The organism is Aliiglaciecola lipolytica (genome assembly GCF_018860635.1).
Lineage (GTDB): Bacteria > Pseudomonadota > Gammaproteobacteria > Enterobacterales > Alteromonadaceae > Aliiglaciecola > Aliiglaciecola lipolytica_A.
Genome location: NZ_JAHKPT010000021.1, coordinates 152,345 through 267,687 on the forward strand (window position 1 = coordinate 152,345; position 115,343 = coordinate 267,687).

General features: G+C 40.9%; 94 protein-coding genes (2 of these 94 running past the window's edge). 66 read left to right on the forward strand and 28 right to left on the reverse strand.

Annotated elements, in window-relative coordinates:
• Positions 1-1,102, reverse strand: the 5' portion of a protein-coding gene (locus KO530_RS09165) for a DegT/DnrJ/EryC1/StrS family aminotransferase (RefSeq protein ID WP_216048120.1). Its footprint begins 44 nt before the window's first position; 1,102 of the gene's 1,146 nt are visible here — the first part of the coding sequence; its start codon is at positions 1,100-1,102; its stop codon lies beyond the left edge, outside the window.
• 239 nt (positions 1,103-1,341) lie between these two features.
• Between KO530_RS09165 and KO530_RS09170 the strand changes: the two genes are divergently transcribed.
• The 3 genes from KO530_RS09170 (at position 1,342) to KO530_RS09180 (ending at position 5,192) form a co-directional block, all read left to right on the forward strand.
• Positions 1,342-2,133, forward strand: coding sequence for a hypothetical protein (locus KO530_RS09170; RefSeq protein WP_216048121.1), 792 nt, complete (start codon positions 1,342-1,344; stop codon positions 2,131-2,133).
• Positions 2,130-2,981 carry a hydrolase 1, exosortase A system-associated gene (locus tag KO530_RS09175; protein ID WP_252729068.1) on the forward strand — a complete coding sequence of 284 codons (852 nt, stop codon included), beginning with the start codon at positions 2,130-2,132 and terminating at the stop codon, positions 2,979-2,981. Before KO530_RS09170 ends, KO530_RS09175 begins: the two co-directional genes overlap by 4 nt.
• Before the next feature lie 93 nt (positions 2,982-3,074).
• A complete protein-coding gene (locus tag KO530_RS09180) occupies positions 3,075-5,192 on the forward strand; it encodes a PQQ-dependent sugar dehydrogenase (protein WP_216048122.1) in 2,118 nt (705 codons plus the stop codon).
• Positions 5,193-5,305: 113 nt separating this feature from the next.
• On the opposite strand, the gene fghA is transcribed toward KO530_RS09180, so the two are convergent.
• Genes fghA through KO530_RS09195 form a run of 3 tightly spaced genes read right to left on the reverse strand, consistent with a single transcriptional unit; the run spans position 5,306 to position 7,725 of the window.
• Entirely contained in the window at positions 5,306-6,160 is an 855-nt protein-coding gene (fghA, locus tag KO530_RS09185; RefSeq protein WP_216048123.1) for an S-formylglutathione hydrolase, read from the reverse strand.
• Positions 6,160-7,278 (reverse strand): S-(hydroxymethyl)glutathione dehydrogenase/class III alcohol dehydrogenase, encoded by a 1,119-nt coding sequence (locus KO530_RS09190; RefSeq protein WP_252729070.1) that lies wholly within the window; start codon positions 7,276-7,278, stop codon positions 6,160-6,162. The genes fghA and KO530_RS09190 overlap by 1 nt, the downstream gene beginning before the upstream one ends.
• Positions 7,279-7,317: 39 nt before the next feature.
• Positions 7,318-7,725 (reverse strand): hypothetical protein, encoded by a 408-nt coding sequence (locus KO530_RS09195; RefSeq protein ID WP_216048124.1) that lies wholly within the window; start codon positions 7,723-7,725, stop codon positions 7,318-7,320.
• A 373-nt stretch (positions 7,726-8,098) separates the two neighbouring features.
• On the opposite strand from KO530_RS09195, the gene KO530_RS09200 reads away from it, so the two are divergent.
• Positions 8,099-8,716 (forward strand): translocation/assembly module TamB, encoded by a 618-nt coding sequence (locus KO530_RS09200; protein WP_216048125.1) that lies wholly within the window; start codon positions 8,099-8,101, stop codon positions 8,714-8,716.
• A 75-nt stretch (positions 8,717-8,791) separates the two neighbouring features.
• A complete protein-coding gene (locus tag KO530_RS09205) occupies positions 8,792-9,049 on the forward strand; it encodes a DUF3081 domain-containing protein (RefSeq protein WP_216048126.1) in 258 nt (85 codons plus the stop codon).
• 34 nt (positions 9,050-9,083) lie between these two features.
• On the opposite strand, the gene KO530_RS09210 is transcribed toward KO530_RS09205, so the two are convergent.
• Positions 9,084-9,659, reverse strand: coding sequence for a GspH/FimT family pseudopilin (locus KO530_RS09210; RefSeq protein WP_252729072.1), 576 nt, complete (start codon positions 9,657-9,659; stop codon positions 9,084-9,086).
• 234 nt (positions 9,660-9,893) lie between these two features.
• Here KO530_RS09210 and nadE point away from each other — a divergent pair, with 234 nt between their 5' ends.
• Positions 9,894-10,724: an ammonia-dependent NAD(+) synthetase gene (gene nadE, locus KO530_RS09215; protein ID WP_216048127.1), complete on the forward strand. Its 831-nt coding sequence runs from the start codon at positions 9,894-9,896 to the stop codon at positions 10,722-10,724.
• A 204-nt stretch (positions 10,725-10,928) separates the two neighbouring features.
• Positions 10,929-11,267, forward strand: a complete 339-nt coding sequence (locus tag KO530_RS09220) for a P-II family nitrogen regulator (protein ID WP_216048128.1) — start codon at positions 10,929-10,931, stop codon at positions 11,265-11,267.
• Positions 11,268-11,332: 65 nt separating this feature from the next.
• On the opposite strand, the gene KO530_RS09225 is transcribed toward KO530_RS09220, so the two are convergent.
• Positions 11,333-11,818 carry an FKBP-type peptidyl-prolyl cis-trans isomerase gene (locus KO530_RS09225; protein WP_216048129.1) on the reverse strand — a complete coding sequence of 162 codons (486 nt, stop codon included), beginning with the start codon at positions 11,816-11,818 and terminating at the stop codon, positions 11,333-11,335.
• 44 nt (positions 11,819-11,862) lie between these two features.
• Positions 11,863-12,810, reverse strand: coding sequence for a tRNA-modifying protein YgfZ (gene ygfZ, locus KO530_RS09230; protein ID WP_216048130.1), 948 nt, complete (start codon positions 12,808-12,810; stop codon positions 11,863-11,865).
• Positions 12,811-13,004: 194 nt separating this feature from the next.
• Here ygfZ and KO530_RS09235 point away from each other — a divergent pair, with 194 nt between their 5' ends.
• From KO530_RS09235 to KO530_RS09245, 3 genes are read left to right on the forward strand one after another with little or no spacing between them, the layout of a single operon-like run.
• Complete coding sequence (locus KO530_RS09235) at positions 13,005-13,256, forward strand: succinate dehydrogenase assembly factor 2 (RefSeq protein WP_216048131.1); 252 nt, start codon at positions 13,005-13,007, stop codon at positions 13,254-13,256.
• Between the two features lie 25 nt (positions 13,257-13,281).
• Entirely contained in the window at positions 13,282-13,689 is a 408-nt protein-coding gene (locus KO530_RS09240; RefSeq protein ID WP_216048132.1) for a protein YgfX, read from the forward strand.
• Between the two features lie 26 nt (positions 13,690-13,715).
• On the forward strand, positions 13,716-14,555 hold the full coding sequence (locus tag KO530_RS09245; RefSeq protein WP_216048133.1) for a MaoC/PaaZ C-terminal domain-containing protein: 840 nt from the start codon (positions 13,716-13,718) through the stop codon (positions 14,553-14,555).
• A 65-nt stretch (positions 14,556-14,620) separates the two neighbouring features.
• On the opposite strand, the gene nadB is transcribed toward KO530_RS09245, so the two are convergent.
• Complete coding sequence (nadB, locus tag KO530_RS09250) at positions 14,621-16,243, reverse strand: L-aspartate oxidase (protein ID WP_216048134.1); 1,623 nt, start codon at positions 16,241-16,243, stop codon at positions 14,621-14,623.
• Positions 16,244-16,426: 183 nt separating this feature from the next.
• Between nadB and rpoE the strand changes: the two genes are divergently transcribed.
• From rpoE to KO530_RS09300, 10 genes are all read left to right on the forward strand, one after another.
• Positions 16,427-17,005 carry an RNA polymerase sigma factor RpoE gene (rpoE, locus tag KO530_RS09255; RefSeq protein ID WP_216048135.1) on the forward strand — a complete coding sequence of 193 codons (579 nt, stop codon included), beginning with the start codon at positions 16,427-16,429 and terminating at the stop codon, positions 17,003-17,005.
• Positions 17,006-17,062: 57 nt separating this feature from the next.
• Positions 17,063-17,686 (forward strand): sigma-E factor negative regulatory protein, encoded by a 624-nt coding sequence (locus KO530_RS09260; RefSeq protein WP_216048136.1) that lies wholly within the window; start codon positions 17,063-17,065, stop codon positions 17,684-17,686.
• A 103-nt stretch (positions 17,687-17,789) separates the two neighbouring features.
• Entirely contained in the window at positions 17,790-18,665 is an 876-nt protein-coding gene (locus KO530_RS09265; protein ID WP_216048567.1) for a MucB/RseB C-terminal domain-containing protein, read from the forward strand.
• Between the two features lies 1 nt (position 18,666).
• Positions 18,667-19,143, forward strand: coding sequence for a SoxR reducing system RseC family protein (locus KO530_RS09270; RefSeq protein ID WP_216048137.1), 477 nt, complete (start codon positions 18,667-18,669; stop codon positions 19,141-19,143).
• Between the two features lie 259 nt (positions 19,144-19,402).
• Positions 19,403-21,199: a translation elongation factor 4 gene (lepA, locus tag KO530_RS09275; protein WP_216048138.1), complete on the forward strand. Its 1,797-nt coding sequence runs from the start codon at positions 19,403-19,405 to the stop codon at positions 21,197-21,199.
• On the forward strand, positions 21,200-22,096 hold the full coding sequence (lepB, locus tag KO530_RS09280) for a signal peptidase I (RefSeq protein WP_216048139.1): 897 nt from the start codon (positions 21,200-21,202) through the stop codon (positions 22,094-22,096).
• Positions 22,097-22,774 carry a ribonuclease III gene (gene rnc / locus KO530_RS09285; protein WP_216048140.1) on the forward strand — a complete coding sequence of 226 codons (678 nt, stop codon included), beginning with the start codon at positions 22,097-22,099 and terminating at the stop codon, positions 22,772-22,774.
• Positions 22,775-22,797: 23 nt separating this feature from the next.
• Positions 22,798-23,679, forward strand: coding sequence for a GTPase Era (gene era / locus KO530_RS09290; RefSeq protein ID WP_216048568.1), 882 nt, complete (start codon positions 22,798-22,800; stop codon positions 23,677-23,679).
• Positions 23,680-23,726: 47 nt separating this feature from the next.
• Positions 23,727-24,392, forward strand: coding sequence for a pyridoxamine 5'-phosphate oxidase (pdxH, locus tag KO530_RS09295; protein WP_216048141.1), 666 nt, complete (start codon positions 23,727-23,729; stop codon positions 24,390-24,392).
• A 16-nt stretch (positions 24,393-24,408) separates the two neighbouring features.
• Entirely contained in the window at positions 24,409-25,188 is a 780-nt protein-coding gene (locus tag KO530_RS09300) for a TatD family hydrolase (protein ID WP_216048142.1), read from the forward strand.
• A gap of 29 nt (positions 25,189-25,217) precedes the next feature.
• On the opposite strand, the gene KO530_RS09305 is transcribed toward KO530_RS09300, so the two are convergent.
• Positions 25,218-25,838, reverse strand: coding sequence for an AhpA/YtjB family protein (locus KO530_RS09305; RefSeq protein ID WP_216048143.1), 621 nt, complete (start codon positions 25,836-25,838; stop codon positions 25,218-25,220).
• A gap of 167 nt (positions 25,839-26,005) precedes the next feature.
• On the opposite strand from KO530_RS09305, the gene serB reads away from it, so the two are divergent.
• The 11 genes from serB (at position 26,006) to KO530_RS09360 (ending at position 35,448) form a co-directional block, all read left to right on the forward strand.
• Entirely contained in the window at positions 26,006-27,010 is a 1,005-nt protein-coding gene (gene serB, locus KO530_RS09310) for a phosphoserine phosphatase SerB (RefSeq protein ID WP_216048144.1), read from the forward strand.
• Between the two features lie 117 nt (positions 27,011-27,127).
• The gene (gene trmJ / locus KO530_RS09315) at positions 27,128-27,892 is read left to right on the forward strand and encodes a tRNA (cytosine(32)/uridine(32)-2'-O)-methyltransferase TrmJ (protein WP_252729075.1); all 765 of its coding nucleotides are present in this window, start codon (positions 27,128-27,130) and stop codon (positions 27,890-27,892) included.
• Between the two features lie 19 nt (positions 27,893-27,911).
• Positions 27,912-28,721 (forward strand): serine O-acetyltransferase, encoded by an 810-nt coding sequence (gene cysE, locus KO530_RS09320; RefSeq protein WP_216048145.1) that lies wholly within the window; start codon positions 27,912-27,914, stop codon positions 28,719-28,721.
• A gap of 106 nt (positions 28,722-28,827) precedes the next feature.
• The gene (gene iscR, locus KO530_RS09325; protein WP_216048146.1) at positions 28,828-29,316 is read left to right on the forward strand and encodes a Fe-S cluster assembly transcriptional regulator IscR; all 489 of its coding nucleotides are present in this window, start codon (positions 28,828-28,830) and stop codon (positions 29,314-29,316) included.
• A gap of 12 nt (positions 29,317-29,328) precedes the next feature.
• Positions 29,329-30,552 (forward strand): IscS subfamily cysteine desulfurase, encoded by a 1,224-nt coding sequence (locus tag KO530_RS09330; protein WP_252729077.1) that lies wholly within the window; start codon positions 29,329-29,331, stop codon positions 30,550-30,552.
• 59 nt (positions 30,553-30,611) lie between these two features.
• Entirely contained in the window at positions 30,612-30,998 is a 387-nt protein-coding gene (iscU, locus tag KO530_RS09335; protein WP_216048147.1) for a Fe-S cluster assembly scaffold IscU, read from the forward strand.
• Positions 30,999-31,022: 24 nt separating this feature from the next.
• Positions 31,023-31,346: an iron-sulfur cluster assembly protein IscA gene (gene iscA, locus KO530_RS09340; protein WP_216048148.1), complete on the forward strand. Its 324-nt coding sequence runs from the start codon at positions 31,023-31,025 to the stop codon at positions 31,344-31,346.
• 54 nt (positions 31,347-31,400) lie between these two features.
• On the forward strand, positions 31,401-31,928 hold the full coding sequence (gene hscB, locus KO530_RS09345; RefSeq protein WP_216048149.1) for a co-chaperone HscB: 528 nt from the start codon (positions 31,401-31,403) through the stop codon (positions 31,926-31,928).
• Between the two features lie 45 nt (positions 31,929-31,973).
• On the forward strand, positions 31,974-33,839 hold the full coding sequence (hscA, locus tag KO530_RS09350; protein ID WP_216048150.1) for a Fe-S protein assembly chaperone HscA: 1,866 nt from the start codon (positions 31,974-31,976) through the stop codon (positions 33,837-33,839).
• An 18-nt stretch (positions 33,840-33,857) separates the two neighbouring features.
• A complete protein-coding gene (gene fdx, locus KO530_RS09355) occupies positions 33,858-34,196 on the forward strand; it encodes an ISC system 2Fe-2S type ferredoxin (protein ID WP_216048151.1) in 339 nt (112 codons plus the stop codon).
• 436 nt (positions 34,197-34,632) lie between these two features.
• Positions 34,633-35,448, forward strand: coding sequence for a PEP-CTERM sorting domain-containing protein (locus tag KO530_RS09360; RefSeq protein WP_252729078.1), 816 nt, complete (start codon positions 34,633-34,635; stop codon positions 35,446-35,448).
• Positions 35,449-35,629: 181 nt separating this feature from the next.
• Here KO530_RS09360 and KO530_RS09365 read toward each other — a convergent pair whose 3' ends face one another.
• Entirely contained in the window at positions 35,630-37,519 is a 1,890-nt protein-coding gene (locus tag KO530_RS09365; protein WP_216048152.1) for a choice-of-anchor I family protein, read from the reverse strand.
• A 294-nt stretch (positions 37,520-37,813) separates the two neighbouring features.
• Between KO530_RS09365 and ndk the strand changes: the two genes are divergently transcribed.
• From ndk to der, 9 genes are all read left to right on the forward strand, one after another.
• On the forward strand, positions 37,814-38,245 hold the full coding sequence (gene ndk, locus KO530_RS09370; protein WP_216048153.1) for a nucleoside-diphosphate kinase: 432 nt from the start codon (positions 37,814-37,816) through the stop codon (positions 38,243-38,245).
• Between the two features lie 105 nt (positions 38,246-38,350).
• Entirely contained in the window at positions 38,351-39,487 is a 1,137-nt protein-coding gene (locus KO530_RS09375; RefSeq protein WP_216048154.1) for a bifunctional tRNA (adenosine(37)-C2)-methyltransferase TrmG/ribosomal RNA large subunit methyltransferase RlmN, read from the forward strand.
• 67 nt (positions 39,488-39,554) lie between these two features.
• A complete protein-coding gene (gene pilW / locus KO530_RS09380; protein ID WP_216048155.1) occupies positions 39,555-40,844 on the forward strand; it encodes a type IV pilus biogenesis/stability protein PilW in 1,290 nt (429 codons plus the stop codon).
• Positions 40,841-41,776, forward strand: a complete 936-nt coding sequence (locus KO530_RS09385) for a RodZ domain-containing protein (protein WP_216048156.1) — start codon at positions 40,841-40,843, stop codon at positions 41,774-41,776. Before pilW ends, KO530_RS09385 begins: the two co-directional genes overlap by 4 nt.
• 14 nt (positions 41,777-41,790) lie before the next feature.
• Positions 41,791-42,909: a flavodoxin-dependent (E)-4-hydroxy-3-methylbut-2-enyl-diphosphate synthase gene (gene ispG, locus KO530_RS09390; protein ID WP_216048157.1), complete on the forward strand. Its 1,119-nt coding sequence runs from the start codon at positions 41,791-41,793 to the stop codon at positions 42,907-42,909.
• Between the two features lie 114 nt (positions 42,910-43,023).
• Entirely contained in the window at positions 43,024-44,304 is a 1,281-nt protein-coding gene (hisS, locus tag KO530_RS09395; RefSeq protein WP_216048158.1) for a histidine--tRNA ligase, read from the forward strand.
• 44 nt (positions 44,305-44,348) lie between these two features.
• Complete coding sequence (locus tag KO530_RS09400) at positions 44,349-44,963, forward strand: YfgM family protein (protein ID WP_216048159.1); 615 nt, start codon at positions 44,349-44,351, stop codon at positions 44,961-44,963.
• Positions 44,956-46,209, forward strand: coding sequence for an outer membrane protein assembly factor BamB (gene bamB, locus KO530_RS09405; RefSeq protein WP_436792297.1), 1,254 nt, complete (start codon positions 44,956-44,958; stop codon positions 46,207-46,209). The genes KO530_RS09400 and bamB overlap by 8 nt, the downstream gene beginning before the upstream one ends.
• A 169-nt stretch (positions 46,210-46,378) precedes the next feature.
• Entirely contained in the window at positions 46,379-47,824 is a 1,446-nt protein-coding gene (der, locus tag KO530_RS09410; RefSeq protein ID WP_216048160.1) for a ribosome biogenesis GTPase Der, read from the forward strand.
• A gap of 55 nt (positions 47,825-47,879) precedes the next feature.
• Here the strand turns inward: der and xseA are convergent, their stop codons facing one another.
• On the reverse strand, positions 47,880-49,220 hold the full coding sequence (gene xseA / locus KO530_RS09415) for an exodeoxyribonuclease VII large subunit (RefSeq protein ID WP_216048161.1): 1,341 nt from the start codon (positions 49,218-49,220) through the stop codon (positions 47,880-47,882).
• Between the two features lie 235 nt (positions 49,221-49,455).
• Between xseA and guaB the strand changes: the two genes are divergently transcribed.
• Together guaB and guaA are read left to right on the forward strand one after the other, a co-directional pair.
• Positions 49,456-50,925 carry an IMP dehydrogenase gene (gene guaB, locus KO530_RS09420; RefSeq protein ID WP_216048162.1) on the forward strand — a complete coding sequence of 490 codons (1,470 nt, stop codon included), beginning with the start codon at positions 49,456-49,458 and terminating at the stop codon, positions 50,923-50,925.
• A 76-nt stretch (positions 50,926-51,001) separates the two neighbouring features.
• Positions 51,002-52,579: a glutamine-hydrolyzing GMP synthase gene (gene guaA, locus KO530_RS09425; protein ID WP_216048163.1), complete on the forward strand. Its 1,578-nt coding sequence runs from the start codon at positions 51,002-51,004 to the stop codon at positions 52,577-52,579.
• Positions 52,580-52,793: 214 nt separating this feature from the next.
• Here the strand turns inward: guaA and KO530_RS09430 are convergent, their stop codons facing one another.
• From KO530_RS09430 to KO530_RS09445, 4 genes are all read right to left on the reverse strand, one after another.
• Positions 52,794-53,969, reverse strand: a complete 1,176-nt coding sequence (locus KO530_RS09430; protein WP_216048164.1) for an MFS transporter — start codon at positions 53,967-53,969, stop codon at positions 52,794-52,796.
• 84 nt (positions 53,970-54,053) lie between these two features.
• The gene (locus tag KO530_RS09435; protein WP_216048165.1) at positions 54,054-55,316 is read right to left on the reverse strand and encodes an NAD(P)-binding domain-containing protein; all 1,263 of its coding nucleotides are present in this window, start codon (positions 55,314-55,316) and stop codon (positions 54,054-54,056) included.
• Between the two features lie 54 nt (positions 55,317-55,370).
• Complete coding sequence (locus KO530_RS09440; protein WP_216048166.1) at positions 55,371-55,817, reverse strand: MarR family winged helix-turn-helix transcriptional regulator; 447 nt, start codon at positions 55,815-55,817, stop codon at positions 55,371-55,373.
• 457 nt (positions 55,818-56,274) lie between these two features.
• A complete protein-coding gene (locus tag KO530_RS09445; RefSeq protein WP_216048167.1) occupies positions 56,275-56,511 on the reverse strand; it encodes a hypothetical protein in 237 nt (78 codons plus the stop codon).
• A gap of 201 nt (positions 56,512-56,712) precedes the next feature.
• Between KO530_RS09445 and tadA the strand changes: the two genes are divergently transcribed.
• Positions 56,713-57,243 carry a tRNA adenosine(34) deaminase TadA gene (gene tadA, locus KO530_RS09450; RefSeq protein WP_216048168.1) on the forward strand — a complete coding sequence of 177 codons (531 nt, stop codon included), beginning with the start codon at positions 56,713-56,715 and terminating at the stop codon, positions 57,241-57,243.
• A 181-nt stretch (positions 57,244-57,424) separates the two neighbouring features.
• Here the strand turns inward: tadA and KO530_RS09455 are convergent, their stop codons facing one another.
• Both KO530_RS09455 and mltF read right to left on the reverse strand, forming a co-directional pair.
• Positions 57,425-57,577: a hypothetical protein gene (locus KO530_RS09455; protein WP_216048169.1), complete on the reverse strand. Its 153-nt coding sequence runs from the start codon at positions 57,575-57,577 to the stop codon at positions 57,425-57,427.
• A gap of 191 nt (positions 57,578-57,768) precedes the next feature.
• Positions 57,769-59,166, reverse strand: coding sequence for a membrane-bound lytic murein transglycosylase MltF (gene mltF, locus KO530_RS09460; RefSeq protein ID WP_342804756.1), 1,398 nt, complete (start codon positions 59,164-59,166; stop codon positions 57,769-57,771).
• 218 nt (positions 59,167-59,384) lie between these two features.
• Here mltF and purL point away from each other — a divergent pair, with 218 nt between their 5' ends.
• Positions 59,385-63,290: a phosphoribosylformylglycinamidine synthase gene (gene purL / locus KO530_RS09465; RefSeq protein WP_216048171.1), complete on the forward strand. Its 3,906-nt coding sequence runs from the start codon at positions 59,385-59,387 to the stop codon at positions 63,288-63,290.
• 258 nt (positions 63,291-63,548) lie between these two features.
• Entirely contained in the window at positions 63,549-63,683 is a 135-nt protein-coding gene (locus KO530_RS22100) for a hypothetical protein (RefSeq protein WP_289847881.1), read from the forward strand.
• A 446-nt stretch (positions 63,684-64,129) separates the two neighbouring features.
• Here KO530_RS22100 and KO530_RS09470 read toward each other — a convergent pair whose 3' ends face one another.
• From KO530_RS09470 to KO530_RS09495, 6 genes are read right to left on the reverse strand one after another with little or no spacing between them, the layout of a single operon-like run.
• A complete protein-coding gene (locus KO530_RS09470; RefSeq protein WP_216048172.1) occupies positions 64,130-64,981 on the reverse strand; it encodes a fumarylacetoacetate hydrolase family protein in 852 nt (283 codons plus the stop codon).
• Between the two features lie 56 nt (positions 64,982-65,037).
• Complete coding sequence (locus KO530_RS09475; RefSeq protein ID WP_216048173.1) at positions 65,038-65,814, reverse strand: SDR family NAD(P)-dependent oxidoreductase; 777 nt, start codon at positions 65,812-65,814, stop codon at positions 65,038-65,040.
• Between the two features lie 38 nt (positions 65,815-65,852).
• Entirely contained in the window at positions 65,853-66,689 is an 837-nt protein-coding gene (locus tag KO530_RS09480; protein WP_216048174.1) for an amidohydrolase family protein, read from the reverse strand.
• Positions 66,679-67,749, reverse strand: a complete 1,071-nt coding sequence (locus KO530_RS09485) for an aldo/keto reductase (RefSeq protein WP_252729080.1) — start codon at positions 67,747-67,749, stop codon at positions 66,679-66,681. Before KO530_RS09485 ends, KO530_RS09480 begins: the two co-directional genes overlap by 11 nt.
• Before the next feature lie 4 nt (positions 67,750-67,753).
• Complete coding sequence (locus tag KO530_RS09490) at positions 67,754-68,905, reverse strand: alpha-hydroxy acid oxidase (RefSeq protein ID WP_216048175.1); 1,152 nt, start codon at positions 68,903-68,905, stop codon at positions 67,754-67,756.
• The gene (locus tag KO530_RS09495; RefSeq protein ID WP_216048176.1) at positions 68,905-70,251 is read right to left on the reverse strand and encodes an L-fuconate dehydratase; all 1,347 of its coding nucleotides are present in this window, start codon (positions 70,249-70,251) and stop codon (positions 68,905-68,907) included. The genes KO530_RS09490 and KO530_RS09495 overlap by 1 nt, the downstream gene beginning before the upstream one ends.
• A 423-nt stretch (positions 70,252-70,674) precedes the next feature.
• On the opposite strand from KO530_RS09495, the gene KO530_RS09500 reads away from it, so the two are divergent.
• The 4 genes from KO530_RS09500 (at position 70,675) to KO530_RS09515 (ending at position 77,040) form a co-directional block, all read left to right on the forward strand.
• Positions 70,675-73,440, forward strand: coding sequence for a TonB-dependent receptor (locus KO530_RS09500; protein WP_216048177.1), 2,766 nt, complete (start codon positions 70,675-70,677; stop codon positions 73,438-73,440).
• A 61-nt stretch (positions 73,441-73,501) separates the two neighbouring features.
• A complete protein-coding gene (locus tag KO530_RS09505; RefSeq protein ID WP_216048178.1) occupies positions 73,502-75,400 on the forward strand; it encodes an arylsulfatase in 1,899 nt (632 codons plus the stop codon).
• Positions 75,401-75,498: 98 nt separating this feature from the next.
• A complete protein-coding gene (locus KO530_RS09510) occupies positions 75,499-75,921 on the forward strand; it encodes a hypothetical protein (protein WP_216048179.1) in 423 nt (140 codons plus the stop codon).
• Positions 75,922-75,939: 18 nt separating this feature from the next.
• A complete protein-coding gene (locus KO530_RS09515) occupies positions 75,940-77,040 on the forward strand; it encodes a sialate O-acetylesterase (protein ID WP_216048180.1) in 1,101 nt (366 codons plus the stop codon).
• Positions 77,041-77,108: 68 nt separating this feature from the next.
• On the opposite strand, the gene KO530_RS09520 is transcribed toward KO530_RS09515, so the two are convergent.
• Entirely contained in the window at positions 77,109-78,647 is a 1,539-nt protein-coding gene (locus KO530_RS09520; RefSeq protein ID WP_216048181.1) for a sulfatase family protein, read from the reverse strand.
• 533 nt (positions 78,648-79,180) lie between these two features.
• Between KO530_RS09520 and KO530_RS09525 the strand changes: the two genes are divergently transcribed.
• The 5 genes from KO530_RS09525 (at position 79,181) to KO530_RS09545 (ending at position 85,464) form a co-directional block, all read left to right on the forward strand.
• Complete coding sequence (locus KO530_RS09525) at positions 79,181-79,450, forward strand: EF-hand domain-containing protein (protein WP_216048574.1); 270 nt, start codon at positions 79,181-79,183, stop codon at positions 79,448-79,450.
• A 94-nt stretch (positions 79,451-79,544) separates the two neighbouring features.
• Entirely contained in the window at positions 79,545-80,948 is a 1,404-nt protein-coding gene (locus KO530_RS09530) for a sulfatase-like hydrolase/transferase (RefSeq protein ID WP_216048182.1), read from the forward strand.
• 131 nt (positions 80,949-81,079) lie between these two features.
• Positions 81,080-82,981 (forward strand): alpha-L-fucosidase, encoded by a 1,902-nt coding sequence (locus tag KO530_RS09535; protein WP_216048183.1) that lies wholly within the window; start codon positions 81,080-81,082, stop codon positions 82,979-82,981.
• A 9-nt stretch (positions 82,982-82,990) separates the two neighbouring features.
• Positions 82,991-84,874: a sulfatase gene (locus KO530_RS09540; protein WP_216048184.1), complete on the forward strand. Its 1,884-nt coding sequence runs from the start codon at positions 82,991-82,993 to the stop codon at positions 84,872-84,874.
• A 404-nt stretch (positions 84,875-85,278) separates the two neighbouring features.
• Positions 85,279-85,464, forward strand: coding sequence for a hypothetical protein (locus tag KO530_RS09545; protein ID WP_216048185.1), 186 nt, complete (start codon positions 85,279-85,281; stop codon positions 85,462-85,464).
• A 262-nt stretch (positions 85,465-85,726) separates the two neighbouring features.
• On the opposite strand, the gene KO530_RS09550 is transcribed toward KO530_RS09545, so the two are convergent.
• Together KO530_RS09550 and KO530_RS09555 are read right to left on the reverse strand one after the other, a co-directional pair.
• Entirely contained in the window at positions 85,727-87,349 is a 1,623-nt protein-coding gene (locus tag KO530_RS09550) for a sulfatase family protein (protein WP_216048186.1), read from the reverse strand.
• Positions 87,350-87,477: 128 nt separating this feature from the next.
• Positions 87,478-88,977, reverse strand: a complete 1,500-nt coding sequence (locus KO530_RS09555) for a sulfatase-like hydrolase/transferase (RefSeq protein ID WP_216048187.1) — start codon at positions 88,975-88,977, stop codon at positions 87,478-87,480.
• A 166-nt stretch (positions 88,978-89,143) separates the two neighbouring features.
• Between KO530_RS09555 and KO530_RS09560 the strand changes: the two genes are divergently transcribed.
• The 6 genes from KO530_RS09560 (at position 89,144) to KO530_RS09585 (ending at position 100,320) form a co-directional block, all read left to right on the forward strand.
• Entirely contained in the window at positions 89,144-90,523 is a 1,380-nt protein-coding gene (locus tag KO530_RS09560) for a sulfatase family protein (RefSeq protein WP_216048188.1), read from the forward strand.
• Positions 90,524-91,361: 838 nt separating this feature from the next.
• Positions 91,362-93,224 carry a sulfatase gene (locus KO530_RS09565; RefSeq protein ID WP_216048189.1) on the forward strand — a complete coding sequence of 621 codons (1,863 nt, stop codon included), beginning with the start codon at positions 91,362-91,364 and terminating at the stop codon, positions 93,222-93,224.
• A gap of 88 nt (positions 93,225-93,312) precedes the next feature.
• The gene (locus tag KO530_RS09570; protein ID WP_216048190.1) at positions 93,313-95,154 is read left to right on the forward strand and encodes a sulfatase; all 1,842 of its coding nucleotides are present in this window, start codon (positions 93,313-93,315) and stop codon (positions 95,152-95,154) included.
• Between the two features lie 137 nt (positions 95,155-95,291).
• Positions 95,292-96,941, forward strand: a complete 1,650-nt coding sequence (locus KO530_RS09575) for a sulfatase-like hydrolase/transferase (RefSeq protein ID WP_216048191.1) — start codon at positions 95,292-95,294, stop codon at positions 96,939-96,941.
• A gap of 333 nt (positions 96,942-97,274) precedes the next feature.
• A complete protein-coding gene (locus tag KO530_RS09580; protein WP_216048192.1) occupies positions 97,275-98,759 on the forward strand; it encodes an arylsulfatase in 1,485 nt (494 codons plus the stop codon).
• Positions 98,749-100,320, forward strand: coding sequence for an alpha-L-fucosidase (locus tag KO530_RS09585; RefSeq protein ID WP_216048193.1), 1,572 nt, complete (start codon positions 98,749-98,751; stop codon positions 100,318-100,320). Before KO530_RS09580 ends, KO530_RS09585 begins: the two co-directional genes overlap by 11 nt.
• A 72-nt stretch (positions 100,321-100,392) precedes the next feature.
• Here KO530_RS09585 and KO530_RS09590 read toward each other — a convergent pair whose 3' ends face one another.
• A complete protein-coding gene (locus KO530_RS09590) occupies positions 100,393-101,175 on the reverse strand; it encodes an IclR family transcriptional regulator (protein ID WP_216048194.1) in 783 nt (260 codons plus the stop codon).
• 362 nt (positions 101,176-101,537) lie between these two features.
• Here KO530_RS09590 and KO530_RS09595 point away from each other — a divergent pair, with 362 nt between their 5' ends.
• The 4 genes from KO530_RS09595 (at position 101,538) to KO530_RS09610 (ending at position 109,456) form a co-directional block, all read left to right on the forward strand.
• Complete coding sequence (locus KO530_RS09595; RefSeq protein ID WP_216048195.1) at positions 101,538-104,276, forward strand: TonB-dependent receptor; 2,739 nt, start codon at positions 101,538-101,540, stop codon at positions 104,274-104,276.
• 67 nt (positions 104,277-104,343) lie between these two features.
• The gene (locus tag KO530_RS09600) at positions 104,344-106,053 is read left to right on the forward strand and encodes a VCBS domain-containing protein (protein ID WP_216048196.1); all 1,710 of its coding nucleotides are present in this window, start codon (positions 104,344-104,346) and stop codon (positions 106,051-106,053) included.
• A gap of 333 nt (positions 106,054-106,386) precedes the next feature.
• A complete protein-coding gene (locus tag KO530_RS09605; protein WP_216048197.1) occupies positions 106,387-108,279 on the forward strand; it encodes a sulfatase in 1,893 nt (630 codons plus the stop codon).
• A 565-nt stretch (positions 108,280-108,844) separates the two neighbouring features.
• On the forward strand, positions 108,845-109,456 hold the full coding sequence (locus KO530_RS09610) for a hypothetical protein (protein ID WP_216048198.1): 612 nt from the start codon (positions 108,845-108,847) through the stop codon (positions 109,454-109,456).
• Positions 109,457-109,528: 72 nt separating this feature from the next.
• On the opposite strand, the gene KO530_RS09615 is transcribed toward KO530_RS09610, so the two are convergent.
• A complete protein-coding gene (locus tag KO530_RS09615; protein ID WP_216048199.1) occupies positions 109,529-111,973 on the reverse strand; it encodes a LamG domain-containing protein in 2,445 nt (814 codons plus the stop codon).
• 498 nt (positions 111,974-112,471) lie between these two features.
• On the opposite strand from KO530_RS09615, the gene KO530_RS09620 reads away from it, so the two are divergent.
• Together KO530_RS09620 and KO530_RS09625 are read left to right on the forward strand one after the other, a co-directional pair.
• On the forward strand, positions 112,472-113,959 hold the full coding sequence (locus tag KO530_RS09620) for a sulfatase-like hydrolase/transferase (protein WP_216048200.1): 1,488 nt from the start codon (positions 112,472-112,474) through the stop codon (positions 113,957-113,959).
• 2 nt (positions 113,960-113,961) lie between these two features.
• Positions 113,962-115,343, forward strand: the 5' portion of a protein-coding gene (locus KO530_RS09625) for a sulfatase family protein (RefSeq protein WP_216048201.1). 88 nt of this gene lie beyond the right edge of the window; the window shows 1,382 of its 1,470 coding nt (coding positions 1-1,382); it begins with the start codon at positions 113,962-113,964; its stop codon lies off the right edge, out of view.

Genomic DNA, 115,343 nt, shown 5'->3' on the forward strand with positions numbered 1-115,343 from the left:
GTCGGTTGGAAAGTTGCTGATGACATGGCACTTGTATAAGTCTCGAGCGGTAATCTTGACTTATTTTACAATCACTAATCGCAACTTCTTCCCACCTAAGTATTTGTATGCCTTTTTTACGTAAATCAAAAAAGTACTTTTCATCTTGCAGCAAAAAAGGAATAACGTAAGGAATATCTTCATCATTCAATTGCTTGAATAACGCATTGCCTACCTCGGGATTATCAATGTTTTTTACAATGAATTCGAAATTTTCACGTCTTTGCTTGCGTATATGCTTTAAATTACTGTGACAGAATATGGTTTTAGTGTGACGGTAACTCGCAGATGCTAAGTCAATTGGTTGAAAATAACGTAAGTGAGCATCCTCTTCGGCTGGATCCGAGATTTGAGGGACTTGTTCTGGTTTAGATTGGTTAACTAGGCTTTTTACTTTGGCAAGCATTTGCGGGATCCCGACAATGAATGCGCAAGCTTTAGCTTCTTCTGACCAGCCGACATGAGTTAATTTTGCTTCATATTTATCTTTTAGATATAAAGCTCCACCATCTATTGTGGGCAATATTTTGTTGATGCTGCAGATACTAGCGCTAACATCCGGCACTCGTTTACCTGAATCTGCGAAATGGTCGACAAATCTAAATAAGGAATGGGCACAATCTTCTATTATTTCTACCGACTGAGTATGTAAAAATTGAATTACTTCATCGTTATTCTGACCAAATCCAAAATATCTCACTACCACACAGTGGGTAATATCTCCTTTTGCCATTGCTTGCTCTAAAACGGCGATATCGACAGATAAATCAGCCTGTACTGGATAAAATCGGATTTCGTAGCCTAACCAGATGAAAGGTTCAACTAACGCAGGGCAGTGATAAGCAGGAATGAGAATGACATTATTTACATTTTCCTTTCTTAACGCAGTTCCTGCTATACCTATTGCGCCGCGGCCATTTCGGGTAAATGTGGTTTCCCTTACATCCCCTTGAGTGTGTTGCGCCAAATCTAAATCGCTCAATCTAAATTTAGGAGTGGCTGTAACGCTGGGGGCCGGAAATTGACTTGCATCGGCAAGGGGTTTTAAAAATTTTACTGCCATGTGATTCCGCTAAACTGTGCCTGATATAGTTTTTCTTCATGAAAAACTGAGAATTCCTAGGCTTATGCTAAGGTATGTTTGGCTAAATTGCTATATTGTTGCTTCAGTTAACTAAAAAGTGATAATAAAGTAGAATTATCAGAGCGATGCTAATACTGTTTTAGCATCGCCGATGTCTTTTCAAATCTAATGAGATATTATTATCTTCCTTAAAAAACATGTACCTATAGGAAGCAAATGTGATTAAAGGTTATTTCCTACCTAGTGCCGAAGGTAACTTGTTTGTCAGCCAATATGGGCAAACAAATCCGCAAAAGACAATTTTACTGCTTCCATCTATTTTCGAAGAGCTAAATCTAAGTAGAGCAATAGTTGCAAAGCAAGCTTTGTTTTTAGCCAAACAAGGCTACAGCGTCTTTGCGCTGGACTACCTTGGAACGGGTGACAGTGAAAAAGAAATCGAGCAAGTCAATGCTGCTATTTGGCGAGAAAATATCATTTGTGTCGCGCAGTGGCTGAAATCCTTAGGTATCGAAAATATTACTCTTTGGGGGCTACGTTTCGGTGGATTGTTGGCATTAAGAGAGCTACAGACCATTAACCAAATTTTGCCAGTGAAAGATGTCCTATTGTGGAAACCTGTTACTAAAGGTAAGCAGTTTATGACGCAATTCTTACGTTTAAAACAAGCAAACTCAATGATGCAGGGAGAGCAAAAAGTCAATTGGCGTGAGCGCATAATGTCGGGTGTTAATGTTGAGGTGGCAGGTTATGAAATTAGCTCAGACCTACTTGCTTCTATCGACAACCTTGAAGTATCTAAATCGTTAAATTTACCCTGCCCAGTCACATGGTTTGAGTTGGCAAGTGCCTCAATTACCCCTGCAGTTAATATTCAGACTAAAGAGTGGGATCAACAATTTCTTAAAATTGTTTGTTTTGAAGGCTCAGCTTTTTGGCAAATTCCAGAAATATTCGAGCAGAGTCAATTGCATCAACCCACACTAAATGCGTTACAGGGAGAATTATGATGACGCCTGATAGTATTGAGTCAGCTGTGGTTTTTAATAGTGGTGAAGCTCAATTAATGGGGATTTTGCATAAGCCTTCTACCCCTTTGAAAACCGCAGTACTTATAGTCGTCGGAGGCCCTCAGTATCGTGTTGGCAGCCATCGACAATTTGTGCAACTTTCCCGGGCGTTAGCCAAAGCAAACATTGCTTCGTTGAGATTTGACTACACTGGAATGGGCGACAGCGAAGGTGATAAAAAGTCTTTTGATGAGATTAACGAAGATATTAAAGCTGCATGTGATCATATGTGTGCTCAGCTTGGTATAGAATCTATTGTGATTTGGGGACTTTGTGATGCAGCATCGGCTGCTATGATTTATGCGCCACAAGACAGCCGTATTAAAGGCTTGTTTTTGCTAAACCCATGGTTAAGAAGTGACGCTGCAATGGGCAAAACAATGTTGAAATATTATTATGTACAAAGGTTACTTTCAAAAGAGTTTTGGTTGAAACTGATTCGTGGAAAAGTGAATGTGGCTAGCAGTCTTGGAGATGCAAAAGGTTTTGTTAGCGACAGTGTTTCGAGTCAAGATAATCAACAACAAAGTTATCAAGCTCAAATGCAAAAGGGCCTACAAACATTTACAGGTAAAGTTTGTTTAGTATTGAGTGGAGTTGATTTGACAGCAAAAGAGTTTGAACAACAGACGCTTAATAATAAGGCATGGAAAAAATTAAACAGCAGTGATACCACTGTTCATCGTATCTCAAAAGCCGATCATACTTTTTCAAGTAAAGAGTTTAAACAACAAGTCGAAAATTACACCGTTGAATTTGTTGAAAAAAACGAATTTTCTTGTGTTTAGTCGAAGGGCGCTTTTAATATAGTTAAATTAAAGGCGCGCAGTTAGAACCTACTTCTAAAAACTGTTAGGTTTATAAATTTTATAGGATTGAATGTGTCAAACACTAGTCGTCAATATTTTATTTTAAGCACACTTATACAGCTTATTTTAATTGCTCTCACAGTATCTCTAAGTTTTAGCTTTACCAAAACTTTTGAGATTATTCCAGATAGCATATTACATCTCCCCGATGTATACGTGAGTCACGCTGATATGCTGCAAATTGTAAAGATTTTTGTGATTACCTATGCAATCCAAATTGGTCTAGCATTTTGGCGTAATGGTAGTAGTGCTTTTTCAAGCGCTAAACGTTTCGCAAATGAGTACATCTGGTTTTTATATGCTTACACAACAGCGTCGCTGTATTTGTTCCTCGCGACAACAATCAATTATGATCCGCAGTTAATCGCAGCTATTGGCTTGTTCGCAACGCTGTTTTATCTACTGGCATTCGTAGTGATGCAGAGCTTGTTGTTTAGTGGTTCAATTTTAGGCAGCTTAGGAAGTGGTATTGCGGCCACATTTAGGCGTGTTTTTAGCGTAACTGGTATATTGGCATTGATTTACTTCCTCGTTCCACTGGGAATGGGCAAAGCGTTTACATCCGATCGCGATATTGCAAATGCTATTACTCAAGTCCGTATTTGGTTTAACCCAGTGGAGACATCTGATTGGGGATTCAAAAATTACTTACCTAAGCTCAAATTTGCACAACCTGTGTTGGTACGTGAAGGTCCGGAAAATGACGGTACTGTTTACGTGTTAGAAAGAGGCGGAAAAATCAAAAAAATAGCCAATGCCGATGGAGATGACGCGCAGATAGTTGTTGATGTTTCAGAATTCATGGGTGAAGTAGAAATGGAAAATGGTGCGATTGGCTTTGATTTTCACCCAAAATTTGCCGATTCAACTGCGCCTAAACCATTCATTTATCTTTATTACACCGACACTCGGGAAGATAATATACAACATAATCGTATTTCTCGTTTCGAAATCACGTCGCAAGATGCCGTGGTGAATACTGCTTCGGAAACTATTTTATTCGATTTGATTCGCAACGATTCAGGCTTCCACAATGGTGGCTCTATGGAATTTGGCGCAGATGGATTTCTGTATATTGGTTTAGGTGAAGGTGTACATCCGCCCGAAGCGACCACATCCTCTGAAGTGCTGCGCTCTGGTATTTTACGTATTGATGTTGACATGGATCCTGAAAAGAGCAATCCAATTGATGCACCTATGCAATATGGGACAGTTCAGAATTACTATATTCCTAAAGATAATCCGTTTTGGGATAATGACAACATACGTAACGAATATTATGCGTTAGGCCTACGTAATCCGTTTCGGTTCAAGTTCGACCCGCTGACAAATGACCTTTGGCTAGGTGATGTAGGTTCAACTATTTGGGAAGAAGTAAACAAAATTGAAGCCGGTAAACATTATCAATTCCCGGTAATTGAAGGGCGCAGTGAAAGTGGTGTTAAAGCTTGGGAAACCCTCGATATCCCACAACAAGGCCCAGTTTATACATACGAGCACAATGCTTATGACAGAGCCGTTATTGGCGGAATTGTAAATCGTTCTGATATGTACCCAAAATTGAAAGACAAATATGTTTTTGCGGATAATTATTCGGCGAAAGTATTTGTGATGGATTCAGATAAACCGCAAGTAGAAAGTGTTGAATTGATTGCTAGGGCAAATCAATATGCGCAACGCGGAATAAGCTCGGTGGTGCAGCTAAGTGGCGGAGAAATTTTAGTTACAACATTAGGAGCCGCATCCGAGCCAAGTGGTGAAGTATTGCAACTGGTTCACGCAGATCAAGCCAACGTTTTTAGAGAAGAAGTTGATAATACGCCAGAAGGATATGATCAAAATGCGACCGCCGGATTGTTTGCGGTTAACTGTGCTCGCTGTCACGGTGTCAAAGGCGATGGTAAAGGGCCTGATGCAGCCTTGTTAGGTGTTCCAATGCCCGATTTTACTTCGCCTTTATATCACCACAATACGGATACTACAGCTATAAAATCGATAATTGTGGAAGGCGGCGCTGCGGTAGGAAAAAGTCCATTAATGCCACCTTGGGGCGGATTTTTGAAGCCTAAAGAAATCGATCATTTGGTGACCTACTTAGAGTCTTTACCTGATCAGCACCATCAACATTAAGTGCCATTGACCCGTCATAGTATGGGCATAAGTGAGAATAAAAAGCCCCTGTTAAACAGGGGCTTTTTGATTTATTAAGTGCGTGTGTAGATGTTCAACATAATTCGTTTTCGCTACTCTACTGCGGTCAAAAATTTGTGATGGAAACGCAGATGATCTTCAATAAAACTAGCGATGAAAAAGTAGCTGTGGTCATAACCTGGATGGTAATTGACCGTGGCTGGGTAGTGCATTTTTTTAGCTAGTTCGTCAAACGGCTTGGTTAATTTCTGACTCTCATAAAAGTTATCATCTAAACCCTGATCAATTAATATTGGCAGCTGCAAAAATTGACCTTGTTGCTGCAGCAATGTACACGCGTCGTACTGTTCCCATGCACTAATATCATCCCCTAAATAAGCGCGGAACGCTTTTTCACCCCAAGGGCAATTCAATGGATTTACAATTGGCGCAAATGCAGAAATAGAGGTGTATTTTTGCATGTTAGATAGACCCAAAGTGAGCGCACCGTGGCCACCCATAGAGTGTCCTGCTAATGCTACTTTTGGCATGCAATTAAAGGTTTGATTAATTAATTTGGGCAACTCATCCACAATGTAATCATACATATGATAATGAGCATTCCACGGTGCCTGGGTAGCGTTTAAATAAAAACCAGCCCCTTTACCTAAATCATAGCCTTCATCATCGGCAACCTCATCGCCTCTAGGGCTAGTATCGGGAGATACAATAATCAACCCCAGTTCAGCCGCTACTCGCGCCGCACCAGCTTTAGTTACGAAGTTCTCGTCGGTACAGGTAAGACCACTTAACCAATAAATTACCGGTAAGGGCTTGTTTTGTTCAGCTTGTGGGGGCACATAAACACTCAAGTTCATTTCGCAATCCAGCACGCTCGATTGATGCTTAAAACGCTGCTGTTGACCACCGAATGATTTAATTGAAGAGGTTAGTTCCAAAACTGACATTAGAAATGTACCACCGATCTAATAGACTTACCTTCGTGCATTAAGTCGAAGGCTTTATTAATGTCTTCCAAACCCATTGTATGGGTGATGAAAGTATCGAGTTCGAATTCACCATCCATATACCGTTGCACATAATCGGGTAATTGGCTGCGACCTTTCACACCGCCAAAGGCCGTTCCACGCCAAACTCGGCCAGTCACAAGTTGGAAAGGGCGGGTGGAAATTTCTTGGCCAGCACCAGCGACACCAATAATCACTGACTCTCCCCAACCTTTATGGCAGCATTCCAGTGCGGAGCGCATAACCTTCACATTACCAATACATTCAAATGAATAGTCAACACCACCTTCAGTCATATCCACAATCACTTCTTGAATCGGCTTGTCGTAATCTTTTGGGTTAATGACATCGGTCGCGCCCAGTTGTTTAGCGATTTCAAATTTGTCTTCATTAATATCAATGGCGATAATGCGACCTGCTTTGGCCATTCTGGCACCTATTAGCACTGACAAGCCAATTCCGCCTAAGCCAAATACTGCAACAGTGTCGCCTTCTTGGACTTTGGCTGCATTGCTAACTGCGCCCATTCCTGTGGTGACCCCGCATCCCAACAAACACACTTTTTCCAAAGGAGCTTCCTTGGGAATTTTCGCAAGGGCTATTTCTGGTACAACAGTATGTTCGGCAAAAGTGGATGTGCCCATATAGTGGTAAATAGGCTTTCCATTTTTAGAAAAACGGGTGCTGCCATCAGGCATTAAACCTTGGCCTTGAGTGGCTCGAATAGCCTGGCATAAGTTGGTTTTACCCGATAAACAATATTTGCATTTTCCACACTCCGCCGTATACAAAGGAATCACGTGGTCACCCACTTCGACTAAAGTCACACCTTCACCTACAGCTTCAACAATTCCTGCCCCTTCGTGGCCTAAAATCGCTGGGAAAAGCCCTTCAGGGTCATCTCCAGATAGCGTATACGCATCGGTATGACAAACGCCCGTTGCCACTATCTTGACTAACACTTCACCTTTTTGAGGCGGCATTAGATCGACTTCTTCGATACTAAGTGGTTTTCCAGCTTCCCAAGCTACGGCAGCGCGTGTCTTAATGGTTTCCATATTTGTTTCCTCTGTAACAGCTATTGATTTGATATTGAGTTATTGGCACTTACCAATAAACCCAATAGAGCGTTCGAGCCATTTAATTTGGTCAATTTTATATCCATGTGGGCACATTCGATTAGATTCAAGTTCGTTTTCCAATCGCTGGATTGCAATGTCTTCTAATCTTAGTCGCGTTTCGTTATCTAGGGAAAGTCGCGGTACTTGTGAATTCCGCGATCGCAAACCCATATTCGCAAACACGCTATTTTGTTGGCTGCCAAAAAGCTCCGCTGGCGGCAAGAACCAAGTCATAACAAATTCGAATCCTGCACTCGAAGGGGTTATTTGTTTGTCAAATACATGTCGAATGTGCAACTGAGAATCTTTATTTGAAGCACAGCCCGATAAATAAATACAAACAATAATAACCAAGCCTTTTATTGGATTTATGTGTATTTTCAATAGAATGGACCAGTCAATTAACATCCAATTAAACTATGCTTGCGGTGTAAGCGCAAATGCGCTGTTAATTTACCAATCAAGATTTAGTTTAATTACTTGAGTGAAATTACAAATGATGGTTTAGTTTCACTTAATATTTGCAGCAGTTAAACATCTGCCGAATAAGAATATACAGTAAGTAAATACCAATTTTACTTTATTTATTTGTCGCTTTAAAACTCTGATTGATTTTAATTTTGCTTGAGAAAAAAAAGCACATCCTCGAAAAATTGGGTTAATATGAGGTTTAAAATTAGTTTAGATTTTTTCCCACTCCAGCTAAATATAGACATACAACATTGCTGTGTTTTTAGCTCAATTTGAAGGATTATGTGTGAAACACTCTCGTTGTCTTTTTATTGCCACTTCATTAATTATGAGCGGTCATGCTGTTGCTACAGACAATATGTATGGTGTAACGACTCTGGGCTACGCCAAAGCCAACTTAGCATCAACTAGCGCTAACACTACTAGTTATAAATTAGCGGTGGGCTACCAATTCGCTGAAAAATGGTATGCAGAATTTGGCTATCATCAGCTTTCCAAACAATCAATGATTGAACAATTACCCACGACAGTTGAAGGCGTAAATGCAGCTGACTTTGGGCTTAACGCTGATGCTTTAGGGATTTCAGTTTTAGGAAAAGCCAGTAGCAATTATGGTGAACTGTTTTATCGGTTAGGAATATTGAACGTTGATATTGAAGGCCAAACCCTTACCGAAGGGGAGGGTTGTGAATTTGGTACGGCAACCCCATTTACTATTGGTACAGGCGAAAGTTACAACTTATGTGAATTTGATGAGGGCGTAGCGGCCGGACAGATTGGAATTGGCTTCGATTTCTATCTCGGGGTTAATCTGTTACTTCGTACCGAAGTTGAACATATCCGTGGAGAACAAGGTTTTGAACAAAACGGGGCTTACATCGGCTTACGTTACAATTTCAGATAACCTTAACTCAATTTAACATAGTGTTGTTGCGACTTAACGCTGATTTACTCGTGCTAGCAGATTGTGGAGGCTTATGTGAAAAATGAATTAGACAGCCGTTTTATTTTAAATGTGTTCGAAAAAATTCGTGACAAAGGCGAAGCTGTAAAAGATGGCTACCTTTTTCAAGGGGTCAAAGCCTACACTGACCATGATGGTTACACGGTTTATCTGGAGGACGCATTGGTCAGTTTGCGTTTCGGTTTTCATAACCAATATCACTTTGATTATGAGAAAGCCGAACATTTAGAGCAATTTGAAAATAAACTGAAAGCCATCAGCAAAATCGAATAGTGAGTTGAGTTTTAATTATGTTGGCTAACTATCATTAGCTACAACTTAATGCTCCGCCGCTAATGCTTTCATGCACGCCATTTTTATCTGCATCTTGACTCATTTTCACTCTGCCTTGAGGAGTAACTGTAAGCTGTCTGGCATAGGTAGCCTCCTTACTATTGTGACAAATAAGAATAGTTGCTAAGGCGTTCGCGGATCCATTAGGATTGAATAGAATCGCTTGAGCAGGGCCGGTTACATAATTGTTGTTTGATATCAGCGAAGTCGCCACCAAGATATCTTCGTCATCACCTCTTGAGCCATTGCCATCTTCATCACCAAACACCATTTTTACCTGATTCCAATTATTTGAACAGGTTGAAAAGTCAGAGGTGGGGCATATAATAGTGGCAAGCTGTTCATCCACAGCGTTAGCTCGCGCAAATTGAATAACACCGCTGATTTCATTGACTTCTGATACTATACGGCTTTTGATAATGATGCCTTGGGCGGCAGGAACGGCAATAGTTAAAACAATGGCAACGATGGCCAAACCTATCATTAATTCGACAAGCGTGACGCCTTTTTGTAAAGTATTGGACATCAACGAGATGTTTGCGCTTTTCAAAGATACTCCAAATGTTATTTGCTTATTTACTGAATTAAAAAATTTAGTTATTGGAGAATACAATAACTTATTTAAACTTATTTTAGGTATACAATTACACATCAAAGTATCTGAGAAAATTAATTTGTAAAAAGGCATTAAAAATTAGATTCAAAATCTATAGCCTCATTATGTTTAAGCGTTCGCTAATTGAACGTCATATCCAGCCTAATAACCTTAAAAACGAGAACTGAGATGCACAAAAAAGCCATTTTAGAAGAAATGCATGTACTTCCTGAAATAGATCCTCAAAAAGAAATTGAGAAGCGAGTCGCATTTATTCAGAACCAACTCACGCTTTCTGGAATGAAAACGTTAGTGTTGGGGATTAGTGGAGGGATTGATTCTTGTACGTTAGGGCGTTTAGCTCAATTAGCTGTTGATGGATTGAATAAACAATCTAATGGTGGATATCAGTTTGTCGCAGTGCGCCTCCCATACAGTGTTCAAGCCGACGAAGAAGATGCGCAAATTAGTATTGATTTTATTCAGCCAAGCCATGCTGTCAGTGTGAATATTCAACCTGGTGCAGATGCGCTTCACGAACAAACCTGTGGTTCGTTAGCCAAAGCTGGGCTGCTTCCTGATAATCCTCATAAACAAGATTTTGTAAAAGGAAATGTTAAAGCGCGTTCACGCATGATCGTGCAGTATGAGATAGCTGGGATGATGGATGGTCTAGTGCTTGGCACTGATCATTCTGCAGAAAACATTACTGGTTTTTACACCAAGTATGGTGATGGAGCCTGTGATTTAGTTCCTCTATTTGGTTTAAACAAACGCCAAGTTAGACAAATCGCTGCGTTTCTAGGCGCACCCGATAAGATTGTACATAAGGCACCCACTGCAGATCTTGAAACCTTAGCACCGCAAAAAGCAGATGAGCAGGCTTTAGGCATGACTTACGATCAAATTGACGACTTCTTAGAAGGCAAAGAGGTTTCAGAAGATGTGGAGCTAAAACTAATAGAAATATTTACTAAGACCCAGCATAAAAGGGTACCTATTCCCACTATTTATGATTAATCACCAGATGTTAGTTTCCTCGGTGTAGCTTTAACCGCACTGGTTTTTCAAAAACGGTAGTGTTTTATTTCGACCTGCATAAATGCCGTTAGCATATTTTATTAACCTGATGTAAATTAAATGTAAATTTAGGTGTGTTGGCAATCTTGTCAATACACCTGCCTTCAAGCATGTTTGCTTATTGCAGAATCCTAAGGACATTTGATGAAAAAAATCGAAGCAATTATTAAACCTTTTAAAATGGAAGACGTGCGAGAGGCACTTTCTGGAATTGGGATTTCAGGTATGACAGTGACCGAAGTTAAAGGGTTTGGTAGGCAAAAAGGGCATTCTGAACTGTATCGAGGGGCTGAATATCACATTGGTTTTTTGCCCAAGCATAAAATAGAAATGATAGTACCTGATGAATTGGTTGAACGCGCCATAGAAGTCATCATGGACAAGGCTCGAACGGGAAAAATTGGAGATGGTAAAATTTTTGTGTCTAGCATCGAACGAGCGATTCGCATCCGCACCGGCGAAGAAAATGAAGAGGCGGTTTAAATAAGATGATAAGGAAAACCAACCACTAAGTTGATTTTCACTTAATTTAACTTCGCAGAAAATGACTAGTGGTGATGTCCACAGCCACCTTCGGTATGCGGATGTCCATGGGCAATTTCGTCATCTGTTGCTTCTCTTACTTCTAAAATTTCCACATCGAAATTGAGGGAAACGCCAGCAAGAGGGTGATTACCATCAATAACAACTTCGTCATCGGTCTCATCAATCACCATCACAGACTGTTCTCCATCGTCAGTCGTTGCCCTAAAGGTCATACCCACTTCTACTTCCATGCCGTCAAACATGGTTTTAGGTACTAATTGTACTAGCTCGTCATGACGCTCGCCATATGCTAGCTCTGGGGCAACATCTAGAGCAAATTTATCGCCTGGTTGACGGCCTTCTAACGCGTCTTCTAACCCTTTGATAAGATATTGGCTACCTTGCATATAAACCATTGGTTCTCCGTCTCGCGATGAATCAATTTGGGTACCATCTTGGGTTTTTACGGTAAAGTGCATTGTAACAATGGCGTTTTCTGAAATTAGCATATAACGTTATTCTCTATATTGTTAGATCGGTAAAACCCGATAATTTAATCAAGATTGTAGGGCAAAGGCTGTAATGTAAATAATTGCTCAGGGGTGTCTTTAGCCCTGAATATTTGCTCTGCAGTTGTATCATTTGGCAAAATAGCTAAGACACAAGTTCCATGTTCTAATGAAGCACTGCGTAATACTGTACCACTTCGTCGCCAGTTATCACCCATTTTAGCCTCTAAAATGTCGCCTGCAAGTACTGAAGTGGTATTCTCGGACTTCAGGATAAAAGCTGCTCGTTTGTTTTTTCCCAAATACTTTGTTCGCGCAACGACTTCTTGGCCCATGTAACAGCCTTTGTCAAAACTAATTGCCTGGAGAGCTTGCAAATTCATCATTTGAGGTACGAATTGTTCAGATGTGGCAGCCTGAATATTTGCTAAACCACTGAGTATATCTGCCGCTTCCCAATACTTTTCTGCCATTTCTGACGTGGTCAGTTCTTTCGTCAATTGTTGCGCGAGTTTATCGTGCGCTAGAACCAAATATCTAGTGTGTGGCGTATCAAATCGAATCACTTTGCCTTGTTGTGTGGACACAACTTGCAAATGTTTGTCAGGGATCACCCCAAAGTGGGCTTCGATTGCCTGTTCTGACTGGGCACCTGATAAACCGAAATAATGCCATTGGTTCGATGAGTCGCTAAACTCTACCTTTGAAAATACGCCGTATTTTTTGAGTTCTGCCAAGGACGCTGGGATACTTTCGCGGTGACACAGTAAATCGACTCCATTAGTCGTTTTTAGGGCATGAAAAATATTCCACGTTTTACCTTTGAAATCACAGTGACAACCAAGTTGGCTCTGATCTTCAGTTAACGATTCCATGTCGTTAGTGACTTTTCCTTGCAGATAACTCACTGCCTCTTCACCTTCAACGGAAATTATTCCCAAGTTACTTAGTTCACCACAAAAACTATCAGGTGTTGAAAAACTAGACTGCATATTTGCTAATACCTTGTTAATCTATCTATCTTGTCCACTATAATGGGGTTTTGCGACTCAGATGCAAGTCTATCGTTAATTTGTCTGAGATTTTTTACGATAATCAGAATACAATTGCCGTAAGCTAATTATGCAAGACTCAGTTGAGTAAAATAGCTATCCCATTTTGTTTAATGTTATTACCTGGAGCCAGGATGTTTGATAAAAAAAGAGTGTCTAGATTGAAGTGGGCATGTCGACGAGGCATGCTTGAACTTGACGTCCTTTTTATGCCGTTTGTTGAGGAAGCCTTTGACGATTTAGATGAATCTCAACAATTGGTGTTTGAACGTTTATTGACCAGTGATGATCCTGATTTATTTGCATGGTTCATGGGGCATCAAGAGTGCGAAGATCCCGAACTTGCGCAAATGGTTGAACATATCTTGAGTCGTGTCAAAGTATAGAATTAGCATTGCAAAGAGCCGTCTAATGATTTGCCTGCAAATCAGTTGGATAAGCTTTTTGATGTTAACCTTTTGGTTCTGGAAAGCCTCGGTGATTCCTGCGCAAATCATGCTACAAACTATCGCAACGCTTGTTACATTGTTATTCGGCATTCGCTGGATATTCAAAACCCAAGGCGAAGCTTCGATAAGCGTCATGAGTCTGAGTTCTGTTGGCGAAGTGAATTGGTTGCAAGGCGCTTCCTCAGGATGCTATCGAATCAGCCAAAAAAGTAAAATTTGCGGTGCTTTTATCTGCTTGCACTTTCAAAAAAGTATACTTAATAAACCGCCAATGTTTATGTGGTTAGCCAAAGACCAAGTTTCTGAGCATGATTTCAGACGACTATGTCGCATTGTTCTGCGCTGCCAGCAACAATCATTGGACAGTTAATGTGTTTGAAGAGTGATTAATTAAATATGTTGGATTTCCTAAAAGCGGGGCTAAAAAGAAGCCAACCCTTGGTGTTCGATTCTGCACTTTTACCGAATGTAGAACTGGGCGTTCGTCAGAAGCTCGGTAGGGTAGATGAATCGAAAATACAGGCTTACCACAAAGTCGTGCAGTGGCAAGAGACGCAATCAACCCCATTACATCCTTGCTTTTTACATTTGTATGCCTTCAAACAACATATGCAGTTAATGCTTGATGACCGATTTCCTTTTGCGCTTTTGGGCATTGTCCACTTAAGCAATAAGATCGACGTTCTTACTGCGCTAGATCTTTCAATGGATGTGGAACTTGAAAGTAACATAGTTAGCTTTGAACGACATATAAAAGGCATTAGCTTCAAAATAGAATCTAAATTTTATCAGCAACAGCAACTAATATGGCACTCAGAGAGTGAGCTATTAGCGGTTGATAAAAAATCCTTCAGTGGAAAATCCCATTCTCGACCTTACCAGCTACAAAGCGGCTCATTACTTGTTAATCAATGGCATTGTGATTCTGCTGTTGGCCGCAAGTATGGTAAAGTTTCTGGCGATTTTAATCCAATACACTTGAGTCAAACCAGCGCCAAATTATTTGGTTTTAAGTCGGCCATTGCTCACGGAATGTGGAGCAAGGCGAGGAGTATTTCAGAGTTTCAAGAACATATTGGCGATGAGTTCAGCGTTGCAGTTAACTTTATAAAGCCATTGTTTTTGCCATCTGATGTATCTTTGTGGAAATCAGACGACGACACTGCTGTTACTCAATTCTCGCTGACCAGTGATGACGCTAAGGTGTGTTATTTGCAAGGACAAATGACGTTTTAGCGAAAATGCAGAGAGATTAATAATAGGCCGGTAACCTTCCTATTATTAATCAATAGTACGACCGGTTAAGAGTCCAGTCGTCGAGATGGTGTGCTGCTTCGGCCTGCAAGAACGGTTACTTCGGCCTTTTCCAACGTATCTGGGTAATCAAGGTTATAATGCAGTCCGCGACTTTCTTTGCGACTCATGGCACAGCGAACGATGAGTTCTGCCACTGTGACTAGGTTTCGCAACTCCAGTAAATTATTGCTCACTCGGAAGTTAGCATAATAATCATGAATTTCTTGTTGCAACAATTCTATTCTACGAAGCGCTCGTTCTAATCGTTTATTGGTGCGCACTATACCAACGTAATCCCACATAAATAGACGCAGCTCATGCCAGTTATGTTGAATCACTACTTCCTCATCTGAGTTGCCCACTTGACTTTCATCCCAAGCTGGAATCGATTGTTCGAAAACCGGCATATCTGCTTTGGATAAAATATCATTGGCGGCGGCATGCGCAAAGACAACGCATTCCAGTAGCGAATTACTGGCCATGCGGTTCGCACCATGCAAACCCGTGTAGGCGACTTCACCTATGGCATATAAGTTATCTAAATCTGTCTTTGCATTAAAATCGGTTTTTACACCACCACAACTATAATGGGCTGCTGGTACGACAGGAATAGGGTGGCGCGTAATGTCTATACCTAAAGAACGACACTTTCGATAAATATTGGGAAAATGTTTCACAATGAAATCTGCGGATTTATGACTGATGTCTAAATACATGCAGTCCTTTCCTAGGCGTTTCATTTCGAAATCTATCGCCCGTGCGACAATATCTCGAGGTGCTAAATCGCCTCTGGGATCAAATTTATGCATAAATTTGCTGCCATCTGCATGACATAAAAATGCACCTTCTCCTCTTAGCGCTTCGGTAATGAGGAAGTTTTTGGCTTCAGGGTGGAACAAACAGGTTGGATGAAATTGATTGAATTCCATATTTGCCACAGAACAACCTGCACGCCAAGCCATTGCGATACCGTCACCGCTGGAAACATCAGGATTCGATGTATATTGGTAGACCTTACTGGCACCGCCTGTTGCTAGCGCCGTAAAACGACTGCGGATAAATTCAACATGTTCTTTTTTACGGTTCCATACATATGCGCCCAAACATTGATTGGGAGCGCCTTCATGACGGACTAAATCGATAGCATTGTAACGTTCAAACAGATGAATGTTGGGATGCTGCATAACGGCTTCTTGCAATGAAGTTTGCACTGCGAAGCCTGTTGCATCGGCTGCATGTAAAATTCGACGGTGGCTATGTCCGCCTTCTCTGGTTAAATGATAACGGGCGTTTCCTTGTTCATCTTTTTCCTGATCGAAGGGAACACCGTAATTAATTAACCACTGCATACACTGTTTAGCTTGCTTAGCGGTAAAACGAACAGCGTCCTCTTCACACAGCCCAGCCCCCGCTTCAAGGGTATCTTTTACATGGGATTCGATAGAGTCTTGTTCATCAAATACAGCGGCTATACCGCCTTGTGCATACCGAGTAGAACCCTCTGATAATGTACTTTTACTTAGTACTATTACATTATATTTGTCAGCTAACTTTAATGCTAAAGAAAGGCCTGCCGCGCCACTTCCAATAATCAAAACGTCACAACGATGTTCAACAGTAGAGCTCATATAGTACAATAGCCAATTGGAATTAATTTGCAGACCCTATCAGAATTGACAGCTTGTGAAAATAAGCCTTTGAATAGAAAGTTTGTAATAATTTAATTTAAATCGAACTTTTCGCAAAACGCACAGTCTATATTTGTGCTTGCAGGAGCCGTGGTAGTATTTGTATAAGGAGTGATGGCTCGAATGAGCGAGCAGATAACGGATCAACAGATTGTTGAAAAAGTGCAGCGCGGAGATAAAAATGCGTTTGGTTTGTTGGTCACTAAGTACCAACACAAAGTCGCGCATTTGGTTTCACGTTATGTCAAAAATTCAGGTGATGTAGCTGATGTGACCCAAGAAGCGTTTATTAAAGCTTATAGAGCTTTACCTAACTTTCGGGGCGAAAGTGCATTTTACACTTGGCTTTACAGAATTGCGGTTAACAGTGCAAAGAATTATTTAGTTTCGCAGGGAAGAAAACCCCCTGCCAGTGATGTGGATGCAGAAGAAGCAGATTATTACGACGGAAGTGATGCGTTAAAGGAACAAAACTCCCCTGAACGCAGTCTGATGTCAGAAGAACTTGAAAAAGTGTTATTTGATACACTGGATAAATTGCCCGAAGATTTACGCATGGCTATAACATTACGTGAGTTGGAAGGGTTGAGCTATGAAGACATAGCCAATGTGATGGACTGCCCAGTTGGAACAGTTCGATCAAGAATTTTTAGAGCGCGAGAGGCGATAGATAAAGTCTTAAACCCGCTCTTAGAAAGATAAATAAATGACATTTGTAAAAAAATGTTGAAGAATGAAGCGTTAATTCAGGAACCTTTTATGACGCATAAGCATGAAAATTTGTCGGCATTTATTGACGGTGAGAGTCAAGATGATAACTTTGTCTCGAATATCCTCAATGATGATGAAATGGGTGCCAAATGGCAGCGTTATCACATTATTCGTCAATCTATGCGTAAAGAAATGCCAATAAGCGCGGATTTTGACATAAGCGCATCTATTGCCGCTGCGTTGGAGTCTGAACCTGCTATTTTAGCGCCTAAACGTACTTGGCGTGATTTACCGGTTATCAGCAATGTGGTCCCACTAGTTCGTTCCGGCGGGCAATTAGCAATAGCAGCTTCTGTTGCCGTTGCAGTGGTTGTCGGTGTGCAGCAGCTTAATCAAGAAGATCAACAGATTTTTAATCCTGCACCAGCGTCATACCCTGGCATACAAGGGGGATTATCTCCGGTAAGCTTGGAACAAACGCAGGTTACACCAGCGGTAAGTGTTCGTGACCACCAACGTCGTATTAACGCGTTTATCAACGACCACATGGAGCAAGTCTTGCTCAAAGATAGCCAACGTTATCTGCAAGACGAAAGTGCTTTGGTAGATGAAGTTAAAACTGAAGCTAATCAACCAGAAGTAAACCAAGAACGTGAGAAACTTCCTGAATAAATACTTTCTGCAGCCCAACTATCTTTGGGCTGCTTTTCTATTTTTTAGTTGTGTCAAACTGGCTAGTGCACAAGTTGGATTAATTCAAGATCCAAACGTTTTAATGTGGCTAGATAAAATGGCAGATGCTAAAGCAAATCTTAATTACACTGCTTCTTATGTTTTGTCTAAACCTGGTGCGGATCCGCAACCTTATCTGTGGCGTCATGGTGTTAACCAAGATGGCATTGAGATGGAGCAGTTAGATCAGTTGAATGGGCCGGGCCGCGAAGTTGTTCGGGTTGGTGAAAAGGTCAGTTATTTCGAGTCTCACCGCACACCTTATAGCTTAGCTTCAGGGTATATCATTGGACCTATGCCGAATGTGCTGTTAACAGATCCGAAATCTTTATTAAGTTCTTATGACTTTGTGATCATCGGAAAAAGTCGAATTTCCGGTAAAGCAGCGCAACAAATTCGTATGATAAGCAAAGATAAAAGCCGTTTTGGCTATAATCTGTGGTTAGATCAACAAACGGGTTTACCGTTAAAAATCAACGTGGTTGATTTGAATGGTCAAAAAGTTGAACAAATTCAAGTTACAGCGTTAAGCGTTACTGAACAACCAGATCCTTATTTCGCCAAATTAGAAACAGCAACTATGCCTGCTGTAATCGAGCTGGCGCCAGTCGAAGCTACAGAGCAACATTGGCAAGTTGAGTTTATTCCCGTTGGTATGCAACAAATAAAACATACTGTTCGTCAGCTTCCTGATAATTCAGGTTTGCTAGAATATTTAATGTTAAGTGATGGCTTAGTTGATATTTCAGTTTATATGCAACAAGCAACGGCTTCTTCAGCGGAAAGTGATATCGTTGCACGCTTTGGTTCAGATATTTATTATTCAAGAAAACAGGGAGCTGTTTTGGTTACGGTGATTGGCAAAATTCCAGCCAGTACAGCTAATTCTATTGCTACTTCGGTAACACAGGTGCAATAAAGTGATTGAAGAAATTGGCGTTATTACTGCAGTAGATAAAGATCATATTTGGGTTGAAACTGAAGTAAAGTCAACATGTGGCGGTTGTCAGGCTCAAGATAACTGCGGTACTGGTGTTGTTGCCAAAGTTTTTACACCGAAGAAAGAACAACTCATCCTCAGGTGCCATCAAGCGGCGAAGGTAGGGCAAAGAGTAAAACTTGGGGTGGCGGAAAATCAACTTTTGACCGCTTCTGCATTAATTTATTTATTGCCTCTAGTGGTGATGATTGCTACCGCAATTGGCGCTCAATATTTGTTGCCATTAATTGACTTAAAGCATGAGCTTTGGGTTGTAGGAGCTGCTTTTATTACCACATTTATCACTTTTAAATATCTTAAACAATATGCAAATCAGCCAAATACGAATAGGTTCCAACCTAAATTATTGGCTATTTTACCGGCTCAAGACACCCCAACAATCACTAACCCAAAGTGATCCAATGGGTTAAAAAAGAGCGGCTTAATTAAACCGATGTGCAGTGCAAAAGATGTTAGCGTCGAATCATTCTTGACCTATATACTTTACTAAAAATCCCTTTATCGCTATGCATTAAAATCAATTGTTCGGGTATTCGTCAGAACATTATCGCAATGTGCACCAGAACACTGTAAAATCCCCGCCAAATATTTTTTTACTAGTTCCTACTCATTTACTAAGAGGTAGGAACGCTAGCTGTAGGTAACAGTCTTAAACTATGCAACATAAGCACATTCGTAACTTTTCCATAATAGCCCATATTGACCATGGTAAATCGACCCTTTCGGATCGACTTATTCAGCATTGTGGCGGTTTGACCCAACGTGAGATGTCTGAGCAAGTCTTGGATTCTATGGACATTGAGCGGGAACGGGGTATTACGATAAAAGCCCAAAGTGTGACCTTAAATTACACTGCTAAAGATGGTGAAACTTACCAGTTAAATTTCATCGATACGCCAGGACATGTTGATTTTACCTATGAAGTATCTCGTTCATTAGCAGCATGTGAAGGCGCGCTATTAGTTGTAGATGCGGGGCAAGGTGTTGAAGCGCAGACATTAGCAAACTGTTATACCGCCATCGATTTAGATATGGAAGTGGTTCCTATTCTAAATAAAATTGATCTTCCTCAAGCTGAGCCTGATCGCGTTGCCGAAGAAATAGAAGATATCGTAGGAATTGATGCTATCGATGCAGTGCGCTGCTCTGCCAAAACTGGGGTTGGGATTGAAGATGTTCTGGAGGTGATTGTTCGTCAAGTTCCTCCTCCTGAAGGTGACCCTGACGCACCACTAAAAGCGCTTATTGTCGATTCTTGGTTCGATAACTATCAAGGTGTTGTGTCTTTAGTGCGGGTAATGGAAGGCAAGCTAACCGCTAAAGACAAAATACAAATCATGTCAAATGGTGCGGTACATCAAGTTGACAATGTGGGTATATTCACCCCTAAACAAACCAAGACAGGCGAGCTTAAAACCGGTGAAGTGGGTTACATCATTGCGGGTATTAAAGATATTCAAGGTGCACCTGTTGGCGATACAATTACCTTAGCTAAAAATCCTGCTGAGAAGGCACTACCTGGTTTCCAAAAAATTAAACCACAAGTATATGCTGGTTTGTTCCCAGTTAGCTCAGATGAATACGAAGATTTTCGCGATGCTTTGGCGAAACTGACCTTAAATGATGCGTCATTGTTTTATGAACCTGAAAGTTCATCTGCACTGGGCTTTGGATTCCGTATTGGATTCTTGGGTATGCTGCACATGGAGATCATTCAAGAACGTTTAGAAAGAGAATACGATCTAGACTTGATTACCACAGCGCCAACGGTGGTGTATGAAGTTGAAACCACCAAAGGCGAGTTACTCAAGGTAGATAATCCTTCTAAATTGCCACCTCTTAACGACATTGCACAAATTCGCGAACCGATTGTTGAAGCGCATATTTTGGTGCCGCAAGATTATTTGGGCAACGTTATTACCCTATGTATCGAAAAGCGTGGCGTGCAAACCAATATGACGTACCACGGCAAACAGGTTGCGGTTATTTACGAATTGCCCATGGCCGAAGTCGTTATGGACTTCTTCGACCGTTTGAAATCAACCAGCCGTGGATTTGCATCGCTAGATTATAACTTTGTTAAGTTTAGCGCTGCCGATATGGTACGTTTAGATATTTTAATTAATGGTGAGCGAGTTGACGCTTTAGCGGTCATTACCCATAAAGATAATGCTCAAGGTCGAGGTCGTGATTTAGTTGAAAAATTACAAGAGCTGATCCCCAGACAAATGTTTGATATCGCGATTCAAGCGGCCATAGGTAATCACGTGATTGCCCGCAGCACAATAAAACAACTTCGTAAAAACGTTATAGCCAAGTGTTACGGTGGTGATGTGAGTCGTAAGAAAAAGCTTTTACAGAAGCAAAAAGAAGGTAAAAAACGTATGAAGCAAGTGGGTAATGTAGAGTTACCGCAGGATGCATTTTTAGCCGTACTCAAGGTAGGAAAATAAATGGCAAATTACTTTTCACTCTTTCTAGTTTTTTTAACAGTTGCATCAGGCTTAATTTGGTTGATAGATGCAAAGGTGTTTGCACCAAAACGTCGGCAAAAAGTGGTTGCAGCGAATGACGGTAATCCATTGCCTGAAGGCGCTGAGCTACCGATTCCTTATATCGTAGATACCGCTCAGCAAATTTTTCCGGTAATTGCCTTCGTACTCATTTTACGCTCATTCTTGTATGAACCTTTCCAGATCCCTTCTGGTTCAATGATGCCAACATTATTAGTCGGGGATTTCATTTTAGTGGAAAAGTTTTCCTACGGATTGAAAGACCCTGTTACACGTACTAAATTTATTGAAACTGGGGAACCTGAACGCGGTGATGTGGTTGTTTTCAAATATCCAGAAAACCCTAAATTGGATTACATTAAGCGAGTAGTGGGATTACCTGGTGATACCATCAGTTATTCCTCAAAAGATCTTTATATCAAACCTGCATGTCCTACAGGTGAAAATTGTTTGCCTGAGTACAAAGTGGAAAGAGACTTTTTAGGGCAGTACAACTATCAAGGTTATCAGATTAATAAGCTAAGTGAGCAACTAGGTGATGTTAATCATGAGATCTTAATCTTTCCGAGAAGGCTTGATGATATCAGTCGATATTATGAGCAACGTGGCACCAAAATAGGTGAGTGGGTTGTCCCTGAAGGAAATTATTTTGTTATGGGTGATAACCGCGACAACAGCGAAGATGGCCGCTTTTGGGGATTCGTTTCAGATGACCATTTAGTTGGTAAAGCGGTCGCCATTTGGATTAGTTTTGAATTTGAACGTGCCCCAGAGGACTTTTTACCAACATGGATTCCTACCGGTGTGCGTTTTGAGCGTGTGGGTGGCATTGAATAAATGTCGCTAAACCCTTCATATCAAAAACTCTATGATCGTATCGGCTACCAATTTTTAGATGCTGATAACCTAACCTTGGCGTTAACTCATCGTAGTTACAAGAATGTCCACAACGAACGTTTGGAATACCTAGGTGATGCCGTATTAGGTCTAGTCGTGGCCGAAGAACTATTCAAACGTTTCCCTCTTCAACCGGAGGGCAAACTCACCAGAATGAGAGCGACCTTAGTGAAAGGTGAAACTTTAGCTGAAGTGGGTAGAGAGTTTGAGCTAGGAGATATTTTGCTGCTTGGTTCTGGAGAGCTAAAAAGTGGTGGTTATCGCCGCAGTTCAATACTAGCCGATGCAGTCGAAGCAATCATTGGTGCAATTTATTTGGAGTCAGGATTAGATTGCTGCAAACGATTAATTTTGAATTGGTTCAGCTCTCGTTTTAATGATTTAGATCCAAGTGCTCATCCCAAAGACAATAAAACACAGCTTCAGGAGTTTCTCCAAGGCCGGAAGTTGCCCTTGCCGGAATACGAAGTAACCGAAGTACTAGGTAAAGATCATGACCAAATTTTTGTGGTTAGCTGTACGGTAGAAGGTCTATCTGAAAAGGTATCCGGTCGTGGCAGTTCTCGTAGGAAAGCGGAACAACAGGCAGCTAAACAGGTTTTGGAGAAATTAAAGTGATACAAGCAAAAACATATTGTGGCATGGTTGCCATTGTTGGCCGTCCCAATGTGGGTAAGTCTACGCTGCTGAATAAGCTGTTAGGACAAAAAGTCAGTATTACTTCTCGTAAGCCGCAAACAACACGCCACCGCATTATGGGAATAGATACTGAAGCTCAGCATCAAGCTATTTTTGTTGATACTCCAGGCTTGCATGTCGAAGAAAAACGCGCAATAAACAGGTTGATGAACCGTGCAGCATCAAGTTCATTGGCTGAAGTTGGTCTAGTTTTGTTTTTAGTCGAAGGTACGAAGTGGACTGAAGATGACCAAATGGTATTGAGTAAGGTCAAACAGTCAGGATTACCTTGTTGGTTGTTAATAAATAAAAGTGACAACGTAAAAGATAAAACCCAATTGATGACACATATGCAATGGCTTCAGGAACAACATAACTTTGAAAAAATTATGCCAGTTTCAGCTAAGCTAGGACGCAATGTAGAAGAGCTTCGAGAAATGGTTCATGAAACCTTACCAGAAAGCGAATTTTATTTTCCTGAGGATTACATTACCGACCGGTCGAGTCGATTTATGGCCGCAGAAATCGTTCGTGAAAAATTAATGCGCTTTACTGGTGACGAATTACCTTATTCTGTGACCGTAGAAATAGAGCAGTTTTTGCTGGCCGATAATGGTGTTTATCGTATTAATGGATTGATTCTAGTCGAACGTGAAACCCAAAAGCGTATGGTGATAGGTAAGGGCGGACAACGCCTGAAAACCATTGGAGCTGAAGCGCGAAAAGATATGGAAAACCTATTCGATAACAAAGTATTTTTAGAGCTTTGGGTCAAAGTTAAGTCTGGCTGGGCGGATGACGAGCGAGCGCTCAGAAGTCTAGGTTACGGGGATAATAATTACTAAAGACTGCGGTCTTTTGATTCGTAAACTAATTTGAAAAGGTGAATGAGATGGCGGATATTCATGGTCTCAGAAGAGATTATAATCTTGGTGAGTTACGTCAAGAAGATCTCGATTCAAACCCTATAACTCAGTTTAACCATTGGCTCAAGCTGGTAATTGATTCCGGCACTCCGGATCCAACGGCAATGACAGTTGCAACGGTTTCCGCAGATGGTCAGCCATCGCAACGTATTGTGTTGCTAAAAGATGTGGATGACAGAGGTTTTGTTTTTTATACCAACCTGGGGAGTCGAAAAGCAACTGAATTGGCCAACAATTCAAAAATATCGCTGCATTTCCCTTGGTATTTTATGGAACGACAAGTCAAAATTTGCGGCGTTGCACAACCTCTTTCCACTGCTGAGGTGGCAAAGTACTTTTTCTCTAGACCAAAAGAAAGTCAACTTGCAGCCTGGGCATCAAAACAAAGCCAACCTATCTCTACTCGTCAAATGCTAATGAGTAAATTTGATGAAGTGAAAAAGAAATTTTCGGCTGGAGAAATTCCAGTACCTAAATTTTGGGGCGGTTATCGAGTTGTTCCTCATGAAATCGAATTCTGGCAGGGCGGAGAACACCGTTTACATAATCGGTTTGTTTATACCTTAGACAACTCTAATAGTACTTCAGAGACTGATAGTCGAGATTGGCAGATCCAACGTTTAATGCCTTAAAGGAGCTTTGGCGGTAATGATTGATAGCCACTGCCATTTAGACTTTGAAGCCTTTGATGTCGACAGAATGGCGGTTCTGAACCGTTGTTTACAAGTTGGTGTAAATAAAATCCTTATCCCAGGTACGCTTGCGACTCGTTGGCAGTCACTTATTGAATTATGCAACAACACATCAATGCTAGAGTATGCGTTGGGTGTACATCCTTATTTTATTGAGCAAAGCGCCCAAGCCGATATCGATTCTCTTAACCTTTTCATCGAACAGCATCCAGAAGTGCGCGCCGTCGGGGAAATTGGTCTTGATTTTCATGACTCTGACCAACAAAATCAAACAAAACAACAAAGCTTCTTCACTGAACAACTCAATATCGCCAATCACTTTAAGCTACCGGCTATTATCCATCACCGCCGTTCTCATAATGCGATCATCCGCACTTTAAAACAGCAAAAATTCCAACAAGGTGGTGCAATACATGCGTTTTCTGGCAGTTATCAGGAAGCTCAAAGCTACTTGGACTTGGGATTCAAATTGGGATTTGGCGGCGTCATAACCTATCCTCGGGCGAGTAAGACTAGAGAGGTACTGAAAAAAATTCCGCTAAGCGCTGTTTTGTTGGAAACTGATGCCCCTGATATGCCCATTTGCGGCCGGCAGGGGAAACGCAATAGTCCTGAGTATTTGCCTGAAATAGCCCAGCACATTGCCACTATCAAAGGAGTAGGGGTAGAGCAGGTCATCAAACAAACATCGCTTAACAGCTGCGAACTTTTTGCGTTCAATGACGAAAAGAATTAGAGCTTTGGGTTTGCTGTTACAGCATTTTGTTATTTTCGGTTAGATTTCTCTACTTTCTCATAATGGCGAAAGCGTAATTTGTAGTAGGCCCTAGTAATCAGCAGCCCAACTAGACCAGCAAGCAACATCAAAACTAAAAGCTGTTTATAAATTTGGTTTTGATATTCTCGGTGAAATAGCATCACTTGCTGTTTATCGAGTAATAAACGCACGTAACCCAGCACGTTGTCATCTAAAACAACTTCTTCGACAAATACCAGAGGAAACTCATCTTCGAGTAAAAAGCTCGCCAATACGGATGCATTTTGCTCGTTGCTTTCAACTACCTCACCATTGCGGTTATAAACTGAAACACCGGCGACATGTTTGTCTTTGGATAGCAGGTTTATGTAACTTAGAATTTGTTCATTTTGCTTTTGTTGCAAATGAGGCGCAATTAAATCCGCTGTGAACTTGGCTAAACTGCGACCTAACTGGGTAGATTGATTGTTGTGCCAATTTTGTGATTGATCAGTATTTAATAACCAAATATTCACGCAAATAGCAGCGGCCACCACCAGTAAGGTGAGATTTGCCACTCGCTTAAAAATTGAGTAATTACTGGGGACTTTTTGGGCTGATTCAGCCAATCCGAATTTTGTTATATCCATGCCCAAGACAATAAGACAATTTGTCACGTTTGCCAATATGAGTTGTTGTTTTATTTACGAATTTAAGTGCACCTTGTTAATTGTTCTATGTCATAGGGATATCTTATTGCGTCACTTATTGATTTCGGTAGAATCCCTGTCCTAAATAATATTCCGGTGGGTTAATTGTGCTATCGACCAAATTATCAAAAGAAGAATGGCTATCTGCCAAGTATCTGACCAATCTTCATCATAAAAATGTGAATTTCACATTACCATGTGAGCTTCAATTTGAATTGGCTGAAACCAGTGAAGCAAGTTCTCAGCAATTGGTGCTATTTTCAGAAAGCTTGAATTTAGAAAAATTGTTTCAGGTTCAAACGGCATTGGCAGATGTGCTGAGTATTCAGGTATTTCAGCCTGGTTATGAAGGAAGCAATGGTTGCGCGTTTGAAGCAGAAGTTGAAATTAAACCTTCACCAGACTTAGCGGCTGTTATTGAATCTACAGCGGTTAGCTTCCAAGTAGATATTAGTCTTGTAAAACAGCGGCCTACGTTGGCAAAGTCAGGGTTATTAGTCATGGATATGGACAGCACTGTGATTGGTATTGAGTGTATCGATGAAATCGCAAAATTGGCTGGTGTGGGGACTCAGGTCTCAGAAGTAACCGAATTAGCCATGCAAGGTAAGCTTGATTTTGCTCAGAGCCTTAATAGCCGAGTGGCGTGTTTAAAAGGAGCTGATGAGTTAATTCTGAAACAAGTTCGTGATGCTATTCCGATCAACCCTGGGATCAGTCGTTTATTAGCAAAGTTAAAAAAAGCGAACTGGAAATTAGCGATAGCGTCAGGCGGTTTTACCTTCTTTGCAGATTATCTTGCTGAACGCTTAGGCTTAGATTATGCCATTTCCAATCAACTAGAGATTGTAGAGGGTAAACTGACTGGAAAAGTTCTAGGTGACATTATCGGTGCACAAAGTAAAGCCGACACCCTCAATTTATTGGCTGAGCGTTATCAAATCGATGCGTCTCAAACCATTGCTCTAGGAGATGGAGCCAATGATTTGGTTATGATGAAGCAAGCGGCACTGGGAGTGGCTTATCATGCTAAACCCGTTGTTCGCCAACAAGCTGACGCTGCCCTTAGGTTTTGCGCGGCAGATGGTCTGCTCGCCTTATTGAAGAGTTAGTCTTATCAAAAAAGTAATCTGTCATTGTGTTAAAATCATAGGCTGTATAGAACTTGCTTTAGTGCGTTTATTAAATCAGTTCGTTTATTAAATCGTGATTAACAAAAGAAAATAATTATGTCTAACTCTGTAAATACTGGTTCTAATCTCGACAGCTCTGTGCTTGCAAAAGTACGTGTAGTATTAGTGAATACCTCGCATACAGGCAACATTGGTTCAACCGCTAGAGCGATGAAAACCATGGGTTTGAGTCAATTAGTATTAGTAGACCCTATCGATAAGCCGGATGGTAAAGCGAGCGCACTCGCCGCGGGGGCGGGAGATGTGTTAGCAAATGCAAAAATTGTCTCAACCTTAGAAGAGGCGGTGAAAGATTGCGGTTTAGTTGTGGGAACCAGTGCCCGCTCACGGACATTGTCATGGCCGATGCTTGAGCCAAGAGGGTGTGGAGAAAAATTGATTAGTGAGGTAGAAAAGTACCCAGTAGCCTTGGTCTTTGGACGTGAAAACAATGGTTTAAGTAATGAAGAATTACAGCAATGTCATTTCCATGTGTGTATACCAGCGAATCCAGAGTACAGCTCACTTAATTTAGCAGCCGCGGTTCAAACTTTGTGTTACGAAATTAGGATGGCCTATTTAAACAAATCACGTATCGAAGATGAGCCGAATGAATACCCATTGGCCGATGATTTAGAGCGTTTTTATAGTCATTTGGAACAAACCCTATCAAAAACGAATTTCATCATTCCGCAACATCCCGGTATGGTGATGACCAAATTAAGACGTCTATTCAATCGCGCCCGTCCTGAAACCCAAGAACTGAATATATTAAGAGGTATTTTGGCGTCAGTGGATAAGTCGATTAAAGCCAAAGATTAGGATTTTCCAAAGTAATAATATGTTTGAGCGAATAAAAGAAGATATCCAAAGTGTATTTCATCGAGATCCTGCTGCTCGTACTACTTTTGAGGTACTGACTAATTATCCAGGTTTGCATGCTATTTGGTTACATCGTGTTGCTCATAAACTTTGGAAATCTAATTGGCTCTGGCTTGCCCGCAGCATTTCCACCTTTTCACGTTGGATGACCGGTATTGAAATACACCCAGGTGCAACACTAGGTCGACGTTTTTTTATCGATCATGGCATGGGCGTAGTGATTGGAGAAACGGCTGAGATTGGTAACGATGTGACACTTTATCACGGTGTGACTCTAGGCGGCACAAGTTGGAACGGTGGCAAGCGTCATCCTACTTTAGAAGACAATGTAGTCGTTGGCGCTGGAGCCAAAGTGCTTGGTCCTATCACTATGCATAAAGGTGCAAAAGTTGGATCAAATTCTGTCGTGGTTAAGGATGTACCCGAAAATGCCACTGTTATTGGTATTCCGGGCAGAATAGTCGTTCAAAAACAGCAAAAAGATCAGGATAAACATCAGCGGCGTGATAAAATCGCGCGCAAATACGGTTTTGATGCCTATGCAGTAGCCCCAGATAATCCCGATCCGGTAGCGAACGCCATTGGTGTAATGTTAGATCATGTACATTTGATTGACACTAAAGTGGAAGAAATGTGTAAAGAAATTAATAAAATGGGCGGGAAAGTGTGCGGAGATTCTTTGCCTTCTATTAATTTGGATAACTTCCAAGACTCTGATCTTGTTGATGATTATCAAAAAGCCAAAGACGCGTTTGACCCATCAATCTGACAATTACAACTCCTTGGTAATACTTGACTAATTTACTAGGTCTAATACTTGACTAAATTAGTCGGGTATGTGAGAATTCATGGTATCTTGTTAACTGGTATTTTCTATGAAACTTACTTCCAAAGGCCGATATGCTGTAACTGCAATGCTAGACGTTGCATTACATTCCCGTAGAGGGCCGGTCTCGTTAGCCGATATTTCGGAGCGTCAGGAAATTTCATTGTCTTATTTAGAACAATTGTTCTCACGTTTAAGAAAAGAAAATCTTGTACAGAGTGTTCGTGGTCCAGGTGGCGGTTATAAGTTAGGCCGTGTACCTGAAGAAATCGCAGTAGGCGAAGTTATACGTGCGGTAGACGAGTCAGTCGATGCAACACGATGCCAAGGCAATTCTGATTGCCAAGGTGGAGAGAGATGTCTTACTCATAGCCTCTGGCATGATTTGAGTGAACGAATTAGTCAATTCCTGAACAATATTACGTTAGGTGAACTAATGGCCAAACAAGACGTAAAAACTGTAGCAGGAAGACAAGACAGAACTAAACAACTTAATACTGTTGTTGCAAATGAAATTGAAATTAGCTTGCAACTATAAGTGGAGCCTAAAATGAGCAATATTAATTTACCTATCTATTTGGATTATTCGGCAACCACTCCGGTTGATCCCCGTGTAGCCCAAAAAATGATGGAATGTTTAACCCTAGAAGGCAATTTCGGTAATCCGGCTTCTCGTTCCCATAAATTTGGATGGATCGCTGAAGAAGCCATTGACCTTGCCAGAAATCAAATTGCTGATTTGGTAAATGCTGATCCACGAGAAATCGTGTTTACTTCGGGTGCAACAGAGTCCAATAATTTAGCAATTAAGGGGGCTGCTCACTTTTATAGTAAGAAAGGTAAGCACATTATTACCCTGAAAACTGAACATAAAGCGGTACTTGATACTTGTCGTCAATTAGAGCGAGAAGGGTTTGAAGTAACTTATATGGATCCAAAACCAAACGGTTTATTGGATTTAGAAGAATTTAAAACGAATTTACGTCCAGATACTGTGCTCGTTAGTATCATGCACGTAAATAATGAAATCGGTGTGATTCAGGATATTCAACAAATTGGTGAAATTTGTAGAGACAACAAAACCTTGTTTCATGTTGATGCGGCGCAAAGTGCCGGTAAAATTGAAATAGATTTACAGGCCTTGAAAGTCGATTTAATGTCTTTCTCTGCGCACAAAATATATGGTCCAAAAGGCATAGGTGCCCTGTATGTTCGTCGTAAGCCGCGGGTAAGAATTGAAGCCCAAATGCACGGTGGCGGACATGAAAGAGGCATGCGTTCAGGCACGTTGGCAACTCACCAAATCGTTGGTATGGGTGAAGCGTTCCGTATTGCTAAAGAAGAAATGGCTGAAGAAAATGCGCGAATTTTAAAACTTCGCGACCGTCTCTGGAATGGCCTAAAAGACATCGAAGAAGTCTATCTAAATGGCGATCTTGATCAGCGTATAACAGGTAACTTAAATGTGAGTTTTGCCTATGTTGAAGGTGAGTCATTAATTATGGCACTCAAAGACATGGCAGTATCTTCAGGTTCAGCTTGTACTTCAGCAAGTTTGGAGCCGTCTTATGTGCTCAGAGCTTTAGGACTAAATGATGAATTAGCTCACAGCTCGATTCGATTCAGTATTGGTAGATTTACCACTGAAGAAGAAATCGATCATGTTGTTAGTGTGGTGCAAAATGCAATCGACAAACTACGTGAAATGTCACCGCTTTGGGATATGTTTAAAGACGGTGTAGATCTGACTAAAGTTGAATGGGTTCACCACTAATAGGTGAATCGATCAAATTGGAATTAACGCGAGAAATCGTAATTTAAGAGGTAAGTAACATGGCTTACAGTGAAAAAGTAATCGATCATTACGAAAATCCACGCAACGTTGGTGGATTTGATAAAAACGACCCAACTATCGCCACTGGAATGGTAGGAGCGCCTGCTTGTGGTGATGTGATGAAACTACAACTTAAAGTTGGTGAAAACGGTTTAATCGAAGACGCCAAATTTAAAACATATGGTTGCGGATCTGCCATCGCATCAAGTTCGTTGGTAACAGAGTGGGTTAAGGGTAAGACGCTTGATGAAGCTGTAACAATTAAAAATACAGACATCGCTGAAGAGCTTGCATTGCCACCTGTAAAAATCCACTGTTCAATTTTAGCGGAAGATGCAATCAAAGCCGCTGTGGAAGATTACAAGTCTAAGCATTCTAAAGCTTAATAAAGAAAGTGATAGGAGCCAGTTTTGGGAATTAAAGTGTCAGACGCCGCTGCAAAGCGGGCTAGAACATTTCTAGAAGGCCGTGGAAAAGGAGTAGGTTTACGCCTTGGCGTGAAAACTACTGGTTGTTCCGGTTTAGCTTATGTTTTGGAGTTTGTCGACGAACTAAACGCTGATGATGAAGTATTTGAAGACAATGGTGTAAAAATTATCATTGACGCGAAAAGCTTGGTTTATCTTGACGGTACAGAACTAGACTTCGCTAAAGAAGGGTTAAATGAAGGATTTTTATTCAATAACCCGAATGCGAACGGCGAGTGTGGTTGCGGCGAAAGCTTTAATGTTTAAAGCTTTTGTTGGCAACTGTTGTACTATTCATTTGATTGAAAGAAAAACAAAGTTATGAACTTCTTCGCGCTTTTTGGGCTTCCAGAAACATATCAGATAGATAACGCCAAATTGGCCAATGTTTATCAATCGCTGGCTAAAGTGACCCATCCAGATAAATTTTCTAACGCTGGTGGTCAAGAAAAACTCATGGCTGTGCAAAAAAACGCACAGATTAATGACGGCTATCAAATTCTCAAAAATCCGCTTTCTCGCGCTGAACATATGTTGGAGCTAAGAGGTATTTCGCTGCAACATGAAACGCAGACAATGCAAGATCCGGTCTTTTTAATGCAGCAAATGGAATGGCGAGAACAGTTATCCGAGATAGAGAGTGCTGCGGAACCTGAGCAGGTTCTAACAACACTGGATGAAGATGTCGCGATACATACAAAACAACACTTTGAAGCGTTGCAAGAATTACTCGAAAAACAAACCGAAGAAGCAAATAATCTAGCTGCAGCTGAAGTCAGAAAATTGAAGTTTTTGAATAAGTTACATAAAGAAATTGAACTGAAAGAAGATGCATTGTTTGACGATTAGCGCGACTGCGATTCACTAAAATTAAAAAGCGAGTTAGAACCAATTATGGCATTACTGCAAATTGCTGAGCCGGGTCAGACGGCTGCACCACATCAACGTAAACTAGCCGTTGGCATTGATCTAGGTACTACCAACTCTTTAGTCGCTACAGTACGAAGTGGATCTCCCGAAACATTGCCAGACCACCTTGGTCAACATATTTTACCTTCAGTTGTTCAGTATGCTAACGACGGAATTGTTGTCGGTGAGCAGGCAAAACAATCGGCAAATTTAGATCCGGCCAACACGATAGTATCAATCAAACGTTTGATGGGAAGAAGTCTGGAAGATATCCAGAGTCAGTACCCGAACTTACCTTATGAATTTGTCTCAAATGATGGGCAAATCTCCATTCAAGTACCAGGTGCTGTGGTTAACCCCATCCAAGTTTCAGCTGAGATCTTGAGCAATCTAAAAGCCCGTGCTGAAGACTCCTTAGGAGATGAGCTCACTGGGGCTGTGGTTACTGTACCAGCCTATTTTGATGATGCTCAACGCCAAGGCACAAAGGATGCGGCGCAATTGGCCGGATTACACGTTTTACGTCTGTTGAATGAACCCACTGCAGCGGCAATAGCTTACGGTTTAGATTCTGGACAAGAAGGTGTCATAGCTATTTATGATCTAGGTGGTGGCACCTTTGATATTTCCATTTTGCGTTTGTCAAAAGGTGTATTTGAAGTATTAGCTACCGGTGGGGATACCGCGCTAGGTGGAGATGATTTTGACCAGTTGTTATTTGAACATATTTGTGAAAAAGCAAATTTAACGGGCAAAATCTCTAAAGGTTTAAGACGTCGTTTACTTGATGACGCTAAACAAGCTAAAGAAGCACTCAGTAACGATTCTGCGGTGGACATTGAGTTCAAAGATGACAACGGCGAAACACATCAAGTGGTGATTAGCTGTATGACTTTCGAGTCGTTGATTGAACCACTAATTAAAAAATCTTTACGGGCGTGTAGACGAGCTGTCAAAGATGCAGAAATTGGAATCGATGAAGTACTGCAAGTCGTGATGGTGGGGGGCTCTACTCGAGTGCCTTCGGTTCGACATAAGGTGGGAGAATTTTTTGGTAAAACGCCATTAACCTCCATCGATCCAGACAAAGTGGTTGCCATAGGTGCGGCCATTCAAGCTGATATATTAGCCGGCAACAAACCTGACAGTGAAATGTTGCTACTGGACGTATTGCCCTTATCCTTGGGAATTGAAACCATGGGTGGGTTGACCGAAAAAATTGTCGCGCGAAATACCACTATCCCTGTGGCCAAGGCGCAAGAATTTACCACCTTCAAAGACGGTCAAACCGCGATGATGGTGCATGTGCTGCAAGGGGAGCGAGAGCTGGTTAAAGATTGTCGCTCGTTAGCTAAATTCAATTTAACAGGTATTCCACCAATGACGGCTGGGGCGGCACATATTCGTGTCACTTTTCAGGTTGATGCGGATGGTCTACTAAATGTCACCGCTATGGAAAAGTCCACTGGTGTGAAAGCCGAGATTCAGGTTAAACCTTCTTATGGTCTCAAAGACGAAGAAGTGGCCGACATGCTCAAAGCCTCAATGCAATATGCTAAAGAGGATATGCAAGCTAGAATGCTTAAAGAGCAACAAGTGGAAGCCACACGAGTAGCAGAGACGTTGAATAGTGCACTTCAAAAAGACGGTGATGAGCTGCTCAGCGCGGAAGAAAAAGCGGCTATTGATGATGCTATGTCTACCATGTTAAAGCTGGCTCAAAGCGAAGATATAGATGCCATTAAACAGGCGATCGAAAAAGTCGACAACATTAGCCAAGCATTTGCTGCAAGACGAATGGATAAATCAATCAATCAGGCACTTACCGGCCACTCAGTTAACGAAATTTAGGTTTTAAGGAGCGCGATAATGCCACAGATTATATTTTTACCCCACGCAGAGTTGTGTCCAGATGGCGCAGTTTTGGAAGGAGAGCAGGGTACTTCAGTGTTAGATTTAGCATTGAAAAATGGTATCGGAATTGAACATGCATGCGAGAAAGTATGTGCCTGTACTACCTGTCACGTGCTTATTCGCGAAGGTAGTGACTCTTTAGGCGAAGCTGATGAGCTTGAAGAAGACATGTTAGACAAAGCCTGGGGACTCGAACCAGAATCCCGCCTCGGCTGTCAGGCGATTATTCAAGATGAAGATTTAGTCGTAGAAATTCCTAAATACACCGTCAATCAAGTAAGCGAAGGACACTAGCCTTTTGGGTTAGGCTGGGCCTGTAAAAAGCCCGGACTGTTGAATTAACTTAGAGCTACTATTTTTTAATAGTGGCTCTTTTTTTACTCTAAATTAACCGTGATTTCTTAGGCCATAACTCTCCTCTACAATCAAGTGCAGCTGAATGGAAACGATCTATGTGGCTAGAGAATTTTTCTGTACGAAGTACAGATTGATTAGGTGTCTATCTTATAGGTGCGCGTAACATAGTTTAGTCAATTATAAAGTACCTTTGTCAGTGTCAATTTATTTTACGTGGTTGTAAAGATGTAACCTTATACTTTATCTAAGTTATTGTTTTAAATATTTAATTTAAATCGGCATTCTTTTTGCTTAAGTTTCGACAGGTGTTTGTTTTTCACTTGAATGGATACCTTCCAAGCTCAATAAATCGGTAGTAAATAGGAAAGCTCAAATGAATAATAGATTTTTGAAAGGTTTAGTTGCTGGTTCAGCTTTGGCAGTTAGCGGGTTGGTTAATGCTGGGGTGATACTGACCGTAGATAATGCAAACGATACGTTGGTTAGTATTGATACTGATAGTTTTGTAGTATCAACCATCGGTGCATTAGGAACAAATGTTTTTTTTGGTGGTATGGCTTACGACTTTTCAAGTGATACAGTTTATATGGTAGGTGGAAGAAACAACAATAATCTATACACTGTCAATCAAACTTCTGGTGCTGCGACATTAATTGGAAGTCACGGCATAAGCGATTTATTTGCAATTGCTTTTGATACTACTACCAATACTTTGTTTGGTACTCAATTTTCAAACGGTTCAGGTTTGTTTTCACTAAATACGAGTAATGGCTCGGCAACAACTATTAATGCTGCAATGGGCATTGGTATTGGTGGCTTGACATATAATCACGTAACAGATGATTTGGTTGGGATGAATGATGGAGCCGGTGATATATATTCGATAGATAGAACAAATGGTTCTCAAAGCTTAATTCATAATGGCGCTTTTGTTAATGATAGTGGGTTTACTTTCGATGCAGATAAAAACCTCTATTGGGATATTGATTTTAGTGGAAATCTTTATTCGTATGACATTGCAAACAACTTTGCTCGAACTACACATTTGACTGGACTGGGTAGCTTTGATGGTGCTGTTTATTTGAACGAAGTGACGCAAGAACAGCCAAATGATATCCCTGAGCCAACAACGCTAGCCATTTTAGCTTTAGGCTTAATGGGATTAGCTTCTCGTAAATTTAGAAAGTAAGCTAAACTTTTCCATTCACGTTTACTGAAAACACTGATCGTAATGGTCGGTGTTTTTTCGTTTATACATGTTCAGAAAAAGTTAAAAGCCGCTATGTAACTTCAACATAGCGGCTCTAATTTGTTTCAATCATCCCGGTAAATCCGGGGTTTTTTATGGGTATTGCTCTATCTATTGAGAACTATTCGATTTCAGTAACCTGATAAATCGTCACCGTACCACTTACTTCGTTACCGATAATGAGTAGGGCATTGCCGTTAGGGCTTTGTCCTGCAGATACGAACTTGATACTTTCTGGACCTAGGTCACCTGAGTCAGCCACTTCTGCACAATCCATCCCTTCATTTTCATCACACGGATTTTCTAAATCGTCATCTAATTCGAAGTCGGTATCGAAATTGCGGTTGTTGTTGTGCGCAACAAACGCAACATTAAAAGGGTTTGTGACATCATATGTGAACAAATCACCGGAACGCTCTAAACCGATAAACGCGTAGGTACGACCATTAATTTCGCCAACTGCAATAGCCTCAGGCTCGCCGCCTTTATCATCAGAACGGTTATCACCTTTATTTTCGGTGTGCGCGCTGTTGAAATCGTTACCTAAGATTGCAGCGGATATCTTTTCGAAGTCATCACCGGAGTCAAAGACTTGATTAATGCTTTGATCCCAAATTGAGAAAGAGCGAGAACCGTAAGCATAAAGTGCTTCATACACGCCGTCTTGGTCCGCATCACCTAACGCAGTGGTTACTTTGAGGCGGCCTAAACCATCATCAGCACCACTAACGTCGTAGATTGCTTGTAACTCATCAGAAAGCTGCATATTCAGCTCATCTGGGTCAATGATATCTTCGACACGAACTTCTTCGCTATATGCGTCCCAATCTTTGGAGTCACCTTCGTTAGCCGATAAAATAAAAGTCGCGCCATTCCATTGGTATGTGGCAATCGTGTCTGGTTGATACATTCCGAATAAGCCAGGTACATTGCTAAAGCTTGGGATTTCATCTTTATTAGTGAAGTCTAATTCATACGTTCCCCAATCTTTGAAACCTAAGCCTTTAACTTCAATAGTCATATCATCCAAATCAATAATACCAATGGCATTGGCTTCTTGTAGTGAAACATAGGCCTTCTTACCATCAGCACTCATTGCAATATACTCAGGTTCTAAATCTTGCGCTACGCTAGTGCCATCTGGTCCTGCAAATTTGACACCTGTAGATGCGAGCAATGCTCTGCGCTCTTCATCTGTATCATAATCTTCGTCATCTAAAGTATCGTTGGAGAACACCATGTCGGTAGTCAAGTTTATGGTTTGAGCTAAATCGGCCGGAACCATGTCTGTTATCGATACAACGGAAATACTACCTTCTGGGTCAACATCGTAATCGCTATCAGGCTCACCTTCATTGGCAATCAGGGCCAAACTGCCATCTTCACTGAACGTTACCATGTCGGGTAGAGCACCGGTTAGAACTGCTTTTAAGAAGGTTCCTTGACCTAAGGCATCTAATGAATAGAACAATACTGCGCCATTATCTGTTTTCGTTTCTCCCTCTACAGCAAGGGCCAGCAAATCGCCGTTTATAGCAATTGAATTAGCCACACCTAGTGCCACGGTTTGATCAATACCGTCTGCATCTTTTACGCTAACACTACTTGGGAAAGTGAACGCTTGTGAAGTCAAGCTAGTATCTATTATTGGATTGCCAACTGCAGCCGTTGGTATATTGCTTAAGGAAATAACCTCTACTTGGTTTAGAGCGGCATTAATCGCAAATGCAGATTGTGATGTTGCATGGAACTGGACAATTTCGGCGGCACTTTTACCGTATATCTCGACGCCACCTGCAGAGAATCTGCCAACCACTTCAATCGCTAACTCGCGAGGTAAACTCTGACCATCAACTCCATTTGTACCGTCAGTGCCATCTGTCCCTGCGATACCTTGTGCACCTGTTGCGCCATCTTGACCATCGTCACCATCAAGAGTACATCCACCTAATGCAGTTACCACTGCTAGGGCAACTAGACCTAATTTTAATTTTTTTAGCTGATCTTTCATTATTGTTCCGTTATCGATATGTGATTGAAATCAGCCGGTTACATTAAGAGTTGGAAATTAAATATTTGCTACATTTGTATGAAGTAATTGTGACGATTAATCGTTTAGCTGACTTTTAATGGCAAATTCGAGTGGGATTATTGGTGTTTCTTTCAGCACTGTTGATCTTTTGTTACAGCTTAAATAAAAATATTTAGCCAATTTGTCAGATAAATTAGTCATTGAGGGCAAAGTTGCATATAATCCGCGCGGAAATTTTATCTAATACTTTTTTATGTAATCGGAGACCTGTCAATGGCCTTAGAACGTACTTTTTCAATCATCAAACCAGACGCCGTAGCAAAAAATGTTATCGGTGCGATCTATAATCGTTTCGAGTCAGCGGGTTTGCGCATCGTTGCTTCTAAAATGTTGCATTTAAGCAAAGAACAAGCAGAAGGATTTTACGCAGAACACAGTGAGCGTCCTTTCTTTGGTGCTCTAGTTTCTTTCATGACATCTGGCCCAGTTATGGTTCAGGTTTTAGAAGGCGAGAACGCTGTTTTACGTCATCGTGAAATCATGGGGGCTACTAACCCTGCAGAAGCATTAGCCGGTACTCTTCGTGCTGATTACGCTGCTTCTATTGATGAAAACGCAGTACACGGTTCTGATGCTACAGAATCTGCTGCTCGTGAGATTGCTTACTTCTTCTCTGACGAAGAAATCTGCCCACGCACACGATAAGCAAATAGCTTTATTCAAAAGGGGAGCTTTGCTCCCCTTTTGTCGTAGTAAAGTTAGCTTATAAATTGTACAATTCGTTTAGTTTTAATTGAGGTTGTTTGTTTTATGTCTGTAGTCCATCAAGTGGCTAAAACCAATTTGTTAGATTTTAATCGCCAAGGGATGCGAGAGTTCTTTGCGTCTATGGGCGAAAAACCATTTCGTGCCGATCAAATGATGAAATGGATTTATCAGCAAGGTGAAACAGACTTCGAAAAAATGACTAACTTCAATAAGTCATTGCGCGCTAAATTAATTGAGCGTTGTGAAATTCGTGCACCAGAAATTGCTTATCAACAAAATGCGACTGATGGGACTATCAAGTTTGCGTTGAAATTAGATGGTGGGCAAGAAGTCGAAACTGTTTGGATACCAGATGGCGATCGCGCAACCCTATGCGTATCTTCGCAAGTAGGCTGCGCATTAGAATGTACGTTTTGCTCTACCGCGCAACAAGGTTTCAACCGTAATTTGACTGTATCTGAGATTATTGGACAGGTATGGCGAGTAGCAATCACTATTGGTTTATCAAAAGACACCGCGAAACGACCTATTACCAATGTTGTTATGATGGGCATGGGCGAACCATTGTTGAATTTGAAACATGTGGTGCCAGCGATGGAAATCATGCTGGATGATCTTGGTTTTGGTTTGTCCAAACGCAGAGTGACATTAAGTACCTCCGGTGTAGTGCCAGCGCTGGATAAACTTGGCGATATGATTGATGTGGCGCTGGCAATTTCTTTGCACGCTCCGACCAATGATTTGCGAGATGAAATAGTACCGGTTAACAAAAAATACCCGATTGAAGAGTTTTTAGCTGGTGTTAGACGCTACTTGGCTAAGTCTAATGCGAATCAGGGGAAAGTAACTGTAGAGTATGTAATGTTAAACGGCATTAACGACAGTACTGATCAGGCGCACCTTTTAGCTAAAGTGCTTAAAGAGACACCTTGTAAAATTAACCTGATACCTTTCAATCCTTATCCTGGATCACCCTATACGTGTTCAAGTAATTCTCGAATTGATCGCTTTGCTAAAGTGCTTATGGATTACGGCATAACAGTAGTGGTGCGAAGAACGCGCGGTGATGATATTGATGCTGCGTGTGGGCAATTAGTTGGTGACGTGGTGGATCGCACTAAACGTATGCTGAAAAAACAGCAGAAAGGCGAACAAATTTCAGTAAAAATTGCCAACTAATTGGATTAGTACCCAACAAGCAGTTAGCATAGGTCAATCTAAATAATCCCTAACGTAAGTGAGTTATATGCGTAGTTTTTTGATTATCGCAATGATATTTCTCTCCGCTTGTGTGAGCGAGCCTTTACCTGAAGGTTTTAAAGCGAGTGATGACTTCGATCCCATAGCAGCGGCTAAAAATAGAATTTCATTGGGCTTAACTTATTTAAAAAATGGCAATTTTAGTCAGGCTAAATTTAATTTAGATAAGGCCCTAAAATTTGCTCCCCGCCTTGCTGATGCGCACTTTAGTATGGCCTATTACTATCAGCAAGTAGATGAAATAGCGCTCGCTGATGAAGCCTACCAAAAAGCCTTGGCTTTCGATCCGAAAAACCCCGACATTGCTAATTCTTATGGTGCTTTTTTATGTGAAAATGGCCAATACGTTGAAGCAAAAGAGTATTTCCTTAAAGCCGTTAATAGCGCAAATTATATTTCGACCGCAGAAACCTATGAAAATTTAGCCTTATGCAGCCAAAGTCAGGGACAGATAGAGGACGCTTTGACTTATCTACAAAGCTCGTTGAATCATCAGCCGTCCAGAGCCAAAGCCTTAAAATTACTCGTTGAGTTGCAAATGCAACAGCAACAGTGGGAAGAGGCAAAACTAAATTTGCGACGTTTGGAGAAAAACTCCAGAGTTACGCCTGACACCTTGTGGATGTCAATTATCATTGAGCAAGCTTTAAATAATAATGATGTAGCAAAAGGCTATGGAGACATGTTAATCGGTATGTACCCGTCTCATCCTAATACATTAAAATATATTCAAAATAGACAAAATCTAGCTAATTTAGTAAGCACTCAAAAAGTCTCTAAAAAGCTCAAACCAAATACCAACAAGATAGAAAATCAAGTACCGCAAACGCCTGTTTCAGATCCGCTTAATGCTGACAATGGTCAACCCCAGAATCTGCAGCCAAATAATGACAAACAAAGCGAAGCGCTGGTGAATAAAACCGTAACTCCGGTGGTAAATGCGCAAACAAACCAATCAAGCAAAACTAAAGAGCAACAAAAGCTAAATAAACAATCGACTGCTGATGATTATCCAGTTGACGATATGCAAGCTCAAGAAAACCTTCAACAAGGCAAGGATTTAGAGTCAGCACAAGAAATAGCATCACAAGCTAAAAAAGAGACAGTGCAGCAATATCATGTTGTACAGAAAGGCGAAAATTTATATCGCATTTCGTTGAAGTATAATGTCAAAATACAGAGCCTGATAGATTGGAATGATCTTGCAGATGCCTCGTCTATACATGTAGGAAAAAAGTTGATAGTGATTGATCCCCAAGCGGTAGAACAGAAATGACAGAAGAACAACTAGAACAACCAGTAAACGTCAAAGGACCTGGTGCGATTTTAAAAGAGGCGCGAGAAAAAGCTGGGCTAAAATCAGCGGATATTGCTAATAAATTACATCTCAAAGTGAATATTATTGAAGCGATAGAGTCGGATGAATACGATCCTAAAATCTCAATGACATTCACCAAAGGGTATCTAAAGTTATATGCCAAACAAGTTAATGTAAAAGAAGATATCATTCTTGAAGCATTTGCTTCTCAAACTGAAGTGGAAAAAGAGCCCGCAAAATTACAAAGCTTTTCAAAGCGAGTGGCTAAACAAGCCAGTGATGACCGATTAATGTTAATAACTTACGGCATAGTAGTGGCACTTTTAGCATTAGTAGTCATCTGGTGGTTACAGCAAGACTCTCCTGACAGCACTGGCTCAGATACAAGCCAAGTTATTGAAGCGCTCGAAACGCAAAATGCGAGCGACTCAACAGCGAGTTTAAATATGCAAACTGATTCTGAAGATAATGCTATTTCGGAACAGCCTACAGCAGATGATTTAATCATTAGCGCGCAAATCGCGCAGGATAGTGCCAATCTTCCTGAACAAAATGAGTCTGGTGTCGACGAGTCTATCAATGCGCTAAATGCTGAACAGCCTGAGATCCCAAGCACTTTTGAACAGCAGCAAAATGCAATTGATAACATTGAGTTGGTGTTTGAATTTTCAGACAATTGTTGGATGAACCTTGTCGATGCAACGGGCGAAGCAATCGCCTATGGAGTGAAAAAACAAGGCCGAGTAATGACGGTTTCAGGTGTTGCTCCTTTCGAAGTAACGTTAGGGGCTCCAGATGTGGTGCAGATTAGTTATGACGGCGTGCGGGTAGACATGTCTCGATTTGAAGCTGGGAAGTCAGCTAAATTTTCACTGCCATTTGCTTCATAGTTAAAGGTACTTATATGTTTTCTGAATCTCCTATTAAACGTCGTAAATCAACCCGTATTAATGTTGGAAATGTTCCTATTGGTGATGGCGCTCCCATTGCTGTGCAATCAATGACAAATACTCACACTACTGATGTTGATGCCACTGTGGCACAAATTAATCGTATCGTTGCTGTGGGTGGTGAAATTGTCAGGGTATCTGTCCCAACAATGGATGCTGCTGAGGCATTTAAACTCATTCGTCAGCAAGTGAAAGTGCCACTTATTGCCGACATCCATTTTGACTACCGAATTGCTTTGAAAGTAGCTGAATATGGCGTTGATTGTTTGCGAATCAATCCCGGGAATATCGGTAGTATGGATCGTGTACGTTCTGTTGTTGATTGCGCTAAAGATAACAATATTCCAATTCGAATTGGTGTGAACGGTGGTTCTTTGGAAAAAGAACTACAAGAAAAATATGGCGAACCTACGCCTGAAGCTTTGGTCGAATCAGCCATGCGTCATGTGGATATTTTAGACAAGTTGAATTTTGACCAATTTAAAGTCAGTGTTAAAGCATCTGATGTATTTTTGGCGGTTGGTGCTTATCGTGAACTAGCTAAAAAAATTGACCAACCTTTGCATTTGGGTATCACTGAAGCTGGCGGTTTCCGCTCAGGTGCGGTGAAGAGTTCTGTTGGTTTGGGAATGTTATTAGCAGAAGGTATTGGTGACACAATTCGGATTTCACTGGCAGCTGATCCCATTGAAGAAATAAAAGTTGGTTTCGATATATTGAAGTCGCTACGGATACGTTCTAGAGGGATAAACTTTATTGCTTGTCCAAGCTGCTCTCGTCAAGAATTCGATGTGATTGCTACGGTAAATGCGCTAGAACAACGGGTCGAAGATATTTTAACGCCTATGGACGTCTCTATTATTGGCTGTGTGGTGAATGGGCCAGGTGAAGCGGAAGTTTCAGACCTAGGACTTACCGGTGCTCGCAATATGAGTGGTTTTTATTTAGATGGGAAGCGTCAAAAAGAGCGTTTGTCGAACGATGATTTAGTTGATCAACTCGAAAAACGCATTAGAGCCAAAGCATCACAACTGGACGTGAAGCGAAAGATTGATGTAAAGCAGGTGGGATAAAATTTTTTAGCACTTGTAACACCACTATCAAAGCCCCTATAATACGGGGCTTTTTTATTAGGGTATTGGCAAATTGAGAGCCAATACAGAAACGAATTTCAGAGTACGTATTTAGTGACAAAACAAATTCAAGCAGTTCGCGGGATGAATGATTGCTTACCCGCTGATTCAGGTGTTTGGCAATGGGTAGAGGATAAGATCCGCAGTGTGGTTGGCTCTTATGGCTACCAAGAATTGCGCACCCCTATTGTAGAGAGTACTGACTTATTTAAACGCTCTATCGGTGAAGTGACTGATATCGTTGAAAAAGAGATGTACACCTTTGAAGATCGCAATGGTGATAGCTTAACCCTTCGACCTGAAAATACTGCAAGTTGTGTTCGTGCAGGCAATCAACACGGTCTTATTTATAATCAACAACAACGTATTTGGTACATGGGTCCCATGTTTCGCCATGAACGTCCACAAAAAGGACGTTATCGGCAATTTCATCAATTTGGTGTAGAGACCTTCGGTCTAGATGGACCCGATATCGATGTTGAAGTGATTATGCTCAGCGCGCGTTTATGGAAAGTGTTCGGCATCAGTGAGCATGTAACCCTGGAAATAAATTCGTTAGGTTCGAACCAAGCACGAGCGAACTATCGCGATGCCTTGGTCGAATATTTAAGCGCACGAAAATCACAACTGGATGAAGATAGTTTACGCCGGTTGGAATCCAATCCACTGCGAGTTTTGGACAGTAAAAATCCAGATGTGCAGGCAGCTATTAAAGATGCGCCAACCTTGTTAGATTATTTGGATGATGAATCCAAAACCCATTTTGAATCTTTGTGTTCGAAATTAACTGATATGGGCATTCAATACCGGATTAATCCACGCTTGGTTCGTGGTTTAGATTATTATAATCGTACGGTTTTTGAGTGGGTAACTGAAAGTCTTGGCTCGCAAGGCACAGTGTGTGCTGGCGGCCGATACGATGGTTTGGTAGAACAATTGGGTGGTAAACCTAGCACAGCTGTAGGCTTTGCAATGGGGATTGAACGACTCGTTCTGATGTTACAAACTTTAGGATTAACTTCAGATGTACCTGACCCCGTTGATATTTATGTGACTGCCCTTGGAGATTCTACGGAACTTTACGCCATGAAATTGTCTGAGCAATTGAGAGATTCTTCTCCACAGCTTCGAGTTCAGTTGCATTGTGGCGGCGGAAACTTAAAAAAGCAGATGAAACGCGCAGATAAAAGCGGTGCACCAATCGTTATTGTGATTGGTGAAAACGAAATGAATGAAAATAAAGTTGTGGTTAAATACCTCCGTGAAGACATTCCGCAGGTAACCATTTCCAGTGATGAACTGGGCACAGTTTTAGCTCAATATTTTAAAATATAAGATAAAGTACAATAACGTATTATCGGTTGTACGAGGAAAATCAAATGGAAGAATTTGCAACAGAAGAACAACAAGTAGAAGCGATTAAACGTTTTTGGCGTGAGAATGGCTTGGCAATTGCAGTTGGCGTTATTTTAGGTGTAGGTGGTTTGTACGGTTGGAGATATTACAACGATACGCAAATTGCTGAAAAAGAAGCAGCTTCGCGTTCGTATGAGCAGTTAAGTGCCACTTTGACATCTGAAAATACGCAAAAAGCGGAAGCATTTGTTGCAGGTAACAAAGGCGGCTACTCTATACTAACAGCATTACAATTGGCTAAATTGTCAGTTGAAGAGGGCGATTTAGAAAAAGCCGCGAGTCATCTGAAATATGTGGCAAATAACGCCGATGATGAAGCAATTAAAAGCGTCGCTAATTTGCGTTTGGCAAGAGTACAAAATTCGCTAAGTCAATTTGACCAAGCCATGGCTAGTTTAGATTTAGTTACTCAACCTGCATTCGTTGCGCAAGTAGATGAGATTAAGGGTGATATTTACGTTAATCAATCTAAATTTGACGCTGCTAAAGAAGCATATAGTGCATCGTTAGACGCTAACGCTAATAATCAGCTAGTGAAAATGAAGTTGGACAACTTAGCGGTTGTTATCAATGGGTAATATCAGTATGGGTTTAAGTTGGATTAAGGTGGTTACATTTATAAGTGTAATGACACTAGCAGGTTGTTCAACTATTTCTGGCTGGTTTATGGACGACGAAGAAATTGAAATCCGCACCCTAAAACCAATAGAGTCGAAGTTTACTGCTACTCAGTTATGGTCACACGATTTAACCGGTGGAATTGATAAATTCTATTCAAGATTACGTCCTGCTGTTGCTTACGACAAAGTGTTTGCGGCCAGTCGTCAAGGTATAGTCGCAGCTTATGAACTCGAATCAGGTAAGCAAGTCTGGAAACGTGATTTCGCCGAATATCCTAATGAAAATTGGTACAGTTTTATTACTAATTTGTGGTCTGATGGTATTACAGCGAAAATTTCTGGCGGCTTAACCGTTATATATGAAACTGTATATTTGGGTTCTGAGAATGGCGAAGTGTTCGCTTTAGATGCCAATACCGGCGAAACCAAATGGGTTACTAAAGTACGCGGGGAAATTATTGCTTCTCCGGCAGTGGACGAAAATGTCGTATTGGTAAATACAGGTTCAGGCACCTTGTTTGCATTGGATGCGAACACCGGCGAACAATTATGGATGTTCGAGTCTGACGTTCCCGCACTTAGTTTACGGGGAATCTCTGCTCCTGTAGCTGTTAACGGTGGTGCGCTAGTGGGTACCGCTACAGGCAAATTAGTCGTCAATATTCTAGGCAGCGGCCAAACTGCTTGGGAACAAACCATTTCTGCGCCCTCTGGTGCAACTGAACTGGAACGTATAGTTGATATTGATAGTCAACCTCTAGTAGTCGGCCCTAATGTCTATGTCATTTCATTTGATGGGACCTTAGCTGCTGTTGAATTACGCAGTGGTCGAATTATTTGGAAGCGTGAATATAACTCTTACAGACGTTTGGGGATTGATGGCAATAGCTTGTTTGTTACTGATAAGAATAGCAACATATATAGCATTGACCGTCGTAACGGCGTTGAGTTGTGGAGTCAAGGTGGACTTAAAAAACGTAACTTAACCTCTCCTGAGTCTATTGGTAATTATTTGGTCGTGGGTGATAAGTATGGATTCTTGCATTGGTTAGATAAAACCGATGGAACAATTGTGTCACGTATGGATGTAGGTGGCGACGATGAAGATGAAGGGATTTATGTAGCGCCAGTTGCGTTTGGCGATAAGATATACACTCAGACTAGAGATGGTGAATTAATCGCTATAGCTGTACCTGTAATCTAATCAACTTTTGTTGATTTGGAATCATCGATTGTGTAAGTTCACTGATATTAACTCGCATGGATTACCTTGCTAGATAGAAAGTGAACTTCATAGCCTAAGTACGAACTAATCACGGCTCAACTATCTAATTTAGATACTTGAGCCGTAACTATTTTATTGGAAAGATAATATGTTACCTGTCATCGCTCTCGTGGGTCGTCCTAATGTAGGAAAATCTACTCTTTTTAATCGGCTTACAAATAGTCGAGATGCATTGGTTGCCGATTATCCCGGGTTAACTCGTGACCGTAAATATGGTCAAGCCAAATATGAAGGCTTACAGTTTATTGTGGTAGATACCGGCGGTATCAGCGGGGACGAACAGGGAATCGATGCAGAGATGGCAGAACAATCGTTGTTAGCCATTGATGAAGCCCATGTGGTGCTATTTTTAGTGGATGCTAGAGCGGGTTTAACCCCTGCTGATATCGGTATAGCTAATCATTTGCGCAAACAAGAAAAAACCGTTTATGTGGTTGCTAATAAAGTGGATGGTATCGACGGTGACAGTGAAACCGCAGAGTTTTACTCGCTAGGCTTAGGCGAAATTTCACAGGTTGCTGCTGCTCACGGTCGTGGGGTGACACAACTGTTAGAAAAGTCATTAAAGCCAATTGAAAAGCTTTATCCAGATATGCACATACCCGAAGTTGTGCGTAACGATGACGGTGAAAATGCTGAAGCAGAGTTGCTACGTTTACAGAGCTTGCCGATTAAGTTGGCGATTGTGGGCAAACCCAATGTTGGGAAGTCGACCTTAACCAACCGTATTTTAGGTGAAGAACGCGTTGTTGTGTTCGATATGCCAGGCACTACCCGAGACAGTATCTTTATTCCAATGGAACGAGACGGACGTGAATACGTATTGATTGATACGGCCGGTGTTCGTAAACGTAAAAAAGTATCTGATGCCGTAGAAAAATTCTCCATCATTAAAACCTTACAAGCCATTGAAGAAGCGAATGTTGTTTTGTTATGCATTGACGCTAGAGAAGGTATAGCGGATCAAGATTTGAGTTTACTCGGTTTTGTTCTTAATGCCGGACGCTCTTTGGTCATAGCTGTTAATAAATGGGACGGTTTATCAAAAGATATCAAAGAAGATATTAAACGAGAGCTAGACCGTCGCTTAGGTTTTGTTGATTTCGCTAGAATTCACTTTATCTCGGCATTGCATGGAACCGGAGTAGGGCATTTGTTTGAATCTGTGCAAGAAGCGTATGCTTCTGCTACTAAACGAATCAACACCTCCATGCTCACTCGAATCATGGAAATGGCTCAAGAAGACCATCAACCGCCGATGGTACGTGGTCGAAGAGTTAAAATGAAATATGCTCATGCTGGAGGATATAATCCGCCGGTCATCATTATTCATGGAAACCAAGTAGAAGACTTACCTTCAGCTTATAAGCGTTATATGATGAACTACTATCGTAAGTCATTACAAACTATGGGAACGCCAATACGAGTCGAGTTTAAAGAAGGGGCTAACCCATTCGAAGGCAAGACCAACAAGCTTACGTTATCACAACAGCGTAAACGCAAGCGTTTAATGACCCATCATAAAAAGCCCTAACTAGAGCTAACCTAGTGGACACTGGCAGTTGCTACAAACTGCCAGCTGTTACACTTTATTTCCCCGTTACTAAGCTATTGACCGAGCCATCATGAAATCGGGTGGTTATCTCATCATCTTGTTTTAACTGACTACTGTTTTTAATGATTTCACTGCCTTTGTAGGTAATGCTATAGCCACGGGACAGGGTCGAAAGCGGGCTTACGCTATCCAGTAATTCAGAGGCCTTGGCAAGCTGAAGTTGTTTACTGACTATAAAGTTTGTTGTCGATTTATTCAGTTGATTAATCAGAATTTTATTATTTTCCATTAATCTTTCTAGCCTATTGATTGGCGAGCGATTATGTAGTCGCTGTGTTATCCGTTGCACTTTATTCGCACTGTCTTGGAATTTGCGCTTAAATCTATGCTCTAACAACATCTGCATTTGATCCAAATGTTGGCTTTGTTGTTTGATTCGATTTTCCGGGTGGAGCGTCTTTAATTGTTGGCTAGAAATTTGCGATCTGTGTTTATGAAATTGAGTTTGACCGATCATGCTGCGGTGTAATCGCGACTTTAAATTTTGTAAGCTTTGTAGCACTTCTAAAATATCTGAACTGACTAACTCAGCAGCTGCAGAAGGAGTAGGGGCGCGCACATCTGCCACAAAATCAGCAATGGTGACGTCAACTTCATGGCCAACAGCGCTGATGGTTGGAATGACACAGGAAAATATCTTTCTAGCTAGGCTTTCATCGTTAAAGCACCATAAATCCTCAAGAGAACCGCCGCCTCGACCAATAATAAGAACGTCTACTTCATTTCGTTGTACCGCTTTATCTATTGCTTGGCAAAGCTGCATAGGAGCTAATTCGCCTTGTACTTGAGATGGGTACACAATGACAGAAATGAGTGGGTTTCTGCGTTTTAATACCGTTAAAATGTCGTGCAATGCGGCACCGGTTGCTGATGTAATTACGCCCACTCGCTGAATTGTCTCAGGCAGTGATTTTTTGTGTGATGTGGCGAATAGCCCTTCTTCAGCGAGTTTGATTTTTAACATTTCAAATTGCTGTTTTAATTGACCCTCACCTTCTGGTTCCATGAAATCGACAACAATTTGATAATCACCACGGGCTTCGTAAAGACCCACTGACGCACGAACTAATATCTTGTCACCTTCTTTGGGACGCACTTTTATACGAGAGTTTGCACCACGAAACATGGCCGCTTTAACTTGGGCGCGGGCATCCTTGAGGGTAAAATACCAATGCCCAGAAGCAGCCGCGACAAAATTAGAAATCTCTGCAGATAACCAAATTTGACCAATTTCTGACTCCAACACCGAACGGGCGAGTCGATTTAATTGGCTAACAGTAAATATATTTTTTGAAGAGTTAGATTGGTTTGGCATAAATTCCTTGAATATTGAACTGTTTCCCCCTAATTCCTCCAAAAATGTTGGCCTTCAAAGGAACGTTAAAAGGCAATATTTTTAGCAAAATGGAGAATAATGCAAATAAATGTATACGGTAAATTGATTAACACCAAAAACTTTTGAAATTTTACTACAAATTCAGTTTACCTGATAACGCAAAACCGCTACAATCACGCCGCAATTAAAACCCGCTAAATATAGGTGTAATTGCATGTTGAGGATTGCTAAAGAAGCCCTGACTTTTGATGATGTACTCTTAGTTCCTGGGCACTCCACTGTGTTACCTCACACTGCCGATCTGCGCACCAGATTAACCCGCAGTGTATCATTGAATATCCCATTAATCTCTGCCGCCATGGATACTGTTTCTGAGGCACGGTTAGCTATTGCCCTTGCACAAGAAGGCGGAATGGGATTCATCCATAAAAATATGGCTATTGAAGAACAAGCTAATCACGTTCGTGCTGTTAAAAAATACGAAAGTGGAGTGGTATCGGATCCCGTAACCGTAAGTTCTCAAGCCACCTTGGGCGAGATCAATGCCCTTAGTAAATATCATGGTTTCTCAGGTTTTCCTGTCGTTGATGATGATAATAATCTAATCGGAATTGTAACTGGCCGTGATTTGCGTTTTGAAAATAAACTCGATCAACCTGTGTCTAGCGTGATGACGCCCAAAGAACGATTGGTTACCGTGCCCGAAGGCGCAGCCTCTGACGAAGTGCTAGAACTGATGCATGAACACCGCGTTGAAAAAATTCTAGTGGTCGATGATGCGTTCAAACTCAAAGGCATGATAACGGTTAAAGATTTCCAGAAAGCCGAAAATAAACCTAATGCTTGTAAAGATGAATTAGGTCGTTTGCGTGTTGGCGCAGCTGTCGGTGTCGGTCCTGGAACAGAAGAACGTATTCAAGCCTTAGTTGAAGCTGGAGTAGATGTTTTATTAATAGACACCTCCCATGGTCATTCTCAAGGCGTTTTAGACCGCGTAGCTGCAACCCGTAAGGCATTTCCTGATATTCAAATTATTGCAGGTAATGTTGCCACAGCTGAGGGGGCTTTAGCCCTTGCTGATGCCGGTGTTGATGCCGTGAAAGTTGGGATCGGCCCAGGTTCAATTTGTACAACTCGTATTGTGACAGGTTGTGGAGTACCGCAAATAACCGCAGTAGCAGATGCAGTAGAGGCCCTTGAAGGTCGAGATATTCCTGTGATCGCTGACGGTGGTATTCGTTTCTCCGGCGATATTGCCAAAGCCTTAGTGGCAGGTGCAAGTTGTGTCATGGTCGGTAGTATGCTGGCCGGAACCGAAGAAGCACCAGGTGAAGTTGAGTTATATCAAGGTCGTTATTATAAGTCTTATCGTGGTATGGGGTCACTTGGCGCTATGAATCAAAGCCATGGCTCTTCAGATCGTTATTTCCAAGATACTAAATCAGAAGAAAAAATGGTGCCTGAAGGGATTGAAGGCCGGGTTGCTTACAAAGGTCCAATTTCTAACATTATCCATCAACAAATGGGTGGGTTACGCTCAGCAATGGGACTAACCGGAAGCGCTACGATTGATATTTTACGTACCAAACCACAATTTGTAAAAGTGACGGCAGCAGGTATGGGAGAATCCCATGTACATGATGTCAGCATCACCAAAGAAGCGCCTAATTACCGTTTAGGCTAATGTAGCTAGTTGTTCAATCTTAGGTATTGGCGTTGATGCCAATACCTGCTTTTATACTATTAACACGAGATTTTCCATGACCACTAATATTCATGATCAACGTATTTTAATTCTTGATTTTGGTTCTCAATATACCCAACTTATAGCCCGTCGCGTACGAGAAATTGGCGTTTATTGTGAGCTTTGGGCATGGGATGTAAGTGAAGAGCAAATTAAACAGTTTAATCCAAATGGGATTATTCTTTCTGGCGGTCCCGAATCAGTAACTGAAGCTAATTCACCACGAGCGCCTGAATACGTATTTAATGCTGGGGTTCCAGTATTTGGTATTTGTTACGGTATGCAAACAATGGCGGCCCAGTTGGGCGGAAAAGTTTTAGGTTCTGATAAGCGCGAGTTTGGTTACGCACAAGTTGAAGTGATCGAAAATATTCCATTGTTAGCAAACATTGAAGACCATATTGGTAGCAACGGAAATGGCTTGTTAGATGTGTGGATGAGTCATGGCGACAAAGTTTTAGAAATACCGGAAGGCTTTGTTACTGGTGCACAAACTGCAAGTTGTCCTCATGCCGCAATGTTTGACGTGTCTCGCCAATTTTATGGTGTTCAATTTCATCCAGAAGTCACTCATACCCGTCAAGGAATGCGCATCTTGTCTCATTTTGTGATGGATATTTGTGGGTGTCAGAAATTGTGGACGGCAGCGAGTATTATTGAAGATGCAGTTGAGCGAATTAAGCGAAAAGTCGGTGACGATCAAGTTATTCTAGGATTATCTGGCGGCGTTGATTCCTCAGTAACCGCAATGTTGCTACATCAAGCAATTGGTAAAAACCTCACCTGTGTATTTGTTGACAATGGCTTGCTGCGACTCAATGAAGGTGAACAGGTCATGGAAATGTTCGGTGATCATTTTGGTCTCAACATTATAAAAATTGACGCTGAACCACGCTTTTTAGCCGCCCTTGAAGGGGAAGAAGACCCAGAAGCTAAACGCAAAATAATCGGTCGTGAATTTGTTGGTGTGTTTGATGAAGAATCGAGAAAGTTAAAAAATGCCAAGTGGCTTGCGCAAGGCACTATTTATCCAGACGTCATCGAGTCAGCAGGTTCAGCAACCGGTAAAGCCCACGTTATCAAATCACATCACAATGTGGGGGGGTTACCCGATGATATGGAAATGGGACTAGTTGAACCATTGCGCGAACTGTTTAAAGATGAGGTACGCAAAATTGGTTTAGAATTAGGCTTACCTTACGACATGCTTTATCGTCACCCTTTCCCGGGACCTGGTTTAGGGGTTCGCGTATTAGGAGAGGTGAAAAAAGAATACTGTGATTTACTGCGTCGAGCCGATGCAATCTTCATCGAAGAATTACATAATGCTGATTTGTACCACAAAGTGAGTCAAGCTTTTACCGTATTTCTACCTGTGCGCTCAGTTGGTGTGATGGGCGATGCGAGAAAGTATGATTGGGTGGTTTCCCTACGTGCAGTAGAAACCATTGATTTTATGACCGCTCACTGGGCACATTTACCTTATGACTTTTTAGGTAAAGTATCTAATCGCATCATTAATGAAATTGATGGCATTTCTCGCGTGGTTTATGACATCTCTGGTAAACCACCTGCTACCATTGAGTGGGAATAATAGCTTCCAACAAACTACATCTGGCAATATTTAGCCATATCAAAATAAATCTCAAAGCCCAGCGTTCGCGCTGGGCTTTTGGGTTGTGTAGCAGAACAAACCTAATTATTGAGCTTGGTTAGGCAGGTGTAACCTTAGTAGAGGTAGCAGGCCAATACGCCCAGACAAGAGAATAGGCTACAAGCAGGCGCACACTTGTAGGAGGTATTGCACATTATCCTTGCCGATCTAGCCTGCGCATCGCCCAAAGCCCTAAAATTGGCCCCGGAAGTAACCACCATACTACCCAAACCCCTTGCCATTGCCACAGTGCTGTGGTCAACGCAATTGATGGAATGGTCAAAGCAAAGCCTATAGCATTTAACATGGCCAAGGTTGAACCGATACGTTCTCTTGGAGCTGTTTGAGCAGCCAGAGCCGATAGCTGAGGCGAATCCGCAATAACTGTCAGGCCCCAAATACAGAGTAAAACTAACATCACTTTTGGCGGCAAAAAGGCAACCAATGGATAAATCATACAGATAAGTCCGGAGGACCCAAGAGCCAAGCGCGCCACAGACAGACTTCCTATACGTCTGCTCAGTGCTCCACCACCCACACAGCCCACCAGACCTAGCGCGATGATGGAAAACGATATCAATGGGTTCGATAAACTCTGAGTGTCGAGACGTCCCATTTCACGGGACACCATAAATGGAATAAGGGTCCACATTGCATAAAGCTCCCAGCTGTGGCCAAAGTAGCCGATTGCCACTGCGCGGAAACGCCTTTCAGTTAAGGCTGCTAGCCCATCTCGTAGTCGTACTTTATTACTTGAAGACGGTAGGTGTGGGCCATCACCTAGAGCAAAGATAGCCACGCCACCTAGCAAAGCCAACCCAGAAGCGCCCAGAAGTGTCCATTCCCAAGGTAACCCGAAAGTCGCGCCACGCAATAGATGAGGTAGAGCAGTGCCTAGTGTTAACATTCCTACTAGCCATGCTAGAGCGGCCCCGACATATTTAGGTGTCCATCCAATCACTAGCTTCATACCAAGAGGGTAGATACCGGCTAAGCACAGACCGGTAAAAAAACGTAATAGCAGATCAAATGGTGGATGGGCTGCCACCAACACAAAGCTGGCATTTGCTAACGCACCAGCTAAACAGGAAAGGGCGAAAATGCGGCTGGCGCGTAATCGATCAGCCAGACCTGTGGTGGCAATAAATAGGGTACCAGTAATGAAACCAGCCTGAACAGTGAGAGTTAACCATCCAAGATCTTTCTCTGTTAGCCCAACATCATGAATGAGAGCCAAGCCCACCCCATTAACCGAGAACCAAAGCGAAGTTCCACATAGCTGAGCGAGCACGACAATGAATAGCGGATGACTTCGAATAAAGTAGGTCATTTCTCTCACCATATTCAACAAAAGAAAAATGCCCCCAATTCAGCCTAAGCCTATTAACAAAGCTAGGATTAGAGGGCGAGACTTTTATGCTGAGCAACTTCGATTGAGGGCAACGTCATCACAAGAAAAGGAGCGATTCGCAACAGGATCATCATCGATTACCTGATTCGCTAATTTAGACGTGACTGACTTAACCTGTTTATAGCCCGTTTTTAGCAGAAATGTTGGTGCACGGCCGTAGCTTTTAATACCAACAACATAAAGACCGGTTTCTGGGTGAGAAAGCTCAGCGGCGCCATGCTCAGGAACTGAACCACAACTATGAAGATTAGGATCAATAAGTGGACCGAGATTAACCGGACTTTGCGTAGCAGGATCAATGGAGGTACGCAATTCAGATAGCAACTGAAGGTTAGGGCGAAACCCAGTAGCTGCAATGATTTTATCTACTGGCGGTAGTTGAGATGAATGGCTTTTTACGATCAGTTTGTCATTTTCACAGTTGATTTTTTCTATTGCTATATTAGTAAATACCTCGATTTTTCCTTCATCCAGTAATTTTTGGATATGAACTTCGAGGCTTCTACGTTCTTGCAGCTCATCATTTTTTGGTGAGCGCACAATGTTATCGACGGAGGAGCCGCGTATTCCCCATAGAACCCGCATGCCATCAGTTTGATCAGAGAGTTTGACTAAATCCTGTAATGCGTTAAATGCCGAATGGCCGCCACCGATGACGAGTACGGACTTGCCTGCGTACTGTTTATTGTAAGAACCGAGAATATCAGGCACACCGTAAGTAATTGATTGCGAAGCCGTAAGCTCACCAATAGCTGGAATACCATGAGCGCCAAGCCAGTTGGGTGTCTGATAGGTGCCAGAGGCATCGATTACGGCCTGGACAAGGATATCGCGATCACCTTCGGGGTTTGAAACACGCACCACGAATGGCGCACGCTCCCGCATTTCATTGCGTAAAATATCGTGATATTGGCGGCTGACGTTAACAACACGGGTATTCAAATGTAGGTGAGGGGCAACCTTCTCGTGGGACGCTAAAGGCAACACATAGCGTTCAAGCAGTTCGCTTCCGGTTGGAAATGCGCTCAGCTCCGGTTCGTCCCAGCCCTGTTTCTTAAGTAGAGAAACCGCTTTGGGATCCATGTTGTATGACCAAGGCGAAAACATACGCACATGACCCCAACTTGCTAGGTTGGAACCGGCACAATCACCTGATTCAAAAATAATGGGTGTAAGCCCTGCGTCGAGCAAGTTAACTGCTGAACTTAAACCGATAGGACCGGCGCCAATAACGGCGATAGGCAAGTTTTCGTTATTGTAATTCATAGATAAACCTCTGAAAAATGTTGTTACTAACAACAATGTAGTTAAAAAAATAGTTTAAGTGCCGAGTCGGGCCCGCGCTGCTACGGTAAGCTTTTCCAACAGTACAATAGCTGCATCGACCACTTCATCAGAGATGTCAGATATCATGGATGCTTCTTCTGCAATCAGACTTTTATGTATGGTGGAATAAAGCGCATGGCCATCAGGGCTCAACGAAAGCTGAACTGCGCGCTGATCAAGGGGATCTAAGGTCTTGAGTGCATAACCTTTACGCAGCAGTGAATCAACTACGCGACTTGCAGTACTTTTATCAAGGCACATATCTTCAGCTAACGCTTTAAGCCTTAAAGGACCACGTTTTACAAGCGTTTCGAGGGCGTAGCACTGAGCGACCGACACGTTATGACAGCATATGCTTTCACGATCACGGAACTGATGTACACGGATTAACTGGTTAACTGCTTCATAAAGCGCTTCTGCGCGCTTAAGCTTTGAGTCCATCGGAAAGTCTCTAATTTATGTTGTTAGTGACAACAATATCCTAGCGGTAAATTTTCTGCAAGCCCTGGAGCTTGTTCAATCACAATGGCGAACGCTCGGCGCGGTCCAATCAAATGAAATATCGGGTTACTCAAGCCGCAAACAATAAAAAATCTGAGCATGGCATTAATAACTGATATTTTTAATGAATGATTGAATACGATAGGAGCATAATATCCGACTATGTTTAGGTCTCAGCTAAGGAACTTATTGATATTGTGAAGGGAATTAGAAATTGTAGACTTAACTGTCCCGTTTAAACCAACAGCAGAGCATTTTGCTTTGATATTCCAATAATTTGCGTCCTGGTCGGGCGGTAACCAGCAAGCTATTTTATTCTCGTTGATTTTAAACTGGGAATCGTAACGAGTCTGTAGGGTACAATAAAGGCGATATTACTATCGCCTTTTTATGGGGGTTACGCCGCTTTATTGCGAGCTAAGTTATCAAACTCACGTTTAAGCACATACTTTTCATCAGTAACAATGGCTTCAAGTACGGCTATTCGTTCTTGCATCACGGTGAGCTGTTGTTTTAATTCGTCGTTTTCTTGCTGAGGTTGGGTCACCTGTTTGACTTCTTTTTTATCTTTACCGGTTAATTTAATAATGGTCCAGCATATGATTGCAATAATTGCGATGGCGGTTAAATTCATAGCATCGTCTCCTTTGACTGACGTAGTGTAATCGTATTAGTATGTTTTGCCGTTATAAACTTGTTTTGCATATTTTTAACCAACTTTTATTTTCTATTAATATCAATGGTTTACGTTTTATCGTGGACTTCACTTGATATGTTAATTAGTTAAATAACCAACTTTTTGAGCAAATTAACCAATGTTTTTAGTATTATTAGAATGACAATCCTAAATCCCCCAGATGAAATTCACATGCAAGATGAGTATTGGATGAACTATGCTCTATCGTTGGCAGATAATGCGTGGAAAATTGGCGAAGTACCGGTTGGTGCAGTGTTGATCAAGGATAATAAGTTGGTTTCCCAAGGCTGGAACCAGTCGATCAATTTACATGATCCATCTGCTCACGCAGAAATGATAGCCATTCGAGAAGGAGGGAAAGTCCTAAATAACTATCGCATGGTGGATTGTACTCTCTATGTTACGTTAGAGCCTTGTCCCATGTGTGCAGGGTTGCTTGTTCATTCTCGAATAAAACGTTTAGTATTTGGCGCAAAAGATTATAAAACGGGGTTTGCTGGTAGTTTGATGAACTTACTCAACGATGAAAGATTGAACCATCAAATCGAAGTACAAGGTGATGTTCTAGCTGCTCAGTGTGCAACTAAAATATCAGACTTTTTTAAGATGCGTCGAGAGCAGAAAAAAGCCCAAAAGCAATTAGCTAAAATTCAAAATGGGACCAACTGACGAACCACAAATTTTAAAATTTTGCTTAGAAGCATTGTTTTCAAATGATACAGGTGATTTGGTATTTTACGCTGTAGGTATTGTGGTAAGCAAAGAGGATGTTTGAACTTAAAGGCAGTTTGAAAACACAGACAATATGAAAAACAAAATTGCCCTTGGCGCTTTCTAGCTGAAGCTTATTTTAGCTCGCTTCAGCAAAGGTTTCTTGTAAATCAAATTGTTGAAAATTTTGACGCCTAACTAATACTTTCTGGTGTACTTTTTTCAACATTAGTCTTCTTCGGCTACTATTGCCGGGTTTCATTTTTCTGTTTAGTGTATTTCTTTTTCTCATGGTAACTCCTGTGAGGATTATTCTCCTATTTTGTTTAAATAAAACGCGTTAATTACTATAGACAGTTAAATTCCCCATTAGTTTCATAAATATTTAAATTGAAACAAATGAATCATTTAGTTGTTATTAGCTTGGCATGCAAATATGACTGCTATATGACAAGTCAATAAACAGCGTAAATTTTGGATGGTTTAGTTTTCTTGAGCTTGAGCTGCGTCTTCAGCTTCATCGAGGGTTTCGGCATCCTGCCCGTCTAGCCACATTAATGTATCATAGTACCGCCGTATGTTGTCAACATAAGTAACAGCTTCATCCCCTCGTGCATATCCATAACGGGTGGTTTTGTAGTATTTTTTCTGACGTAATTGCGGTAAACGTTTTTTAACGTCTATCCACATATCGGGGTTGCCACCTTGTCTTTGGGTCAGTACCCGCGCATCTTCTAAATGGCCTAGTCCTATATTGTAAGACGCCAAGGCAAACCAAATTCGATCAGGCTCTTGAATGCGTGCAGGAATTCGACTTAATAAATTGGCAAAGTATTCTGCTCCGCCACGAATGCTTTGTTCCGGGTCTAATCGAGACTCAATTCCTAAATCTTCTGCTGTTGCTAAGGTTAACATCATCATCCCGCGGACACCGGTTGGGGATTTTGCTTTCGGATTCCAGTGACTTTCCTGATAGCTCATCGCTGCTAATAGACGCCAATCTAAATTTTGCGCATGTTGCTCAAACCATTGTCTAAAGTTGGGTAAATTAGTTCTTGCTGAGCGAATAAATTCGCGGGTATCAACATAGTTAAATTGTCTTACATGACCAAAGTACTTATCTTCTAACGCGGCAAGGGTGCCATTTGATTGAATTAGGCCAAAGTATTCGATAAGGGCCGCTAATAAAGAATCATCTTGGCTCTTATCTAAGGCCCATGCCACCCCTTGTTCTTTGCTAATGGTGAATCCAATACTGAGTTCAGGGTGTCTTCTGCGTAGCACTGCTAATATATTAGAATCTACTATGGTGTAGGCAAGTTCATCGTTTAACACCATTTCCATTAGTTCTTCTGCGTCTTTGTCATCTGTTTCTTGCCAGCTCAGCTGTGGATGAAAAGGTTTAAATTCCCGTAATGTTTCTGCATGGCTGCTACCGGCAATGACTAACATTTCTTCGGTTAGATCTGTGGCACTCCTAGGCCGTTCATTACCTTGTTTGAACACCACTTTTTGGCTAATATTTTGATACGCAGGACCAAAGCGGAATAATTCTGCTCGTTCATTGGTTACGCTAATCCCTGCAGCAATTAAATCTAGGTGATGATTAGCAAGTTGCGGAAATAGTTCGTTTAGAGTGTAGTAAGGGAAAACTTCCAGCCGCACGCCTAGATAGCTAGCGAAGCCGCTGGCTAGTTCATATTCAAATCCCTCTGGTCCAACTGGGCCATTGAAATACGTCGTTAAACCATAATTGGTTCCAACTTTGAGTACACCTTGATCTAAGATGCGTGCCAATGTACTGGATTGTTGCGGTTTTTCGCATGCACTGAGCACGAGCACTAAGTTCAGTAGTAAAAACCGTAAAACTGTTTTCTTCACAGATTCCCTTTTAAAACAGGTTAATTCCCTCATTGTGACGAAATTGTTTGAATTCATCTAGGGGAATAATGCAATTGAACACTAAAAACTTTCAAATCAGACCGATTGATGCTTATCAATAGATTGATTTTACACTATAATTCGCGCCTCAAAACTTCCTGAAATCGTGAACTTTGGCAGACTAAATGGTCAAGTTCCAGTAACTTTGGTAATAGCCTATGCTAGTCCTTCGTGGTGCCCCTGCGCTATCTGATTTTCGTGTTGAAAAATTACTTCAACGTTTTACTTCTGCTCAACTTCCCATTGCTGAAATTTATGCTGAGTTTGTGCATTTTGCACAAATTGAGTCGGACATAACCTCAGAGCAGACTCAAGTTTTAACTCAATTACTCACCTATGGTCCAGCTATTCCAGCTCATGATCCAGAAGGAGAGCTAATATTAGTGGTGCCAAGACCTGGGACTATTTCTCCATGGTCTTCTAAAGCGACTGATATTGCACACAATTGTGGACTCAAAGAAGTTAAACGAATAGAGCGAGGCTGCGCATACTATTTAAAATTTTCTGCTGAGTTAAGCGCAGAACAACACGCAGAATTGCAACAAATATTACATGACCGTATGACAGAAGCGGTAATGTCTGATTTTGACCAAGTTGAAATGTTATTTGTAGAAGATTCGCCGAAACCTTATAGCAGCGTGGATGTGATTGCAGGTGGCCGAGAAGCCTTAAGCGCAGCCAATGTTGAAATGGGTCTTGCCCTTGCCGATGACGAGATTGACTACTTAGTTGAAAATTTCCAGCGTCTAGGTCGTAATCCAAACGACATTGAACTTTACATGTTTGCCCAAGCCAACTCTGAGCACTGTCGACATAAAATTTTCAATGCCGATTGGACGATTGATGGCGCTAAACAGTCTAAATCGCTGTTCAAAATGATTAAAAATACCTTTGAGTTGAATCCTGATTTTGTGCATTCAGCATACAGTGATAACGCAGCGGTAATGGAAGGATGGAAAGCTGGTCGCTTTTTCCCTGACCCAGAATCCCATGAGTACGAATATCATCATGAAAATATTGATATTTTGATGAAAGTGGAAACCCATAACCACCCAACCGCTATTTCTCCTTTTTCAGGCGCCGCTACAGGTTCTGGCGGTGAGATTCGTGATGAAGGTGCCACTGGAAGAGGTTCTAAGCCGAAAGCTGGGTTAGTGGGGTTCAGTGTCTCAAACCTAAATATTCCTGGATATGCGCTGCCTTGGGAAACAGCTTATGGTAAACCTGAGCGAATTGTTGATGCATTGGAAATTATGCAGCAAGGACCTTTAGGTGGTGCTGCGTTTAATAACGAATTTGGTCGCCCGAATATTCTTGGTTATTTCCGTACTTATGAACAGCAGGTAAATAGTTTCAATGGTGTGGAAGTACGTGGTTATCATAAACCAATTATGTTGGCTGGTGGATTAGGAAATATTCGTCAATCGCATACTCAAAAAGGCGAAATCACCGTTGGAGCAAAGTTAATTGCGCTAGGTGGACCGGCCATGAACATTGGACTAGGGGGAGGCGCTGCCTCTTCCATGACATCTGGTGAATCTAATGAGGATTTGGATTTTGCATCTGTGCAACGGGGTAACCCAGAAATGGAGCGACGTTGTCAGGAAGTTATCGATCGTTGTTGGCAGTTAGGTGACAATAATCCTATTCAGTTTATTCATGATGTTGGCGCTGGTGGTTTATCAAATGCCTTCCCTGAATTGGTGAATGACGGTGGTCGCGGTGGTAAATTTGAACTCAGAAATGTGCCCAATGACGAACCAGGTATGGCTCCCCATGAAATTTGGTGTAACGAATCACAGGAACGCTACGTATTATCCGTGGCCCCTGACAAGCTGCCATTATTTGAATCTATTTGTCGACGTGAAAGAGCTCCTTTTGCGGTTGTTGGCGAGGCCACACAAGAGCCTCATTTGGCATTGCATGATGACCACTTCAATGACTTGCCAATTGATTTACCACTAGATGTTTTGTTGGGTAAACCACCGAAAATGCATCGTGATGTGACCTCTAAAAAAGCCGCAGGGGATGACTTTAAAGCCGAATCTGTAGACATAAATGAAGCGGCGGAACGTCTTTTACGTTTGCCTACTGTGGCCGAAAAAACCTTCTTAATCACTATTGGTGACCGCAGCGTCACGGGATTAGTGAGTCGTGATCAAATGGTCGGCCCTTGGCAAATTCCGGTGGCTGACGTTGCAGTGACAGCGTCTTCATTTGATAGCTATCAAGGTGAAGCAATGTCGGTTGGTGAACGCACACCTATTGCACTATTGAATCACGGAGCGTCAGCACGAATGGCAGTTGGTGAATCTTTAACTAACATTGCTGCAGCAGATATTGGCTCATTGAATCGCATCAAACTATCTGCCAATTGGATGGCAGCAGCCGGACACCCGGGTGAAGATGCAGGTTTATATGAAGCTGTGAAGGCCGTTGGTGAAGAGCTATGTCCTGAACTGGGCTTAACTATTCCGGTTGGAAAAGATTCAATGTCAATGAAATCCCAATGGCAAGAAGAGCAGCCAGATGGGCAACAAGACAAGGCGGTAACCTCACCATTGTCATTAATTATCACCGCCTTTGGTGCGGTCCGAGATATCCGTAATACGCTAACTCCGCAGCTAAGAACCGATAAGGGTGATACACTTTTATTATGTTTAGATTTGGGTGAAGGACGCAATCGTATCGGTGGTTCTTGTTTGGCTCAGGTATACAGTCAATTAGGTAATCAAGCTCCTGATGTCACTAAGCCTAAATTACTAAAATCTTTCTTTGAAGCAATGCAAACTTTGGTGCATCAAGAGTTATTGTTGGCATATCACGATAGATCTGATGGTGGTTTGTTCACTACTTTGGTTGAAATGGCTTTTGCTGGACATACAGGCATTGACGTTCAATTAGATAGTTTCAAGGGGGATGCGCAGTCAGTATTGTTTAACGAAGAATTAGGCGCAGTGGTTCAGGTGACGAAATCCAACTTAGATAAAGTCAACCAAGTGCTAAGTCAACATAATCTTACTGAAGTCACCCATGTAGTTGGAAGTCTAAACAATTCAGACAGAATTGAAATTAGTCATAAACAACAAAAAGTCATATCACAAGAGCGCGGCTACTATCGTCTGATTTGGGCAGAAACCACAGACAAGATGCAACGCTTAAGAGATAATCCTGAATGTGTGGACCAAGAGTGGCAAGCCAAAGGGAATGCGCAGGATCCAGGTTTACATTGTGAGCTAAGCTACGACATCAATGAAGATGTTGCTGCACCTTATATTTCGAAAGGTATTAAACCTAAAATCGCTATTTTACGTGAGCAAGGTGTTAACTCTCAAAACGAAATGGCCGCTGCATTCAATCGCGCAGGTTTTAACGCAATTGATGTGCATATGAGTGATGTTATTAGTCAGAACGTCGCGTTAGATCAGTTTGCTGGTTTGGTTGCCTGTGGTGGTTTCTCATATGGTGATGTGCTGGGAGCAGGGGAAGGATGGGCTAAGTCCATTTTGTTTAATAACTATGCCCGCGATCAATTTGAACAGTTCTTCCATCGGCAAGATTCGTTTAGCTTAGGCGTATGTAATGGTTGTCAAATGCTTTCAAATTTGAAATCTCTGATTCCTGGTGCTGATTTATGGCCGCATTTTGTAACGAACCAATCGGAACGATTTGAAGCGCGAGTGTCGATGTTGGAAGTTCAAGAGAGTAAATCAATATTCTTTGCTGGCATGCAGGGTTCACGTTTACCCATAGCTGTTTCACATGGCGAGGGAAGAGCAGAATTTAAACATACTGGTCATCTTCGACAAGTTCAAAATAATCAACATGTTGCGTTGAAATATGTGGATAATTGGGGAAATGTCACAGAACAGTATCCAGCCAACCCGAATGGTTCTCCGGACGGGATTTCAGGACTCACCTCCAGTGATGGTCGTGCCACTATTATGATGCCGCATCCTGAGCGAGTGTTTAGAGCCGTGGCAAATTCGTGGCAAGCAGACGAGTGGCAAGAAGATGGCCCTTGGATGAGAATGTTTAGAAATGCACGAGTCTTTGCTGGCTAACCACAAAGAAAGCGATTTACTACAATTGCGAATCTAAAAAATCTAAAAGCGCCTAATTTTTTAGGCGCTTTTTTAATGAATTATAGTTGTACGTTAGATCGTTGATTTAATTAAATAATCCCTTGTCAATTGGGAAAAACGGGTTTAGACTAAAGTCTAATCTAGGTATAGTTATCAGAGATGATATTTTTACCAAATGGACTTGCATAAACTTACCGGCAACAATTACTATTTTAAAATAATAATAAGAGAAATAAAATGAATCGTTCGTCAAAAGGGTTTGGTTTAACGGGTGTTTTTGCCACTGTACTTTTCCTAGTTGTTTTAGCCGTTGTTAGCACTCCCGCAAGCTCTCAAACCACTTCTACTGATATTGAAAATACTCGAAATTAGACGCTTTTAAACATTCTACTTTTATAGAACCTTCTACTCAGGCTCTAACTTTTCCGTTTTCGATGTAAAACGTTATAAAATTACCTCTTCAATATTGCTAGAAATTGCTGGCTTTTTACCACTATTCCACGTTTTAACCTTCATCTTTTCATACCTCGTTCTGGCTTTGTTTTTTGGTCTTGCAGCGCATTTGTCTAGCTTGTTTAAATTTATACTGCATAGAGCAGTGTCTCAGGCACTACTTTTTAGTTTACTGACTACAGGGCAAGGTATTCGGCAATAGATTTGTTTGCTAGTTAAGTGAAGGAGCAGTGAAACCGAGAAGGTTAGATACAATTCTAAAAAACAGCGTTGGTGATTGCGGATAGAAGATGAATCCAACGACTTAAATCTCACTGTGTAGACGAATATAAGTCGTTGGCTAATGATAAGTTTATTAGGTAGGTTTAAGGCTGCTTGTAATCAACTACAAGCTGCTCTTGTGTACCAAGACGTTCAATGCCTAGCGAGATTTTATCACCAGCGTTTAAATATACCGGTGGTTTTTGGCCTAAACCAACGCCCGGTGGTGTGCCAGTAGAAATGATATCGCCAGGTTGTAAACTCATAAATTGACTTAAATAACTTACAATAAATGCAGGTTTAAATACCATGGTACGGCTGTTGCCGTTTTGGTAGCGATGGCCATTTACTTCTAGCCACATATCTAACTCGTTGGGGTTTCCAACTTCATCACTGGTTACCAACCAAGGGCCTATTGGACCGAAAGTGTCACAGCCTTTTCCTTTGTCCCATTGGTTTCCACGTTCTAGTTGGAAGCTTCGCTCAGATACGTCATTACATACACAGTAGCCAGCTATATGCGATGGTGCTTCTTCTTCAGTAACGTAGCTTGCCTCTTTGCCAATGACTAACGCTAATTCTACTTCCCAATCCAGCTTGGTGCTATTTTTAGGTTTGATGATGTTATCATCAGGACCACAAATAGCGCTGGTGGCTTTTGTAAATACTTCAGGTTCTACCGGCAATGCCATGCCTGATTCAGCAGCATGGTCACTATAGTTGAGACCAATACATATAAACTTGCCAACTTTGCCTACACAGGGGCCGATACGAACGTTTTCAGGGGCTAAGGGTAGGGTGCTAAGGTCTAGATCTCTTAGTTTATCTAAACTTGCAGCGCTGAGAGAGTGTCCATCAATGTCTTCTACTATGCCTTCAAGGCTTCGAATTTGATCGTTTGAGTCTACAATTCCTGGCTTTTCATGCCCATTTTTGCCGAAGCGTACTAATTTCATTTGTTACTCCAATTCATATTTAACTTGTTTAAATTCTTTCTTCGCACAATTTCTGTTTAATTATTTAAGGTTACGAAACCACCATCGATGGGGAAATTAGAGCCGGTGATAAACGCCGCTTCATCAGAGCATAAATAATTAATCAAACCTGCAATTTCTTCTGCATTACCCATACGTCCAATAGGTTGGCTCTTAGATAGTTTTTCGAACATTTCATCGCGATTATCGGGATAGTTTTTATCTAAGAAATTATCCACAAATGGTGTGTGTACTCGTCCTGGGGCTATACAGTTACAACGGATTCCATCATTAATGTAATCCTTAGCTACGGAATACGTCATCGTCAAAACCGCGCCTTTCGTCATCGAATACGCAAATCTATCTGCGATCCCAACGGACGATGCTACCGATGCTAAATTGATGATCACGCCATATTTTCTGGCTTTCATAGCGGGAACCGTAGCCGACATAGCGTTGTAAACACCTTTAACGTTAACTTGATATAGTCTGTCTAAGTCTGCTTCACTGGTGTTTTCAAGATTGCCTACATGAGCAATGCCTGCGTTGTTGATCAAAATATCGATAGATTGCTTATCTAGGATATCGCTAATCACTTGTTGTACGTCGGCATGATCAGCAACGTTGCATTTGTGTGCACTTGCAAAACCATTTTCCGTTTCGATTAGGTTGACGGTTTCTTGGGCTGCTTGTTCGTCTAAGTCGAGTACAAATATATGCGCGCCAGCGGCAGCTAATCGTAGACACACACTTCTACCTATGCCGCTTCCACCGCCAGTCACCAATGCTGTTTTACCGGATAAATTCTTGTTCATAGTTTTGCCCTTTACCATCTCAATAGTGTCAGCAGTACCTAATCTAGATATTGCAAACGATAAAATTTACTGGCCGTTTTTGACCAAATTTGTACTTGCTGTTCGTTCGTCAGCGTGGCCAAAAAGGCTTCTGTTAAAGCTACCCATTCGGTATAGTCTGTGGCTAGATTCAGCACCGGCCAATCACTACCCCACATCAATCGTGAAGCACCAAAACACTCGAATAGGTGGCGCATGTATGGAACCAAAATATCAAAATTTGGGTTGTTTCCCGCTTCGGTCACTAAACCAGATAATTTGCAATATACATTTGGTCTTTTCGCTAATTCTTTAATGTCCGCTGCCCATTGTGAAAATTGTGCTTCGGCAATATTCGGCTTCGCGGCATGATCAATGGCGATTTTTAAATTGGGATAACGATCGACCAAGGTTAATAATTGCTTTAAGTGTCTTGGTTTGACTAACGCATCAAAACTCAAGTTTAGTTTCATCAGCGCAACAAAGGCCGGATTGAGTTCGGGTTTGAGCATCCAATCATCATCGACAATATCTTGGATCATAGGTCTTATCCCTTTAAAATAGGGATCTTTCGATAGTCTGGCGATATGGTATGGCGCATCTACATGTTGCATATCAACCCAGCCAACAACGCCTGCTATAAAATCGGTACTGTGGGCCAGAGATAACATGTATTTCGTTTCGTCCATATCTGGTGCAGCTTGTATCAACACCGTCTTATCAATACCTGATTTTTTCAGATGTGGACGCAGATCTTCAGGTAAGAAATCTCGATAAATAGCACCCAAATCTTCAGTCAACCAGTTGTAATGCCCCAGCTCACGCTGCCAAAAGTGTTGATGGCTATCAATTCGCATGAGAAGCAACATCCGTTGTTTGATTTGTAGGCACAGGAGCTTGCTTATCTAACAAACCGTTCGCCTTCAAGCTCTGCCAAAACTCGCTGGGTATGGTTTGTTTGAATAAACTTATTGTCTTATCTATTCTGTTGATGTTGCCAAGCCCTGGAATGACAGAGACGACACTTGGATGTGCCAGTGGAAACTGCAGAGCCGCAGCAGCCAAGGTTACATTGTATTGTTCGCACAATTCTTCTATTTTGCTGACCCGTTCAACTATTTCTGCTGGGGCAGGGGCGTAATTATAATATGCAGTCCTGTTACCTTTAACTCCAGTCGCTAAAATTCCTGAGTTGTAAGGGCCACCAATAATAATTGAGGTGTTTCGTGCCTGACATTTAGGCAAAAATGTCTGCAACGACTGCTGTTCAAGTAGACTGTAACGCCCAGCAAGTAAAAAACAATCCCAGTCACCGTGATCCATTGCTTGTTCGCAGACCTGGTATTCATTCACACCCAAGCCTATTGCTTTTACCAGCCCTTCGCTGCGTAACTGATCCATGGCTTTATAGCCACCTTGCATTGCGATCGGAAAATGTTTGTCGTTTTCATCACCATGGGTGTCACGACCAATATCATGCATATACAGAATATCAATTCTGTCTAAACCCAAACGCTGTAGGCTGTCTTCAAATGACCGCATTATGCCGTCATAGCTGTAATCATATTGAATATCGAAAGGCATGGGAGACATAAAGCCATGTCGTTCTTTAGCGTAGCCTGCTGGCTTGAGCAAACGCCCAACTTTAGTAGAAAGTACGTAGTCTTTGCCTTGCAAGGGACGTAAAAGATCACCTGTGCGTCTTTCACTCAGACCTTGGCCATAATGAGGTGCAGTGTCATAGTGACGGAAGCCTGCCTGCCAAGCGGCAGTTAATACCGCTTTAGAGTCATCATCACTAATTGGCTGATACAGATTGCCCATAGGAGCACAGCCGAAACCTAATGTATCTACCTCGAGATCAGTGTTGCCAATTTGTCTTTTGGGTATAACAGGGGAATTGTGCATTGTACTCATCCGCTTAGTCCTTCACTAAAAACTTCGAAAGATCTGCGACATTAGCGCAGCCCAGTTGATTCATCACTTGTTCAAGTTGAATTTTAAGACAGTTGATGGTGTGTACTCCGCCCTTGTTACCAATGGCGCCAACACCATACACAAAAGGCCGTCCTAAAAAGGTAAAATCAGCTCCACATGCTAAAGCAGACGCTATATTGGTACCTGAACGCAAACCGCTGTCCATAAATATTTTGATGTTTTTAGCATATTTCGCCGCTGCTTTTTGTAACGGAGTTACGGGAGATTCACCCACATCTAGTTGACGAGCACCGTGATTAGACATCACTACAGCATCTGCGCCAAGCTCGATGGCAGCTGCTACATCATCTTGATTAATTAAACCTTTAATCACTAGCGGACCTTGCCAAAAATCTCGAATCGGTTTAAGCCCTTCGATATCGACTCTGCCCATTACTGTTTTGTTCATAAATGCCGCCAATTGGTCGGTTGGCATATTTTTGGGCATATAAGGTTTAAGCGTTTGCATCTCTGGTTTGCCGGCCAAAGCAGTTGCCATTAACCAACTTGGGCAAGATAACATTTGCACAATATTGGACAAGGTCATTTTGGGCGGCATGGCTAAACCATTTTTCATATCCCGTGGTCTATAACCAAAGGTCGGCACATCCACTGTTACCACTAACACTTTGTAACCAGCTTGTTTGATTCTACTTAATAAATCCTCACGAATTTTCTTATCCGTGGGATTATAAAGTTGGTACCATGCTTTGCCTTCGGAAATTTCAGCGATGCTTTCTAGGCTAGCTGAGGATACTGTACTTAATATGTAAGGTACATTTAAGTCAGCCGCAGCCTTGGCCAGAATTTCTGGCGCTTTGGGCCACATTAACCCTTGCAAACCAATGGGCGCAATACCAAATGGTGCATCGTATTTGTGGCCAAAAAGCTCAACCGACATGTCTGATTTATCAAATTTTTGCAACAATCGGCTGCGCAATTGCACAGCTTGAATATCGCTACGGTTGCGTTGTAAGCCAAATTCTTCGTGGCAACCGCCTTCAAGATAATCAAAAGCAAATTTGGGTATTCGAGTCTTTGCACGTGCTTTCAAAGTTGAGACATCAGGCAAAGTAGGATCAAAATAGTCGTTCATTACGAAGCCTGTTTAATGGTCTTTTTGTTTAAACGTTTCTGCCACTGTGCGCCTGTAGGGTAGGTGTAGTCATCGATACTTTCCTGAAACATTTCGATACTATATCCTGGTGCAGTTGGTGCAACATAGGCTCCATTTTTAATCACACATGGATCAATAAAGTGCTCATGTAAATGATCAACAAATTCCACAACTCTATCAGTTAAATCTGCAGAAATATGTACATAATCAATCATAGATAAATGTTGAACATATTCACATAAGCCAACACCACCTGCGTGTGGACACACTGGCTTGCCATATTTCGCTGCTAATAAATAAACTGCCAGAATCTCATTAACACTTGCTAAACGACAGGAGTCAATTTGCACTATATCAATGGCGTCATTGGCGATAAATTGTTTGAACATAATTCGGTTATGGCAGTGCTCACCAGTAGCAACTTGAACATCACCGATGTTTTCTTTAATTTTCTTGTGGCCGAATACATCGTCTGGACTAGTTGGTTCTTCAATAAACCAAGGAGAAACATGAGATAACTCGTTAACCCAATCAATAGCTTGGTCAACTTCCCATATTTGGTTAGCGTCAATCATTAACTTAACGTCTTCGCCTATTACATCACGGGCGATTTGACAGCGTCTAATATCACTATTTAAATCTTGTCCGACTTTTAATTTTATGTGTTTAAAGCCCTGATCCAAAGCTTCTTGACATAGTCTTTTTAATTTTTCGTCACTGTAGCCAAGCCATCCAGCTGAAGTGGTATAAGAAGGATAACCATTTTCTTCTAAATACTGAATTCGTTCAGCTTTTGAGTCTGCATTTGCACGCACTATATCCAGGGCTTCATCTCGAGTCAGAGCGTCTGAAAGATATCTGAAATCGATACAATTAATAAACTCTTCTGGGCTCATGTCAGCCAATAAACGCCACAAAGGTTTGTTGGCATGTTTTGCCCACATATCCCAAATCGCATTCATTACCCCACCTATGGCCATATGAATGACACCTTTTTCTGGGCCTAACCAACGTAACTGACTGTCTGAACGTAAGGTGTCATAAAAGTCACCTATATTTTGAATGATTTGATTGAAGTCTTTACCAACTACCAAATGCTCTAGAGCTTCTATAGCTTTACAGCAAATATCGTTTCCACGGCCGATTGTGAAAATTAATCCGTGTCCTTTATTACCTTTGTCAGTGCTGATTGTTAAGTAAGCAGCAGAATAATCTGGATCTTTATTAATCGCATCAGAACCGTCTAATGATTCAGAGGTCGGGAAACGAATATCGTGGGTTTTTAACGATATTATAGTATTAGCAGATAAGTTGATTTCGCTCATAACTTCCTCTCGTTTTAAATATGAAATAATAGTTTATTGGTAAAATATTAATCGCGACTGATACTAATGTCAATCATTTGTTAACAAATTTAATCCAGACATAATGTTTAGCTCGTCAAAATCTTTAGGTGACTTTTTGAATATAGGTATTTATTGGCAGCAAAATGTTTGTCTCTGCAATTTTACTTATACCTTTATCTATATGCCGCTAAGCGCCTTGTATTTCACGAGTTTGGCGAAAAGCTTATAACATTTGCTTAATTGTACATCATTCTTACATATGAAATCTAATTGTATATGTAAAAATTTCTTGAGTATGTTAATTATTTGTGTGATTATTTTTTAAGTTTTGTTGGTAAAAGGTTTTTTTCTTAGTAAAAAATACCTTTTATATTTACGCATTTGCAAACATAGGCACATAAAATGAACACTCACACACATTCAAAAACCTTCGCGACAAATAAAATAACCTCGGTTTTCCGAAATCGTTTGTACAATATTGCCGCTTCTTTATTACTGTTACCTTGTGCCAATGTGGCCATTGCGCAAACAGCCCCAGTAGATGAGCAGAATGACGATACTGAAGTTATTAGCGTCGTAGGTGTTCGTTCGAGCCTTGAAGCTGCACAACAAATAAAACGGGTTTCTAATACCGTAGTCGAAGCAATTACCGCAGAAGATATTGGTCAGTTTTCTGATGACAGTATTGCTGGCGCGTTGCAGCGTATGCCGGGTATTCAAATAGAGCGCGATGATGCGGGAACTGATGGAGATAGAGTTTCTATCCGCGGGTTAGGTCCTGAATTTGTTAACTCGACGATCAACGGTCGCCGAATTTTATCGTCAGGTAATGAAGCCCGTGGCTTGCGTAAAATGAATTTTAATGTATTTCCATCCAACATCTTAAGTGGCGTCAGGGTAGCTAAGGGCCAGACTGCTGCGCGGCCTGAGAGTGGCTTAGCTGGACAGGTCAACCTGCTGACATTAAGACCCTTAGATATGAAACAATTAAATGCCAAAGAAACCTTTGGACTTGTTTCAGTCTCTGGTGATTATAATGATTTAGCCGGTGAGACTGGCAATAAAGTAAATCTATTTGGTGCTTGGAGAAATGAACAGAGTGACTTAGGCGCTTTTATTTCCCTTGTTACAGGTGAAAGTAATACTTCTAGAGATCAAGTCAATCTGAACTACGTTACCAGTAATATTAGAGTCAACAATGATAACGTAGCCGGTGAAGATGAGCTTATAACTGGGGTTTCCGTTCCTAATGCCGTAACTTACGTGCCAAACAGAAGTGCTGCTGATAGAACTGCAATTTCGACTGGCATTCAATGGCTGCCATCTGACAATATAGAGGTTGTTTGGGATCTCACATATGCGGAATTTGATAACAAATCGCAAAGACACAACGGGCAGTTTTTGTTCGGCGGAATGTGGGCCAACACTGTATTTGATGAGTCAGGAATAGAGATTGACGAAAATAATGTGCTGCAATCTGCAGATTTTGGCCAAGCACAACTTGCAGGTGCTATTAACTACAGAATGCAAGATCAGACGTTTAACAATGTCACTGAGAATTTAGTTACTGGGCTAAACCTAGAGTGGGTGACGGGTAAGCTAACTTCTTCTTTCGATGTGTTTATGTCATCTGTTGATTATAAACAAGACCTTAGGTTTCCCATATTTCAAATCGGTGCTGATGAATCTTTAGTTTCATTTGATATGAGAAGTGGTTTACCTAATATTGGGTTTGGTTCTGAATTATTAAGCCCAGATGCTGCGACTTACATTTTTAGTATTGTGCGAGAAATCGAACTTGATGCTGACAATCATGGCGTTAGTCTAGATTTCAGTTATGATCTCGATACTGAGCATTTTTCAGCAGTGGAATTTGGGGTTAACTATGATAAGACTTCTATTTTGTCTATTCGCACCGCAGCTGTGCAGTTTGTTCCTTCTGCATTGTCACCCAATCCGGCTGCAGAGATTGCTGACGCAGGGGTAACGGGGCAAATATTATCTGATGAATTACTTACCTCAGCAATGATTGCACCAAGAACTTATCAGATTTCGGATTTCTCAGCTGTGGCGGCAATTGACGGTCGTGTATTAACAACTGGCGTAAATGAGCTTGGTATCGACCCCGCTGCGTCACATGACAGCGAAGAAACAATAACAGCTTTATACACACAAATTAACCTCGATTCAGAATTGGCGGATGTTCCGGTTAACGGTAACTTTGGGGTTCGTGCTGTTTTCACTGAAAATACCGCTAGTGCGGAAGCAAGAGTGGTTGATACAGACGGTAATGTTAGTTTAGTACCAATAACTACAGGTGGTGACTATTGGGAAGTATTACCTAGTTTAAACCTTAACTTTTCTTTGCAAAGTGATTTGGCCTTGCGCTTCGGTGTGTCAAAAACCCTTTCAAGACCTGATTACGAAGAAATTGCGCCAATAATGGCGATTACAGTACCAGAAGATCCAACGGTGCCTGGTAATGCGGTAGCGGGAAACCCAGATCTCGATCCTATGACTGCGTGGAATTATGATATTACATTGGAAAAATATACCGGTAAAAAAGGCGCATTTATAGCCAGTATATTTTATAAAGACGTTAGAGATTTCATCATTGATCAAGTGGTTCTTGGACAAACCATACCGGGTCAAGGCGATGCTTTATTTAACTCCACTATACCTATTAACTTCTCAGATGGTGAAGTCAAAGGTCTGGAACTTGGCTTTTATTTGCCTTTAGAGGAGCTACTACCCGAACTAGAAGGGTTTGGCGTATCGGCTAATTACACTTACGTTGATAGTTCTTTTGATAAAGATGTGGGAGACGCCGGTTTTGGTTTCCCAGGTTCATCGAAGAATAACTATAACTTTATGGCATTTTACGAAACAAGCTTGTTTACCGCTCGATTGTCTTATGTCACTCGTTCAGAATTTTTCCGAACTCTTGCTGGCGCTGGTTCACAGACCGCAACGGCACGTTTTACTGGAACAACTGAAGATTTAAGTTTCAATTTTAATGTACGTCCTACTGCTAATTTATCTTTCGCATTTAACGCGTCAAATCTAACTGATGATGTGAGAAGGGATTATGTCGGTGCTGAATCAACATTCTTAAGTGTGTATGCTGCAGGGCGCTCTTATTCATTAACTGCAACCTACAAATTCTAAATATAGTTTTGTTAGGAACACAACGAAGTGTTCCTAACCTTTTTAAAAGTGAGTCTCTTTAATGAACATTCGATATTTTACAAAAGGTCTGTTTTTTCTGGCAATCGGTGTTGGGTTACAAGCATGTGGCGCTGACAAAACTCCGATGTCAGAATCAAGCAATGATCAGACTGCTGCTGAGCAACAATCAAAAGCACCCAACATTGTGCTGATGATGACAGATGATCAAGGTTTTGGCGATTTGAGTCTTAATCACAACCCAGTGATACAAACCCCGAATATTCAAACTTTGGCTAATCAGTCTGTTAGTTTTGAAAACTTTCATGTTGACCCAACCTGTTCCCCAACTCGCTCCGCATTGCTGACTGGCAAACACTCGATGAGAGCTGGTGTTTGGCATACCGTGATGGGACGTTCATTTTTAGCATCAGAACATGTAACGATTGCAGAGATACTGGCTGATAACGGTTATGATACCGCGTTGTTTGGCAAGTGGCATTTAGGTGATAGCTATCCTTTTAGACCACAAGACCAAGGCTTTCAAACAAGCTTAATCCACGGTGGAGGCGGCGTAGGCCAATCGGGAGATTATTGGGGCAATACCCAATTCGATGATTTCTATTTACGCAATGGTAAAGTTGAAAAATTCGATGGTTATGCCACTGATATTTGGTTTGACGAAGCAGAACAGTTTATTCGTCAAAGCAGCCAGTCAGACAAGCCTTTCTTTGCTTACATAGCGACCAATGCACCGCACTCTCCTTACAGAGCCAAAGACAAAGATATTCAAGTTTACAGAGACTTAGGTTTACCGGAAGAAATAGCTCGTTTCTACGCAATGATTTCGGTTATCGATACCGGCGTAGGTAAAATTAGAAACCTATTAGATGAGCTAAACATTACAGACAATACTATTTTTATTTTTATGACCGACAACGGAAGTTCGTTCACGCCAGCTCGTATCGGCAAGAATAATAAAACCATCCATGCTCTAACCGATGAAATTAGTCAGCAAGTTGGTCAAGAATGGGTATTCAATGGTGGTTTACGCGGTTATAAGTCTGAGGTTTATGAAGGCGGTCACAAAGTCCCATTTTACATTCATTATCCCAATGGCGGAATTGATGAAGCTCGAAAAGTTGATACGCTAGCCGCGCATTTCGACTTGATGCCAACCCTTATGGAGCTGGCCGGTATTGATGCCTCAGAAGCATCTGACATTGACGGTGTAAGTCTGGTTCCCGTGCTAGTAGATGATGGAGCACTTGAATCACGTAAAATAGTAGTAACCAACCAACGGGTTGATCAACCTAGAATCGGACGTCCGTCTGTGGTCATGGATGGTAATTGGCGTTTTGTTTCAGAGCTAGATAAAAACACTGAAGAGTTATATGACTTAGCATCTGATCCGTCTCAGCAAGTGAATTTAATTAATGATAACCCGCAAAAAGCTGAAGAGCTTCGTCAAGCTTTACGGGATTGGTGGCAAGATGTATCAAAAGATGTAGGCCCAAGAGTAAGACCCATTGTTGGTAACCCAATCGAAAACCCGGTAAGGCTTAATGCCAACGATTGGATGGAAGCTGAGTCTACTAACGTTATTGCATGGTATCCTGGCTTTAAAACCTTGTTCTTAAAAGAAAAGAAAGAAGGTTGGATTACCCAAGTTGAAAAATTCAAAAGTTTACCTTGGCACGTTGAGGTAGATAATACAGGTACTTATCAAATCTCTTTGTACTTTCATGACAAACCTGCTCAACAGCCGGTAAATCGGAAAAAAGCATTTTTGAAATTAGATGGTGTAGTTTATGAGACCGAATTGGATAAAGGAGCTGCAGGTGCTCAGTTCACACTACCTTTAGAAAAAGGTCCTAAAGCTATTGAAGGCTGGTTTGCTGATGGCAAAGACGATCTCGAAAGTCACGTACCTGCTTTCTACGCCTATATCGAAATTCTATAGTTGAGACGTTAAATTGCTTCAGTTCACCATGAATTGGAGCAATTTAACGGTAATTGTAATCTTTGAATTTAAGCGATGTTGAGGGCTAGGAAACCATGGTGTTTAACAAGCTTATTCAAAGGTTAACCTTTCTTACATTCTGCTTTCCATATACATGCACTTTCGCTCAACAAGCGTTTCAAGAAAGCTTGCAAGTTGGGTCAATTTTCCAACCTCATATGGTATTACAGCGCGATTTACCTGTAACAATCTGGGGGCAAGAAACAGCCGGTAGTCAAATAACGGTATCTTTTGCAAATCAAATCCAAACCACTATTACCAACGAACAGGGGAGCTGGAGCCTACAACTTGCCCCCCTTAAAGGCAGCTACTCGCCTGAGAATATGACGATTTTGTCGAGTAATAACCAGAAAATAGTGCTTGCTGATATTTTGGTAGGTGAGGTATGGATTTGTGCAGGCCAATCTAATATGGATATGGCCATTGGGAGGGTTAAGGATATACAAGTTCTCTCCAAATAGGCGAAGCACATTCGTAGTTTGACCGTTGCTCACAACGTCGCCTTAACTGAACAGAAAAGCATGCAGGCTAACTGGCAAACAAGCTTACCTGATAGTGCTGTCGCATTTTCTTTTGCTTATTATTTGCAGCAGCGTGCAGATGTTCCGGTAGGCATTATTTTAAGTGCATGGGGCAGTTCATCTATAGAAGCTTGGATGCCTCGTGATCTAACCAAGGAATTAGCATATTTCAACACGATTATGCAGGAGTTTGATGCCGATGCAGACCGCATCGCGAAAATTAACCGAATATTATCGGGACCATTACCTTGGACACGAATAGATGATGTTTATTTACGTCGTCAACCCAACATATTGTTTAATGCAATGATGAATCCTCTTGTGCCCTATACGGTACGAGGTCTCGTCTGGTATCAAGGTGAACGAAACACTCAAAGCATGCACGGTTTGGTAAAAGACCCTTGGTATAAAAACAATTCTGGTATGTTGAAATATAAAGACGCCTTACAAGCTTGGATAAAACGCTATCGTCAACAATGGGATAATAGCGACATGCATTTTATGCTGGTCATGTTGCCTCGATTTAATGCTTTGCTGAACACTAGCCCCACTAAAGAGGCTAGACATCCAAATGCACACTCATGGGCGTGGATGCGAGAAGCCCAATTAGCGGCGCAAAGTATGAAAAATGTGGCGGTTATTAATACAATTGATCTTGGGCATCCCACGAATATTCATCCACTGGACAAATTACCCATAGGCCAGCGTTTAGCAAATGCAGCGGCGCGAAACACCTTGCATCAAACCGTTGAGGCACAAGGACCAGTTTTGGCAAAGGCTGTGATTTCTGGCTCAAATGTTAGATTGTTTTTCGAACACGTAGAAGGGTTGCGCACCGTAAATTCAAAGGCTCCGGCTGAATTTTGGTTGGCAAACGATAGCCAAAAGTGGGTAAAGGATGATGCTAAAATCCGTCAAAATACCGTGCTTCTGAGCAGCCCAAGTCTCCAAAACCCGCTTTATGTTCGTTACGCATTTTCAGGCTTTCCTCAGGTTAATTTGATTAACGCTGCGGGTCTGCCTGCTCAACCTTTTCGTACCGATCACTTTGAACCTTAAATTCGCTTATAATGACTATCTCACAAGCACCTAAGAGTAAAGTGTTGTGAGATAGTGGAGTCACTGGTTTATTTATTCAGGCGCGGGGCAGACCAGCCTTGGCTTTTTATTTGTTCTAAAAGCTGTCGCATCTGACGGGCTTTTTCTGGGTGTTTTTCAATCAAGTTGAAACGTTGCTCACGGTCATTTTTCATATCGAATAATTGACCCTTTTGGTTGTCATCAGTTTGATAACCATGTCTGTTTTGCCAATCTGCATAATTGAACCTTGTCAAATTACCATTTTGATTGCCCGAAGGAGCATCAATTAAAGTCCAATCATCGCTACGAATAGCAAATTTACCAGCAGTTGTGTTGTGAACCATAGCACGGCGAGGGCTGTTTGAAGATTCACCCGTCCAAAGTTCCAATAGGTTGAAAGAGTCGTGTGCAGCATCATTTGGTAATTTAAATTCGATTATTTCAGCAATGGTTGCCATTAAATCAATTTGCGACACTAACTCATCGGTTTGACTGTTTGCCTGCACATGGTTTGGCCAGCGCACAATCATAGGTACTCTATGTCCGCCTTCATAAGTATCTCGTTTGAGACCGCGAAAAGGGTAGGAGGACCAGTGATCAAACTTTTGGTCTCTAAGGTAAGCATAATTTTCAGGTCCGTTGTCGGAGCTAAAAATGATGATGGTGTTGTCCGCAATACCAGCCTGGTCAATTGCAGCGAGAAGTTTACCAATTGAGTCATCTGTTTCTACTATTAGATCACCGTAAGGTCCCGCCTTTGAAGTATTATCAAATTCGTCATTAGGAATGATCGGCGCATGGGGAGAAGGGTATGCAAAGTATAAAAAGAAGGGTTGTTCCTGTTTAGATTTTTGAGTAATAAAATCGATGCCTTTTTGGGTCGTCGTGGGGATGTTCTCGTAAGGATTCCACCCTGTCACCATCGGACCTTCTCGATAACGCATTGTGCCTTCTTTATTTTTCCATAGCGTACCATCCACCATAGTGTCGGGTATTTGTGTTACGCGATCATTTTCGATCCAAACATAAGGCGGAAAGTTAATAACGTTGTCACCAAAATAATAGTCGAAACCATGAGCTGTTGGCCCATTCTCGATAGCTTTATTCCAATCAAAGTCGTTAGGTCCCACTGCGCCCGACGGCGCATCTTGTTTTCTTATAGAGTCCCAATCCCAACCTAGATGCCATTTTCCTATTGCGGCTGTTGTATATCCTTTTTGTTGCAGCATTTCTGGCAGAGTAAGTTGTTCCGCTTCAAAAACTGAATCTCCAAATGCCTTTACAATATCGTGGAATTTACGCCAATGGTATTGTCCTGTAAGCAATGCATATCGAGAAGGAGAACATATACCTGATGAGGAATGAGCATCAGTAAAACTTAGCCCCTGCGAAGCTAATTTATCTAAATTAGGTGTGGGTATTTTAGATCTTGAACTAAAACTGCCCAAATCGCCGGCGCCCAGATCATCTGCATATAAAATAACAATATTGGGTAATTGCTTAGCAACAGGCTTTTTCTCGATTGTACTGTTACTCTGTGAGCATGCTGTGGTTAATGCGACAGCGAGCATGAGTAGTACCTTCACTACAAACCGCCCATGTACTTTCCTATTCTTGCATTTAAAAATCATATTAAGAGAGTCCTGCATGTTTACATTTAAATTTATATTTAAATTTATATTTAAATGTAAATTTTATTGATGAACAAAAAGATAGCATCTTTAGTTGTTTTTAACAAAGATTCAACAGCTACAAATCTCCCCAGATTATCAATTTATGAATAGGATAAAAATACGTTATTCCTAATGAATACTGGTTGAATCTGAGCGTTCTACCTAAAACTTCAATATCTTTATTGTATTTATATATAAAATAAGTTTTTACATGCGAGATTTTATTGTGTTAATCTAATGTTATCAAAACTTTTCTAGCTTTAATGCAAGAAGTTGTTGCAAGAGAAGTCGAAAGTGAAATATAAGAATTTATATATTCGCATATTTGACCTTTGAATCTACATTGAGCTTGGCAGTTTAGATGTACTTAAGAAGTTATATGGTGACAGGTGAATTGTCACCAATTTGAAGGTTCCACTAAAAAGTTAATTAAAGAGGATGTCACCATGAAAAATGTTTTAAGAACAGCGTTATCAAGCGTACTTGTAACGGCACTATTATTTGCTATTTCTACAGAGTCACAGGCTAAGAAAAGTAGGTTTAGTAAGATCGATGCTAATTCTGACGGTAAATTGTCAGTAGAAGAGTTCTCGGCGAATATCAAGAAACCTAAAAATGGACCTAAGCGTTTTGCGCGATTAGACATTGATGAAGATGGGTTCCTAAGCTCAGAAGAGTTTGCAGCGCAATCGAAGAAAAAGAATAAAAATAAGTAGTAAATAGCGGTATCTGAATAAATAAGGCCATTGTTGAAATCAATGGCCTTATTTTAACAACTCATCTAGCTAAAGTGGTGTAGGGGAATAATTAGTGATATTTAATAAAATAAAACTCTTAGTTGCGGTTGTTGGGACCTGTATCGCATCAGCATCTTTTGCTGCTAATAGCATGGAATCGGCGACTCAGGCCGAAAAACCAAATATTATTTTTATTTTCGCAGATGATCTAGGTTGGGGGGATATCAGCAAACATGGGCATCCAGACATTCGTACACCAAATATCGATCGATTAGCCAATGAAGGTTCTGAGTTTTATCAATTTAGTGTGTCTAATCCTGTCTGTTCTCCTAGTCGAGCCGCGGTTTTAACCGGTCAATATCCTGCAAGAAACAGCGTACATCGTCACTTTGCTACCTTCGAACACCACGATAATTTTGCGATGCCTGATTGGCTTGATAAAAGCGTAGTCACTATGCCTAGAGTTCTGCAACAGGCGGGCTATAAAACTGCGCACTTCGGTAAGTGGCATTTGACCAATCGTAATATTAAAGATGCACCACTACCTACTGAGTATGGATACGACGAAGCAGCCGTATTTAATGGTCCAGGCCCACAAACCGATACTTTTAAATTATATGATGATGCGACGGATTTCATTAAGCGCAATAAAGACGTACCTTTCTTTATTAATTTATGGATCCATGAAACACATACGCCTCATTATCCGCCACATGATTCAATGGCAAAATACACCCATTTGAACGAGCAAGATCAAGTTTATGCAGCTGTCGTTGATGGCGCTGACCAGCGGATTGGAAAAATACTGAACTTGTTAGACGAATTAGATTTAGCAGAAAATACATTAATAGTATTTTCTAGTGATAATGGCCCAGAAGTTACTGGGTCGAAGAGTAAGCACTTTCACCATATAGATCCCGACGGAAAAGTAGAAGGTATTGATCCCTTAGGCACCTATTTCAGTGTTGGTAAAACCGCAGGTTTGCGCGGACAAAAGCGCGACACTTATGAAGGCGGTTTACGCGTACCATTCTTAGTACGCTGGCCCGCTAACGTGCCCGCAGGGCGAGTCGATACTGAAACTGTCGTAACTGCTGTTGACTTATTGCCCACTTTTGCAGAAGTTGCCGGTGCAAAATTACCTCGAGGTTACCAACCCGATGGACAGAGCATTCTGCCACTTCTAAAAGGTGCTACCTTGACCCGTAAAAAACCTTTGTACTGGCAGTGGCAATATGGCAAAAAATCAGGCAAAAAACCAATGCTAGCGGTGCGTGAAGGTCCTTGGAAGTTATTCTATTTTCAACATGAAAGCCGCGTCGAATTATACAATGTTATGAGAGATCGCGCTGAAACGATGAATGTTGCAAATCAATATCCGGAAATCGTTAAAAAATTAAAAGGCCTGGCAATAGCGTGGAATGAAACATTGCCAGTATCGCCTAATCCGTCGACATTCTCGGCACTAAGACAGTAAATTATTCGCAATTAAATCGGTTGTTTCGAACCAGTAGGACAAAACTAAACTCATAACTTTTAGTTCAGGTAAAAATAGTTTAGGAACCTAAGAAACAGCAAGTAACAAATATATAAATTATAGGAATCGCAATGAAATTAATTAGACAAAAGCTCGCAGTTTCAATCGCCAGCGCATTACTTCTTTCTAGCGTGATGTCGGTCTCAGTTTATGCACAAGACAACAACGTTGAAGCTAATCAATCCATGGATGAATTGTGGGGCGACAGTGCAATCGACAAGGCTAAACATGCCAATGCTGAGCGCGGTGAATGGTTCGCACAAGACAAATATTCTATGTTTATTCACTGGGGATTATTTTCAATTCCAGCGGGTGAGTGGAAAGGAAAAACCTACTATGGAATTTCTGAATGGCTTATGTCGGGCCGAGTTGCTGATATTCCTAAAGAAGAATATAAAGAATTAGCAAAACAATTTAATCCCACTGAGTTCGACGCAAAAGCGATTGTGCAGCTTGCAGTTGATGCTGGCATGAAAAACATTGTGATTACCGCTAAGCACCATGAAGGCTTTGCAATGTATCACTCTAAAAGCAGCACTTATGATATTGAAGATGCAAGTCCGTATAAACGCGATCCTTTAAAAGAATTGGCTGACGCTTGTGCAGAAGCTGGTATAGGTTTGGGCTTTTATTATTCGCAAATGCAGGATTGGTACGAACAAGGTAGCGCGAGTATTCCTTGGTCATCGGAAAAGCAAGAAGGCGATTTCACAGAGTATTTTGAGCGTAAAGTCATTCCTCAAGTAACTGAATTATTGACTGAATACGGTCCCATTCGCACAGTTTGGTTCGACACCCCTGGCGATATGACGAAGGAGCAATCGCAAAAACTAGTTGATTTAACGCGCAGTTTGCAACCCAAGGCAATGATAAACAGCCGCATAGGTAATGGTGTAGGCGACTTTTCTACGCTAGGTGATCACAGTTTGTCTCAGGTAAATCACCCTGGTCTTTGGGAAACCATTGATACAACTAACAACAGTTGGGGGGATGCTTGGTACGACAAAAACTGGAAGTCGGGTACAGAAATTTTACACCGCTTAATTTCAACAGTCGCCCGTGGTGGTAATTACATGTTGAATATTGGGCCTAAAGGTAATGGCGAAGTACCAGAAATGGCAGCTAAAGGCCTACGTAGAGCAGGAAAATGGTTGGAGCATAGTGGTGAAACGATTTATGGCGCTAAAGGTTCTCCGTGGGGCAGAGCACAAGCTTGGGGAGATATTACAGTTAAAGGCAACAAGCTATATTTGCATGTTTTTGACTGGCCTGAAAATGATCAAATCCACTTAGCTGGATTAAAAAACCAAATTACTTCGGCTCGCTTATTAAATGCTGAAGAACTTGGATTTATGGCAGGCTTATTCGGTAGCGATGAAGGTGAGGTAACCTATTCTAGGCAGGATAATGGTTGGACAAGCTTCACATTAGCAATGGATAAACCGGATTCTCTCGTTCCTGTTATTGTTGTTGAATTAGACGGTGAACCTGAAGTCGATACCACTATTGGTATCGATCCAAGCATCAAAACCACTATTAATTCGGTTTTTGCTAACTGTGAAGGTTGTGTGAAAAAAGAAATTCGCTGGATGCAGAAGTTTGGTGATTGGAATTATGCAAACAACTTATTGAATTGGACAGATAATGGCAAAGGTGAGTGGAAAGTTGATGTGGCTGAGCCGGGCGATTACTTTATAGAGGTTGAGTATTCAGCCGATGACGTAGTTGATTTTAGTGAATGGGTATTTTCATTTAACGGTGAAATTTTGATGATGCAAGCACTTGATACTGGTGAGCGTAAAAACTCTAAACGTCAAGGAAAAGGCAAAACATTATATCGCTACCGCACGGACGAAGTGGGCGTAGTAACGCTTCAACAAGGTAAACAATCAATTACTGTTACACCTAAAGGTAAGGTTATTGGTGGTGGCATTAACCTTCGAGCTATTCATTTAACTCCAATTGTAGAATAAGGCTTCATAATGAAAAAAATCATTCTTGCTTCTTTTGGTTTTTCAATGCTGATGAGTTTATCGTCGTGTTCTTCAGTGGAAACGGCTATTGATGAGAAATCTGAGCTGATAAAACCCAATATTATTGTTTTTTACGTGGATGATTTGGGTTGGCAAGATAGCCAGCTCAATGATATCGATGAACCAACGCCTTGGGAGACACCCAATATGTTGGCGCTAGCGAAAAAAGGTATGAATTTTACGCAAGCCTATTCTTCGGCACCAACTTGTGCACCGTCTAGAGGAGGTTTGTTATCCGGTCAGCATCCTGCAAAAACCAACCTTACTCACGTTTTAGGTGCAGGAATTCCAACACCTCAAAATAGACGCAGTCAACTGATCGAACCTTATTTTAACGATCACCTTGCGGATGATGTTTTAACATTGGCGGATGCGTTAAAAGCAAACGGTTATAAAACAGGCCATGTAGGCAAGTGGCACTTAGGGCATTATGCGAGTAATGCACCTACAACAGCGGGCTTTGATTTTTCATTTGACAAAAGAGGCGTGCACTCCAACAGTAAACAGCGTCATAAAGATTTTGATAATGCACAATTTCCGCTTAGCGAAGAGAAATATCCTCCTTACAGCGAAAAGCATCCTGACGGTATTTCTTACCCACTGGATTTAGTGACAGAAAACGCATTGAACTTTGTCCAAGAAAATAAAGATGAGCCGTTTTTTCTTTATTTAGCGCATTGGATGGTGCACACACCAATTGTTACCAAGAATAAAGCTTTGCTTGAGTACTACACTGACAAACTGGGGATACCATTTCCAACTACTCCAGATCCGGTAACAACAGCAGGTCAAACTAATCCGTATTATGGTGCAATGGTGACAACCGTTGACTGGAGTTTAGGTCGTTTGGTGTCGCTACTTGAGCAAACCGATGATCCACGTAACCCTGGTAAAAAATTAATAGAAACTACTTATATTTTCTTGTCGTCGGACAACGGCGGTGCTGAGAGATCTGGCCCAGAAATAATAACCGACAACTTCCCCCTAGATTTGGGTAAAAAACATACTGAAGAAGGTGGGATAAGAGTGCCAATGGTAGTGACTGGCCCAACGGTTAATAAAAACGTTACCCATCACGGGTTTGTAAACCAACTAGATTATTACCCTACAATTTTAGCATTAACCAACTCAACAATACCTAAATCTTACGAAGACAAGCTCAGTGGAGTAAACTTGTCGCCGGTACTTGAAGACGAAAATAAAAAAGCGACTTATGCTAATGGCGAAGTGCGACAAAATCTGTTTTGGCATTTCCCACATAACAGCGATGACTCTATGCAAAGTGCTATTCGTGAAGGTGACTTCAAGCTCACTAAGCACTATATAGATAATAGCTATTCGTTGTATCGATTATATAAAGACGGTAAACGCTTTGATATTGAAGAGAAAAATGATCTAGCTAAATTGCCTGAATATGCCGGTGTGGTGGACAAACTATCGAAAAATTTGGAGCAATTATTAGTAGAAAATAATGCGATCTTACCAAAGTTAAACCCTGACAATGCGGCTAATGGACCCACTAGACTGTTAGTGCCTAAAGTAGCATCGAATACGTTTGATAAAAAAGCTCGTGTTGCTCAAATCAAATTAATGGAAGGAAAAACTAAGCTTAAAGAAGCATATTTGCTAGCAGAGATAGCAAAAACTAAAGGCAGCGATAAACGTGAAAAGCGTGGAAAACTCGTTGTTACTTATAAAAAGATACCAGTAACAATTAATCATCAGGACTTGACGGTTACAGGGATGGTTCCAGAACAAAATGATGCTTATGTTTTCATATTGATTGATGAAAATAACTTCATGGTTCGTAGTGAAAGATACGAATCATTGTAAGTGTAATTTGGTTCGCGCTTAATGAAGGTGACGCACGCTAATAAAAGTGCGTCACCTTTATGATTGCGATATGCTTATTTCTCCTTAGACGGCAAAACACTTGCCAAGGTTTAGATCTCTTCAACTATTTTAAACCTCACTAGGCCTTTACGCTGGCTGACATATTCATCAGAAATTTCGAGTGTTCGCCAATTATCTATTTTGACAAACACATTGATTGTTAATCGTCCTTAAGCTTAATATTTTACTGGTCATTTTCCCTCTGCAAACTGTTTTCTCTTACCACCTGCTTTGTTGCTCAAAACTATAAGTCGTGCTTAGGAACTACTAAAGACGCTCCTCAATGGGATTAAACAAAAGCTCCGGCAGTGATGTTATGCCTTGATTCATTTAGTTTAAACATAATGCAAAGAAGCTCAGTTTTGTTGAATGAGAAGTTTGATGGCAAGATCTTATTCTCAGAGGCAGGCTCCAGTGGTGAGGAAAAAGGCGAGGGAGCTCCGCTCAGTAACTTGTCCAAATACTCTCAGTATATTTGTGAAGTAAATGGTTTTAACAATGCAGTTAGAGCCGAACAAAAGGCACTTTAAAAGTTAACTAAAATCAAATCCGCCTATGCAAGTATAAACGCCTAAGTGGAAAGGCTTTGTTACTATGTTAAATGTCACACAGAGGCGAATCATGTGCATTCACAATGCTTCTGTGTGACCAATTGGTTATTCATGTTAAAGGCACTTTAACGCCACTTTAATTGTCACTTGGGTCAGGAACAGGATAATTACTTAATTGCGTTGACACGGCTTTTTAAACGCCGTGTTTTAGCCAAAATTAATCAAAATCTACCTTATTTCTTTAATGATCTTTCCTTTTATTTTTATTTTTTACTTTGCTGCTTTTGTATATATTCACAGGCACGTCGTTACGGCCTGTTTTCCCTTCAACGCTGTAACCATTATTGACTGCTTGCTCTAACTGTTTTTTAAGCTGTGCCACTATTTCAGGTTTTTGCTTGTATAAATTCGTTGTTTCTGCACGGTCTGTTTTCATATTATACAACTGCATTTCAGTGTTGTTATCGCCGCCTTCACTCCAGCCACAGGAGCCTTTGCAGGCAGCTAACTTCCAATCACCTACACGCACAGCAAAGTGACCTGATACAGAGGCGTGAATAGCCACAGGGTGGGTTTCTTCTTCGGAGCCTTTTAATGCAGGCAATATAGAAAAGCTGTCAACTGCAACATCATTTGGCAAGGTCACTTTTAATATGTCTGCGCTGGTAGCAAACAAACTATTATGAACTACAGGTTTACTATATGTAGAGCCCGCTTTTACGTGACCAGGCCAACGAACAATATAAGGCACTCGATGGCCACCTTCCCAAATGTCGGCTTTGACGCCGCGCAAGTCTGCCGTTGGGTGATGACCAGCAGCGATTAATTGCTCGAATTTAGCACTTGGTGATGTACCATTATCTGTCGTGAAAATCACAATAGTGTTGTCGGTGAGTTTAGCCTTGTCTAAGGCCTGCAATATACGTTCAACCGAATTATTGGTTTCCATCACAAAATCAGCATATTTGTTAATTCCGCTTTTACCAATCCAATTTTTACTGGGCACTACAGGGCTATGGGGCGCACTAAATGGCACATAAAGGAAGAAGGGAGTATTTTTCCTTGCTGGATCGGATACATAATCTACCGCTTTTTCGGTGATACGATTTAACATTTCATCGGTATTTTCTAAGTTGTAAGTTACTTGGTCTTGTTCAATCCATGTACCCATCTGGCGAGCATGATGGAATCCCCAGTATTTATCAAATCCTCTTTCAATTGGACCACCGATGATTTTAGTACCTATAGGAACAGCATCGTAAAATTTACCTCGACTTTTGTCTATCTCAGTACCTTTTGGTAATAAATACTTGAAGCCGAGATGCCATTTACCGGTCATCGCTGTATCGTAGCCTTGGCTTTTCAAAAATTGCGCGACTGTTAGTGTTTTTTCATCGATTAAAGGCTCATCACCAACGCTAATGGTTCCATCGGGTAACACGCTAGTTTCGCCACTTAATACGCCTTTTTGCAGACGAGTTCGCCACGGATAGCGGCCTGTTAGTACTCCATATCTGGTAGGTGTGCAGACCGCAGAGGCACTATGCGCGTCGGTAAACATCATGCCTTCTTCCGCCAAACGGTCAATTGCTGGTGTCGCAATTTTACTATTTGGATTAAATGCAGAGACATCACCGTAACCCTGATCATCGCTCATTATAAATATGATGTTTGGCTTGCTTTCATTTGAATGTGCATGTGCTGGGATGAATACAAAACTAGATGTAACAAGCAACGCGCATAGGGTTTTAGAGACACCTGTCGCTGCCGTTTTTTTTAATTTGTTTAAACCTTGTTGATAGGTCTTTGTACTCAAAATGTTGTTTTTGAACAAATCAATTCGAGCAATATTCATACTTTTCATAGTTCGTTTACCTAATTCGTTGTAATCATATTTTCTATAAGATGCATTTACCACCGAAAATAATCTTGTTGCTACATCATGTTTTATTGGGGGGAGAATTTTTGTTTATTTGCATAGAAAAATTCCGCTTAAATCTTAGGCCAGTCATCAGGTCGCTTATCTGAGTCTTCCGTGTTTACCAAACGACCAAAGCTGGCAATGGGATCGTTATTGTCTAATGGATCATTTACGATTTTTTTCCATTTCTCTAACTCAAGCATCATTTGTTTTATGCGTGATTGGTGTTCTGCTAAATCGGCTAAGTTTTCCGTCTCGTAGGGATCATTGATTAAGTCAAACAGTTGCGTCTTCCTTAATACAGGATAGTAAATTAGTTTGTAGTCTTGGGTTCTTAACATCCGTTGAAAATGCCGGTAACTACCATAAATACTTTGATAAAGCTGGGTTTTTTCACCACGAATAAGTGGCGCTATACTTGCTGCTTGAACACTTTTCGGAATATCTAAACCGACTAATTCGACTACGCTAGGAAAAACACTATTAAGGTAAAACATGCCAGGCATAGATTTACCTTTAGGTATATTAGGGCCCTTGACGATGAATGGAGCGCGGACACTATGATCATACTGATTCTGTTTCCCCAATAAGCCATGGCTGCCCACTGCTAATCCATGATCAGAGGTAAATACAATTAAAGTATTGTTTGATTGGCCGGAAGCTTTTAAGGCAGCTAGAATTCGACCAATTTGTGCATCGGTATGCTCAATCATTGCATAATAATCACCGATAAATTGCTTAATAACGCTGGGATTCCGAGGATTATTAGCTAATATTTCATCTCTTATGTAAAAATCGCCTTGATTAAATGGGTGAGTGGTTAAAAAATTATCAGCCAACGCGATACTATCTGCAGGATATTTGCCCACATACGATTGTGGTGCTTGGCGAGGGTCATGTGGGGCTAAAAATCCGACATACATCATAAAAGGTTTGTCATGTTTTTCGGCTAAAAATTCAACAGCGGCATCTGCGATTACTTCACTTGTGTGTTTGTCGGCTTTATATGTTGAAAATTTGGCGTTCGCTGCTGCTGTAGGATGATAGTCTACAAAGTTCGCATTAAATTGACCGCCGTGTTTAAGCCTAGCCATACCGCCCATAAAAATCGCTTTACCTTGTGCAAAACTAGTTTGCCAGTCTTCTTTAGACAGATGCCACTTACCCGTCATAAACGATTGATAGCCGTGATCTTTAAAGGTTTCTCCCATGAGTTTAATTTCATTTTGCGTTTCTGCGGGTAATTTCTCGGGACCTCGACCGGTTTGATACAAATGTCGTCCTGTATTTATCATCCGACGACTAGGAGCGCAAACTGCACCAGACCAACTGCCTTGATTGAATACGTGAGTAAAAGCAGTCCCTTGTTGCGCCAAGCTATCAATATTGGGTGTGGCAATTCGTTTGTTACCTAGAGCGTGCACGGTATTGTAGGATTGGTCATCGGTTAAAATAAACAATACATTGGTTTTAGCGGATGCTTGAGAATTAACACTATAAATTAAATTTAGTCCGAAAATGACAGTCACAAAAATGTGATTAATTTTCAAATATATCGGTGACCGAGACATATTGTTCCTTGCGACTAGCAATTTAAATAATTGTTAATAAGAAGATGCATTTTTGTTGTAGTATAGCCTGTTTTCAATATAGAATACTATTCCAAATATAAAACATGGGTTTTATTTTGTCTAATATTTAGTAAATTGAAACAGCATAGGGGCTTAAGGAATGAATATGAGAACAAAATATTTAGTCGCGGTTATCTTGTCGGTATTTCCTTTTATAACTCTAGCTAGCACCAATGCCTCTGTAGCATCAAAACCGAATATTATTGTGGTGATGGCTGATGATATGGGCTGGGGAGACTCAGCGACTTACGGCCACAAAACGATAAAAACGCCAAACTTAGATAAATTAGCAGCGCAAGGTGTTAAATTCACACAAGGATACTCATCGGCAGGTGTTTGCTCGCCTGCACGCTCATCAATTTTAACCGGCAGAACTCCTTATCGTAATGGCGTCTGGCGCCACCTATCTGGCTCCCATGAAGCTCATCTACGCTCCAGTGAAATTACCTATCCTAGCTTATTTAAGCAAGCCGGTTATACCACGGGACACTTTGGTAAATGGCACTTGTTATCCAAACAACAATTTCACAAAGAAGGATATCCTCATCCTGACGAACATGGATTCGACTACTGGTTTGCGACTCAAAATAATGCAGAACCAAGTCATAAGAATCCAACTAACTTTATTCGTAACCATCAACCTGTAGGTGAATTAAAAGGATATTCTGCGCCATTAGTTGCTGACGAAGCCATTAGCTGGATTGAGCAAGGACGGGATGCAAGCAAGCCGTTTATTATGTCAGTTTGGTTTCATGAACCACATAAGCCCATTGCCACAGATATTAAATTTTCAGAACTGTACCCAAATGAAAGTGCGCTAAATAAAAAGTATTTTGGCAACATTACTCAAATGGATTTTGCATTGGGGAAAATAATGGACGTGCTCGACGAGCAAGGTCTTAGCGACAATACGTTATTAATGTTTTTGTCAGATAATGGTCCTGTGGTCGGTGTGGGCGGCAATAGTGGCGGTCTAAGAGGGCTCAAACGAAATGATTTTGAGGGGGGGATTCGAGTGCCATTTGTTGTGCGTTGGCCAGGGCATATCGAAGCCGGTTCGGTGAATGACACGCCTATAATTGGCTCAGATATTTTCAGTACTGTTTTAGCCGTAGGTGGTATTGAAGCACCTCGCGATCGCAAAATTGATGGCGTTAACTTTTTACCCGCGCTAGAAGGCAAAGTACTTAAGCGCAGCACACCTTTATTTTGGCGAACTCACGTTTCTCCAGCAGAAGACCGAGTGGCTATGCGAATTGGCGATTGGAAAATAGTGGGTAACGATACCCTCACTGAATTCATGCTGTTTAACGTGCAAAAAGATTGGCAAGAGAAGAACAATCTTGCGTCTAAAATGCCAGAAAAATTAAACACAATGAAAGCAAAGCTATTGGAAACCTGGGAAGATATTAAAACAGATGGACCAAATCAATGGTGGGAAAATGAAACAAACCCACCGAGAAAAGGAGCAAGCCTCAATTACTAAAGCATAGTGAGTTGCCACTAGCGCAAACGTCGTTTTTGTTGTTGAGCTGTTATTTACTGATTGGGTGCCGCTCTCGTTCAAGATTGCGGTATTTCTAACCAATAAATGTTGGCGAGTACAGACTGGTTGTGAAACGACTTTAAGTAGTCATTGTCGTCAATATTATTTTACTGGCATTAGTGTGAATTGGTATGGCATCGAAAGGAGTCCCTATTCATGTTGATGTGCTCAAAAAACACTTATCCTCACGCCATTGTTTTAAATATAAAATAATATTTTACTTGTGATTTACATTATTTTCGATATAGAATAACAATTCGAATATGAAACGTTGTGTTGTATATAATGTGGTTGATTTGATTTGATTTGATTTGATTTGATTTGGATAGGGACTGATGGGAGTCATTCGTTTACATCAGAAAATTGTGGGGTAGGTGAATTCACGGATAGTGTTATTCAATATGACCTATTTATTACCCAGTGCAGTGACAAAACGCAACCTTTTATACCACAGCTATCCTATAAACCAAACCTGAGTCAGCAGCGGATCTTGTTGAATTATTATAAAGATAGCAATGGGACTGCATAACAATTTGATGTAAATGCGAATCGGTTAGTCAATGAAGTATCAGATAGCACTTGTATCAAGAAAGTATATTAAGCAATAAATGAGTGTTTAGGTGACCTTGTTAGTGATGGTGATGTTTATACGAGGTCGTTTGGATAGGTCGATTCTCAATTAGACCTGCAGGCAGCTGAAAGTTAATTAACTCGGTGCGTTTATAATAAAGCGTCCAAATTAATTTTTAACCGCAAGTTATTTTATCAAGGATATTTTATGTACAAACTTTTAGGGCTTATTGCCATTGTACTGTTGAGCCAAAGCGCTCAAGCTAATACCGCCATTGGAAAGCTTGAAAAACCCAATATTATTATCTTTTATGTTGACGATTTAGGTTGGCAAGACACTCAATTAAACGATATTGATAAACCAACGCCTTGGGAAACGCCGAATATGTTGGCACTTGCTAAACGAGGTATGAATTTTACCCAAGCTTATTCTCCTGCGCCCACATGTGCTCCTTCGAGAGGTGGTTTGTTATCTGGACAACATCCAGCTAAAACTAATTTTACCCATGTTCTTGGGGCGCAAATTCCAGCGGCACTGAATAACCATAATCAATTAATCGCACCTTATTTTAATGATCATCTTTCTCCTGAAACCCTCACGTTAGCAGAAGCATTAAAAGCAAACGGCTATAAAACGGGGCATGTTGGTAAGTGGCATTTAGGCAATTACGCGAGTAATTATCCTAAAGCTTATGGTTTCGATTTTTCATTCGATAAACGCGGCGCACATAAAGGATCAAAACAACGTCATAAAGACTTCGACAATAAAGAATTTCCTTTAAGCAAAGAAAAGTATCCACCCTATAGTGAAAAGAATCCAAATGGTATTTCCTATCCTCTGGATTTAGTAACTGAGAATGCGCTAGGTTTTGTACAAAAAAACAAAGACGAACCATTTTTTCTTTATTTAGCACATTGGATGGTACATGTTCCTATTATTACTAAAAACAAAGCTTTATTAGAACATTACACCGACAAACTAGGCATCCCATTTCCACAATCAACAGATCCCATTACTACGCCAGGCCAAACCAATCCTTATTATGGCGCAATGGTAACAACGGTTGATTGGAGTTTAGGTCGCTTGGTGTCGTTACTCGAGCAAACCGATGACCCCCGTAATCCTGGTAAAAAGTTAATCGACACAACTTACATTTTCTTTTCTTCAGACAATGGTGGCGCAGAGCGCAAAGGTACAGAAATAATTACCGACAATTTCCCACTAGATAAAGGTAAGAAGCACACGGAAGAGGGCGGAATTAGAGTGCCAATGTTAGTGGCTGGACCTGGCGTTAAATCCAACGTTACTCACCACGGTATGGTAAATCAGCTAGATTATTATCCCACCATCTTAGCGTTAACGGATTCAACAATTCCTGAGCAGTATAAAGATAAACTCAGCGGCTTAAATTTATCGACAGTGCTTCAAAATGAAAATCAAAAAGCGTCCTATGATAATGGCGAGGTGAGAAAAAACTTGTTTTGGCATTTTCCCCATAACGAAGATCCTTCTATGCGTGGCGCGATTCGTGAAGGTGACTTTAAACTTTATAAACATTACGTTGACAACAGCTACTCGCTATATCGCTTGTATGAAGACGATAAACGTTATGATCTAGAAGAAACCAATGATTTAGCCGCAGAACCTGAGTACGCAGGTGTCGTAAAAACGTTATCGGCTAATTTAGAACAACTTCTAGCAGAAAATAATGCTATTTATCCTCGTTTAAACCCTGAGAATAAAGACAACATGGCAGCCAGAACTTTAGTCCCTGAAGTGTCGTCGAATAAATTTAATAAGGCTAAACGAGAAGCTCAAATAAGCTTAGTGGACGGTAAAACCGCCGTAAAAGAAGCTTATTTACTGGCAGAAATTGCTAAAACCAAAGGCAGTAATAAGCGAGAATCACGCGGCAAGCTGGTAATAACCTATGAAAAGTTACCGGTAACAATTAATTCAGACGATATGACAGTAACTGGGTATGTCCCTAAAGATCGCGATGCTTATGTGTTCGTATTAATTGATGAAAACAACTTTTTAGTGACCAGCGATAAGTATAAATCGTTGTAAATTACATTTTATTAAGGTGCACGGATGCATCAAAAAAACTTTGCGCTAGTTAACAAATATTATTCTAAGGTTATATTAGGTAAATACTATGTCTAAAATAATTTGGTTCTCCGTTCTTTGTTGTCTTAATTTGTCATATGCTATGGCAAGTGAGAGACCAGAAAAACCCAATGTACTGTTAATTCTAACTGATGATTTAGGTTGGCAAGACGTAAAGCGCTACGATATTGACGAACCTTCTCCATTTGAAACGCCAAATATCGACAAATTGGCCTCGAAGGGGGTGCTCTTTTGGCAGGCGTACTCGCCAGCAACCACTTGCTCACCTTCACGTGGCGCTATTTTATCGGGTAAACATCCCGTTCGTTTAGAACGAACTGCCGTTAGAGGCGGGCACCCTCCAATGCCTTACAACAAAAGCTCGCTTTTGGTTAGCCCGTGGCAAGCAGGCGCTTTGGCTTCTGATGAAATGACGATTGCAGAATCGTTACAAATGAATGGCTATAAAACTGGCCACACAGGAAAGTGGCACGTAGGTATTGCTGGAACAGATATACCTTTACCCACGGCGCAAGGATTTGATTTCTCAAAACATGGTTTTGGCGCGCACAGAAAAATGAAAGATCGTACCAAAGAGTTTTCGACGTCCGATCCTTCCACTCCCTTCTATTTAGACGAAGAAGGCTTTCCGTTTGATGACATCACCCAAGACGGGCTTGATTTCATGAACCAGTACAAAGACACCCCGTTCTTTCTATTCTATTCGTCTCGATTAGTGCATACTCCGATACAAACCAGAAGTGAAGATTTACTGCGTAAATATTATCAAAAATTAGGCGTAGAATATCCTAAAAAAGGAGACGTTTGGGACGAAGCTGGCCAAAAGAATGCCTATTATGCAGCCATGGTAGAAATGATAGATTATTACACGGGTTTGCTTATTAAGTATCTTGAAGAAACTGATGATCCAAGATGGCCAGGTCACAAACTAATCGACAACACTTATGTTATTTTTACCTCAGATAACGGTGGTATGGAAAGACACACTAAAGAAATTATTACCGATAACTATCCGCTAGATAAAGGGAAAATAAATGCAAAAGAAGGTGGCGTTCGAGTTCCGCTAATCATAACAGGACCAAATATCGCGGGAAATGTTGAAACCGATGTCATGGTAAATGGCGTGGATTTTTATCCCACAATACTAAGTTGGACTGGTGCTAAAAAACAAAATCAACAAATATTGGATGGGGCTGATTTATCGGTTTTACTGGAAAAAGACCCAACTGATTCAACTGTCGTTATCGATCCTTGGACTGGGAAAACCAGAGATACAATGATGTGGCATTTCCCAAATAGTTCGATGCAATCTACTTTGCGAGTCGGTGACTATAAACTTATTCGCCAATACGTTCCTACTGAAGAAAAAGCGACTTTAGAGTTGTATCAACTTTATGAAAACGGTACGAAACGAGTTGATATTGAAGAAGCGAATAATCTTGCCAGTAAAATGCCTCACAAAGCACAAGAGATGGATAACCTTTTGCAAAAACGATTGGAACAATTAAACGCGCGTTATCCTTTCCTAAACCCGCTGGCAAAAACGTCGTTACCTAACAAAAGTAAAGTTCCTACTGTTGTTAAACATGGACGAGACGGTAATACGGTTTGGTTAAAGTATAAAAATAATGGCGCTAAAGTTATTGGTGCTGAGTTGATCTATACAAAAAATGGTGGAAAACGAGGAGAAGTTTGGGTTCCTCTAAAAATGGCTCTTGATGGCGATAAATTATCAGTAACTTTGCCAAAAGGAACAACTCACTATGTATTTAATTTGTTTGACGAAAACAATTTCTTAATTAGTTACCCAGAAGCGGGCTATCTGAAAGACACTAAAGTGTTTGCACCAAAAGCAATTTCAGTAAACTAATTTTGATTTTTTGGAGTAACTTGGTGGCGCAAAGCAACGTTAAGCAAAGTGTAAAAAACTTGCTGGTGATAAAGATAGGTTTGCTTTTTTGCGGGCTGCCAGGTGCTGATTGAGAATAATGTCATGGAACAAAATCAATGAAATTTAATAGTTTAATACTTTTAGGAATTACGCTTACACTGGGTATCTCTGGTTGCAGTGTAGCTAAAAAAGCCAGCAACGAAAGTAGCCAAGAAGTTACAATGGCGACGAATTCGGCTAAACAAACCAGTCGCCCGAATGTTATCGTAATCCTTGCTGATGATATGCGAGCAGGGGTCACGGGGTATGAAGGTCACCCCATCATTAAAACACCTAACATCGATAATCTAGCTGCCAATGGCACTGTTTTTAACAAAGGCTTTGCAACTAGCGCAGTATGTACGCCTAGTCGTACCAATTTATTAACCGGCTTATATGAAAGACGGCATGGTATTAATTTCAATTCTGACAGCAGCATGACAGAAGAGGCTTGGTCTCAAACGTATCCAATGCTGTTAAAGGATGCGGGGTATTTTGTTGGCTGGATAGGCAAAAACCATACACCTATTGGTAAAAATAAAGCAGGTGAAACTGGCTATAAAAGTGGCGTTATGGATAACAGCTTTGATTATTGGTATGCCAGTCACGGACATTTAACTTTTTACCCAAAGGATAGAAAGAAACACGCCATTTTTAAAAATGCAAAAGCAGATACGCAAATAGAAATTCTTGAAGAAGGTTTAGATAACTTCATGGAGCCTCATGAAGCGTTTAAAGCAGGCTACAACTTTCTCGATAGTCGCCCTAAAGATAAACCGTTTGCTTTAATGATTAACTTTAACGTGCCGCATGCCAATAGCACAGGCACTATGAAGTTACGTGATACCGATTTAGATCTTTATAAGACCACCTACAGAGACCAATTTGATCAAGTGGAACTGCCTGAAACCTATGTGGCGAGTAAAGATATAAAAACCCCTAAAATACCTAAAAACGTCTATAACGGTGAATACATTAACGGTTATAGCTATGTTAAAACGCCCAGAGCACTAAGAGAAAGAAAAATCAGAGAGATGCAAACTATCTCGGGTATCGATAAATTGGTAGGCAAGCTTGTAAAACATTTAGATGAACAAGGCATCGCTGATAACACGATTATCGTATTCACCTCTGATCACGGTTTAATGCACGGACAATTTGGCTTAGGTGGCAAGGTTCTGTTGTATGAACCATCGGTACGTGTTCCATTAGTGGTTTATGATCCAAGACTTAAGCAACATAAAGCGGATGAAAGTAATGAGCTGGTGGCCTTGCTAGATATTGCACCAACCTTATTAGATTTAACCGATACTGAGATCCCCGAGGAAATGCAGGGACACAGTTTAAAACCTCTAATGCAAGCAGATCCGCAATTAGCTAACAAGACTGTATGGCGACAAGAACTTTTCCTAGAGAATATGATGACGATTCAAAACTACCCTCGTATGGAAGGTTTACGCACCCATAAATGGAAATATATTCGCTACTTTGATAAGAAAAAAGACCAGTCGTACGCGAAAATGAGTGTTGCATCGATTAATGGCGAACAGCCTATATATGAAGAGTTATTTGATTTAGAAAATGATCCTCTTGAAATTAACAATGTGATTGCCGATCCAATCAATGCTGATGTCGTGCAACGCTTGCGTGAGAAAAATGCGGCCCTTGTTAAAGAGTATCGCGGTGATAAACCATTTAAGACTTATGTTAGCAAAAAGAGGCGCTAGCCATCGCAAGGTTTTTTAACTGCATAACAATTGCATTAATTAACAGCTAATCGGCGGTTAAATTAACCAAAGTGTTACAGTCCATGTGTCACAGCAACATCATAAAAAAGCGAACCTTAAGGTTCGCTTTTTTGTTTTTATCCAACCAATTCTAAAAGCACATGTATTGTTCTATAAACAACTTGTGTTACAAGTTATTTACAATATAGAATGATATTTCAAATATAAAACATTGGTGTTGGCTAGGATATTCCAAATCTACGCTCAAAATGCATGTTTTTAACTAGATTTTTATCGATTGATTGCGACACTAAACTTAGAAGGCGGATTATTTTGAATTTACGGTATGCGTTTGTATTTATGTTATTTGCATCAATTTGCAGTGATGTAAGTGCAAAACCACTGGACAAAAATTTGTTAGCATCCAGACCAAACATCATTTTGGTCATGACAGATGACCAAGGATTAGGGGATCTTTCCTTTACGGGCAATGAACTTTTAAACACGCCAAATATTGATAGTTTTGCCACCAACGCTGTGCGTTTTAACGACTTTCAAGTAAGTCCTACTTGCGCTCCTACACGCGCAGCGTTAATGAGTGGTCTACCACCTTTTAAAGTGGGGGTTACCCATACCATATTTCAGCGGGAGCGCTTGGCTCCTGATGTTTATACCATGCCTCAGGCACTGCAATCTGCAGGATACCAAACGGGATTGTTTGGCAAGTGGCATTTGGGCGACGAACCGCAATATTTACCGCAAGCTCGTGGTTTTGACGAGGTGCTAATGCATGGTGCTGGCGGAATTGGCCAAACTCACCTAGGAGATTTCCCTCCTAATAAAGATAATTTGTATTTTGACAATGTATTGCTTCACAACGACAAAATTGTACAGACCAAAGGTTTCTGTACTGATGTGTTTTTTTCTGCAGCATTAGCTTGGATAAAAAAGCAGCACTCTGCAAAACAGCCATACTTCGCTTACGTTTCACTTAATGCACCCCATGCTCCTTATATAGCGCCTGAAAGTTATAAAAAACGGTTTTTAGAAGCTGGATATGATCAGAAAACCGCTGGCCGTTATGGGATGATCGAGAACATTGATGATAACGTCGGGCGCTTAATGTCGAAATTAGACGAGTGGGGCGCATTAGATAATACGTTAATCATTTTTATGACCGATAATGGCATGTCAATGCCACCTATGGTTCACAACGGCAAACAGCTCATTCCATTCAATGCTGGATTAAAAGGTCGAAAAAACTCTGCCTATCAAGGCGGAACTAAGGTTCCCATGTATTGGCAGTGGAAAGGTGTACTAGATAAAAATATTGATATTAATGGGCTGACTGCTCACATTGATCTTTATCCGACATTAACGCAATTAGCCGGTGCGACCTTACCTGAAAATATGCAGCAGCTTGATGGGCGCTCGTTAATACCCTTATTAAATAGCCCTAAAGCCCAATGGGATGATCGTAAGCTCTTTATACATATTGGGCGCTGGAAAGCGGGTGAGATGGAAGCCGCAAAATACGGTAAATATGCGGTACGAACACAGCAATGGCGGTTCGTTAATAATAAAGAACTTTACGACGTGAATGCCGACCATGGAGAAAGCCAAAACCTAGCATCTATGTATCCTAAAGTCGTGAACAATCTGCGTAATGCGTATGAACAATGGTGGGATGCAAGTGTTCCTTTAATGATTAATGAAGGTCTTCCTAAGGTGGAAGAGGCCGATTTTCCCCTCGTTATTCGATACAACAAACAGCTAAAGGAAACTGGAATCCCATTTTGGAGTCCAAATGAATTATAAAAAAACAGCTAAATTCACGTATTTAACTATCTTAATCTGGTGCTGTCAGAGCGTTTTAGCTGGCTGCGCCAATGGATTAAACGACAATCAAACTGATACCGATAAAAACAATAAGCTAATAGCGGCAAATTGGCAGTCTATGGCCGAAAACTATCAGGTACCAGAATGGTTTGTGGATGGCAAAATAGGTATTTGGACACATTGGGGGATACCTTCAGCGATAGATGAAAATCGACCCCATGATGGTTCTCATTATGGACGCAGAATGTACGGCACAGAAGGCTTTATAACACCGTCTAAAAATCCTCAACGAGATATGCAAACCACGGCTACGCTCACCCAGTGGCATACTAAACGATATGGACATCCCTCAGAGTTTGGCTACGAAAAATTCATTCCATCTTTTAAAGCTGAAAACTGGGATCCTGAGGGGTTAGTTAAATTTTTTAAACAAAATGGCGCTCGTTTTATTATGCCCGTGGCAACCCATCATGATAATTTCGATATGTACGACTCATCTCACCCATGGAACGCGGTAGATATGGGACCTAAAAGAGACACGATCCAAGAATGGAAAGATGCAGCAACTAAGTATGGACTTAAATTTGGTGTGTCTACACATTTATATTGGGCACCAAGGTTTTTTAATGCAGCCAGACAATATCAAAAACCGAATACCTTAGAATGGCAACTCTTTGCAATGGACTATCACCCAACAGAATTTGCATCGCAGCAGACTTGGAACAAACATTGGTTTGAACGCAGCTGGGAATTAATCGAAAAGTACGATCCAGATATGTTTAACAATGACTCACCATATCCTTCAGATGAATTTGGCGATGTCTCTGGTGTTGCTTTGTTTTCTGATTTTATCAATCGTGATTTGTTAGAAAATAACGGTAAACAAACTCGGGTACTTTCATTTAAAGACGCAAAAAAAGATAAGGCTGCTTTTACTTACAATCTTGAACGGGGAATGTTTGGTGAAATACAAACTCACCCCTGGATGTGGGCGACAGATGTTTCGGGTAACTGGTTTTATCGCAAAAATTTAATCACCAAAATGAGCGTGCCGGTTTTACTGGGTAACGCGGTTGATGCCATTAGTAAAAATGGCGTGGTAATGATGAACGTAGCATTGCGTGGTGACGGCACTTTACCAGAAGAGCAAGCGGCCTATATTCGTGCTTTTGGAGATTGGATTAACATTAATGGTGAAGGTATTTATGCTACTCGACCATGGAAGATTTTTGGTGAAGGTCCATTAAAGATCGTTACTAAGCGAGCGGGCGAAAACTTAAAAGCCTTTTCTGCTCAAGATATTCGCTTTACCTATAAGGATAATATTTTATTTGCTTTTGTACTGGCTCCACCTGAAAACGATATTCAAATCAAAGCATTGAAAAACGCTGGACTGTTAAACAAAAATATTCAATCAATATCGATGCTTGGTTCGGATGAAAAGATTCACTGGCACAGGAATAAAAATGGGCTGACTATAAAGTTACCTGAAACTTTACCTCAACAACCCGTTATTGGATTTAAAATTTTACTGGACTAACCGAGCAAAGTTAAAGTGCCAGTGACACTTTAACTTTGCATTTTTGTGTTGCCTTAGACAGTCTTGCGTTTACTAGAACCCACTGTAGGTTTGCGCCAATTCAGAAAGTTCAGCTGCTGCTTCTCGCACATAAGATTCGGTTTCTGAAAGGCTTAAGGAAATACCTTTTTCTACAATATAAGGTACCGTTATACAGGCAATCACTTCTTTACTTTTTCCAAGAAAGATCGGAAAAGACAAATCGATTAAGCCTGAAACGATTGGACTTTTCGACCTAGCATGGCCTTTACTTAATATCCGCTCAATTAATTCTTCACATTCTTCTCTGTTAAAGTCGTTATCCGTTTTTTCAAATATACTGAGGGATTCTTCTCTTGCTTTCTCAGGCATATAGGATAAAAGAACTCTACCTGAGCCGGTTTTATATAGGTCAAGATGATGTCCCACTCGAACCGATAAACCTACAATAGCTGGGCTCTGTACTCTGGCGATAACTACCATATGCTGTTGGTTTGCAACTGCTATATGACAAGATTGTTTAATATCGCCAGATAGCTTGTGCATCACTGGAAATGCCGCTTCCACCAAAGTCCCAACAGGAGGTACTTTCATTCCTAAATCAAATAATTTATTGGTTATATGGAATGAGTCACTGCCTTCGTTCCTGGATAGATAACCTCGATGTTCCAATGCTGAAATCATTCTATATATTTCACTTTTAGAGCGCTCTAAAGTAGTCGAGATTTTGGCAAGGGACATAGGTTCTTTCACTTCCGCCAATAGCTCTAATATTTCAAAACCTTTTTCTAGGGCAGGAGCAGAATAACTTCGTTTCTTTTTCTCTTTCTCTTCCATCTAAAGAACAACCTCTAATTTATTTTGTATATAATATAGTGTTTCATATTAAGTTAATGGTCAATACTCATTCTTGTTTACTAGGTAAGATTGTTAACGAAGCATTAACTATTTACTCAAAATTTAAACCATTTATCTTCTGAAAAAGCGCAATTAAATGATTAAGTCGCTAAAAAACACTTTTTTCCCACAATAAATGCTGTTCAATAGGGTTCTCTAACCTGTTGTTAATTAGATGTTTTATTTTTATTGCTAAATCATCTAAAAAAAATAACAAAAAATGCTGTTTTAAATGTGAAACATTGTTTACCATGTAAATATTACGTAAATTGATGAACGAAATTTATACAGGGGATAGCATAATGTCTTTAAATTTTCATAATAAGAATAAGCTAGCAATTGCAATATCAATGGCAATTTTTTCGACGAGTTTATTAAATGCAAATATTGCTTTAGCACAAGAGTCTAAAAAAACTGCTGCTGAGCCAAATGAAGTTGAAGTGATCGAAGTGAAGGGGATTTTGGGTAGCTTAAAAGATGCTGCACAAATCAAACGCTATGCAGATACCGTGGTAGATGCAATTACTTCTGAAGACATTGGTGAATTTGCAGATGATTCCATTGCTGGTGCAATTCAACGTATTCCTGGTGTTCAAATTGAAACTGATGATGCAGGTACTGACGGTGATCGTGTTTCTATCCGTGGTCTTGGCCCTGAGTTTGTAAACTCTACTATTAACGGTCGTCGATTATTATCATCAGGTAACGAAGGTCGAAACTTACGTAAAATGAATTTTAATGCCTTTCCACCAAGTGTTTTATCAGGTGTTAGGGTAACGAAAGGATCAACAGCTAGCCGTCCTGAAAGCGGTTTAGCGGGCCAAATTGATTTACAGACAATGAAGCCGCTGGATCTAAGAAAATTAAAAAAGAAGAACAGCTATTCGACAATCGGTTTTCGGGCTGGTTTAAATGATATTGATGATGAAACTGGTTTTCGCGTGAATGCACTTAGTGCATTTCGCAATGATGACAAGGATCTAGGTGGTTATTTTGCCCTTGTAGCAAGTGAGGAAAAAAATGCTAGAGACCAGTTGAGAATTAACTGGGGCGATGATTATCAAATTAGTCAGCAAACAAACGGTGAAAGTGAGACTGTTCTAGCTAGAGCACCCAAAAATATCACCATGAACCCCATACGTGAAAGCCCAAGTCGTTTAGCTATTGCTACGGGTATTCAATATCAACCCAATGAAGATGTAGATATCAATTGGGATTTTATGTACTCCCACTACAACAACAAATCTACTCGTAATCAGTTTCAAGTTAATTTGAATCAAAACAGTGTGTGGAAAGGTACTGTATTCGATCAATCTGAAGCGGGTAACCCTGGTCTGGTTGTGGATGAAAATGGCACGGTTCGTTATGCTAATCTTGCTCAATCAGATTTAACCGGAAGTGGCCTAGCCGCAAGAACCACGGCAACCAAATACGACAATGAAACGAAAAATTTAGTTTCGGGTATCAATGTTGATTGGATAATTAATGATTCCCTCAATGCAAATTTTGATGCTTATGTATCGACTCTTGATTACACTCAAAATTTACGTTTTGTTCGATTCGAAAAAGATCTCGATCCCAGTACTTTTATCTATGATGGAACAGGTGACTTGCCTTCAATAACGGCTCCAGATGCTGATGTTCTTGAAGATTGGAATTACTCTCGAGCAAGTATTAGAGAGATTTCTAGTGAGGGTGAAAATTACGGATTAACGGCTGCTTTTGACTACGCTATTGATAATCACGACTTGTTTTCATCAGTTTATTTCGGTATCCACTTCGATCGAACAGATATCGATGCAAAGCGCTCCAAATCTGGCACTTTAAGCGATTTTGCGGATGAGATGTTAGGTGCTGCATTGATTGGCGATCGCTTACCTGAAGAATTCTTGAGTGGTGAGGGTATTTCACCTTCACGTTACCTAGTTCCACTTTATTCATCAGCGGTCACTATTGACCCAAGAATTGAAAGTTATAGTTGGGATGAGATTGGAGTTGATCCTGATCAGTCCTATGAAATGACTGAAGATATCTTTGCAGTTTATGGCCAAGTTAATTTATACACAGAAGTTTTCGGTTTGCCGTTAACCGGCAACGTGGGTATGCGTGCTGTTTATACTGATAACGAGGCAACAGCCTTGCAAGAGCTAGAATTACCAGATGGTGAGATAACTGAAGAGATAGTAACAACCGTTAATGACTACTGGACATATCTGCCTAGTCTCAACTTGAACCTTGCGTTAAATGAAAATATGGCATTGCGTTTGGGTTTATCAAGAACAATGTCTCGTCCTGATTATCAAGATACTGCACCTATAAACAGAATTAGGTTAGATGATGAAGGTGTAGATAACTCTGCTGTAATAGGTAACCCAGCATTGAACCCAATGAGTTCACAAAACCTTGATATTACCTATGAGTGGTATACCAAATATGATGGCGCATTTGTTTTAAGTGGCTTTTACAAAGAAATTGATGATTACATCATCAAAGATACCTTGGTCGACCAACCTTTAGCGGGTTATGACGGCCTTTGGGAACTAACAACCAATATCAACTTTTCAGATGGTACAGCCGAAGGGGTTGAAATCGGGTTATTGCAACCTTTGGAAAAATTAGTGCCTGCATTGGCCGGGTTTGGTTTTTCTGTGAACTACACCTATGTTGATTCTAAGTTTGATAAAGAAAACGTGGGTGATGCTGGCTTTGGTTTCCCTGGTTCGTCTAAAGATAACTTTAACTTTGTTGGCTTTTATGAAGCCGATTGGTATGCAATAAGACTGGCATACACCTACCGTGGTTCATTCTTCCGTTCCTTAGGTGGAACCGGTTCACAATCAAGTACTTCACGCTTTAGTGGCGAGCAAGAAAAACTGAATGTAAACCTTAATCTTAAACCAATGAAAAATGTATCGGTTAAGTTAAGCGCCAATAACATTACAGGTCAAAAACGTCGTGATTTTTATGGCGATGAATCTACTTTCCTAGATTATTTTGATCGAGGAAGAACCTACTCTGTTTCAGTAAATTACAAGTTCTAATGTAATTTTGAAGGTGTTTTATAAAAACTAAATTGTAACTAGAAAAAACAATAATTTAGGGCGAAAAATGAATAATTTAAAAAATATTTTTACAGTATCTGCACTTGCTTTAGCATTATCTGCTTGTGGTACTGATTCAGACAACCAACTTAATGTAGAAGGTGGTGTGTCTATTTCCGGTGAGACGACTTCGGGTCAAACGTTAACTGCACAAGTTCGTGATGTGAATGGCGTGAATGAGTCTGCGGTATCTTATCAATGGTTGTCAGCTGGTGTAGCAATACCTGGGGCGACGTCTAATAGTTATGTATTGGCCGATAGTGATATTGATAGCACTATTACGGTCACTGCGAACTATACCGATAATGATAGTTTTGATGAATCCGTTGTGTCAGCAGCCACTGAGGTGATCAAACCGATTGTTTTAAATGTTGAAGGGGTTGTCGAAATTACCGGTACTGTGGAGTCTGGACAGGAATTAACTGCTGTTATCACTGATGATAACGGCTTGTCACTACAAGGTGTCAGTTACGCTTGGCTAGCAGGCACAGATTCTATCGGCACCGATGCGCCGACAGTTACGCTAACTAACGATGAAGTGGGTAAAACGGTTACTGTGACGGTTACCTATGTTGATAATGACGGATTCGCGGAGGATGTAACCTCTGAAGCTACGAATGAAGTTGCACCTATCCCTCCTGTAGATGCTGAGTTTTCAGGTGATTTAAGCGTTACAATTACCTCTAGTGAGGCTGAACCAGCTACAGGAACGGCGATTGTTACAGACCTTAATGAAGGGGAGAGTTCGTTCGAAGAGTTGAGTGATATAACAACAACTTACGGTGTGTTTAGCATAACGGCAAGCGGAGCTTGGACGTACACTTTAGATACCAATAATGCAACGGTTGCCGCGCTAACGAGTAATGATGATGATTTAGTCGATACGATTATCTTAACTTCGTTTGATGGTACGACAAGCTCACTGCTTATAACAATTACAGGTGCTGATCTTATTTCAACTAAAGTCGTGAAATTAACTGATACTAACATCAACACGAGCACAGGCGAAACACCATCAAATGGTGATATAGGTGAGTTAAAACTAGTGATCGGCGACCAAGTCGATGGCAGTGGTAATCCGCTTGCAAGCACTCTTGAAGTAGGCAAGTTGAGCTTTTTATTTAAACATGAACTAGGTGAAAATTTTGATTCAACGAATGAACTGAATGATCCTAGTCAAAGTGCTCGCGTGGGTCTTTATGGCGATAGAAACAATACGGCAAGGGCGTTAATTGAATTAAGATTTTTAAAAGATGGAGATATCGCTATTCGTGACAACAATGATCAACATCTCATCGATCAAAAATTTGAACTTGGTGAGTGGGTTGATGTTGCCATAACATGGGATGCGACGAATGCTGACGGTACAGTTACCCCAACTATGAACGTATCAATAAACGGCACACCGATAAGCTCTTCAGATCCAGCGTTAGTAATAACTAATGGTTCTTATTCTTCATTTTCTACGCATCCAGGCGATGTAGAAAACGGTGTTTTAAATACAGCATTTAGATTAGGTGATTCTCCAAATCCGGTAACTGATGGCTCTTTGTATATTGACGACCTAAAAATTTACTCTGATGTAGAAGGGACGACTCTAATATTTGAAGATGACTTTGAAGCTTTCGATGAAAATACGCAAATTCATACTGATACTTCTACATATCATTCTGGTACAAATGAAGCAATTATCGTTACTCAGCAAAAACTGCCATAGGCACAATTGACTCAGTATTGCTTTTTTAGTGAATATTCATAGTACGCAAATAGCGCTATTTTTATAGCGCTATTATTTTGTTCCACACACTTTATTTCGATGAAATTTTAGTAAGCATATAAACCTTAGGAGATATTGACAAAAGTCCATGTAAAAATTGTTTGTTAGCACTGCAAGGGAATGGGCGAATGGGAAAACCTTTGTACTATTTATCCTTTGCTAAATTAGCCGGCGCCACGCTTTATTATTTATTTGAAAACGCTAACCAGATTAATCATTTAGCGAACATGTAAAGATTATTATTAGGCCTGTAAAGTGGAATAAATACATATTATGAAAAAATACAAAACATTCTTAACCTTAGTATCATTAGCATTTTTCTCTTCTAACTACGTCAGTAGTCAGGAGAAAGGTGAGTTAATAAAACCCAATGTAATTATATTTTATGCAGATGATTTAGGTTGGCAAGACACCGAATTAAATGATTTAGACGACCCAGTTGTTTGGGAAACCCCGAATATTGCAAAATTAGCAAAAGATGCGGTCAATTTTACTAATGGATATTCCCCCGCACCCACTTGTGCTCCCTCACGAGCAGCACTTTTAAGCGGCTTACATCCTGCTAAAACCGGTATAACCAATGTGGTTGGCGGACAAATTCCAGCTCCCCATAAATCGGAAAAATACATTAGTGCATATTTTCCCGAAGGATTAAGTCCAGAGCATTTAACCATCGCTGAAGCATTAAAAATGAATGGTTACAAAACCGGCCACGTAGGCAAATGGCACGCGGGACATCTTCAGATTCAAAGCTCAAAGAATCAAGGTTTTGATTTTGTGAATGAGTCTAGAGGCGCGCACCAAGGGCCGAAAGGGAAGAACAATCGAGTTAATTATTTTGCAACACACAGCAAAAAAGACCCATATCGTTTAAGTGACGAAAAGTACTATCCTTTTACAAAAGACTCACCCAATGGGATCTCATATCCAACCGATGAGGTTACTGAAAGTGCACTTGAATTTATGGACAAAAACAAGCAAGAACCTTTCTTTTTATATTTAGCTCATTGGATGGTGCATTACCCAATTCACACGAAAAACCGTGAATTATTGCAATATTATACTGATAAATTAGGCATGGAGTTCCCTACCAAAGATATTCCAATAACGACGGGCGGACAAACCAACCCTTACTTTGGCGCTATGGTAACCACATTAGATTGGAGCCTTGGGCGTGTTGTCGATTATTTAAAGAAAACCGACGATCCTAGAAATCCTGGTAAAAAATTGTACGAAACAACCTACATCTTTTTCTCTTCTGATAATGGCGGAGCGGAGCAACGCAGAGACGAAATTATGTCGGATAATGCACCTTTAGATAAGGGGAAAAAGTATACTCAGGAAGGCGGTATTAGAGTACCAATGCTGATTTCCGGCCCTAATATTGTTAAAGGAAAAACAAAGGATGTTTTAATCAACCAATTAGATTTTTTCCCAACTGTATTAAGTCTGACAAAAAGTGAAATTCCTGAAAAATATCGCGCGGAATTAGATGGTTTAGATATTTCAAACGTACTATTAGATAATGAAAGTGACGTTAAATATGAAAATGGAAAACCTAGAGAAGAGTTATGGTGGCATTATCCCTTTGGTCTCAATTCTACCCAACAGTCAGCCATAAGGTCTGGAGACTTTAAGTTATATAAAAATTATTTGAGTGGCGATTATCTCCTGTATCGCCTATACAAAAACGGCAAACGACACGACTTAGAAGAAATGCATAATATCGCTAAACAAGAGCCTGAAGTTGTCAAAGAGTTATCTCAAAGATTAGAAAAATATCTAAAAGATTATGATGCAAAATATCCTTACAAAGATCCTACTAGATTTAAAGATGAAAAACATAAACAACAAGTAGCCTCCATTCCGACTATCGTGAGTGATGCTTTTGATAGCAAATCTCGTCAAGTTTCTGTTGTATTAGAAGAGGGTAAAAATAACGTTATTGAGAGTTATGCCCTTGTCAAAATATCTGATAAAGCTACGGCAAACAAAAAAGGTAAGAAAAGCAAAGTTAAATCCACGTATATAAAAATACCGGTAGATGTTGCTGATAATAAGCTAGATTACACATTCACGGTTCCTAAAGAAGCGCAAGAATACGGTCTCATTTTAATTGATGAAAATCGGTTTATGATAAAAAGTAAATTTCATAAACTAAAATAATCTGCGAGTTTGATTAGACGTTGGCCCACTGCAATGCAGCGGGCTTTGTTTATCTGAATTTACATCACAGGTTTTGGAACGCTGATTGCCAGGGATTCTTAATATAAATTAAAACAATTAAGCTTCAGTAGAACATTGTCAGCGCGAAAATAAGACAGCAGCTAAGCATAATAGGTTGTTATGAATATCGGCCTTCCGGTTAGCGTCAATTCTCAAAACAAGATACATTTTTTTGGCTAGCAGTGCATGTATTAGGTCACTAACGTCATCGACTTTCCGTGTTATTTGCAGTTGATAAATAGTTTAAATCTCTAAGCTGAATAATTAATCCCATTGCTATCCACGACCTGTATTCACATACCCTAAATTAATTAAATGCTAACCACACGTAATGCGTAAATTTATCCCACAAAAATCAATATAAAATAGTTTTTTATATATGAAAGATGTAAAATTTTATGTAGAATTGTAATCATATTGTGACATCCCTCCGTAGGTTAAGGGTTTTCATCAATAGCTAAGTTTTATAAAAACTTTAAATTCAACTTGTTTAGGAAAATATAATATGAAGATAAAACTATTAAAAACCCTATTGGTGGGATGTATGATCACATTAAGTAGTTCAGCTTCTGCAGCTATCATTAATTTCAATGTCGATAAAAGTGAGTTCAGAATTGATAGCTTAGAAACAAGCGGCTTTATTATTGAACGCACTTCCTTAGGTCTAGCATCACTTGGTGCGGATAGAAATGATTCTGCTTTTACTGGAAAAAATGGTCGCCTAATGACCTGGGATGAGACGGGCTCAAATACCTCTGGATTTACTTTAACAACCGATAATAGTGATTTATTTTCTTTGCAGTCATTTCAATCAGGTAATGGCTATGTGAATGGTAGAAATCCGGTGTCTTCTGTGACATTAAACGGCTTGCTCTCAGATGGGTCGAATATTTCAGAAGACTTTTCAAAAACGGGAAAAATTAACCTGTCTGGTATTTGGGATAATTTAGTTTCTGTGGAATTTATAGCGCATGGATTAAATAATAGAGCTTATTGGGATAGTATCAGGTTTGAAAGATTTGCTGCACCGGTTTCCGTTTCCGCTCCATCAACTATTGGGATATTTGTGTTGTGCTTATTTGGCATAATGGCAGGTAACATTAAACGAAAATTATAATCATACATTTTAAATAAACTCTCTTTAGGTTCACAACCTAAAGAGAGTTTTTTTTAGCTGGATGTTACATCATTAAAGACCTGCAGCATTTTTTATTTCAAACTGTCTTAATGCCCGTTGATGAATAATAAAGTCATCCATCTCGCCGACAAAAGTACTGCCAATTATTACGTCACGACTATCACCATTGAGTGTCGTTGTATCTATGGTCTTTTGAGACCCTAAGACCGTCGATGTTTCTAAAACGCCATCTACATATAGCTTAGTATTTGCCAAATGTTCATCGGAAGAAACAACCGCAATATGATGCCATTCACCGTCATTAATTTGTGTCGTGCCTTTCACAATTCCACCGGTGATATCTAATCTCAGTGCGCCATTTTTTAATCGCACTTCGTATTGTTCACCATCTACAGAATTCTTATTACCCCATTGAGCAATAACAGCACCACCAAAGGTCGTTTTTATCCATGCCATAACCGTGCGTGGCTCACCACCATTAACACCACTATACCCCTTTGAGTTTTTTGAGTTATCAGTTGTCATTACTACTTCATGTGCGTAATCACTGTCATACAAATCATCAACATCTACACCACTATCGACACCGCTAAATGAATAAACTTGACTGTCACGAAAAGCATCATAAATACCGCTAATCGCACCTCTGTTAATTCCTGAACGGTTATAAACAGAACTGTCTGTCACACGAGTTGAATTCGCAGAATCTTCAAATCGAACATCTAGGGCTACTTCTAAATCAAGGTCTGCATTTGCTGAATTAACAACATAAGCAATTTCGTTTTCGGCTAACGCTCTATCGTGAACAACAACTTTATCTATAAGGCCTGTGTATGCGCCACCTATTTCCACGTTGCCACCCGACGTTGTATTAAAGGTAGCAGAAGCATTATCATTCACAGCAACATTCTCTAAAACACCGTCTATATAAACTCGAATGTTTTCAACAATATTATCAGGTGCGACAACTGCGATATGATGCCATTGGCCGTCGTTAAGCACAGTTGTTCCTGAAACATTAGATCCTTTTAATATCAATTTGAATTTACCATCTACTACTCGCAACCACCAACGTTCTCCAGTTGTGTTGTTGCCCCAGTCGATAATGTCACCTTTGCTGTCTGAGGTTTTAATCCACGCCATAGTCGTACGAGCATTATGACCTAAAATGCCTGCATAGCTGTCTAACTCAAGCTGATCACCTTCAGTAAAGCTGGCAACTTTTCCTCTCGTTGCATCATTTACAAAGGAAGCACCTGATACGGAAGCCGTATATTGATTCACTGAATCATCATAAGCAGTAGTGCCATCAGCGCCGTCTAAATTCATATGTAATTGTTTGCCAATATTGAAATTCATTCGTTCAAGCATTTTAACTTGTGGTTCAGAAATGATTCTTGCTCCTCCGCCACCAAGGGCATCATTACTATCTTGACTTAGTGCCCATGTATAAGCGCCTCCGGCCTTTAATGCTCGATTAAGCCAATCTGATCCTTTTGCTTCAGAAAATACCACGGTTCCACCATTCCAACTTTCTTGGAGCGGCATGAACATATGGCCAACAGAACCAACATCATTACCAGTGCCCGGAAAAACTCCATCTGATGTAGCTTCAATCGACGTTAACATGGGAAGGTTTTTATCATCCGACGAAACTTCGCTACCGATTGGAGTTGGATGTCCAAAGGTATAATCGTCTAGGGTGTCTGGGTTATTTACCAAAGGCACTTTATCACCTTCGTTAAATGTTACGACAGCATCACTATTTCCAGCTAAAGCGGCGGCATGAAGCAATGTGCTATCACCAAATCCTGAATGATCAAACCACCAACCATCAATTGTGTTTCCATAACGCAATGATAATGTTTCTACAATATTTACCATCGACAATTCAAAGCTGCGATAAAGACTGCTTGATGGATATTGCTCTAACACATAATCTCTCCAACGATTCATATTCGCTGAGCAATACACTTGGGTATTAGGATCAGTAATTAATGGCTTAGAAGATTTACAATTAGGAATGGATTTATCTAGATCCATTGAATTCTGCGCACCGTGTTTGAGCATACCTGGACCTTGCGTCGCAATATAAGCAATAACTTTGATACCTTTTGCTTTGAAAGCGAGAGCGAGTTGATCAAAGAGATCTTGACCGGGAATAGTTGGGTCATATAAATCATTATAACTATTGGGTGCTGACAAAGGATTTATTGCTTCAACCTCGGAAACTGGCACGATAAACCGGTCGCCAGAGGCACCGTTAGTTAAATTAAGTTGTACCCACTTCAAACCTGGAATGGCTGAAATTTGTTCTACTGCTGCGTCTACATTATATTCCGCTACATGGCTACCAGAGTAAGCCACATCGCCACCAGGAATTCGATAACTAATTCCCCAATTACCTTGCATCCATGCAGCCTTTGTTTCCGCATAAGCATTGCAAGACATTAGGCCTAGGATTACCGCACTACGACAAATATTGCGTATTTTCATGTGTCCCCCCCTTTTTAGGGTTATTTACTTGTTGTATTAATTAATTTTTCAAATTGTTTAAAAATCGTTTTTGCTACTAATTCCACGCACTTATATGAACTATTTCACATACAAGAACAACCAATGTTAACCGTCCATTAAAAATAAAATAACATTTCATATGTGAAAAATAAACGTATTTTTAACATTGATGGCGGAGGGTATTACTAGGTTCTTTATGTCTAGGGAAATTTGTCAATTGCTAGTTAAGAGCGAATCGTTAAGAGGGCGTAGCTAGGGGTAGCCTTTATTAAATATAGGTTTAAGCTCTAGAGACGTGAATTTTTTCTATACGGCTGAAGTGACTTTCTAGTGTAAAGATAGGCATTCATTTTCAAAAACATCATCAGTAATTATCATATATAAAATAATATTTTAAATATGATTGCATTGTGTTAATCTTTTGTTATAAATTTTGGTTAATGTTCTGGGCGAAATAATCCCAAAGAGAAGTCAGAAATGGATAAACATAACTTTATTAGCGTCGCCGAAAGTCTCAACCTAAGCAGCTATGCAGTGTCTAGAATATTACAGCAGGTTAGAATTGTTGGATTAGCGAGCCTAATCTGTTTGGGACTGGCGGCCTGCGGTTCCACTAAATCGTCTAACAATAACGCTCATTCTTCAGACAAGCCCTTAGTAAAGCAACCCAACATAATTTATATCTTTGCTGATGATTGGGGCTGGGGAGATCTGAGTGTTCATGGTAATAAGCAAGTTAACACGCCCAATATCGATAAATTGGCCGCAGAGGGAACTGATTTTTACCAATTTTCAGTGAGTAGCCCAGTGTGCTCTCCTAGTCGCGCTGCTGTAATGACCGGGCAGTTCCCCTCAAGAAACAACATAAATCAACATTTTGCGACCATTAAACATCACGAGCGAGCTGGCATGCCAGATTGGCTTGACGCAAAAGCTGCAATGCTGCCACGTGTCCTTAAAGATGCGGGGTATGCCACGGGACATTTTGGTAAATGGCATTTAACCAATGTACAAATTGAAGATGCGCCACTGCCAACTGAATACGGCTATGACGAATACGGTGCGTTTAATTTACCTGGTTACAATATGCCGCCATCCGAGACTGCTAACCAAGCAATTGATTTTATTAAGCGCCATAAAGATCAACCGTTTTTTGTCAACTTGTGGATCCATGAGACTCATACGCCACATTATCCTGAACCTGCATTAATGAAGGAGTACGGGCATTTAAACGAACAAGAAATGCTTTACTCAGCCATTATTGCAGCTGGAGATCGCGATGTTGGGCGAATCATGGCGCTGCTTAAAGAGCTGAACATTGACGACAATACTTTGGTTATTTTTAGCTCAGACAATGGTCCTGAAGTAACCGGCGAGCGAAAGTTTATGGATGATGATTCAACTGGTCCAGGCTTTGGTACCTTCTATTCAGTGGGTAAAACACTAGGATTAAAAGGCGCTAAACGTTCACTATATGCTGGTGGAGTGCGCGTACCTTTTATTGCCCGTTGGCCTGGCGTTGTACCTGCTGGGGCTATCGATAAAAACTCGGTTTTAAATGCCGTTGATTTACTCCCCACTTTTGCTGATCTTGCTGGCGCCACTTTGCCTGCAGAGTATGTGTCTGACGGACAAAGCATTCGTTTAGCCCTTGCTGGCGAAACCTTTGAGCGAAGTAAAACCTTGTATTGGGTTTGGCCTCCGGGTAAGGGAAGTAAAAGCACTGCCACACCGAATTGGCCAAATTACGGCATACTGAAAGGGGATTGGAAACTGTTAGTCAACGATACCCTTAAAATAGAAGAGCTGTACCAAGTAAAAGAAGATTGGTACGAGGAAAATAACGTTGCTGCCCAGCACCCAGAGGTTGTAAAAGCCCTTCGCGGTGAAATGTTGCGGTTACAGCAACAGTTCCCTGCAACTATCCCTGAGCATGTAAAGTCTAAATTACGGGATCAAAACTAACTATGCGTATTAATAAACATAGAGCACGATTGATCAGTTTTACTGCCTCTGTATTGCTTGGCGTGATTTACAGTGACGCTTATGCCGATGAAACAGCAAAACAACCGATAGAAAATGCACAACCTAATATTGTCATTATCTTTGCTGATGATATGGGATATGGCGATATTCAGGCGTATAACCCTGCAAGTAAAATTGCCACACCTAATCTTAATAAAATGGCTGAACAAGGCGTGTCTTTTACCGACGCACATTCATCCTCTGCAGTATGTACCCCTTCTAGATATTCGTTGTTAACAGGTCGATACGCATGGCGAACGCATTTAAAACGTGGCGTGTTAAGAGGACACTCACCAGCGCTTATAGAGTCGGACCGAACCACAATTGCATCGATGTTAAAGTCACAAGGTTACAACACCATAGCGGTGGGGAAATGGCATGTGGGCATCGGCTATGCCGAGACTGACTATTGGAGTCAGTTGACTCGAGGTCCCAATTCAGTGGGTTTTGACTATTTTTATGGGATAGCAGCTTCGCTTGATATGGAACCTTATGTGTTTATCGAAAATGAGACCTTAGCGACACCATTAACTGGAAAAATTGTGGAGGCGAGTCAATTTCGTCGAAATGACGGTGCGGGGTTTTGGCGCAAAGGATTGATTGGCGAAGGTTTTGATCATCAAAACGTTTTGCCAACCCTTACCCAAAAAGCATTAGAGCAAATTCAATTGGCGTCACAATCGGCCGACAAAAAACCTTTCTTTTTATATTATGCGTTACCAGCGCCACACACTCCTTGGTTACCCAGCAAAGCGTCGCGAGGTAAAAGCGCTGCAGGTCATTATGGTGATTTTGTGATGGATGTGGATAATTTGGTAGGACAGGTGAATGAGCAACTCAAGCACTTGGGCATTGCCGATAATACCATCGTTATTTATTCCTCAGACAACGGCGCCCATTGGACCGACAATGACAAGCAAAAATACCATCACTACGCCAATGGCAAGCTTCGTGGTCAAAAAGCAGATATCCATGAAGGTGGCCATAGAGTGCCTTTGATCATCAACTGGCCTCACAAATTTGTGGCAGGCAAAGTCAGTTCTTCATTAGTGGTACTAAATGATTTGTTGGCTACAGTGGCATCTATTACAGGTGCAGATGTTGAACAGCTCGATAATTTAGACAGTGTCGATTTTTCTTCTGAATTAACCTCAACACAGACCACAAATTATCAGCGAGGTGCCGTTATTCATCACTCTCACAGAGGCTTGTTTGCCATTCGAAAAGGAGATTGGAAACTCATTGAAGGTGAGGGCAGTGGTGGTTTCACTCGCGTTAAGCCGGATGGACAAGCAATGCAGTTATACAACCTAAAAGAAGATCC

What these genes read in the sequence shown, in the direction of transcription:
- KO530_RS09575 (WP_216048191.1), top strand. Translation starts at nt 95,292, where the DNA reads ATGAAATTTAATAGTTTAATACTTTTAGGAATTACGCTTACACTGGGT.
- KO530_RS09550 (WP_216048186.1), bottom strand. Translation starts at nt 87,349, where the DNA reads ATGAAAAGTATGAATATTGCTCGAATTGATTTGTTCAAAAACAACATT.
- KO530_RS09175 (WP_252729068.1), top strand. Translation starts at nt 2,130, where the DNA reads ATGATGACGCCTGATAGTATTGAGTCAGCTGTGGTTTTTAATAGTGGT.
- KO530_RS09610 (WP_216048198.1), top strand. Translation starts at nt 108,845, where the DNA reads ATGAAGATAAAACTATTAAAAACCCTATTGGTGGGATGTATGATCACA.
- KO530_RS09535 (WP_216048183.1), top strand. Translation starts at nt 81,080, where the DNA reads ATGAAATTAATTAGACAAAAGCTCGCAGTTTCAATCGCCAGCGCATTA.
- bamB (WP_436792297.1), top strand. Translation starts at nt 44,956, where the DNA reads ATGGGTAATATCAGTATGGGTTTAAGTTGGATTAAGGTGGTTACATTT.
- KO530_RS09445 (WP_216048167.1), bottom strand. Translation starts at nt 56,511, where the DNA reads ATGAATTTAACCGCCATCGCAATTATTGCAATCATATGCTGGACCATT.
- pilW (WP_216048155.1), top strand. Translation starts at nt 39,555, where the DNA reads ATGCGTAGTTTTTTGATTATCGCAATGATATTTCTCTCCGCTTGTGTG.
- KO530_RS09595 (WP_216048195.1), top strand. Translation starts at nt 101,538, where the DNA reads ATGTCTTTAAATTTTCATAATAAGAATAAGCTAGCAATTGCAATATCA.
- KO530_RS09540 (WP_216048184.1), top strand. Translation starts at nt 82,991, where the DNA reads ATGAAAAAAATCATTCTTGCTTCTTTTGGTTTTTCAATGCTGATGAGT.
- KO530_RS09430 (WP_216048164.1), bottom strand. Translation starts at nt 53,969, where the DNA reads ATGACCTACTTTATTCGAAGTCATCCGCTATTCATTGTCGTGCTCGCT.
- KO530_RS09615 (WP_216048199.1), bottom strand. Translation starts at nt 111,973, where the DNA reads ATGAAAATACGCAATATTTGTCGTAGTGCGGTAATCCTAGGCCTAATG.
- KO530_RS09455 (WP_216048169.1), bottom strand. Translation starts at nt 57,577, where the DNA reads ATGAGAAAAAGAAATACACTAAACAGAAAAATGAAACCCGGCAATAGT.
- cysE (WP_216048145.1), top strand. Translation starts at nt 27,912, where the DNA reads ATGTTTGAGCGAATAAAAGAAGATATCCAAAGTGTATTTCATCGAGAT.
- KO530_RS09495 (WP_216048176.1), bottom strand. Translation starts at nt 70,251, where the DNA reads ATGAGCGAAATCAACTTATCTGCTAATACTATAATATCGTTAAAAACC.
- xseA (WP_216048161.1), bottom strand. Translation starts at nt 49,220, where the DNA reads ATGCCAAACCAATCTAACTCTTCAAAAAATATATTTACTGTTAGCCAA.
- KO530_RS09585 (WP_216048193.1), top strand. Translation starts at nt 98,749, where the DNA reads ATGAATTATAAAAAAACAGCTAAATTCACGTATTTAACTATCTTAATC.
- lepA (WP_216048138.1), top strand. Translation starts at nt 19,403, where the DNA reads ATGCAACATAAGCACATTCGTAACTTTTCCATAATAGCCCATATTGAC.
- pdxH (WP_216048141.1), top strand. Translation starts at nt 23,727, where the DNA reads ATGGCGGATATTCATGGTCTCAGAAGAGATTATAATCTTGGTGAGTTA.
- KO530_RS09360 (WP_252729078.1), top strand. Translation starts at nt 34,633, where the DNA reads ATGAATAATAGATTTTTGAAAGGTTTAGTTGCTGGTTCAGCTTTGGCA.
- KO530_RS09600 (WP_216048196.1), top strand. Translation starts at nt 104,344, where the DNA reads ATGAATAATTTAAAAAATATTTTTACAGTATCTGCACTTGCTTTAGCA.
- KO530_RS09490 (WP_216048175.1), bottom strand. Translation starts at nt 68,905, where the DNA reads ATGAACGACTATTTTGATCCTACTTTGCCTGATGTCTCAACTTTGAAA.
- nadB (WP_216048134.1), bottom strand. Translation starts at nt 16,243, where the DNA reads ATGAGCTCTACTGTTGAACATCGTTGTGACGTTTTGATTATTGGAAGT.
- KO530_RS09305 (WP_216048143.1), bottom strand. Translation starts at nt 25,838, where the DNA reads ATGGATATAACAAAATTCGGATTGGCTGAATCAGCCCAAAAAGTCCCC.
- KO530_RS09480 (WP_216048174.1), bottom strand. Translation starts at nt 66,689, where the DNA reads ATGCGAATTGATAGCCATCAACACTTTTGGCAGCGTGAGCTGGGGCAT.
- KO530_RS09505 (WP_216048178.1), top strand. Translation starts at nt 73,502, where the DNA reads ATGAACATTCGATATTTTACAAAAGGTCTGTTTTTTCTGGCAATCGGT.
- KO530_RS09240 (WP_216048132.1), top strand. Translation starts at nt 13,282, where the DNA reads ATGATTTGCCTGCAAATCAGTTGGATAAGCTTTTTGATGTTAACCTTT.
- iscU (WP_216048147.1), top strand. Translation starts at nt 30,612, where the DNA reads ATGGCTTACAGTGAAAAAGTAATCGATCATTACGAAAATCCACGCAAC.
- lepB (WP_216048139.1), top strand. Translation starts at nt 21,200, where the DNA reads ATGGCAAATTACTTTTCACTCTTTCTAGTTTTTTTAACAGTTGCATCA.
- KO530_RS09190 (WP_252729070.1), bottom strand. Translation starts at nt 7,278, where the DNA reads ATGGAAACCATTAAGACACGCGCTGCCGTAGCTTGGGAAGCTGGAAAA.
- KO530_RS09385 (WP_216048156.1), top strand. Translation starts at nt 40,841, where the DNA reads ATGACAGAAGAACAACTAGAACAACCAGTAAACGTCAAAGGACCTGGT.
- KO530_RS09400 (WP_216048159.1), top strand. Translation starts at nt 44,349, where the DNA reads ATGGAAGAATTTGCAACAGAAGAACAACAAGTAGAAGCGATTAAACGT.
- KO530_RS09440 (WP_216048166.1), bottom strand. Translation starts at nt 55,817, where the DNA reads ATGGACTCAAAGCTTAAGCGCGCAGAAGCGCTTTATGAAGCAGTTAAC.
- KO530_RS09365 (WP_216048152.1), bottom strand. Translation starts at nt 37,519, where the DNA reads ATGAAAGATCAGCTAAAAAAATTAAAATTAGGTCTAGTTGCCCTAGCA.
- KO530_RS09500 (WP_216048177.1), top strand. Translation starts at nt 70,675, where the DNA reads ATGAACACTCACACACATTCAAAAACCTTCGCGACAAATAAAATAACC.
- KO530_RS09555 (WP_216048187.1), bottom strand. Translation starts at nt 88,977, where the DNA reads ATGTCTCGGTCACCGATATATTTGAAAATTAATCACATTTTTGTGACT.
- KO530_RS09245 (WP_216048133.1), top strand. Translation starts at nt 13,716, where the DNA reads ATGTTGGATTTCCTAAAAGCGGGGCTAAAAAGAAGCCAACCCTTGGTG.
- fdx (WP_216048151.1), top strand. Translation starts at nt 33,858, where the DNA reads ATGCCACAGATTATATTTTTACCCCACGCAGAGTTGTGTCCAGATGGC.
- KO530_RS09485 (WP_252729080.1), bottom strand. Translation starts at nt 67,749, where the DNA reads ATGAGTACAATGCACAATTCCCCTGTTATACCCAAAAGACAAATTGGC.
- guaB (WP_216048162.1), top strand. Translation starts at nt 49,456, where the DNA reads ATGTTGAGGATTGCTAAAGAAGCCCTGACTTTTGATGATGTACTCTTA.
- KO530_RS09590 (WP_216048194.1), bottom strand. Translation starts at nt 101,175, where the DNA reads ATGGAAGAGAAAGAGAAAAAGAAACGAAGTTATTCTGCTCCTGCCCTA.
- rpoE (WP_216048135.1), top strand. Translation starts at nt 16,427, where the DNA reads ATGAGCGAGCAGATAACGGATCAACAGATTGTTGAAAAAGTGCAGCGC.
- KO530_RS09560 (WP_216048188.1), top strand. Translation starts at nt 89,144, where the DNA reads ATGAGAACAAAATATTTAGTCGCGGTTATCTTGTCGGTATTTCCTTTT.
- KO530_RS09525 (WP_216048574.1), top strand. Translation starts at nt 79,181, where the DNA reads ATGAAAAATGTTTTAAGAACAGCGTTATCAAGCGTACTTGTAACGGCA.
- KO530_RS09300 (WP_216048142.1), top strand. Translation starts at nt 24,409, where the DNA reads ATGATTGATAGCCACTGCCATTTAGACTTTGAAGCCTTTGATGTCGAC.
- KO530_RS09225 (WP_216048129.1), bottom strand. Translation starts at nt 11,818, where the DNA reads ATGCTAATTTCAGAAAACGCCATTGTTACAATGCACTTTACCGTAAAA.
- trmJ (WP_252729075.1), top strand. Translation starts at nt 27,128, where the DNA reads ATGTCTAACTCTGTAAATACTGGTTCTAATCTCGACAGCTCTGTGCTT.
- KO530_RS09565 (WP_216048189.1), top strand. Translation starts at nt 91,362, where the DNA reads ATGTACAAACTTTTAGGGCTTATTGCCATTGTACTGTTGAGCCAAAGC.
- iscR (WP_216048146.1), top strand. Translation starts at nt 28,828, where the DNA reads ATGAAACTTACTTCCAAAGGCCGATATGCTGTAACTGCAATGCTAGAC.
- ndk (WP_216048153.1), top strand. Translation starts at nt 37,814, where the DNA reads ATGGCCTTAGAACGTACTTTTTCAATCATCAAACCAGACGCCGTAGCA.
- KO530_RS09265 (WP_216048567.1), top strand. Translation starts at nt 17,790, where the DNA reads ATGTGGCTAGATAAAATGGCAGATGCTAAAGCAAATCTTAATTACACT.
- nadE (WP_216048127.1), top strand. Translation starts at nt 9,894, where the DNA reads ATGCACAAAAAAGCCATTTTAGAAGAAATGCATGTACTTCCTGAAATA.
- tadA (WP_216048168.1), top strand. Translation starts at nt 56,713, where the DNA reads ATGACAATCCTAAATCCCCCAGATGAAATTCACATGCAAGATGAGTAT.
- ispG (WP_216048157.1), top strand. Translation starts at nt 41,791, where the DNA reads ATGTTTTCTGAATCTCCTATTAAACGTCGTAAATCAACCCGTATTAAT.
- der (WP_216048160.1), top strand. Translation starts at nt 46,379, where the DNA reads ATGTTACCTGTCATCGCTCTCGTGGGTCGTCCTAATGTAGGAAAATCT.
- KO530_RS09220 (WP_216048128.1), top strand. Translation starts at nt 10,929, where the DNA reads ATGAAAAAAATCGAAGCAATTATTAAACCTTTTAAAATGGAAGACGTG.
- KO530_RS09605 (WP_216048197.1), top strand. Translation starts at nt 106,387, where the DNA reads ATGAAAAAATACAAAACATTCTTAACCTTAGTATCATTAGCATTTTTC.
- KO530_RS09475 (WP_216048173.1), bottom strand. Translation starts at nt 65,814, where the DNA reads ATGAACAAGAATTTATCCGGTAAAACAGCATTGGTGACTGGCGGTGGA.
- hscA (WP_216048150.1), top strand. Translation starts at nt 31,974, where the DNA reads ATGGCATTACTGCAAATTGCTGAGCCGGGTCAGACGGCTGCACCACAT.
- hscB (WP_216048149.1), top strand. Translation starts at nt 31,401, where the DNA reads ATGAACTTCTTCGCGCTTTTTGGGCTTCCAGAAACATATCAGATAGAT.
- KO530_RS09570 (WP_216048190.1), top strand. Translation starts at nt 93,313, where the DNA reads ATGTCTAAAATAATTTGGTTCTCCGTTCTTTGTTGTCTTAATTTGTCA.
- fghA (WP_216048123.1), bottom strand. Translation starts at nt 6,160, where the DNA reads ATGTCAGTTTTGGAACTAACCTCTTCAATTAAATCATTCGGTGGTCAA.
- KO530_RS09470 (WP_216048172.1), bottom strand. Translation starts at nt 64,981, where the DNA reads ATGAAATTAGTACGCTTCGGCAAAAATGGGCATGAAAAGCCAGGAATT.
- KO530_RS22100 (WP_289847881.1), top strand. Translation starts at nt 63,549, where the DNA reads ATGAATCGTTCGTCAAAAGGGTTTGGTTTAACGGGTGTTTTTGCCACT.
- KO530_RS09375 (WP_216048154.1), top strand. Translation starts at nt 38,351, where the DNA reads ATGTCTGTAGTCCATCAAGTGGCTAAAACCAATTTGTTAGATTTTAAT.
- KO530_RS09620 (WP_216048200.1), top strand. Translation starts at nt 112,472, where the DNA reads ATGGATAAACATAACTTTATTAGCGTCGCCGAAAGTCTCAACCTAAGC.
- purL (WP_216048171.1), top strand. Translation starts at nt 59,385, where the DNA reads ATGCTAGTCCTTCGTGGTGCCCCTGCGCTATCTGATTTTCGTGTTGAA.
- KO530_RS09235 (WP_216048131.1), top strand. Translation starts at nt 13,005, where the DNA reads ATGTTTGATAAAAAAAGAGTGTCTAGATTGAAGTGGGCATGTCGACGA.
- rnc (WP_216048140.1), top strand. Translation starts at nt 22,097, where the DNA reads ATGTCGCTAAACCCTTCATATCAAAAACTCTATGATCGTATCGGCTAC.
- era (WP_216048568.1), top strand. Translation starts at nt 22,798, where the DNA reads ATGGTTGCCATTGTTGGCCGTCCCAATGTGGGTAAGTCTACGCTGCTG.
- guaA (WP_216048163.1), top strand. Translation starts at nt 51,002, where the DNA reads ATGACCACTAATATTCATGATCAACGTATTTTAATTCTTGATTTTGGT.
- ygfZ (WP_216048130.1), bottom strand. Translation starts at nt 12,810, where the DNA reads ATGCAGTCTAGTTTTTCAACACCTGATAGTTTTTGTGGTGAACTAAGT.
- KO530_RS09435 (WP_216048165.1), bottom strand. Translation starts at nt 55,316, where the DNA reads ATGAATTACAATAACGAAAACTTGCCTATCGCCGTTATTGGCGCCGGT.
- KO530_RS09260 (WP_216048136.1), top strand. Translation starts at nt 17,063, where the DNA reads ATGACGCATAAGCATGAAAATTTGTCGGCATTTATTGACGGTGAGAGT.
- KO530_RS09330 (WP_252729077.1), top strand. Translation starts at nt 29,329, where the DNA reads ATGAGCAATATTAATTTACCTATCTATTTGGATTATTCGGCAACCACT.
- KO530_RS09545 (WP_216048185.1), top strand. Translation starts at nt 85,279, where the DNA reads ATGCAAAGAAGCTCAGTTTTGTTGAATGAGAAGTTTGATGGCAAGATC.